The sequence below is a fragment of the Flavobacterium ajazii genome, assembly GCF_010614725.1.
GTDB classification, from domain to species: Bacteria; Bacteroidota; Bacteroidia; order Flavobacteriales; family Flavobacteriaceae; genus Flavobacterium; species Flavobacterium ajazii.
On the sequence record NZ_JAAEHL010000006.1, the window covers coordinates 230,687 to 346,029 of the forward strand.

Genomic DNA, 115,343 nt, shown 5'->3' on the forward strand with positions numbered 1-115,343 from the left:
TTTTTTGGCGGATTAGAATATAATTTTAGAATTTCATCTTGAAATTGATCTCTAAAATTTTCAGATTCTAAATCTCTTAGATTTAAAAGTGCTTTTGATCGAACAAATGAAGATTCACTTTTTAAAGACATTGAATATAATTTCTTAATATCTTCTTCTTCAAAATCAGTTGATTTCCAGTTTGAATATTTTAAAATAAACTGAGAAAACAACAGCGAAGCCTTATTATTGTTGATATTTTTCTTTAATGAATTTTGTAAAAGAGAAAAACTAGAAATATTTTTGATGTTTTCCCCTATTGCACTTTCAATTGCAATACGTTCCGGTTTAGTCTCAACTTTAAAATATTTGTTGATATCTTTCAAAGAATTATTGATACTGTTTTCTTCTTTTTTACCCTTTTCTTCCCAGGCATCTTTCAATCCAACAGTTTTGTTAAATACTAATTTTGAAGCAGTTGAGTCTTTATCAACAGTAAAATATCCTAAACGTTGAAACTGGAATTTATCTTCATTTTGAGCTGTTGCTAAACTTGGTTCAACATATCCGGTTACAATTTCTAATGAATTTGGATTCACAAAATCTAAGAAATTTTTCTCTTTATAACTGTCCGGAGCTTCATCTGTAAACAAACGATCATACAAACGAACTTCTGCTTCCAAAGCATGTTTGATAGAAACCCAATGCAATGTTCCAGATACTTTTCTTTGGCTCGCTTCTGTTCCACTTCCGCTTAAAGAATCAGTATCATACGTTACATGAATTTCTGTAATATTTCCGTTTTCATCTTTTATAACAGATTCACCTTTAATGATATAAGCATTTTTAAGACGAACTTCTTTTCCTAAAGTCAAACGGAAAAATTTAGCTGGAGCTTCTTCTAAAAAGTCTTCTCTTTCAATGTATAATTCACGTGAAAAAGGTACTTTTCTGAAACCTGCACTTTCATCTTCCTGATTATTTTCAGCTTCTAACCACTCCTCTTTTCCTTCCGGATAATTTGTAATTACCAGTTTTACAGGATCTAAAACAGCCATTACACGAGGTGCAATTTTGTTTAAATCTTCACGAATACAGAATTCTAAAACGGATACATTTATTAAATTATCACGTTTTGCAATACCAATTGTATTAGCAAAATTACGTAAAGATGCAGCAGTGTAACCACGTCTTCTTAACCCGGAAATCGTTGACATTCTTGGATCGTCCCATCCTTTAACATGCTTTTCCTTAACTAGTTGCTGTAACTTTCTTTTACTAACAACAGTATGTGATAAGTTACGTCTGGCAAATTCTCTTTGTTTAGGACGTATTTTGTTTTCGTCTATAATCTGATCTAAAAACCAATCGTATAATTCACGGTGAGGCAAAAATTCAAGTGTACAAAATGAATGTGAAATAGCTTCTAAATAATCACTTTGCCCGTGTGCCCAATCGTACATTGGATAAATTTTCCAGGTATCTCCTGTTCTATGATGATGTTTGTGTAAAATCCTGTAAATGATAGGATCACGCATCAACATATTAGTAGATTTCATGTCAATTTTAGCACGAAGAATATGTGTACCGGCCTCAAATTCACCATTTTTCATTCTATCGAATAAATCAAGGTTTTCTTCAACTGAACGATTTCTGTACGGGCTGTCAGTTCCTATAGTTGTTGGAGTTCCTTTTTGAATTGCCATTTCTTCAGAAGATTGACTGTCTACATACGCTTTATCTTTTTTAATTAATAAAACGGCCCAATCGTATAATTGTTGGAAATAATCTGATGCATAACATTCTTCAGCCCAAGTATAACCCAGCCATTCTACATCTTTTTTAATAGCATCAACAAATTCCTGTTCTTCTTTTTCCGGATTTGTATCGTCAAAACGTAAATTTACAGGTGACTGATAATCAATCCCTAAACCAAAATTTAAAGCAATAGAACTTGCATGTCCAATGTGTAAATAACCATTTGGTTCAGGTGGAAAACGAAAGCGTAATTTAGAATTTGAAAGACCTGATTTAAGATCTTCTTCTATGATTTGTTCAATAAAATTGAGTGATTTATCTTCTGATGCCATTATTTATAGTAATTTTAGCAAAGATAAAAAAAAGGTTTCAGGTTTCAGGTTTAAAGTTATTTAAGTGGCGTAAAACCTGAAACTTTAAACCTGAAACAATATAAAAATGGGAATTATAAAATTAAAAAACATTCGTACTTTTTCATATCACGGATGTATGATTGAAGAAGGAAAAATAGGATCTGATTACACTGTTGATTTAAAAATTAAAACCAATTTACAGCAATCTGCACAAACAGATCATTTAGCTGACACTGTTGATTACGTTCATTTAAACAAAATTGTGACGGAAGAAATGGCAATTCGTTCGCATTTATTGGAGCATGTAGCCAAAAGAATCAATAATCGTATACTTGATGAGATAGAAACTGTAGAAAAAACAACTGTTTCAGTTTCTAAAATTAATCCTCCTATTGGTGGTGACGTTGAGTCAGTTACTATAAAAATGACTGAAATCAGAAAATAATTATTTTAGCTAAAACTGTATTTTTTAAAAATAGTTTATTCGAAACTTTTGAATTTTAAAGATTTTAGTTACTTTTGCCAACCGTTCAAGCAATGGCGTCGTGGCCGAGCGGCTAGGCTGGGCTCTGCAAAAGCTCCTACTCCGGTTCGAATCCGGACGATGCCTCTAAAACCTCTAAAGCAATTTAGAGGTTTTTTTATGTTTAAATTTTTAGTAAAAATTAATTAAAATATACCTTCGAATCCGGACAATGCTTCAAAACCTCTAAAGCAATTTAGAGGTTTTTTTTATGTTTAATTTTTAGAAAAAATTAATTAAAAATATTGGTTCGAATCCGGACGATGCTTCAAAACCTTCAAAACAATTTAGAGTTTTTTTATGTTTAATTTTTAGAAAAAATTAATTAAAATATACGTTCAAATCAGGACAATGCCTCAAAACCTTCAAAACAATTTAGAGTTTTTTTATATTTAATTTTTAGAAAAAATTAATTAAAAATTTACGTTCGAAATCATACGATGCCTCAAGAAACTTCAGAACAATTTGAAGTTTTTTTATGTTTAAATATTTATGCAATCTTGTCATTTCTCGTTACTCGAAATGACAGCTTTATGTAAAAAGATTAAGAAGATTGCTTCGTTACTCGCAATTACTTATAAACACAAAAAAACCTCTGAAATTCAGAGGTTTAATTTTATATTTTGAGTTATTAACAAACTACTTTTCTATTCTTTCAAAAGCATTTTTCACCATTTCTTTTTCTTTTGGAAACCAGCCCTGAATCATCAAAGCGATTCCAAAAACCATTAAAACTATACTAATCCCTTTTTTAATTTTTAGGATATTATTTGGTGTCATTTTAGATTTTAATTGTTTAGCCAATACTATTTTAAGACAATCAACCAATAAATAAGTAACAATTACAGAAGTAAAAAAAGTCATCATTCTGGATGTCTGCATCTGTAATTTTGGCCCTACAGAAATAATAACGGCAAGCCAGAAACCAAGAACTCCAATGTTAATAGCATTAAGGAAAAAGCCTTTTACAAACAAGCTGGCATAATTTCTTTTGATGATATCCCGGTCAATTTCTTCATCATTTATTTTTTCTTCTTTCTTTAGTTTTATAAAAGAAATGATTCCGTAAGCAAACATGATTATTCCTCCAAAAATAAAAAGAGCAGGATCATCTTTTAAACTCGAAATCAGTCTGTAACTCCCTAAATAAGCAATAGCTATGAAAAAAACATCACCTAATACTACACCAAAATCAAAAACTATCGCAGCTCTAAATCCCTTTGTAATACTGGTCTCTAATAGTACAAAAAATACCGGACCAATCATAAAGCTTAAAAAAAGACCCCATGGCAGTCCAGCCAGAATATCATTTATCATCAATATATTTTATTTTACTTCTTCTATTTTACCTCCAAAAACTGTTTTTTGGTTTATTTGCTTTGGTTTACCATAAATATAAATCGAGCCTCCTGCGCTAACTTTTGCATCGACAAGGGTCGAAGCATTGACATCGGCTTTTCCGCCCGCAGAAACGCTTACAGTAGTCTGAGAGGTATTTAATTTACTTGCCAGCAAATAACCACCAGCTCCTAAACTTGCAACCTGATTTGAAGCCTTTCCAGTTAAAGTAATTTCTCCTCCTGAAACTGAACTAACTTTAAGTTTATCAACATCCAAATCTACATTAATTTTTCCACCTTCCTGTGCACTTACTTTAAATGAGGTAGCTTTTATTGCATCTTTGCTTGTAACTTCAGCACCTTCATTCACATCAATCAATTCTAAATGTTTATAATATAAAGTAACTTCCAGATCATTTCCAGATAATAATTTAGGGAAAGGCATTCTTAATTTTAAAATACCGTTTTTATTAACAGCTTCAAGTTCTGATTCTCTTGCTCCTTTTATAATAACTTTATTCTCTGACGACGGAATTAATTTTACACTTAATTTATCGTAAACTTTTACGGTATCAAAATCGCCTAATTCTTTGGTAACCTGTCCAAAAGACATTTGTACAAATAAAATGACAGCACCTATAATTAACTTTTTCATTTCTTTTATTTTTAAATTTAACAACTTATTCAGCTCTTCGTAAAAAATGGAAATCCAGTTGTTTTTTGACTAAATCGGCATTTTTAACTTTAACGTAAATTTCGTCCCCTAATTGCAATATACTATCTGATGTCGCACCAACTAAAGCATACTGCTTTTCATCAAAAGTATAATAATCATCCTTAATTTCTCTGATTCTCACCATTCCTTCACATTTATTAGAAACAATTTCAACATAAATTCCCCATTCGGTAACCCCTGAAATAACACCAAGGAATTCCTCATCCTGATGATCCTGCATATATTTAACCTGCATGTATTTGATACTGTCACGCTCAGCATTGGTTGCTAAACTTTCCATATTAGAGCAATGCAGACATTTTGTTTCATACGTTTCTTCGTCTACAGAAGCACCTCCGTCCAGATAATACTGCAATAATCTATGTACCATAACGTCCGGATAACGACGAATTGGCGATGTAAAATGGCTGTAATAATCAAAAGCCAAACCGTAATGTCCAATATTATCTGTAGAATATTTTGCTTTACTCATACTTCTAATAGCAAGAGTATCAATTAAGTTTTGCTCTTTCTTGCCGTTAACTTCTTCCATCAAAGCATTCAATGATTTCGAAATATCACCTTTATTACGGAAATCTATTTTATAACCAAATTTAGCAATTACAGTTGCCATTGCAATTAGTTTATCTTCATTTGGTTCGTCGTGAATACGGTAGACAAAAGTTTTCTTTTGTTTTCCAATGTATTCAGCTACCTTTCTATTGGCCAAAAGCATGAATTCTTCAATCAAATGATTGGCATCTTTTGCAATTTTAAAGTACACTCCTTCTGGTTCTCCTTCTGCATCTAAGTTGAATTTAACTTCTACTTTATCAAAAGAAATAGCGCCTTGTTGCATCCTTTTCTTTCTTAAAATCTTAGCTAATTCATCTAATTTCAAAGTAGCTTCGGTAATTTCATCTGAAACTGTATAAGATTCTCCGATAATAGAAACATCAACCGGAATAGTATTATCTTTTGTTTCAATGATATATTGTGCTTCTTCATAAGCAAATCGCTGATCGGAATAAATTACGGTTCTGCCAAACCATTGGTTGATAACCTGAGCTGTCGGCGAAACTTCAAATACTGCAGAGAAAGTATATTTCTCTTCATGCGGACGTAGTGAACATGCAAAATTTGATAACACTTCTGGAAGCATCGGCACTACTCTATCCACCAAATAAACCGAAGTAGCTCTTTGATACGCTTCATCATCTAGGATTGTTCCTTCTTCCAAATAGTAAGAAACATCGGCAATGTGAATTCCGATTTCATAATTTCCGTTTTCTAACTTTTTGAAAGACAAGGCATCATCAAAATCTTTCGCATCTTTAGGATCTATCGTAAACGTAAGCGTATCACGCATATCACGACGTTTTGCAATCTCAGATTCCTGAATTGAAGTATCTAGTTTTTGAGCATATACCTCTACTTCTACCGGAAAATCTGATGGCAAGCCGTATTCAGCTAAAATGGCATGAATCTCCGTATTGTGTTCTCCAGGTTTTCCAAGAACTCTAATCACAGATCCAAACGGACTATCGGCTCTTTTTGGCCAGTCTTCAATCTTAACCAAAACAACATCACCGTTTTCAGCTTCTCCCAACTTATCTTTTGGAATAAAAATATCGGTATACATTTTAGGATTGGCAGTAGAAACAAAAGCAAAATTTGGCTGCATATCAATTACACCTACAAATTCTGTTTTATCTCTTTCTAAGACTTCAATTACTTCACCTTCAGGTCTTTTTCCTTTTCTTCTATTATAAACGTAAACCTTTACTTTGTCTTTGTCTAAGGCGCGATTCAGGTTATTTGTTGGAATAAAAACATCTTCTTCAAATTCATCACAAATAAAATATGCCGTTTTTCTGCTCGTCATATCAATTGTTCCTTCGTAATAATCCTGACTGACTGCTTTGATTAAGTACTTTCCAGGTTCTGTTTCTATAATTTTTTTTGAAGCTGCCAGAATCTTTAGATCTTTTATAATCTGGTTTCTGCTTTTTGTATCGTCAAGTTCAAGTTTAGCTGCTATTTGTTTGTAATTAAATGTTTTATTAGCACTTTGCGATAAAATCTTAAGTATTTTTCCAGAGAAATCCTTCTCTTTTTTTATCGGCTTTCTAATTTTCTTACTCATATATCTTTTCTTATAAGGTTTAAAATTACAAATAAGATATCAGATAACAGATTTTAGGAATTAGAATTATTAAAATTATAACTTTAAAAGGTCATTTGTAATTCGTATATTTAACTCTAAACGTATGACAAATTTTAAATAATTCTCTTTCCTATTCTCTACTAAAAAAAATTTTATGGAAAGCTTTAAAACAATCGCCATATTCAATTTTGAATACGAAACTGTTGTTCTGAAACATCTGCTCGAACAGGAAGGAATCCCTTATTTTTTTGAAAACGAAATGACCCTCTCAGTCGTTCCGTTATACACAACGGCTCTCGGCGGAATCAAATTGAAAGTTCATCCCAATGACTTTGAACAGGTTCAGGAAATCCTGGACAATTTCAACAATCCTCTTAAAATAGTTTAAAACAAAAAAGCTACCAGTTCATGATAGCTTTTTTAAACAAATTATATTTTTTTAGTTTACCAGTATTTTTCTACTGGCTTTTCCTTTGTCTGTTATTATTTCTAAAAAGTAGATTCCTTTTGATAAAGAATTTACATTTATACTATTTTTATTTTCTGTCTTCAATAATTGTCCTAAAGTATTATAAATGTTTACTTTTTTTAGAATTAAACCTTCATTCAAAGTAATTGTTACTAAATCTGAAACTGGATTAGGATGGACTGAAAAGTGGGACAATACAAAACTATCAGAACTTAAAACAGCCGATAAATCATAAACCCGAACTTGTCCTGAATTACGTCCATTTCCAGCATTAAGAGGAGCACCAATCGCTACCACACTGTCATTTGAAGATAAACTAACACTCGATCCGCTTTTATCATTAGCAGCTGCTCCATCAATATCAAGTCCTAGTTGAGTCCAAACGCCAGAGACATTTTTATATATTCTCACATGACCTGAATATGCTCCATTTTGAGCATTATATGGAGCACCAATCGCTACCACACTGCCATCTGAAGATAAACTAACACTGGATCCACTAAAATCAGAAATTGCTTCTCCGTTGATGTCAGCTCCTTGCTGAGTCCAAACATTAGACACATTTTTATATACCCGCACCTGACCTGAAGAGGAAGAAGATCCAATTAACTCATTAAAAGGCATACCAATCGCTACCACATTACCATCTGAAGATAAACTTATATAGGAACCAATTCGATCATAAGCCGCTTTTCCATCAATATCTGCTCCTATTTTAGTCCAAACTCCAGATACATTTTTATATACCCGAACATGACCTGATTGGGTTCCATTTCCATTATTATAAGGAGCACCAATAGCTACCACATTGCCATCTGAGGATAAACTAACACTCTTTCCACTTTCATCAAAAGCGGCTTCTCCATCGATATCTGCTCCTATTTTAGTCCAAACACCAGATACATTTTTATATACCCGTACATGACCTTTATAGAATGTATATCCCTCACTTCCATCATTACCAGGAGCACCAATCGCTACTACACTTCCATCTGAGGATAAACTAACACTCCATCCACTATAATCTTCAAGAGCTTCACCGTCAATATCAGCTCCTATTTGAATCCAGACACCAGATACATTTTTATATACCCGTACATGACCCGAATCTTTTCCATTACCATCGTTATAACGGGCACCAATAGCTATCACACTGCCATCTGAAGATAAACTAATACTGGAACCGCTATAATCCTGAGCAGCTTCTCCGTTGATGCTTTGTCCTTGTTTGGTCCACACACCAGATGCATTTTTAAATACACGCACCTGACCTGAATCGGTTCCATTTCCAGCCTCAGCAGAAGAGCCAATCGCTACGACATTACCATCTGAGGATAAACTAATACTAGAACCACTAAAATTATCAGGAGATTCTCCATTGATATCACTTCCAATTTGAGTTTGTCCAATACTTAGTAAAGGAAATAAAAGAATAAGTAATTTTTTTTTCATCAATCTGTTTTATAAATTTCAGGTAAATATAAAAACATTTTAACACGTAAATAGTTATTTTCTCATATACCTTTCAAAAGAAAAAGGACAATACAAACGCTTTATTAATATCTCTTAAAAATATTTTTTCCTTTTCAACTTTTTTAGTTTTCAACATATATTAAATACAACAAAAAATATTTTTAAAAATTTAAAAAAATTTGATGGTTATTATAGTGTGTTAATATGTCGAATAATTTTTTTTTTGAAGTCATTGAAATCTCGTTTTACTTATTTATTCTGAGTTATTAACATAGTTATTTTTTGTTAAATGATTAATTTATAAGACTTTTTGTATTTTAATTAACAACGGTTGACAACCAAATTTTAATTGATTTTGTAGATAAGTTGATATGTTCATTTCTGTTGAAAATGGTATTTTTTATATTGATAACTTTTCCAAAAATTCATGAAACTTTTCTTGCATATTTAATTCCAGTTTTGGATTAAGTATTTTTCTGAAATAACCAAAAAAAACTTCTAATTTTCTTTTCGAACTTATTAACATTTTCTGTTAACTTAAAGTTAATTGAATATCAACGAATTACGAACTCCTATTAACACCTTAAAAATTTAACAAATATTTTAAATACTTTTTATTGATTATGAGATAGTTATGAAGTTATTAAAATTGTTGATAACCTATAACTTTTTGAAATTAAGATGGTTGTAAAAACAAAATTTTTATACACCAATTTAGCAATTTCTACAAATTACAATTTCGGATTTTAATAATGTTTAAAACCCTCTATTTAAAAAGAAATTAGTGAAAAATGGTGTAATCCGTGGCAAACATATATTAATTGAGTAAATTTGCAGCACACAACTTAATAGTATTTAAAAATGAAAATTTCGATAGGAAACGACCACGCAGGACCAGAATATAAAAAAGCAATTGTTGGAATGCTTGAGGCAAAAGGATATGAGGTAACTAACTACGGTACTGATACCGAAGCTTCTGTAGATTATCCAGATTTTGGGCACCCGGTTGCCAATGATGTATCTGAAGGAAAAGCTGATTTTGGAATCGTAATCTGCGGGAGCGGTAACGGAATCGCAATGACTGTTAATAAACACCCGAAAGTGAGAGCCGGATTATGCTGGTCTAAAGAAATTGCGGTTTTAGTTCGTTTGCATAATGATGCTAATATTATTAGTATTCCTGCACGTTTTACTTCAATTGCACAAGCGGTTGAAATGGTTGAAACTTTTTTATCTACTGAATTTGAAGGAGGAAGGCACCAAAACAGAGTGAATAAAATTGCCTGTTCGTAAAAAGTAAAAAAATTCGGTGCTTCGCACCTATTAATAAACACACCGGGCCGATTTTTTAATTTGTCCGGTTTTTTATGTTTTTTAATAAGATTGCTGACTGAATTTACATTAATTTAGTCAACGTACTGACTGAATTTACATTAATTTAGTCAACATACTGACTGAATTTACATTAATTTAGTCAACATACTGACTGAATTTACATTTTTTTATTTACATTTGATATTAATTTTAATAAATATTGAAATGGAAAGTTATCTAAAAAGAGCAATTTTTGATAATTTCAACAAAAAGATTCTACCCAGTAAAGTTTTGATTTTGTTGGGTGCAAGACGCGTTGGAAAAACAGCATTTATAAAAAATTACCTATCTACAATTCCCAAAGAAGATTATTTACAATTAAATGGAGAAGATATTCAAGATGCTGATTTGTTAAAAGAACGATCAGTAAGTAATTATAAACGTCTTTTAGCGAACATTAAATTATTAGTAATTGATGAAGCTCAAAATATTTCGGAAATTGGATTAATTTTAAAATTGATTGTAGACTCAATTGATGGTATAAAAGTTATTGCAACAGGTTCATCAGTTTTTGATTTGTCCAACAAATTAGGAGAACCTTTAGTGGGAAGAAAAAATACAATATATTTATTTCCAATGGCTCAAATGGAATTTGAAAAATATGAAAATTTCAAGGAAACTACTCAAAAATTAGAGGAACGATTACTTTTTGGAAGTTATCCTGAACTAGAGCAATATGAGGATTGGAATGATAAAATCAATTATTTAAAAGAGATAGTTAACTCATATTTATTGAAAGATATTTTGGTTTATGAAGGTATTAAACAATCTAATAAAATTTTAGATTTATTGAAATTGATTGCTTTTCAAGTGGGAAAAGAAGTCTCGCTACAAGAATTAGCGAAACAATTAGGTATTTCTAAAAATACAGTCGAAAGTTATTTAGATTTGCTTTCCAAGGTTTTTGTAATCTATAAAGTGACTGGTTTTAGCAGAAACCTAAGAAAAGAGGTTACAAAATCCAATAGATGGTATTTTTATGATAATGGAATTCGGAATGCAATAATAGCCAATTTCAGCCGATTGGATAATAGAACTGACGTTGGTGAATTATGGGAAAATTATATTGCATCAGAACGTGTTAAATTTCAAAATTATACACAAAAAACAATTTCTAATTACTTTTGGCGTACTTATGATCAGCAAGAATTGGATTGGCTTGAGGAAGAAAATGGTGTGTTACGAGGATTTGAATTTAAATGGAATGAAAATAGAAAAGCAAAGATTCCAGCTGCTTTTGCAAAAGCCTATCCAGAAGCAAATTTTGATGTTGTTAACAAAAGTAATTATTTAGATTTTATTAGTTAGTCTGAAATAAATCAGTCCAATTTGCACTAAAATAATCGCCGCAAATTTCACAATAAAAGAAGTTTTACCCGTTTTATGTGTAAAGATTAACATTGCTGTTAATAAACCGATAGATCCGCCAATCAAAGCGAGGAAAAACAAGGTGTTTTCCGGAATTCTGCGTTTGTTTTTTATGGCTTGATGTTTATCATATCCGGCAAGAATGAAAACGACTAAATTAATAAATAAATAAGTATAGAATAAAATCATGATTGAAGTTTGATTGAAATTTAAAGATAGTATTTTAGCAGAAGTATTATAACGTAATAATAAGAATGAAAGATTTAACTAATTCGCATATAGATCGTAAAAATGTATTAAACAATAATACAGCTATTAAAGAAATTTATAATCAGCTTGGATTTAATGGAATTTTTTTTGAAAATAAATTTCGTTATACATTAAATCAAATAGCTAAATTTTATGAAGTAGATGTTCGTACTATAAAAAGATTACTTGAAGATAATGGAGAGGAACTTAAAAATTCAGGGTATGAATTATTTACGGGATTAAGATTAAAGCAATTTAAAGAAGTTGTTTCTCAACTGAGGGACATTAATGTCCCTCAGTTAATTCACGAAGATGATAATGAATCTATTGGATTACGTACTTCAAGTTTAAGTATTTTTACATTTAAAGCACTATTAAATATTGGAATGTTATTACAAACATCAGAAAAAGCAAAAGAGGTTAGAACATTTGTTTTAAATGTAGTTATAGATGTTTTAAATAAAAAATTAGGAGGCTCTACTAAATTTATTAATCAGAGAGAAGAAGAATTTGTTCCAGCCGCTATGAGAGAAATAAATTATAGAAAAGAATTTACAAATGCTATTGATTTTTATATTGTTTCTAATAAATTCAAGTATGGACAATTAACAGATAAGATATATAAAAGTATTTTTAAAGAGGACTCTAAAGAATATAGAAAAGTACTTGATTTAAAAAAGAAAGAAAGTGTAAGATCAACCATGTATTCAGAAGTTTTAGATTTAATTTCAAGTTACGAAAATGGGTTTGCTGAATTCTTAAAAGATAAATTTGAACAAAAAGGAAATCAATTTACATTATCTGAAGCACATGAAGTTTATACTAGTTTTGAAAAATTAACTAACAAAATATATGAGCCTTTAAGAGAAAAAGCAAGAAGTTTAATGGCAAGTAGGGATATGGCTTTTAGGGATGCTTTACATGAAAAGTTGAAAGATTACATAGATACAGTTAGTACTGAAGACTTTGATAAATTTTTAGGAGAGAGGAGTCAAGCTTTAGAAGAAAGATTAAAGGAAAATATAGATGTGTTTAAGAGATTAAAAGACCGTTAATTATGAATTATCTTTATTTTGATACTAATCATGCCATTAAAGAACAAAATTTTATAATTGAAAACAGTGGAGGAAGAAAAGGAATAATTAATATAGGATTGGTTGACAGTGTTTTAGAGCACATTCAAAATGATTTGTATTATCCAGAGTTTGAAAATAAAGTGTGTCATTTATTTTATTCTATAAATAAAAACCATGCTTTTGCAGATGGGAATAAACGCACTTCAATTGTATTATCCGCATACTTTCTTGAAGTAAATGGTTTTGATTTTAAAGTAAATTATTTTATTAATGAAATGGAAAATATTGCAGTTCATGTAGCAGATAATAGAATTGATAAAGATTTGCTTCAGGAAATAATAACATCAATTTTATATGAGAATAATTATGAAGAAGAGCTTCAATTAAAAATTATTAATACAATGTTTTCTATTGAAGAGAATAATCAAGAAGAATCAGAATTTTAAATATAGTAAAAAGTTTCAAATTGCATATAAATGACCAACATTCAATTCATTGCCAAGTCTGTTCAGGCACCGGCAGTCAGCATTCAAAACACAGTAAAATTATTAGAAGAAGATTGTACGATTCCGTTTATTTCTCGTTATCGAAAAGATGCAACCGGAAACCTTGATGAAACTGTTATTGAGTTGATTGCTAAATTGCAGAAAGAATACGATACGTTAATCAAACGTAAAGAAGCGGTTTTAAAATCGATCGAAGAGCAAAAAGCACTTACACCGGAATTGAAGAAAAAAATTGAAGAAAGTTTTGATTTACAAGAAATTGAAGATTTTTATCTTCCATACAAAAAGAAGAAAAAAACAAAAGCCGATGTGGCGCGCGAATTTGGTTTAGAGCCATTGGCAAAATTGATCATGTCTGAAAGCGATGTTGATTTTGATTTTATTTCGACACAATATTTGAATGAAAATGTGATTAATGAAGAAGCGGCAATTCAGGGGGCAAGAGATATTGTTGCCGAATGGATCAATGAAAATATTTATGTTCGTAAACAGCTTAGAAGATTATTTCAGCGAAAAGCGACTATTGCTACAAAAGTCGTTAAAAAGAAAGCAGAAGAAGAAGGAGCAAAAAAATTCGATCAGTATTTTGACTGGGAAGAACCGTTGACAAAAGCGCCTGCACACCGTTTATTAGCGATGCTTCGTGCAGAAAATGAAGGTTTTATAAAAATGAAAATTGATGTTGATATCGATGATGCTTACGATGTGATTGATGAAATCATCATTAAAAAGCAAAATAATTCAACGGCACATTTACAGCTTGCGATCGAAGACAGTTACAAACGTTTACTAAATCCAGCAATTGGAAATGAAACGCTGCAGGAAGCAAAAGCAAAAGCTGATGCGAATTCTATTCAGGTTTTTGCTAACAATTTGAGTCAATTATTATTAGCGCCGCCGTTGGGACAAAAACGAATTCTAGCCATAGATCCAGGTTTTAGAAGCGGTTGTAAAGTAGTTTGTTTAGATGAAAAAGGTGACTTGTTGTATAACGAAACTATTTATCCGCACGCGCCTCAAAATGAGGAAACGATGGCTATTAAAAAGATTCGTTCGATGGCAAATGCGTATCAAATTGATGCGATTTCTATAGGGAACGGAACTGCTTCGAGAGAAACAGAATTTTTCATCAAAAAAATTGCGTTCGATAAACCAGTTCAGGTTTTTGTGGTTTCTGAGGCAGGAGCTTCGGTTTATTCAGCTTCAAAAACGGCGAGAGAAGAATTTCCGGATTATGATGTAACGGTTCGTGGTTCGGTTTCTATTGGACGAAGACTTTCAGATCCGTTGGCTGAATTGGTAAAAATCGATCCGAAAGCCATTGGAGTAGGGCAGTATCAGCACGATGTTGATCAAGCTAAATTAAAGGAAGAATTGGACAGTACTGTAATTCGCTGCGTGAACTCTGTTGGAATTAACATTAACACAGCAAGTAAACATTTATTGAGTTATGTAAGTGGAATAGGAGAGAAGCTGGCGGAAAATATCGTACAATACCGTTCTGAAAACGGCCCTTTTGAAGATAGAAAACAGCTGAAAAAAGTACCTCGTCTGGGTGATAAAGCGTATCAGCAGGGAGCAGCATTTATCAGAATTACAAATGCTAAAAATCCGCTGGATAATTCGGCTGTGCACCCAGAAGCCTATTCTGTTGTTGAAAAGATGGCGAAAGACCTGAATATTTCTTTAAATGATTTAATTGCCAACAAAGAGAAAACAGCGCTTATTAAGGCCGAAAAGTATGTAACACCTGAAATTGGTTTACTTACGTTAAAAGATATCATTAAAGAGCTTGAAAAGCCGGGATTAGATCCAAGAAAGTCGGCTAAGGTTTTTGAATTTGACGCCAACGTAAAATCGATCAAAGATTTGAAAACCGGAATGATTCTTCCGGGAATTGTGAATAACATTACCAATTTTGGCTGTTTTGTTGATATCGGAATCAAAGAAAGTGGATTGGTTCATATTTCGCAATTGAAAGCCGGTTTTGTGAGCGATGTAAACGAAGTGGTAAAACTACACCAGCATGTTGATGTAAAAGTAACTGAGGTTGATGAAGATAGAAAGAGGATTCAATTGACGATGGTACTTTAAAATAAATTCCAAAATCCAAAACAGGATTCAGTAGATTAAAAAAACAAGCCGGTTCATTTTAAGTATTAATGAGCCGGCTTGTTTTTTAAATTCTGGTTTCAATAAAAGAATCTAGAAATACAATACTATAATATGGTTGTTTCAGTCTTTGATTTTAACGATCTATTTTTTGAAATTTCCCTTTATAGTAAGCTTTTACCAGTTTACCATCAACTGTCAAATTTACCTCGATAGTAAAATTATTGTCCTCGCTTTTGGTTATTTTCATCCAATTATCAGTACCTGTGAGTTTATAACCATTATTGTCTTTCCATTCATAAAATAAGTCTCCTAATCTGATTCTTCCATAAGGAAACCATCCGTAAGAATATGTTTTTGATAAATCTATTTTTTGCCCATCGAGTTGTTCTACAGGTATTTCTAAATATAAATGATCATAATTATAGACATCTCCTGTTGGAACATTTTGTGCAAGTATAAGTATATAACCAGAACTGGAATTGTTACTGTAAGCTGCGTAGGAAATATTGGTAATTTTTGTATCACCCAGAGAATAATAGTTAGCAGGAGTTTTCTCAGTATTATCATCGTCTTTACTACATGATAAAACTGTAAAAGTTAAAGCGATTACGTACAAAAATACGATTGTAATTTTTTTCATTTTTAAAATTTTTAAATTAACTAAGGCAAAGGTGTAGATTAAAGCCTCAGTTTAATTTAAGCATTTTACGAAACCGTCTTTTGATGATATGAATAGTTGGTTTGGATTTATTTAAGAAAAATGTTGTGAGCTTAAAAACTCCATTTTACAACCCCATTTTCTCTAACAAAATTGAAACCTTGTCGATAGAAATTCCAATTTCGTGAGAACCAAGCCTGAGTGATCCTCCGTCAGATTTTATATATTCTGAAATATGATTGATATTAACGATATATGATTTATGACATCTGTAAAAGTCAGAATTACCAATGAGAACATTCTCAAAATGTTTTAAACTTTTGCTGGCAATAATAGTTTTTCCGTCTTTGAGAATTACTTTGGTATAAGAACCATCAGCCTGAAAAAAAAGAATCAAATCCAATTCTACAAAACTAATTGAACTAACATTGTTCAATCCTATTTTTTTGGAAGGTGAAGCTAAATTTTCTTTCAAAATATTATATTGTTTCTTCTCTTTTTGTTTTTCGAATAACGAAACAGCGTCAATTAAATCTTGGGTTTCAATAGGCTTTAAAAGATAATCTACCGCAGAAAGTTTAAAAGCCTGAATTGCATATCGGTTATAAGCTGTTACGAAAATAATAGAGAAATCTACCTCACTTTCGTCAAAAAAATCAAGTAATTCCAAACCACTATGGCCTGGCATTTCGATGTCTAAAAATACAATATCGGGTTTGTTTTTTCGGATAGATTTTACTCCGCAAGGTAAATCTTTGCACAAATCAACTACTTCTACATTTTTACAATATTCGGCGAGCATTCCATTAAGGAGCGTTCTTGCCATTTCTTCATCATCAATAATAACTGCTTTATACATCTCACTTTATTTTTTATTCAATTGGAATAGTCAAAATTATAGTTGTTCCTGTCGCTATTTCGTTTTGATCATATTTGTCAATAATTTTTAAAGCTATTTCTGCCAGATTGGTTACATTTTTATTTAAAATCTCTAATCTTTTTTCGTTTGCATCAGACGAAAAAGACTGGTGTTTTTCTTTTTTAATACGGTTAAGTTCTTCTGAACGTTTTCTACCAATTCCGTTATCATTAATAGTTATAAGTAACAAATTATTCTTTTTTTCAAAAGTAATCAGCAAATGTTTTTCTCCTTCTCTATGTAACAATCCGTGTTTTATAGCATTTTCAACGTACGGCTGTATAAGCATCGAAGGAAATTCTATACTTTCTTTATCAAAAATAGTATCCGCTTTAATTTGATAATTAAAATTGTCTGTAAAACGCATTTTTTCTAGTTCCAGATACAATTTCAATGCTTCAATTTCTTCGTTTAATGAAACCATTTCTTTTTCAGACATCTCTAAAATTATTCTTGTAAGTTTTGAGAATTTAGCCAAATATGTATTTGCTTTTTGTTTGTCATTTGTAAAAATGTAAGCCTGAATGGTATTGAGAGCATTATAAAAAAAGTGCGGATTCATTTGTGATCGTATTGAAGCCATCATTGATTTGCTTAAATTTTTCTCTAAAACAACTTTTTCATTTAATAAATCAATGCGGTTTTGCATGAGTTTGTATTGCCATTTAAAATATACATAAAGCAAAACACTAGTAAAAGAAAAAAGTATCAGATAAAACCACCATTTTTGCCAGAAAGGAGCTGTTATCCTGAAATTTATTTTTTCATTACTAATTTTATTTTCTACTTTGAATTCTACCTTGTAATCACCTGAAGACAAAGACGGAAACTGAATGGTTCTGGTTTCTTTGTTTATTAAAATCCAATCTCTTTGATTGATCCGGTAATAAACAGGAGTTATTTTTTCTGCAAATTCTAAAACAGAAAAATGTATTGAAACATTATTTTCGTTGTATTTCAATTGCAGTGATTCACGCCAGTTTACAGTTTTGTTATTGATCGAAAAACTGTTGATATGAAACACCACGTTTTCTTTTTTTCGTTTTGCTTTAAGCGATAATTCCAAAATACCTTCATCAATAAGGACAATCAAAAAATCGTCTTGTTTAAGAATATCATGAATTCTGTTTCCTTTTATCAGAAAATCGAATTTGTAAACAGATTCTGTTTTTAAATCATAAATGCTGATGAATTCTGAACAGACAATCAATAATTCGTTTTTTTCTCTTTTAATTCTGATAATATCCGAATCTGGAATGCCTATTTTTTTGTTGATATTTTCAAACGAATTTTCATTAATTATTCTGAATAAATTTCCTTTAGCATCCAACGAAAAAATAACATTTTCAAAGCAAAAAACTTTGTTGGAATAAAATGGTTTACCGTTTTTTTTGATTTCTTTGATTTGGTTTGGAGACACAGAAAACATCCCGATATTGGTAACGATTACAATTTTATTTTCATTTGAATTATAATCAATTGCTTTTGCCCTAACCCCTTTTTTAATAGATGAGATATTGGGGTAATCGGTATTTGTATTTTCATTAAAAACCTTATCCCAGACAGATTCTTTTTTTAGATTCGCTTTAGGGTTTAGTAATAATCCGAAAAAACCGCTTGCAGAAAAAGCATAGTATTTTTCGTCAATCCTGACGATTTCTTTCAGAGCAATATTATAATTTTTTAACTTCGAAAAATCGTGATCTGAAACGGTTGAAAATCCATTATCCGAAAAAAAAGTATTTTTACTTATACTGTCATAATGAATGTAATATGTTGGCAGGTTTTCTGTTATAGAGCGAAGTGTTTTTTTGCTGTTAAAATTATTATCCAACTGTATCAAATCTCCTTTATTTGTTCCTAAAAGAAAACCATTTTTATTGAAAACCATCTTTGTAGGATAAAAAGAATCAATAAGATATAACTTATCCTGCATTTCGGGGACAATGTAAATTCCGTTATTCACAGATGAAAAAAGATAATTTCCCTGATGATCTTTAATAAGCCCGGAACTGCTATTGGAATGAAAAAAACCGTTTCCGAAAAGTTTTCTGCCAAATTCATTGTAAGCAAAAACACCTTTTGAGGTATGTAGCCAAATAATGTTATCAATCACTTCGCTCCCTTGAAAATATTCTATTTCCGGAATCGAAAAATCATTAATAAAATTCAAATCCAAATCAAAAAAATACAATTTCTTTTCTTCATTAAGTTTCGAAACTACATAAAGTTTATTTTTATAGGGATAAATGTATTTTACTTTTAATCCTTTTTTTTCGAAAAACTTAGAGGATGTAATCTTAAAAGATTTGTCGATTTTGAATATTATGTTATCTAAAATCACATAGAAATTGTCGTTCAGCACAGCAGCATGCTCCGCTTCATCCAACGATATTGGAATGGTTTTTATGAGGTTTAAACTCCGTAGGTCAAAAACGTCAATTCCTTTTTTCTGAACCACAAACAAATTTTTATCTGTAATTCCGTAAGAAACAAAACCTAAAGGAGTGTTTTGTTTGATTTTTTTTAGAGTTTCATTCTCAACAAAATAAATAAATCCATCAAAGTTTTCGTACCAAATCCTTCCGTATTTATCTTCCTTGATATAGCTTCCGGAAATTGAAGTCTGATTTGAAGATTTGTATGTTTTATACTCAAAACCATCATACTTCATAAGACCATCTGAAGTAGCCAGCCAGACAAAACCTTTTTTATCCTGATGAATATTAAATATCGAATTTGTGGGTAATCCGTTAAGATTGTTTAAATGTATTGTGTAGGGTTGCTGTGCTTTTACAGCGTTTATCCATAAAAGCAATGCTAATAGTAACGAATATTTGAGTTTTTTTAGCCACATGTGTCAAATAGCAAAAATACATCTATTTAAGAATTTGTTACAATATGCTTTTGTAAAAACAGAGGTAATCAACACCAAACCTTGTTTTGAGTTTGTAGCGTATCCAAAATCAAATTGTTCTTTCAAAAAAGAAGCATAAAAACTCAAAACCAGATTTGATACTAATTAATAGTGTTTTTATAAAGTAGCCTGAATAAAAAAAAGAAAGTTATTGAGTTTTGTGCCTCTAATTTAAAATATAGAAAACAATGAAAAAAAAACTACTGTTTTTTGTTTTGTCTTTTGCACAATTATCGATAGCTCAAACATCTTGTATTGTTGATATTCCCGATGCAAATTTTAAAAATGCTTTGCTGAATCACAGTCCGGCTATTGATACAAATAGTGATAGAGAAATTCAATGTAGTGAGGCTACGGCATTTAGAGGACTTTTAAATGTTAGTGGTAAAAACATTTCAAACCTTACAGGTATTGAGGCTTTTACCAATATAGCGAGATTGTATTGTTACAATAATCAATTAACCAGTTTAAATGTCAGTGCAAATACAGCAATGCAATATTTATATTGTGATAATAATCAATTAACCAGTTTAGATCTTAGTGCAAATACGTCATTGCGATATCTGGAGTGTATTTCTAATCGATTAACGTCTTTGAACCTCAGTAAAAATTGGGGATTAAAATTATTAGCCTGTACCAATAATCAATTAACCAGTTTAAATCTGGCGAACGGAAATAATACTAATTTCAGTTATTTATATGCTGGTGACAACCCAAACCTTACTTGTATTCAGGTAGATAATGTAACCTACAGTACTGCCAATTGGACCAGTACTATCGGTTGGACAAACCTGGACTTCATAATACCTGCCGGAGCATATTGGAGTGAAAATTGTTCCTCATTAGGTATTTCTGATTTTGATACTAAAACAGTTCAGGTTTATCCAAACCCAACAAACGGAATGGTAACGATTTCTGAACATGCTGATGTTAGTGTATTTGACATTCAGGGAAAAATAATATCAGAAAGTAAAAACACAACTTCTTTTGATTTGTCGGCTCAAACCACAGGAATGTATTTTGCAAAAATTACAACTGAAAAAGGAACCCAAACTATCAAAATTGTAAAAAAATAACCTCCATAAATGTTTTAGTCTTGAATTTGAGCCAGAAAAATTAATGAGTTTGTCTTGTATCTATTCTTTAATTTATAAAAAAGACAATAATTTCCATAATCGATTTATTTTGTTTGATTTTACCTCTACTCGTTTTGGGTAGAGGTTTTTATTTGGTACTAAAAATAAATCTTAAAAACTCAAAACGGTATTTTGTACGAATAAAATCCTCTTTTATAAAGTCCTCAAAAATAAATCGTCTCATCGTTGGAACTTTACTTTATAAAAACGTAATAATGATGAAAAAAACACTACTACTTTTATTGTGTGCCACAACACAATTGTACTTTGCGCAAGACATTCGTAACACGACTCGAACCTATAATTTTAGCGGACATATTGGAGGTGGTATGAAAAACACCTACAACATGCCAACTGCAAGCAACTCGACGACAACATTAACAGAGGATCGAAACGGCAATGCAAACTCTGCTATGATAGTATCGGGTTCTGCAGCTAAAATTACATTACCCGGAGCACTGGGTGATATAGGCCGTTTTGATGAAACTACCATAGGTTTTTGGTTTAAAAAAAGTGCCTCTGGCACCTCTGGAATGACAGGTAACTGGACCATAAAACCCTTTATGGTAATACCTACCCAAAGCCCTGAGGGTTATGGAGAAGGAACATTTATTGGCTTTAACAATGCTGGAAACACCTTTAGATTTGGACACGTAAATTACTCCATAGGAGCTACATTCTATAATGATTATGCTATTCCTACAGGCGTTAATGTTACCGAATGGAACTATTACATTTTAACAAAAACGCACTATACTAACGGTGTTTATAGTGACTACTGTACATTAACACTTTATGTCAACAACATTTTAGTAGGTACTAGAAGCAATATTTCTTTCGATAGTTTCCATAGCTCAAAAAACATCTATCTTGGCGGAAATACTACAGGTCTGTATAGCGGCTATTGCCAAGGTTCTTTTGATAACTTCCGTATTTACAAATCGTTGTTAAGCAGCTCTAAAAGAACAGAATTATACAATTGGGAATTAAATGATACGAGCCATGGCAACTTTAAAGCAAAATATGATTTTAATGGAGCTATCGGCACTGATACTTATGGAAACTTCCCTGCCGTTGCCTACAACTCACCAGAATTAGGACCAGATCGTTTTGGCACACCCAATTCAGCTCTAAAAGTTTCGGCTTCTAAAACTGGCGGAGTAGTTTCGCACAATGGTATTAAAATACCGTATCTAAACGAATATTTTAATAGAGACCAAGGCACCATTTCATTTTGGTATAAAAAAACAGGCAACGGCGTTGTTGATAATATAAATCAAAACCCATTCATAATGCTTCCTAACGAAAGCTACAATGCCGGAAACAAAGGAATTTCTATAGCAGCAGGATATGTTGTTACCCACAATATATTTAGTTATGGATTAGTTGGGGAAACAGGTGAAGATCCTGTAACCACTATTTTAAATGGAGATCTAATAACTGATAATGAATGGCAACATTCTGTTATAACGTTTGAAAGCTATGGCGATGTAAAAATTTACCACAATGGTCAACTAAGTTGGACCAATTGGGGTAGGTATTTTCCATATAAAAATAATGGAGGAGGAATGGATGTATTGATTGGTTTTAACGATGTATTCTCCTATGGTCAAGATACCGGTTTTGAAGGATTAATTGACGAAGTAATTTTTGATACCGATGTTTACACACCGCAACAAATACAGAGTATTTATGAAAACTATTCGTTATCCAAAGATAGTTTTAACGTTGCAGAAACCTTTACAGCTTATCCAAATCCAACTACCGGAATAGTAAATATTTCAGAAACTGCAAATGTTATCGTCTTTGATATTCTGGGAAAAATAATATTTGAAGGTAAAAATGTAACTTCTTTTGATTTATCATCTCAAACACCCGGAGTCTATATAGCAAAAATCATAACTGAAAAAGGTACAAAAACAATCAAGATTATTAGACAATAATTTTTCTTCCAAAAACAAATTTTATTTATTGATAAGCCTCTATCCGTTTCGGGTAGAGGCTTACTTGTAAAGTCAAAACATATAATCGTAATAAATGGTTTAAGTTGTTAATACTTTATACATTTTTGAATCAAATAAAACTGTGAATTCAATAATCCTGTTTAATTTTAAAGTGTTAGTGTTTTTAATTTTTTTTAATGCTCTAAATCAAAATGTAGAACGGGTTACTTATATTTTAAACAGGCTCTTATTATATTTGTAAGAAATCATTAAATCCCAAATCATGAAAAAAATTATTTTAATTGCAATTGCAGTTTTATTTTCGACTATTAGTCATGCAAAATTTATTAAGGCCGTTTTGTATATGGAAGACGGTACTAAAAAAACAGGCTTAGCCGAATTGGTTGAAAGTGGTGACTCCAAAGTAGTTTTCAAAACAGACGAAAAAGCTAAAAAAGAAAAGATTGCAAGTGCCGAAATCAAAAAAATAGAATTCACAGATGATGACAAAAATGAGTTTTTGGCCGAAAAATTATATTTAACTTCTGCAAATGCCTTTACAGGAAAGTTTTCGAAATCAAAAGAGAAAAAATGGTTTTATATTATTTATGACAGAGATATAAAAGTAGGCTGTGTAGATTTTGCAGGAACTATGCAATACAATCCTTCAAAAGGTAAAACTTCGGGCCAATTTGGAGATACAACCTATTATTTTGGAAAGAAAAAAGGCGATGAACTGTATTTTGGTTTTTTAAAATCCAGCGCAGGAATAGCCGTTCATACACAAACAGGTTCAAACATCAAAAAAATGTCCAAAGAGGCTTTTGCAGGATGCCCTAAACTGATTGCTGCGATTGAAAAAGAAGATTTTAAAACCAAAACAGCATTAGAGCAGCTAATTGGTCTTTTTGAAAGAAACAAGTGCAAGTAAGAATATTTACAATAAAAAAACTCCCAAATTACAATTTGTAGTTTGGGAGTTTTAGTTTATTTTAAAATCACTTTTTTGGTGACAGTTTTAGTGCCGTTTGAAATTTTTATCAGATACAATCCTGAGGATTGATTAGTTAAATTAATTTCGGTATTTTCAGAAGATGCCTTTTGTTCTGAAATAAGATTTCCCTGAGGAGAGAATACAGTGATAAATGAATTTTCAGGAGCCAGAACAGTAAATTTATCTGCACTCGGATTTGGGTAAAGAGAAACGGTAGATTTTTCGATATCAAAATCATCATTAGATAAAGTTGCGCTTGGTGGCAAATAAAAATTACCTGTTAATAAAAACGAATACAACGTTTTTAATGTGTGATTAAAGTAATTACCGGGTTCGTCCAGATTTTTTAAATCAGTATAAGAAGCATCTAAATGAGCCTGATTTTCTCCAGCCATCGCTGCACAGGCAAACGCACCGACAAAAGGAGCGTTGTGCCATTGTTCAGTAACTGTTCCGTTTTGGTTATAACCGCTTTTGATATTGGTGGATCCTCCCAAATTTATACGTACAAAGTCGGATGATTTTTTACAGTAGGTTTTGGCATCGGGAGTTCCATACCATAAATAGTCAACTGCTATTCGCCATGGTGTTCTGGCTGCATCGTAACTGTAGGTCTTACCGGCATTTACATATCCATTTGCCTCTGCTGAATAATTTCCTGAAGCTTCACACCAGTCAGATACTAAACCACCAACAGCATTATTTACAGTTAAATTATTGTTGATGATTACATAGGATTTTGAAGCAACAGCATTCCAAAAAACAGTATCATTAGTAAAAGCACCAAAAGCTCTGTAATAAGCAGGAGAGAAATAAGACGGATTTGTTATCTGGCTTCCTCCAAAAGCATCTCCCGGTTTTAGTACAAAAGTATTGGCTTCAATTTCATGGGTTTTAATTGCAGTGATTAAAGTTTTAGCATCATTTTTATAATTGATTGTTCCGATGCTTCCCCATTGATAATCAGCAACAATTAAGGCAAATGCAGCATCAATTTCGGCATCCGTTGCGCCGTTTTGACCAGCAACTCCGGAGCAGCCGTTAATTTTCCAGTTCATAACACCATTACTGTTAACATTATCTTTATAATACAGCCAAAGTCCGTCAAAAAGTGCTTTGTCAGCCGAATAAGCACTTAAAAGCATTCCGTAAGCAATACCTTCGGAAACGGTTTGCGAGGAATTGAATTTTACTCTGTATCTGCCGTTGGTGCAGGTTTCAGTAAAATTAGATTTCCAGGTGTCATAATTAGTTTTAGCATCCTGGCTGTTTTTTGAGGTTGCCATTAAGCCATTACTAAAAACAATATTGGCAGGGAAGGGTTTTGTTTGTGAATAATTTTCAATGCATAGAAAAATACTCATCAATAGAAATAGGTTTTTCATATTTATATAAATTTAGGGACTACAAAAGTAAGATTTTTTACACAAATAAAAAACCCAAAACCGGAATTCCGATTTTGGGTTTTAAAAAAGATGTGAAATATTTTATTTTTTTATGATTAGTTTTTGAGTTTTTATGTTGCTGTCACTGATGCTTTTAATAAAATAAGTTCCGTCAGATACGTTTTCTAAATTTAAAGTGTTGACTATATTTTCATGTAAATCAAATGATTTTACAGTTTTTCCTAATGCATCTATTATAATATAATTTCCTTCATAAGGAGTTATAATATTCACGATTCCTTTGCTTGGATTAGGGTAAATTTTAAATTCATTTGGTTTGAATTCATCTGTGGTAAGATTAGATACAGTAACACAACTTGAAGTTATAGTACATTGTCCCACAGTTATATCTACTTTATAATCGCCATTAGTCAAAGCAGTATATGACTGGTTTGTTTCACCTGAAAGCAAAGTATTCGGACATTGATACCATTGGTAAGTTGCCCCTGTCTGAGTGGCATTTAGTACACCTGAATTTACTGTAACAGCAGAATTAATTGCCGATGAGTAATTTATAGTTAAATCTAAGATTTTGGTATCGCATCCAACCGTTTTGGTATAGACTCCGGAAGTTGTGTAAGTAGTACCATTTTCTGACCATAGATAACTATCACAAGCTGTAATTGTTTGAGTCGATGAGGTTGAAGGTGTTCCGGTAACAGTTTTTACTAAGACCCTGTTGCTTGTACAATAAGCAGTTTCAGAAGCTACATAATAATTTGTATTGTTAGCGGTAGGGGTGGCGGTTACAGAATTTCCAGTAGCAAAACTTTGTCCACCCACGGCATCAGTGTACCAGGTAGCTGTTGTACCAGCAGCAGCAGTTGCATTTAAAGTTACAGGTGTAGATCCTAAACAAGTAATATTTTGGGTAGAATATGCAAATGTAGGATCAGCAGGTTTTATAGAAGTGGTTGTAATATTCGAATTTACGGTTGAAAAATTAGATCCGCTTACAGTTGCCTGGTTTGTAACAGCACATGTATTTGCTGGTAAAGTATTAGCTGCATTGACAGTAGCACTAAACGTTATAACAGTGCTTTTTCCTGCTGGTAAAGTGAATGGCCCTACAGAAATTGTTTCTCCAGATAGCATTTTTGAAGTGTTTTTTTCAGTAGAAACAATACTTTCGCTGCTCTTTGGTGTTTCAGTGATTGGAGCGGATTTTTCCTCTGTTTCTGGAGCAGCAAATTTGGCTGCAGATGGATTGTCAGGTACCAAAGCAGTTCCAGCTATGATTGTCCCTCCGCCTTGTTCGTCAATAGCAGTTCTTGGTCCGGTATTGTTAGCATTCCAAAAGTTGGTCAGAGCCGTTGTTCTGTCACCGCTTCCGCTTGCCAAAGTTGTTGTTCCCTGTAAAATTACCTGACTTCCAGAACCTTGAGAAAGAACATCAAAAGTTCCGGCAGCTAAACCAGTTACAGGACTGTTGGTTGTATTGCCACCGATATTAGCTGCGCTTATCAAATTACTTGAAGCACTAGTTCCAATAGCAATTACTCCAACATGTGTATAGGCATTGGTTACAAGACTAATGTTGTTGTTTTTTATGGTAGCATCCATACGGGCATTACCTATAGAAGTATTATCGTTCGATTCAGAAACAATACCATAGTTGCTGATATTGGTAATAGTATTACTTAATATTTCTGTGATATGTTTCGCATTTCCATAAGCTGCAACAGAAATACCATTAGACGTAGATGTAGTACCGCCTCCCTCAATAGTATTATTGTTGATTCGGCCTTTCATTGTTCCCGTACCCTGATTGCCAATGTTGCAGGTAAAGATGCCATTAAAACTTGATTTTAAGGTATTGTTGATTACATTATAGTTTACAGTAGATGAACCTATTGACTGTAATTCAAAACCATTACTGCCAGGGCTGGAAACAGCTGCATTTATAATATTCCCATCAGCCAAAAGATTTCCTCCAACCTGAATAGTATTGTTGGAGCTGCCACCAAAATCCAATTGCAACCCGTATGTTTTGGCGTTAGAAAAATCATTTCCCTTTAAAGTTACAGTATTATTGGATGTTCCATAACCCTGAAAAATAAAATTACTGCCTCCGTTTGTTTTGTTGAATGAATTTTTAAACTGACATCCTGTAACGGTTAAGTTTAGCGTTGGATTTGTTGACAGGATTCCATTGTATCCATAAAAACCTCTTCCCCATGAGTCATTTACGGTCGTGTTAGTTATAGAACTCGTTCCTCCAAGGTTCAGAGCAAAAATACCGCCCACATCTGAACTGCCGGTATTGCTTCCGCATCCTGTTAAAGTACTGTTTGCAAGTGAAAAACCAGTTACATTGTTTATATTGATACCAGTTGAATTGTTAGTTCCCGTAATTGAAATATTATCTAATGTAACCCCTGTAACTGTTTTTAAATGGATTGCGGCATTACAGCCGGAGTTATCAACAGCTGGAGTGCTACAGGCTCCACCGGTATTTGCGTTTAAAAAATTAATGTTTTTAAGCGTAACATTTGTACATGAAATAAATTCAGCTCCTCTGCTGGCTATATTCTGGATAGTTCCACCTGATCCGGCAGTTGTACCTGTACCAGTAACCTGAAAATTTCCGGTGGAATTAGCTACAGATATTCCTTTCGTAGCACCATTAACTGAAATACTTTTAAAAATACAATCCAGCGCACCTCCAGCACCAATGTTTACCGCAGTTGCAGTTCCGCCGGTAATAGTTACATCTCTTACTTTTAAAGTACCAACACTTGTTCCGGCCATAGTGGCTGTTGTTCCGGAAAGTGTAATTCCTTCAACATCATTATTCAATTTAAGGTTTAAAATTCCAAAATTTGGATTTGTTCCGCCTGTTGATGGTAAAGTATTACTGTAAGCAGGTACTGAAATTCCTAATATTGATGCTAAACTTGCCGTTGCTCCCTGACCAATTAATTTTTGGTTATTTGACAGCGTTAGAGTAGTACCACTGCTTCCGGTACCGGTATAAACGAAAATTGACGCTGTTGCTGAAACAGGTACTTCCTGTACCGTTTTGAAAGGACTTGCTAAAGTCCCATTACCACTTGTTGCTACAGAGCTATCTACAAAAAAGATAGGTGCAGATACAGTAATGTTTACGGTCGCAGTACTTGTTTTTCCGTTACTGCTTGTCAAAGTATAAGTAAAACTGTCGGTACCTGAATAACCTGAGGTAGAATTGTAAGTGAATGAACCGTTAGGATTTAAAACCACATTTCCATTAGCAGGATTAGCTAGAACTGCTACCGTTAAAGCAGTTGCATCCGGACTAACATCATTAGCTAAAACACCCTGAGCAGCATTTACAGTAATTCCAACATTTCCGATACTATTATAGGCATCGTTTACAGCAATTGGAGTTACTTTTAATGAACCTGGAACCAAAGTTAAGTTGGCATCTAAAATATCCTGAAAAGTGGTTCCTAAAGCATCGTCTGCTCCACTATTGGTTATGGTAACTGTAAAATCAAGCTGAGAACCCGGTACGGCATTTCCGCCACCATTTACACTAACTGCATTTGTAACACTAATAGTGGCAGCTACAGCTGAATTTACTTGTGCTCTTTCTTGCTTTATTATTGAAGTATTTTTAACATCAACAACTTTTTTTACAGAGCTGTTTTCAAATTGCGTTAACTGTTTAACTAATGCAGCAACAAAATTTTCTTTCATAAGGTTACCGTAAGATATTCCTAATGAAAGGAATACAAGTAAAACCATTATAATAATTAAGAGTTTGTTTTTTTTCATTTTTTTCATTTTAATGAGTTAGCATTATTAAGAAAAGACAGCTTCGTATCTCATTCCAGCATTATCAAAACCTAACGGAGTCATAAATAATTCTAAATCTCCTTTTTCGGGATGTACAATTGTAAAAATTCCCTGCTCATAATATTCATTTTTTTGATTTGTACGAAAAACGATCGAAAAAGGACTTCTTTCCAATGGTGAATAATTGTTCAGTTTTGTCAGCTCAATTAATTCAGCGTCAAGCTGCACTTCATCTGAAATACGAATTGTAAATACAGTATTAAGTAATGTATTAAAATCGTTAAAAGTAAGTAAAGCTATATCCATGTATTCTGTCTTGTTTCTTAATCAAATTTGTTCAGGACTCCATTCCATCAAGTGATAAACACCATTTGTTTCGCTAATTTTTTTGAATCCCAGTCTTTTGTATAAATTCATGGCAGGATTAAAACTTTCAACATGAATACTCACATTCCTATTTTTAATTCTTGCTTTTTTTAGTATTTCTTCTAAAATTGAACTTCCAATATTTTTTTTTCGCCAATCAGGTAATAAGGTAATGTCTATAATCCGAACGCCTTTTTTTTCAAAAAAGAAATCAATATAGAGTCTTCCAATTGTATTATTCTCCTTTTCAATTATATAAAATTTAGCTCCTGTATAATTTTTTTGATAATAGTCATGCTGTGCAAAAAATTGCTGTTCAATAAAAAACCTTTTTTGCTCTTCGTTCCAGTTGGTTCCTCTTTCCAGTTCTTCTGTACGGGTACTTCCGTATATTTCACACAAAACAGGCAAATCATTTGGCTGAATATCCCGAAGAGTAATAGTATCTATCTTTAAATCCAATTCAAAAAACAATTAGCTTCTGGCAGGAAAAACCCCCTGAAGTGCAATACAAAAACTCATGGTCAAATAAGGCATCATATTATTATGTGGCAGGCTGCCTCCTGCTGTAGCAATTGAATTTGTTCCCATTGCTGTTGTCGGACTACCTGATGTATAAACCCTGACAGGATTACCACGTCCTAAACTATTGTTTGAGGGAGTAGTAGACTGAGAGTTCAAACTTGCCACAGATAAAGTGTGACTATGATTAGGTATTTCTGATTCAAGTAGCGTTACCGTTTCACTGCCTCCTGTTTCTCCTAAAAAATGCAATGATAATCCGGGTCCTTGTTCGGGATGCATAGGTGTTCTGTTTTGCATATCAGGTAATGCAAAATTCGATGCTCCATTACCGCCATATGTTGTGCCTAATAGCGAAAATAGAGCTGTATTTTGACTAATAGGTAAAATCTGCCCATTGCAAAATGCCCAGCCGCTAGGAGCAAAGTTAAATGAGAAAATGCGTATTTCTGATACAAATGGATCTGCCATGTTGATTATATTTATTGAATTAAATATCTAAAGGAGTTAAAAAAATTAGTTTGGTGATGGAAATATTCCAAACAATGAAATAATAAAATTAACACATAAATAGGGTTGAAAATTATCATGTGGCTGACTGCCGCCTACTGGGCTTATTTCCTGTGGATGTAAAGCTGTAGAAGGAGTGGCTGTTGAATATATTTTATTACCCGTAGCAGTTGTACTCAAATAGGCATCAGCAGGACTCGCACTATTAGCTAAATCTGTTGTTGCCAGTAAAGAATGCGAATGTGCCGGAATTTGTTGGGTTGTCAGGGTTACTGATTCAACTCCGCCTTTCTCAGCCAATATATACGTATTACCAGAACTGCCAGTACCATTATGAATAGGAATACGGCCACGTAAATCCGGTAAGGCAAAAGTTTCTTGTCCGTCACCACCATAAGTAGTTCCAATTAATTGAAATAATGCCTCATATTCTGATATAGGAAGTAACTGCCCTTCACAAAACATCCATCCGGCAGGAGCAAAATTCCCTGCAAACATTCTGATTTCACCATAGTAAGGTTGTGCCATAATTGTTTTTTTTTATCGTTATAAATTAATTAGGAGAAGGGAAAATGCCTTGTAAAGCAATACAAAAATTCAATGCCAAAAAAGGCTGCATATTCAAATGTGGCTGACTACCTCCAATATTTGAAACAGAAGCAGGATTCATAGCCGTCAGATTTTGCCCGGATGAATTATATACCTGATTTGGAGCTGTATTTCCTAATGAAACTGTGTTTGAAGGGATATTAGTGTCTACAGCCTGATTGATGTTAATAAGTGCATGTTTGTGTGTTGGCAACTCATTTATTGTGAGTGTATGTGCTTCTTCACCACCTGTTTGACCAAGTGTAAAATTATTTCCAAAATGTATCGGAGTTCTTCCACGTAAATTAGGTAGTGCAAAAGTGGTTTGTCCGTTGCCTCCATAGGTAGTTCCTAACAAAGAAAACAAACCCTGATTTTGGTTTATAGGTAAAAATTGCCCATTGCACATTGCCCATCCTTTTGGAGCAAAACTAAAAGACATAATTCGGGTTTCAGCTAAAAATGGTTCTGCCATGTTGAGATATTTTAGATGTTATTTTTTGAATATTATTAAACCAAAACAGAATTTACAGTAAGACTATGTTGGGATATTATTTCTTTTTCATATACAATACTTGATCCTTCCTTTACAACAATTTTCGTTGAAGTCTGATCATAGCAAAGCTGTGTCTTTAAAAATACACTTCCTCTTTTAGTTTCAAAACCATATGGATTTAACTGATTTGAAGGGCTAGGAAATAAGTAGTTTGTTAAATCAACAGTACTATTTTTTGATTTTAATTCTTTCATAGCCACTTTTATGGCCTCCAAATCAAATCCGGATAATGATTTTAAGGAAATCCATTCTCCTTTTGAATTTTTACCAAGACACAATAAAAGATCGTCTAACTTGCCTGTTCCGTTAACATATAGATGCATTGGAAACATTTTTAGCTGATTGTCAAGAGAACTGAAACAAAAATTTCCGGAAGGCTGATACCCTGTTTTTTCCAGATTCAGGCTAGCTTTTTTATAACATTCTAAAAGCGCAGAATCTGCTAAAAAAGCGTCTGAAGAATTAGATTTTGAAAAATTTGATAAAATATTTTCATCTTCATTATCTGAATTAGAAAAGGAATCGAAGGTATTCTGAGCGAGGAGAGAACTTCCGCAAAAAAGTGTTGCAGTGCCTACAAATCCAACATTTTTGATAAAATTTCTACGTGTTAAATCAATCATAATAAAATGTTTTATAAGTAAAAAATTATCGTAAAATTAAACAAATCCTTAATAAGTATCCTTAATTTTTGATTAATTTTATTCTAAATATATAATAATCAGTATTTTTTATCGTTGAGGAAGTCTTTTTTAAGAAATTACACACAGTAAAATACATTGTAATAGTTTCATCAAAATTGACCAAAAAAAATCCCGGATTACGATAAAGTAATCCGGGATTATAAATTTTGAAAAGCTATATTTTTATTTTGCTTCTTCTTCTTCTTTTTTAGCAGCAGGCTGGTCGTCCTTGGCAGCATTTTTAAATTCCTTAATTCCGCTTCCTAAACCTTTCATTAATTCTGGAATTTTTTTACCTCCAAAAAGTAAAATCACAATACCTACTATTACAAGGATTTCTGTAAGACCTAATCTTCCCATGGTTTTATATTTAATGCCGAAGCAAATTGATTTTAAAATTTACAGCAAAGGTATACAGAATATACGAACAACAACAGATTTTGGCTTAAAATATTTGTTTTTGACAGCGTTAAATATTTTATAAAATCAATAAATAAGTGTATTGCCTTATTTTTACTGCGTTTTCACAATACGATTAATTACTATATTTGCTCGTAATAAAGAAGTAGAATGGCCCATAAAAAGACAAGGAATTTCAGAAAAAAACTATTCATCAAAAACCGTCTGGTTATTTTGAACGAAGATACTTTTGAAGAGATTTTTTCATTCAGACTTACCTTAATGAATGTTTTTGTTGTATTTACATTAGGCGGCATTTTTTTAATTTCTGTTACAACTTATATTATTGCTTTTACACCGCTCAGAGAATTTATTCCAGGATATTCATCTTCAGAATTGAAAAGAAATGCAACCGAACTGGCAATAAAATCAGATTCGCTGGAAACCGCCTTAAAGAAAAATGAAACTTACATTCAGGGTATACAAAAGGTTTTAAAAGGCGAACTGGAATATGCCAAATTCAACAAAGACTCAATTTTAGCAGAAGTTGATGAACCTGCTCCCGAAGTTAATATGAAAGTATCTGAAGAAGAGCTGAAATTAAGAGATGAGGTAAAAACAATAGAAAAAGAGAGGATCGAAAAGACCCAGGATAAAAATAAAAAAGGCAAAAAATAATATTTAGAATAATGTCTATTAAATCATTTGCAGCAAAAATATTTGCACGAAAAATATACAATCAAACAATTCGCTGGGCTAATAAGCCTGTTGAAACCCAATTAGAGGTTTTTAAAAGTCTGATTCAAAATGCCAAAGAAACCGAATTCGGAAGAGACCATCAATTTCATACCATAAAGACATTTGAAGATTTTCAGAAAAATGTTCCAATACGTGATTATGAGGATTTAAAAACATACATTGATAAAGTTAAAGTTGGTGAAGAAAATATCCTCTGGAAAAGAAAACCTATTTATTTTGCTAAAACTTCAGGGACCACCTCGGGGGCAAAATATATTCCATTAACCAAAGAATCGATGCCTTTTCATATAGAAGCGGCGCGTAATGCGATTTTGCATTATATCCACGAAACCGGAAATGCAGCTTTTGTTGATGGGAAAATGATCTTTTTGCAGGGAAGCCCTATTTTGACTGAAAAACACGGAATCAATTTTGGAAGGCTTTCAGGAATCGTAGCACACTTTGTTCCGAAATATTTGCAGAAAAACAGAATGCCATCCTGGGAAACAAATTGTATCGAAGACTGGGAAACCAAAGTAAATGCTATTGTTTCCGAAACGATTAAAGAAGACATGTCGGTAATTTCAGGAATACCATCCTGGGTTCAGATGTATTTTGAAAAATTACAGGAAAAAAGCGGTGGAAAAAAGATTAGTGAGATATTCAAAAACTTCAATCTGTTTATTTATGGCGGAGTAAACTACGAACCTTATCGTGCCAAATTTGAACAGATGATTGGTAAGAAAGTAGACAGTATTGAGTTATTTCCGGCTTCTGAAGGATTTTTTGCTTATCAGGATTCACAAAAAGAAAAAGGAATGCTTTTACTATTGAATTCAGGGATTTTCTACGAGTTTATAAAAGTAGATGAATTTTTTACAGAAAATCCAAAAAGTTATACTATTGGGGAAGTGGAGACAGGCGTGAATTATGCTTTAATTGTTTCTACAAATGCAGGACTTTGGCGTTACAACATTGGTGATACCGTTCAGTTTACGTCTTTAGCACCGTATCGTGTAATAGTTTCAGGGCGTATCAAACATTATATTTCAGCTTTTGGTGAACATGTTATTGCGAATGAAGTTGAAAATGCAATGAAAGAAGCAACCGCAGGAACTAATATTGTAATAAACGAATTTACCGTTGTGCCGCAGATCACGCCAGCTAACGGACTTCCGTATCACGAATGGTTAATAGAATTTGAGAAAGAACCAGAAAACATCGAAACTTTTGCGGAAGCGATTGATGATTCAATGCGAAAACAAAACATTTATTACGACGATTTAATTACCGGAAATGTTCTGCGAAAAGTCGTTATCAGCAAAGTTTCAAAAAACGGATTTCAGGAATATATGAAATCACAGGGAAAACTAGGAGGACAAAATAAAATTCCGAGATTATCCAATGATAGGAAAATTGCGGATAATTTGAAGTAAAATTAACTTTTACTCATGAAATACAAATATCATTTAAGACCGGGATATAAATCTCAAGATTTGTTAATTGAAATATTTAACGGAGTAGAAGACGACTCTTTTCTTACCGATTTATTAGATTCAATAGCTGTAATAAAACCAAAAGTTGATAAAATTAATGACCTTTGGATAAATGATGAAATTTTAATGGAAGTCAGTTCTGAAATTGGTTTATTTTCTATTTCAAAGGATATTTGGGATTTTGCTTTTATAATGTCAGATGACAATCAGGAATGCGTCAAAAAAATAGAATTACTCTTATCAACAAATAAAAACTTTCAAAAAATAGAGGTTGATTTCGAAGATTATAAATGAAGTCTTTGAAATTGTGAATCTTAATTTGAAGTAAACATTATAATTACATTTCTAGTTTTCCAACTAAAATAATATTAATATTTCCTACTTTCGTTTATCGAAAAGATAAATTGATCTTCAGAATTACGAAGATTTTTTAAATAAAATAGCATGAAAGAAACCAAACATATATCGAGATCAAGAGCGCAGGAATCATCTGCCGCGATCGAAAGAATGTACATTACGATGCGCCATTTATTTAACCGTGGTTTTTATAAGCCAATGGGAGTTTCTGGTGATGGCTTGCGTGAATCATTGTTAGCGTTACGTCCGGAAATTTATGGAAATATTGCAGAAGAAAAAGTAGAACTAAACGGACTTTTGTACGTTATTGAGCGTCTCCCAATCGGAATCGAGCAATGTCGTTTTATCAATTTAACTTCTGATGAAGGTTACTCCAAATCACATTTTCAGCCAATCGTTCCTCCAAAAAGAAGAAGAAACTGCTACAGAATAGACGAAGAACAAATGAATGTGGAAATCACTCGTGGACGTTCAGACATTTACGATATCCTGACACATTTGACTTTTATTTTCATAGAATCACATAAAATCAAAAACAGGGTTTTGTTGGATGACGGAGGAGAAGTTTCGCGTGACTGGCTTAAATTGGAACAAGCCGTAACCCAGACTAAAAAACTTCCTTTAGTCGAAAAAGAAAAAGCAATTTCGCATGTGGCCAATATTTTAGCCAGAACATTCGAAGAAGTTTTAGATATTTATGACGCTTTCGGATCTGAAAATGCTCCGGATCGTTTTCTGCATGTTATTTACTGGCTCGGAAAACTGGCTATAGAAGAAGTGATTGATAATAATAAAAGAACGATAACTTTCAGTCCTGTTTTAAGAGAACGTTTAGGGCATCACATTCACGGTGAGATCTGGGCAACGAATATCAAGGAAGTTTTAAAGGCAAATAATCTTTTAAAAAGACCAATTCATGTAATTAGTGCGAATATGCATAGTGTTATGAATTCCATTTTTGCAACACCTTTGCTGAAAACGAAGTTTAAAGACAAATCAGATTTCTTTATTTATGAAGAATTGAGTAAAGCTGCTGCCAAGGAAACCAGAAGTTTAGTTGAAGAATTAGCTCTGAAAAACGGAATGATTTCATTACCTGATACATCGGGAACTAATATTGATGTTCAGATTTTTGATACGGCCAAAATTGACTGGTCAAAAACGGCATTTTCGTATGCAAATGTAGGAGAAGAAAAACCAGTTATAATTGTAATGGATTATGCTTTTGGTGAGCAGGCCTATGAAACAATTGACGAACTTTTAAAACCATTTAAAAAGGAAACTTTATTAAATGTAAAATCAGTTTCTATAATGGGTAAAGCCGGAATTCTGGAAGGTGGAAAAGGAGATATTATGATTCCGTCGGCACATATAAATGAAGGAACTGCCGATAATTATTTCTTCGAAAACGAACTGACAGGCGCTATGTTTGAAGGAAATGATATTGCAATTTTTGAAGGAGCTATGGTTACCGTTTTGGGTACGTCTTTACAGAACAGAGAACTTTTAAAATTCTTTCATGAATCGACCTGGGGTGTAATTGGTCTTGAAATGGAAGGTTCTTATTATCAAAAAGCGATACAGTCTGCCTCAAAAATTAGAAAAAGTGTTCCGCATGATATAAAGGTCAGATATGCATATTACGCATCTGATAATCCGTTGGAAACTGGGAGTACATTGGCTTCAGGCGGTTTAGGGACAACAGGAGTGAAGCCGACTTATTTGATTACAATTAAGATTTTGGAGCAAATTTTAAACAATTAAATTTAGACAATAGCTGAAAAAAGATAAATGTTAATTTTTTTATTAACTGAAAAAATTAAATTTGCTCTCGGAAACAAATTAATATGAAAAGAATACTTATTACAGGTGCAGCAGGATTTTTAGGATCACATTTATGCGATAGATTTATCAAAGAAGGCTATTATGTTATTGGGATGGATAATCTGATTACAGGAGATCTTAAAAATATTGAACATTTATTTAAATTAGAGCACTTTGAGTTTTACCATCATGACATTACCAAATTTGTTCATATTCCGGGTGAATTAGATTATATTTTACACTTTGCTTCACCAGCAAGCCCAATAGATTATTTAAAAATTCCGATTCAGACTTTAAAAGTAGGGTCATTGGGAACCCATAACTTATTAGGTTTGGCCCGTGTAAAAAAGGCAAGAATTTTAATTGCTTCAACTTCAGAAGTATATGGAGATCCTTTGGTTCATCCACAAACAGAAGAATATTACGGAAACGTAAATACCATTGGACCACGCGGGGTTTATGATGAAGCCAAACGTTTTCAGGAATCCATAACAATGGCGTACCATACTTTTCATGGTGTTGAAACCAGAATAGTACGTATTTTCAATACTTACGGCCCCAGAATGCGCCTTAATGATGGACGTGTAATTCCGGCTTTTATTGGTCAGGCACTTCGTGGAGAAGATCTGACAATTTTTGGAGACGGAATGCAGACCCGTTCGTTTTGTTATGTAGATGATCAGGTAGAAGGCATTTTCAGATTATTGCATTCAGATTATGTATATCCGGTAAACATTGGAAATCCCGATGAAATTACCATCAAGGATTTTGCTGAAGAAATTATAAAACTTACAGGAACCAGTCAAAAAGTAGTTTATCATCCTTTGCCAATAAACGATCCGCTACAGCGTCAGCCAGATACTACAAAAGCAAAAGAATTATTGGGATGGGAAGCTAAAGTGAGTCGTGCAGAGGGAATGAAAATTACCTATGATTATTTTAAATCGCTATCAAAAGAAGAACTTTCAAAAGAGGAGCATAAAGATTTTTCAAATTATATAAAATAAATGCGGACAAAAACAGGAAAATATTCAGGCTACATCCGTCCGTTCTCCTATTTGATTGATTTGATTATTATCAATTTTTTTGCGGTTTATATTGCACATTTCCCTGTAGATCAAATTTTATTTTTAGTTGTGCTGAATATTGGCTGGATTGGTATTGCCTCCGATTTAGGCTTTTACGAAGTATATCGTTATACAAAAGTTATCGCAATTTTAAATTGTGCTTTAAAACAGGCATGTTTATTTGGTTTTGTAGTTTTTGCCCTGGCTTTTTTTTACGCGAAGCAAACCAGTTTTAGAACATTGTTGTTTTATTTATGGTTTATATTTATTCTTATCTTATTTATCAAGTTTTCAATCTACTATTTTCTGCAGACTTATAGGGTTGTATTTGGCGGAAATCACAGAAGAGTTGTGCTGTTAGGGAACAAAGAAAGTATTTCTCCTTTGAGACATTTTTTTACTGAGAATCCGGATTATGGATATGAATTGATTCGTGTCTTTGAATTTGAAGAAGTAAGAACAGAACATATTGAACAAATGTTTGAATTTGTCCTGAATAAAAACATGGACGAAATGTATTGTTCTATTATTGGTTTGTCTCAGGATCAAATGAACGAAATTATTGATTTTGCCGATAGTAATTTGAAGACATTGAAATTTATTCCAGAAGGCAATCAAATGTTTTTTAGAAATTTCATTTTAGAATACTATGATTACATTCCTGTAATCGCCCTTAGAAGTATTAGATTAGATGAACATTTATATAAAATAATGAAACGAACTTTCGATGTCGTTTTTTCAATAATTATGATTGTAGCAGTTCTTTCCTGGGTTCTTCCAATCTTAGGAATTTTGATAAAACTGGAGTCAAAAGGACCAATTCTACTCAGACAAAAACGTAATGGACTTAATAATAAGGAATTTGATTGTTATAAGTTTCGATCAATGGAAATGAGTAAGGATGATTATTCGAATCAGGTTTCTAAAAATGACCCGAGAGTTACTAAAATTGGAAAAATTATCAGAAAAACAAGTATTGATGAATTGCCTCAGTTTTTTAATGTTTTGATTGGAGAGATGTCGGTAGTAGGGCCGAGACCCCATATTGTAAGTTATAATCAGGAATATATATTAAAAGTTGACAAATTTATGGTACGCCATTTTATAAAACCGGGTATTACTGGTTTGGCGCAAGTAAAAGGTTTTCGTGGAGAAATCGAAACCGATTATGATATTATAAATCGGGTAAAATATGATATTTTTTATATCGAAAACTGGTCAATTTTATTAGACCTGAAAATTATTGTAATTACCATCTACCATGTTATTAAAGGCGATGAAAAAGCATATTGATGAGCGAGTTAGTATCTATTTTGACCCCCACCTATAATGCTGAAAAGTTTATTCAAGCAACTATAGAATCTGTTCTAAATCAGACTTATCAAAACTGGGAAATGATTTTGGTCGATGATGGTTCTACAGATCAGACAGTTCCAATTATCGAAGATTTCGCTCAGCAAGACAATAGAATAAAACTCTTTAAATTATCTGAAAATAAAGGAAATGGTTTTGCCAGAAATGCTGCTTTAGAAAATGCTGTAGGAAAATATATTGCTTACTTAGACGCTGATGATTTGTGGTTTCCTGAGAAAATAGAAAAGCAAATTCATTTTCTAAAAAGAAATGATTTGTATTTTACTTTTAGTTTTTATGATTCTATTGATGAAGAAGGAAATAATCTAAATAGAAGGGTTGAATCACCCAATCCCTTGACCTACAAAGAATTGTTTTTCTGTAATTATGTGGGCAATCTTACAGCTGTTTATGATGCAGATTATTTTGGAAAAATTATTCTGGAAACTTCACAAAAACGCCAGGATTGGAGAATATGGCTTACCATTTTAAAACAAATTAAAACAGCAGAACCAGTTCCTGAACCTTTGGCATTTTACAGAATTAGAAAAGATTCTATTTCGGCATCCAAATTTAAATTGGTAAAACACAATTTTGGAGTTTACAGGGAATTTCACGGTTATAATTTTGTGTTTTCTGTTTTATTGATGATGAGGTTTTTGTTTACGCAGTTAGTTATAAAAAAGAAATATATAAAGAATATCGTTTAGAATTGGAGGTCACAATTTGTGATCTCCAATTTTTGATTTAAACTCATCTTGAGGTCACAATTTGTGACTTCAAGTTTTTAAGGTCACAATTTGTGACCTTAAAGAATTACTTTTTATATCCTATTTTTACTCTTTCGGCTTCATTTTCTTTTTTTTCTGTTAGTTCATCCAAGTAAGAAAATACCAATTCAATATTTTTATCATGATTCTCTAACTTTTTCTGAATCTGAAGAATATCGACTTTAATTTCGGTTGTATCCAAAAGCATTTGCCTCACTTTCGTAAAAATCCTCATAATTTGAATATTGGTTTGAATGGCTTTATCGCTTTTTAAGACGCTTGATAGCATTAAAACGCCATGTTCTGTAAAAGCAAAGGGCAAATATTTTTGATGTTCTCCTCGTCCTTTCTTTAAGATCACAATTTGTGATCTTAAAGAATTATGCTCAATTTCAGTAAGTTGAAACATAAAATCTATTGGGAATCGAGTTAAATTTCTTTTTACAGCTTGATTTAGAACTCTGCTTTCTATCTCATAAAGCGAAGCCAAATCACGATCAAGCATCACTTTTTGACCACGAATAAAATATATTTTATTAGAAATTGTTTCTTCTGAAAGAAAAGAATGATCATCCATAAGTTTTAATTAAAAAAACAAATGTAAGATTTTATTTATATTAAATATAAGATTTAAATTGTTTTAATTTTCCTCTATTAGTTCTTTCTAAAATAGTTTTTCGGCTAAAAGTGAAGTTTAAATTCGGTTCTAAATACAAAGCAATGGCTTCTTCAATTTTTTGAATTTGTTCTGAAACTAATTCTTTTTCAGCAACATATTCAATTTCAAAAGTATCTATTTTGGTTTGTTTAATGATAAACTCTTTTACATTTCCATCGTCTTCAATTATGCTTTTAGTTACATAATAAAATGTCAAACCAGGTGATTTTTTTCCGCTTGGTAAAAGCGCAACATCATTGGTTCTTCCAACAAGTTTTTTTAGAATTGGTTTTTGCGGTGTACTTTTTTCATCGAGAATTCCCATGTCGCCAATTTCATACCGAATGAAAGGATTTGCCTTGTTGAATAACGAAGTAATCACGATTTTGCCTTCTGTTCCATGTGGAACAGGATTATTGTTTTCATCTAAAATTTCGACAAAAAGTGTTTCGGCATTTACCTGCCATTCTCCTTTCGGATTTTCAAAAGCAATTAAATCCAATTCAGAAGCACCATATTCATTGATAATCGGAACTCCGAATTGTTTTTCTAAAAGGATTTTATCCGATTCAAAAAGCATTTCAGAAGTAACAAAACAGGCTTTAAGGGTTGGACAGACTTCTTTGAGAATGATATTTTTCTTTTCTAAATATTTAGCAAACAAAACGATAGAACTTGTATAACCGTTGAGGTAATCAAATTTTTTAGTTTTGAATTTTTTCAGGAATTTCTCCAATACGACATCTGACAAATCAAAAACAGGAAAGCGAAAACGGCGGCTCAAAAAATCCTTTAAACGCTCTTTTCGATAACCAATGAAGTCCATTGGAATCCCATAAAAACGAGCTTGGTACGATTTGTTAAAATCAATCCCAAACCAGCCAAAACGCATAATATTGGAAGCCCAAGTCAAAGCATGTGAATATTTGTCTTTAGCAAAAACAAAGGGAGTGCCGCTTGATCCTGAGGTTTTGTTTAGGTAAACTTTTTTAATAGAATAGCCTTTCGAAAGCCTTTCGGAAAGCGGTTTTTGAAGATTTTGTTTGTTCAGAATCGGAAGATCTTCCCACTTATCAACAATTTTATCACCAATTAATTCGTTATAAAAAGCATTGTTTTTTAGATGAAAATCGACAATTTCTTTCTTCTTATTTTGAAGAAAAAAAGCATATTCTTCTTCAGATAAATTTATAATTTGATTCAATTCGGTTTTAGCTTCCTTAATAGGAAAACCATTTAAACGAAGTGTAATATCGAAGAGAGAAATCATCTGAGGCTAAATTTTCGTCAAAAATAATATTATCCCATAACTAACGAAGAAGAATGCATAACTTTTTAAGATTAAATTATTTTTTACGTTCAAAAGCAATTATTTTTGCACCACAACTAAATACAACAACACCATGACAATTTTACTATTGGGTTCGGGCGGAAGAGAGCATGCATTTGCATGGAAAATGACTCAGAGTCCTCTTTGCGAAAAACTATTTGTAGTACCTGGAAATGCAGGAACGGCTGCAATTGCTGAAAACGTAGCAATATCTCCAACAGATTTTGAAGCAGTAAAAGCACTTGTGCTTAAAGAAAATATAAGTTTAGTAGTCGTAGGACCGGAAGATCCTTTGGTGAAAGGTATTTACGATTATTTTAAAAACGACGAAAGTTTAAAACATATTCCTGTAATCGGGCCGTCAAAACTAGGAGCGCAATTAGAAGGAAGTAAAGAATTTGCAAAAGAATTCTTGATGAAACATAATATCCCAACGGCAGCTTACGATAGCTTTACTGCTGAAACGGTTGAAGAAGGATGTAAATTTCTAGAAACATTGCAGCCTCCTTATGTTTTAAAAGCAGACGGATTGGCAGCTGGAAAAGGAGTTTTGATTATTCAGGATCTTGAAGAAGCTAAAACAGAATTACGAAACATGCTGGTTCACGCTAAATTCGGAACAGCAAGTTCAAAAGTAGTTATCGAAGAGTTTTTGGACGGAATCGAATTGAGCTGTTTTGTTCTTACTGACGGAAAAAATTATAAAATCCTGCCAACAGCAAAAGATTACAAACGTATTGGCGAAGGCGATACAGGTTTAAATACAGGTGGAATGGGAGCAGTTTCTCCAGTTCCTTATGTAGATGCTGTTTTGATGGAAAAAATTGAAACTCGTATTGTAAAACCTACAATCGAAGGTTTCCAAAAAGACGGAATCGAATATAAAGGTTTTGTATTCATTGGTTTGATCAACGTTAAAAATGAACCAATTGTAATTGAGTACAATGTAAGAATGGGAGATCCGGAAACAGAAGTGGTGGTTCCGAGATTAAAATCAGATTTGGTTGAATTGTTTTTATCTGTTGCAGATCAGAAATTAGGAGACTTTAATTTAGAAGTTGATCCAAGAAGTGCTACTACAGTTATGGTGGTTTCTGGCGGATACCCTGAAGATTTCGAAAAAGGGAAAGTAATTTCTGGTTTAGAAAATATTACAGATTCAATTGTTTTTCACGCAGGTACAAAATTAGATAACGAAAATGTTGTTACTAATGGAGGTCGTGTAATTGCAGTGACTTCTTATGGAGACAATTTTCAGGAGGCCATAAAAAAATCTTACCAAAACATAGATAAACTAAGTTTTGATAAGATGTATTTTAGAAAAGATATCGGCTTCGATTTAATTTAAAAATATTCACCAGCCCTTTTTAATTAAAGGGTTTGGTTTTTTATTTTAAAAATGAATGAGCTGTAGTATCCTGGTTTTCTGTTCCTGCATCATCAAAAATGCGTAATTGTTTAATCCAATATACGATTGCTGCAGAACAGATGATCATGAAAATCCAGTTGATAGTGTTTGCACCAAACCATGTAATCAATTCCAAACGACGTAAAAAGTCAAGTGGAGCAAACAAAATGTTAACGAATAAGTATTGAATTCCTTCGAAAAATGCTGTCATAATTTTAAAAATTATATGTTATTTATTGTTGTGTAATGTCTTGCAGATAAAATTCGGTTAACCAAATCTTTTTTCAACTTGTTAGGTCTTACCTTTTAAACAAGTAGTATCTTTACAAACGCAAAAGTATAAAATATCCTTATGATAACAAGTGTTTTTAAAAAATCTACGCCATTAAATTATTCATTGGCTGTAATTTTAATACTGGTTTTCTTTTTTCTGTTTCAAATTCAGGAACCGTCATGGGTAGGTTCTTATTTTTTGATGTTTCAAAAAATAAGTTTGTTATGCTTTATTCTGGCATCTTTTTTTATGATAAATTTTATTGTAAAAAAAAACGGGCTCAGTAAAGACAACGGTTATTCAATACTTTTTTATTTATTATTTATTTTATTTTTCCCTGCCATTTTGAATGATTCAAATCTGTTATATGCAAATTTCTTTATTTTGCTGTCACTTCGCAGGTTGATTTCTTTACAATCATTAAAAGCATCAAAAGAGAAAATATTTGATGCCTCTTTTTGGATTTTACTGGCTTCTTTGTTTCAGTTTTGGTGTATTCTTTTTTTAATATTGGTTTTTATCTCTATAATTTTTCATGTTTCCAGAGATTACAGAAATTGGATTTTGCCCTTTATTGCACTTCTGGCAGTTGGGATATTGTTTTTAACAACATCATTAATTTTCGATTTTGACGCAGTAAAATTTATTCAGGATAGAGCAGTAATAGATTTAAGTATTGATTATTTTAAAAATAATTACGAAAACGGGGCATTTTCAATCTATGTTTCAGTAGTTTTATTTTTTGTGGTTTCCATGTTGATGACCTTATCCAATCGTCCACAAATAGTTCATATTTCATACAAGAAGGTCGTCGCCTGGTTTTTTATAGCAGTCCTGGTTTTTATTCTTTCGCCAGATAAAAGCAATGATTTATTGCTGTTCACTATTGCTCCTTTAACTATTATGGCAACCAGTCACGTTGAATATGTACAGCAAAAACTAAATAATGAAATTGTGTTTTATGTGCTTATTTGCTGTAGTTTATTTACGTTTTTTTCTCAGTTATAATTTACTTCCGTAGGCAAGATCGCCTGCGTCACCAAGTCCGGGAACAATGTAATTCTTTTCGTTTAATTTTTCGTCTAAGGCAGCTATCCATAAATGGCAGTTTTCAGGAAGATTTTTTTCAAGATAGGAAACCCCTTCAGGCGCAGCAATAACAACAACGATATGTATTTCTTTTGGAGTAGCATTTTGAACCAATTTTTCATAAACCGCTACTATCGATTGACCAGTGGCAAGCATTGGGTCAAGTAATAAAACGGTTTTATTGTTTAGGTTTGAAATTGCCTGATATTCAATTAAAATCTCGAATTCATCATTATTATTCGGATGATGCCTGCAAGCTGAAACAAAGCTGTTTTCGGCATGGTCAAAATAGTTTAAAAAACCGTTATGAAGTGGTAAACCGGCCCTTAAAATTGGACATAAAACTAAATCAGTTTCGATTTCAGTTGTTTTTTTTATACCAAGAGGAGTCTGAATTTCGACATTTTTGTAGGGTAAAACTTTGCTCAGTTCATAAGCCATAATCTCACCGATTCGTTCTATATTTTTTCGAAAACGCATACTATCGTTCTGAATATTTACGTTTCTTATTTGTCCTAAAAAATGATTTAGCACGCTATTATTTTCAGATATATAATGGATTTTCATAATAAATTTTTAGAAATATCAAATGCTTATGACTGGAAATGAAAAATTAAAGGTTTTTTGCCTACTATAAAAGTATAAAAAGTATCTTTGTAACTCTAAAAAATAAATACATGTTTTCAAAATTAGCATATTCAGTTTTCGAACAAAGTATCAAAGATTATCATCAGTTTGATAGTGTTGACCAACCTATAAAAAATCCTTACCCAAAGGATAAATTCGAACATTTATTGTATTTGAAAAACTGGATTGATACCGTTCAATGGCATTACGAGGATATTATTCGTGATCCACAAATTGATCCTGTGGCTGCTTTAACGTTAAAAAGAAAAATTGATGCTTCAAATCAGGAGAGAACTGATATGGTAGAATACATCGACAGCTACTTTTTGCAGAAATACAGCCATATAAAAGCAAAAGACGGAGCAAAAATCAATTCTGAAAGTCCGGCTTGGGCATTTGACAGATTGTCTATTTTGGCATTGAAAATTTATCATATGCAGGAAGAAGCTACACGTGCAGAAGCTACTCAGGAACACAGAGATAAATGTCAGGAAAAACTAAATGTACTTTTAGAACAAAGAACAGATTTATCTACAGCAATTGAAGAATTATTGACAGATATCGAGAATGGTGATAAATTCATGAAAGTGTACAAACAAATGAAAATGTACAACGACGATGAACTGAACCCGGTTTTATATCAAAATAAAAAATAAAATTTTTAGGTTATTATTTTGTCTATGATAACAATTGAAATATTAAAAAAACTCAAAGAGTCAGAAGACAAAGTTGAATTCAAAAAGGGAGAAGGAGGTAACATATCCTACGATGGTGGTTCTAAACCTAAACCTAGTGATAGAAGAAGATGTATTTTAGGATATGTTACCGCTTTATGTAATGAAGGTGGAGGATATTTGGTTATTGGAATGACTGATAATTACCCCCATAAAGTAGTTGGTACTCAGCAGAGTTTGGGTTCAATAGGTGAACTTGAATCTAAAATATATACTGATACTGGAATTCGTCCAAAAATATATGAGCTTTATGAAGATTCTAAAAGAGTATTAGTAATCGAAGTTCCGTGTAGACCCGCAGGAAAAATTTTTAAATTTGAAGATGTAGCTTTAATGAGAGTTGGTGAAGAACTCAAGCCAATGTCAGATGAGATTTATTTAAAAATTATTCAAGAGCAAGAACCTGATTTTTCACAGCAAATATGCGAAGGGTTAACAATTTCTGATTTGGATGAAAAAGCCATATTATTGCTGAAAGAAAAATATTCTATTAAACAAAACAATCCACAATTTAAGTTATTACCTAACGAACAGATTCTTTCTGATCTTGATCTTTTAAAAAAAGGTAAATTAACTAATGCGGCATTGATTCTTTTAGCGAAAAAAGAAACATTACAAGATAGGTTACCACAAACCAAAGTAATGTTAGAATACAGAAATTCGGAAAGTCAGATTCCATTTGATAACAGAATAGAATTTACAGAACCATTTTTTATATTAATAGATGAATTATGGAAGACCATTAATTTAAGAAACGGAAGTTTTCCTATTCAGGATGGAGCCTATATTTTTAGCATTCCTTATTTTAATGAAGAAGTAATTCGAGAATCTATTAATAATGCAATATCACATCGTGACTATAGGAGAACTTCAGAGATTATAATTAAACAGTTTCCTCACAGATTAGATGTTATAAATGCGGGAGGATTTCCTGCTGGTGTGACATTAGAAAATCTAATAAAAATACCAAGCACCCCAAGAAATAGATTATTAGCGGATATTTTGCAAAAAACGGGTATAGTAGAACGTTCGGGACAAGGAGTTGATAAGATATATTATAATACTCTTTCTGAAGGTAAAGCAGAACCCGATTATTCAAAATCTGATAATTTTCAAGTCAATCTTAAATTATCTGCGATAATAGAAGACAGAGCATTTGCTTTATTTATTGATTCAATTCAGAAAGAACTTCCTGAAAATGAAAAACTTTCTGTTCTTGAAATAGTTACATTGAATAAAATTAAAAATGGTATTCAAAAAAGTGAAGTTGATCCAGAACAAGTAAATCAGCTTTTGCAAAAAAAACTCATTGAAAAAAGAGGCAAGACAAATGCAATTTTTTATATTTTATCGAAGGATTATTATGAGTTTACAGATGAAAAAGCAAAATATTATAATCTTCAGGAAATTGATGATAATCAAATTTTAAATAGAATTATTCAATTTTTATCTAAAGAAGGTAAAGCAAAAATGAAAGATTTTGTAGGTTTATTTGAAGATAAGTTATCTAGAAAGCAGGTTCGGTTTCGAGTAGATAAATTAGTTTCAAACAGAACATTAGAACAACAAGGAGAAGGCTCTACATCAACTTATAAATTGAGTGAATATTATATCAAAGAAATAGAAGTAATATCTGAGGCATTTAATATTGGAATGAAAGAGATGATTAAAAAACAAAGCAAGGAAAATGAAATGGCCAAAAAAGGACCAAGAAAAAAGAGCTAAATTATTAAAAACTACGCTTTTTTGTTAATAAACCTCCTCTAATAGGCTGATATTAAGGTTTTTTTTAAAAATGAAATGGCCAAAGAATGGCCAAAAAAACACCACTTTTTAGAAAATTCCACCACTTTTTTAATTTTAAATTGAGAAAAATTGTCCACCAAAATTAAACACATAGCCGTCATGAGACTATCCGCAATGGGAGATGTCGCCATGACGGTTCCTGTTTTACGAGCATTTGTAAAGCAATATCCGACAGTAAAATTAACTGTCGTTTCCCGTCCTTTTTTTAAACCTTTCTTTAACGGAATTCCGAACTTGGAGTTTTTTGCTTTTGATGAAAAAGAAAGACACAAAGGATTTCCGGGGCTTTTGCGTTTATTTAAAGATTTGAAACAGCTAAGAATTGATGCTTTTGCGGACCTTCATAATGTTTTACGGTCTAAGATTGTGAGTTTACTTTTCGCTTTAAGCGGAAAAAAAAGAGCAACTGTTGATAAAGGAAGAGAAGGAAAAAAAGAATTAACTCGTACTGAAAACAAAATTTTCAAACAATTGCCAACCATGTTTGAAAGGCATGCAAAAGTGTTTGAAGAATTGGGTTTTCCTTTAGATTTATCAAATCCGGAGTTCCCTGAAAAAGCAGTTTTAAGTGCAGAAATTACAGATTTAATTGGTGAGAATTATCAAAAATTAATTGGAATTGCGCCTTTTGCACAATATGATTCTAAAGTTTATCCTTTGGATTTAATGGAGGAAGTAATTGCAAAATTAGCAGAAAATAAAGATCAGACCATTTTACTTTTTGGAGGAGGGAAGAAAGAAATCGAAATTTTAGATTCACTTTCAGAACCTTTCAAAAATGTAATAAACGTTGCCGGAAAAATTAAATTTCAGCAGGAATTAAAATTAATAAGCAATCTTGATGTAATGCTTTCTATGGATTCCGGAAATGCACATATTGCCGCAATGTTAGGTATAAAAGTGGTTACGCTTTGGGGCGCAACGCATCATTATGCCGGATTTTTACCATTCAACCAAACTTTAGAAAATGCCTTAACTTCAGATAGAAATCAATATCCAAAATTGCCTACATCTGTTTACGGGAATAAAATTGTAGAAGGTTATGAAGATGCGATGAGGACGATTTTGCCATCAACAGTGATACAAAAAATCCAATCCTTGTTATAAGATTGGATTTTTGTATAATTTCAAAAAATGGGTTTATGGCCCAGGAGTTTTTCTCAAACTTTTAAATTCATCAACGGTACTGTTTCCAACATTAAAACCAAAAGAATATTTGCGGGTTGTAATTATAGCTTTTCCGTTTAGATAGGCAGGTTTATAAACATCCGGGATGCTTTTTATTATTTGTTCGAGCTCGTTGCAAATTTCTGCATTAGGTGCAAATGCTTTTACATTTATGATTTTACCTTTATCATCTATTTGAAACGAAAAACGGACATTAATGACGCCTTTAAGTTTTGTTTTATTTCGGATAGTTCTTTTAAAATTATTAACTACAAGATTTTTAATGCTTTGATTCATACAATCGTATAACTCTTTTGAATTTGATGATTCACAGTCCTTATCAAAAAAAGGGGGTGTATGGATAGATGGTTTATCGCTTGACACAATTATATTTTTGTTAAGTCTGTTAATTATCAAAGGATAACTGTATGAATCTATTGTATTTACAGGTTTTATATTTAATTTTTCAAATGGAAATTTTTTGAAAATCCCAACAAGTTTATCATTAAGTTCTGACGTATAAGCATTGGTTTTAAAATTTATTGGCTTACCTTTTTTGTCAATATTAAAATAGATGTTAATAGGACCTTTCAAGAGAAGAATTTTATCAAGTTCTTCGGCGCTAATATATTTTTTAAAATGAAATGCTAATTCAGTATTCGGGTTTAGAAATTCGTCACTTACATTTAAAAGATTTTCTTGATATTCATTCACTTCCTCTTTATATTTTTCATTGTCAGATTCTATTTCAAGAGAAATGGTTTTTTCATAAACAAAGCTGGTTGGATTACCATTACGGGTAGCTGGAATTTTGGCTTTTGGAAAGAGTGCCACAACATGATTTAATTCTTTGGTCAAACTATCTGTTGGCGCTTTACAATTTACCTGTTCAATTTCCCCTTGTTCGTTTACTGAGAATTTTACACGTAAATTTAATGATCCTAATATTTTTGCTTTTTTAATTTCGGCAGGTGAAATATTATTTGCTACATGTTCAGAAATTTTGTTCAGAAGGCAGTTGGATAGTTTCGTTTTATTTACAGCAGATTCACATCCTTCAAAAACAGGAAGTTTATCAAAGACAACATTTGTGCTGCAATTAATGATCATTTTATCTCCTTCTGTGGAAAGAATCTGTAGCGCATAAGTGTTCAGTTGATTTTTTTCGGGAATATTTAAATCTTCAATATTATAATTTATAAAGGCTTCACGAATATTTTTGTTTAATTCTGAGTATGGCGAATTGACAATAATATTGGTTACTTTATTTTGCTGGTCAATTTTAAAAGTCAGATAAACGAATTTTTTGTTTTTTATTGTATCGTTAATTTTATAGTGATCAAGTAAGCTTGAATTTATTCGTTTTGCAAAATATTTAGAAAGGTTATTGTTTTTATCTGGTTTTGCATAAGAAATAAATTCATCATATTTATCGGCAAATGTTTGATAATCGTTTTGAGAAAAACCGATGATAGAGTTGATAAATAAAATAAAAAACAAAAAGTATTTCATATATAATTTAGTTAGAGAAAGTTCAAATGTATGAAATCACTTTGTAATTTTGTTTCGGATAAATTTAAAATTTGTTATTAAACGGTGAAAAAAAATTCCAAATTCCAACATAAAAATTGGGATTTGGAATTTATATTTTTTTAGAAATTTCAACGATTATACATCATCAAAATCTACATAAATAGTTTCAGAAGTTGGATGTGCCTGACAGCTAAGCACCAAACCATCGGCAATTTCTTTATCGGTTAAGATTGAGTTTTTCGTCATTTCGGCACTACCTTGAGTTATACGGCAAAGACAGCTGCTGCAGATTCCGCCCTGGCAGGAATACGGAGCGTCAATTCCTTGTTTTAAAGCAGCATCCAAAATAGTCTGTTTTTGAGACATTTCAAAAGTAACTTCGTCATCATCAACTAAAACAGTGATTTTTGTGTGTCCTTCAAGCGAAGTTTTGATTTCATTTTCCTGAGAAGAAGAAGTGAAAAGTTCAAACTTAATAGCGGAGTCTTTTACGTTTTTCTCTTTTAAAATTCCGGAAACCGTATTGATCATTTCTTCAGGACCACACAAGTAAAACTTATCAAATTCCAGTTCTTTGTGTTTGTTATTCAGTACAAAATTTACCGCCGATTTGTCGATTCTTCCAAACAAAGCGTTTTCAGCTTTAGCCTGACTAAATACATAATGCACAAAAAAACGTCCTACGTATTGCAATTGTAAATCGTGTAATTCCTGATGGAAAATCGTTTGTTCCGGAGTTTTATTTCCGTAAACCAATACAAATGAACTTTTTGGTTCACTTTTTAAAACCGATTTTATAATCGAAAGTACAGGAGTAATTCCGCTTCCGGCTGCAAATGCTGCATAATTTTTTTGTCTTTCGGCATCCGGTTCAAAAGTAAATTTCCCTTCAGGATGACCTACTTCAAGAACATCGCCTGCTTTTAATTTGGTATTGGCAAATTGTGAGAACAAACCATTTTTAACTGCTTTTACAGCAATACGTAATTCACCGCTTTCAGGCCCTGAACAAATAGAATAAGCACGACGAATTTCCTGATTGTCAAGAGTTAATTTTAAGTTTATATATTGTCCTGCAATAAATTTATAGTCTGATTTTAGTTCTTCGGGAACATTAAAAAGGATGGAAACAGCATCGGTAGTTTCTCGTTTTACCTCTTTAATTATGAGTTTTAAGAATGAAGGCATGATATGATATTTTATGCAAAAGTAGCAAACAGCAACTAATTGAGTAGTACTAAATTATTTTTTTTAACTTTTTTTGTAACGTTTCTCTACATTTGATCTCTTACTACAAAACTGAAAACCAAATAACCATGATTAAAAAGTTTATTTATCTCGAATGGAAAGCCTTTACCAGATCGGCATCTTTTGGTGCTAATTTAGCAATGAAAATCCTGATAGGTTTTTTGATGGTCTATTTCTCCATCATTTTTATCGGAATGGGAATAGGAGCATTTTACATCCTAAAGAAAATGAATCTCGAACCTTTGATAACTGTCAATAAATTTTTGATTTATTATTTTTTATTCGATTTAGTAGTTCGTTTGTTAATGCAGGCTATTCCGGTATTAAATATCAAGCCGTTATTGGTTCTGCCTTTCAAAAAACCAACAATTGTTCATTTCTCATTAGGCAAAACAGCAATATCATTTTTTAATTGGGCACATGCGCTCTTTTTTGTTCCTTTTTCGGTAGTACTTATTATTGAAGGCTATGATGTTTTGGGAATTCTTTTTTGGTTTATAGCTGCTTTTTCCGTAGTATATATCAACAATTTTTTGAATATTATTTTGAGTAATATTGATAAATTATTTGTTGTCTTTATCGCAATCACATTGGGTTTGGGGGCCGCACAATATTATAAATTCTTTGATATTACGTCTTTTACCGGACCAGTTTTTCAGTTATTTTATGATGCTAAAGGACTATTTTTAATTCCGGTTCTGCTATTAATTGGTTTGTATATTTTTACATTCAAATATTTTAAAAACAATTTATTTTTAGACGCTGGTCTTTCTAAAAAAGAAGATATTGCCACAACAGAAAACCTTGTCTGGTTAAATCAATTCGGGACTTTAGGAACATTTCTAAAAAATGATATAAAATTGATTAAAAGAAACAAAAGATCCAAAACGACAATCTTTATGAGTATTCTCTTTTTGTTTTACGGATTGATCTTTTTTGGTAATTCGCATCAGCCTGAGGTCATGTATATTTTTGCAGGAATATTTGTTTCTGGTGGATTTTTATTTGTCTTCGGTCAGTTTGTACCAAGCTGGGACAGTTCGTATTATCAACTCATGATGACACAAAATATTCCATATCGGGGATACATCACTTCAAAATGGTGGCTGGTTGTTATTGCCACTTTTGTTTCGACCATTTTAGCATCATTTTATCTTTTTTACGGATGGGAAGTTTATCTGACAATTGTCGTTGGAGCAATTTATAATATCGGAGTCAACTCACATTTAGTACTTCTTGGAGGAGCATTTACCAAAACTCCAATTGATTTAAGTAATGCCGGAGGAGCTTTTGGTGACAAAAAAGCATTTAATATTAATGCCATGTTACTGACTTTACCAAAATTATTATTGCCTTTGGGATTGTATGGCCTTGGGCTTTATTTAGGGAATAAAGCTCTTGGATTGTCTTTTGTTGCAGGAGCGGGAATTTTAGGTTTTATTTTTAGAAACAAAGTTTTTTCGCTTATAGAAAAAAGATATAAAATTGAAAAGTACAGTACGATTAGCGCTTATAAACAAAAGAACTAATTAGAAAATGTGCCAATTTGATAATGAGATAATTTTATTTGATTAAAAAAACAGATTAACAATTAAACCAAAAGTGATGATAAAAGTAAACCAACTTTCAAAAAAATATAACGGAAATACAGTTTTAAACATAAACAATCTTGAAATTCCAAAAGGACAAAGTTTTGGCTTAGTGGGAAATAACGGAGCAGGAAAAACTACTTTTTTTAGTTTATTGCTGGACTTGATTCAGCCTTCAACAGGAAACATTATCAGTAACAATATTCAGGTCAATACAAACGAAAACTGGAAATCTTTTACAGGTTCATTTTTGGATGAAAGTTTTCTGATAGGTTATTTAACTCCAGAAGAATATTTCTATTTTATCGGAGATTTACGTCATCAGAATAAAGCAGATGTTGATGCTCTATTAGAGCAGCATGAAGAATTTTTTAACGGAGAAATTTTAAAAAATAAAAAATACCTGCGTGATTTATCAAAAGGTAATCAGAAGAAAGTTGGAATTATCGCAACACTTATTGGTAATCCGGAAGTAATTATTCTGGACGAGCCTTTTGCCAATTTAGATCCAACTACAGTAAGCAGGTTAAAAAAAATAATTAAAGAATTAGCCGAAAATCCAAACATTACAGTTTTGGTTTCGAGTCATGATTTACAGCATACAGTTGAGGTTTGTGATCGAATCGTTGCTTTGAATAGAGGAGAAATTGTAAAAGATATTCAGACCTCAAAAGAAACCTTACAGGAGTTGGAATCGTTTTTTGCGGTTTAAATTTCTATATTTCAAAAAGAAGCGTATTTTTACCAGTCATTATACTAAAAATCCTTTTTAGAAGTTAAATGATTTAAACTCTTTTCTATTGAAAAAGAATACTCTGAAATATAGTTTTCCTTTTGTCTTTTTGTTTTTTTTGATAGCCTGTTCTACCAAAAGAGATACTTTTTTAGCCAGAAAATCCCACGCCCTGAGTACAAAATATAACATTTTGTATAATGGCGGAATAGCGCTGGACAAGGGATTAAAAACCCTTCAAAATAATGATCAGGACAATTTCTGGGAAATGCTTCCAATCGAAAAAATGCAAATCGATGAAGATATTTCTGAGAAGGAAAAAACCAAAAATCCGGATTTTGAACTGGCTGAAACAAAAGCGACAAAAGCGATTCAGAAGCATTCAATGAATATTGGCGGAAGAGAAAAAAACACACAGATTGATGAAGCTTACCTGATGCTCGGAAAAGCAAGATATTATGATCAGCGCTTTATTCCCGCACTTGAAGCATTCAATTACATTTTATACAAATACCCAAACAGCAGTAATATTTATACAGCTAAAATTTGGCGTGAAAAAACCAATATGCGTTTAGGAAATGACGCAATTGCAATAAAGAACATCAAACTTTTATTAAAAAACACCGATTTAGGTAAACAAACATTTTCTGATGCAAATGCTTTGCTGGCTGAGGCATTTTTAAATCTGGAAGAAAAAGATAGTGCTGTTACAAGATTAAAAGTTGCTGAAAAATTTTCGAAAATAAATGAACAAAAAGCACGATACCGTTTTATTCTTGGGCAAATGTATCAGGAAGTTGGAAAAAGGGACAGTGCCGTTTATTTTTACAATGCGGTAATCGATATGAACCGTAAGGCTGACAGAAAATATATGATGCAGGCGTACGCTAAAAAAGCACAGATGTTTGATTATGAAAACGACAATGATACCATTTTTTTAAAGACTTACAACAAGCTGGTTAAAGATCGTGAAAACAGACCTTATTATGATATTCTTTTTTATGAAATGGGAGTTTATTATGATAAAAGAAAACAAAAAGAAAATGCTTTAGAGTTCTATAATAAATCATTGGACAGAAATTCAAAAGATTCTTATTTGGTCGCTTCGACTTATAGAAATATAGGTAACATGTATTTTAAAAATACAGATTATGCTATGGCGGCCAAATATTACGATAGTACATTGGCAAAATTAAATCCTAAAACTAGAGAGTTTATTTTCATCGAAAAAAATAGAAAAAATTTAGATGACGTTATCAAATACGAAGCAATAGCAAAACGAAATGACAGTATTATTAAGGTAAAAGGTTTACCTGATCCTGAAAGAAAGCTGTATTTCGAAAATTATATTGCGGAGTTAAAAAAGAAAGACGAAGCAAAGAAAATTTTAGAAGAAAAAGAGAAAGAACGATTAGCTAATATCGAACAAAATACAAATTCGAATAGCGGGCCTGTAGCTGTTAATCCTCAGTCAGCAGGAAATAACCCTCCTGTAGCTCCTCCGGGTGCCTTCAATCCTCCCTCAGGAAATGACGCTGCAAGTACGTTCTATTTTTATAATCCGTCAACGGTTGCGTACGGAAAATTGCAGTTCAAAAAAATGTGGGGCAACAGGGCTCTGGCAAATAACTGGAGAATGTCTGCTGCAAAAGCAAATGCAAATTTAGCAGAAACAGATGCAATGAATGCACAGCAGGATTCGTTGAATGCTTTGAAAGATGCAGTTGTTATAGAAAAATACACAACGGAATTTTACGAAAAACAGCTTCCAACTACTCAGGTTGCCATGGACAGTATCGGGAAGGAACGTAATTTTGCGTACTATCAGTTGGGATTAATTTACAAGGAAAAATTTAAGGAATATGATTTAGCAAGTGGAAAATTTGAACAATTGCTTTTAAATAATCCGGAAGAAAAATGGATTTTACCATCGATGTATAATTTGTATAAAATTTATCAAATTACAAATCCGGCCAGGGCAGAAAGGATAAAATTTGATATTACGACTAAATATCCGGATTCTAGATATGCCCAGATTTTAAATAATACAAATCCTGAAAACGGTTCGAATTTATCACCCGATAAGGAATATGAAAAATGGTATAAATTATTTAAGGAAGAACAATATTATACTGTTTTAGACAATATTGATAATTTGATTAATCAATACTCAGGAGATGAAATTGTTTCTAAGTTTGAGTTACTGAAGGCAAATACTTTGGCCAAAGCAAATGGTTTGGAAGCTTACAAAAAAGGATTGGAAAATGTTGCTGATAATTACCCAAACAGTGAAGAAGGTAAAAGTGCACGCGAAATTTTAGAAAAACAGGTTCCGGGTCTTGAAAAACTTGATTTTACCACAGTTGACACAAAGAACTGGAAAATTTTATATGTTGTTTCTAATAATGACACTAAAACAGCTAAAAAAATTGAAGAAGCAATTAAGGTTTTTTTATTGATTGAAAATTTTGAAAGATTGACTACTTCTGTTGATAAATATAATAGGACACAAAGTTTTTTTGTTATCCACGGTATAAAATCTGAAGCTTATGCCACAGATGTTGCAAAACTTTTAAGAGATGATCAAAAGTATAAAATTGCCCATCCTTTTATTATTATATCAAATGACAATTACAAAATAGTTCAGATGAAGAAAAATCTTCAGAATTATTTAGCGCCAAAAAACCCATAATCCATGTTTGAAAAAGCAAAGAAAAGCAGCACTGAACTTTTAGGAAAAACCAACCGAATTGTGGAAGGTACATCTATTGTAGGAGATATTGTTTCAAAAGCCGATTTCAGACTGGATGGTGAACTGATTGGGAATTTTACTTCACAAGGAAAATTAGTTATTGGACCGTCTGGAATTATTAAAGGAGAAATTATTTGCCATAATGCAGATATTGAAGGAGAATTTCAGGGAAAATTAAAAGTTCTGGAAGTACTTAATATAAAAGCTACGGCTCACATCCATGGCGAGGTGGCTGTTGGGAAATTATCTATAGAGCCGGGAGCTGAGTTTACCGCTACTTGTACTATGCTTACAAATACTAAAGAAGTAACTTTGAAAGATGGAAAAAGAGCCAAACAAGAACCAACGGAATAAGTGGATAGCACTTATAAATATTCCCATTCAGATGGGAGTTATTATTTTTTTGTTTAGCTATCTGGGTACCTGGCTGGACGAAAATCATCCAAGTCAAAAAATCTACTATAATAAGGTATTAGTGATGGTTGGGGTTGGTCTTGCTTTATACAATGTAATCCGGCAGGTAAATGAGATTAACAAAACAAAGTAAATCGCTTTTTAAACAGCTTTAAATAAATGTTGCATCTTTGCAGAAAATTATTTCAAATGCTTTTAAAAAAATACAAGCCTGTTTTATATTTATTTTTCATTACTTTTTTTACCTATATAATACATAAGGTAGTTTTTTCTTTTTTAAAACTTGACGACAGTAATTTTCATTATACAATAGAAATCCTCTACTTAATTTTTTTGGCATTCTCAACGATATTATTAATTGTTATAGTAAAGTTTCAAAAAGATAAATTTGATAGTATAGGAATGTTTTTTATGTTGGGAACTTTTATTCAAATGTTTTTGTCCTATTTAATATTGAAGCCGATTTTATCAGATAAAATTCATAACGTATCTGTTGAAAAAATCAACTTTTTTATAACATTTATTTTGTTTTTGTTATTTGAGACGCTTTTAACTGCCCGATTATTAAATAAAAAGCTATAAAATAGGGATTCTGTATAACAAGGTTCAAAAATAATTTTTCAGATCCTTTTTAATATTAATAAAAAATGTACCTTTGCACCAAATTTTAGAAACGTAAAAAAATAAGATTTTCCACGATATGGTGATTTCAAACAAACCACTCAGATTTATTCTTGTAGCTTTAGTAGCTTGTCTTCCGGTAATGGCCTTTGCTAATTCAGAAAAAGACGCTGCACATACTCAAACTGAAGTAGCTCATGAAGGAGCTTCAGAAGGGCATCATGCAGCTGAGCCAACAGATGTAAAATCTAAGATTAAAGCATTTATTGGTCACCACGTTTTAGATTCTCATGATTTTACTTTAACCCAGGATGATGAAACAGGTAAATATTATGGTTTTCCATTACCTGTAATTATTTGGGATAATGGTCTTCAAATTTTTTCTTCTTCAAAATTTAATCATGGACACGCAATAGCTGAATCAAACGGGAACTATTATGTGATTAATCATCACGATGGTAAAATTTACAAAACAGATGCTGAAGGAACAATTACTGAAGATGAGAAAACTGGTCATCCAACAAATGTGCGTCCTTTAGATTTTTCAATTACAAAGACAGTAATTTCTATTTTTACAGCAGCACTATTAATGTTTTGGTTATTTTCAAGTTTAGCTAAATCATATGCCAAAAACGGAGGTATTGCTTCTGGTATTGGAAGAATCTTCGAACCGCTGGTAGTTTACATTCGTGACGAAGTTGCTATTCCAAACATTGGAGAGAAACACTATAAAAAATACATGAGCTATTTATTGACAATATTCTTCTTTATCTTGTTTTTAAATATTTTTGGATTAACTCCACTAGGAATTAATGCTACAGGTAATTTAACAATTACTTTTTCTTTAGCGATCCTTACTTTCTTAATTACAAATCTTACAGCAAATAAAAATTACTGGGGTCACATTTTTTGGATGCCAGGTGTACCAAAACCAATGAGAATTATTTTGGCACCAATTGAATTGTTAGGAGTTTTTATCAAACCATTTTCATTAATGATTCGTTTGTATGCTAACATCTTTGCTGGTCATATAGTTTTAATGAGTATTATTGGATTAATGTTTATCTTTAAAAGCTGGATTGGAAGCAGTTTATCTTTTGGATTATCATTTGTACTTTCTATACTTGAAATTTTAGTTGCCTTTTTACAAGCCTATATTTTTACAATGCTTTCTGCACTTTATTTTGGTTCGGCTGTAGAAGAGCACCACCACGAAGAAGAAGGTCATCATTAAAATCGGATTTTAGGATTTGGATGATTAGTAATCTAAATTCAAAAATCTATAATCAATTGAATGTTTAATTTTTAATTATATATATTATGGAAATTCCAAATATTATTGGAGCAGGATTAATCGTAATCGGAGCAGCATTAGGAATTGGTAGAATCGGTGGTTCAGCAATGGACGCTATCGCTCGTCAGCCAGAAGCTTCTGGAAAAATCCAAACAGCTATGCTTATCGCTGCTGCACTTATTGAAGGTATTGGTTTCGCTGCGTTATTCGCATCTTAATTAAAACAAAAATGTGAACAATAGTTGCAACGGTTGGTTGTAACTATTGTTTTAAAAATTAATACATTAAAATTGCTTTTAATTAATTGCAATTATAAAAAGACAAAATTTAAAAATTTATAATCATATATAATGGATAAGTTAATAAATCAGTTTGAGTTCGGTTTGTTTTTCTGGCAAGTAATTATTTTTGTTGGATTAATTCTTTTGTTGAAAAAATTTGCATGGAAACCAATTCTTGATGCAGTAAACGAAAGAGAGCAAGGAATTAAAGATGCGTTGCTTTCTGCAGAAAATGCAAGAAAAGAAATGGAAAACCTTCAGGCAGATAATCAAAGAATTTTGAATGAAGCCCGTGCAGAACGTGATGCGATGTTGAAAGAAGCTCGCGAAATGAAAGAGAAAATGATAGCTGATTCTAAAAACGAAGCTCAGGCACAAGGTCAAAAAATGATCGTACAGGCTAAAGCAGCTATCGAAAGTGAAAAGAATGCTGCAATGGCAGAATTGAAATCTCAGGTTTCAACTTTATCATTAAGTATTGCTGAAAAATTATTGAAAGAAGAACTATCTAACAAAGAATCTCAAACTAAATTAGTTGAGAAAATGTTAGGTGACGTAAAGTTAAACTAAGATTATGGCAAGTACAAGAGCAGCAATTCGTTATGCAAAAGCAATTCTGGACTTAGCAAACTCTAAAGGTGTTGCCGAAGCTGTTAATAACGATATGAAATCAATTGCATTAGCAATTGAAACAAATACAGAATTGAGCAATTTTATCCAAAACCCAACAACAACAGTTGAAGTTAAGGAGAGTGCTCTTTTAGAAGTTTTTGCAAATGTAAATGGTGTAACTAAAGGTTTATTTCATTTATTATTCGAAAACAAAAGATTTGAAATTTTAGAAGCAATCGCAGTAGAATACAGTAAAGTATTTGATGAAGGCAATGGAATAGAAGTAGCAAAAGTTACGACAGCAATCCCAATGGATGCTGCTTTAGAAGCTAAAGTTTTAGCAAAAGTTGCTTCATTATCAGATAAAAAAATAACAATAGAAAATATTGTAGATCCATCAATTATAGGAGGATTTATTTTAAGAATAGGTGATCAGCAATACAATGCTTCTGTTGCAAACAGATTACAAGTTTTAAAGAGAGAGTTAAGTAATTAGTTTTTATAACACAAAAAGTGTCTAAATTATAAATTAAGATGGCGGAAATCAAACCTGCTGAAATTTCAGCAATATTAAGAAAGCAAGTAGAAGGTTTTGAATCTGGTGCTACGCTAGAGGAAGTAGGAACGGTACTTCAGGTTGGGGATGGTATTGCTCGTGTTTACGGGTTATCTAATGTACAATATGGTGAGTTGGTTGAATTTGAAAACGGACTTGAAGCTATTGTATTGAACCTTGAAGAAGACAATGTAGGTGTGGTACTTTTAGGACCATCAACAGGTATCAAAGAAGGATCAACAGCAAAAAGAACTCAACGTATTGCTTCTCTTAAAGTAGGTGAGCAAATGGTAGGACGTGTAGTAAATACTCTTGGTTTTCCAATTGATGGAAAAGGACCAATTGGTGGAGACTTATACGAAATGCCATTGGAAAGAAAAGCACCTGGTGTTATCTTCCGTCAGCCAGTAACTGAGCCATTACAAACAGGAGTAAAAGCAGTTGATGCTATGATTCCAGTTGGACGTGGTCAGCGTGAGCTTGTTATTGGTGACCGTCAAACAGGTAAATCAACTGTTTGTATCGATACAATCTTAAATCAAAAAGAATTTTATGATGCAGGAAAACCTGTATTCTGTATATATGTTGCAATTGGACAAAAAGCTTCAACTGTAGCAGGAATCGCTAAAATGTTAGAAGAAAAAGGTGCAATGGCTTATACGGTTATCGTTGCTGCTAATGCTTCTGACCCAGCTCCAATGCAAGTTTATGCTCCATTCGCTGGTGCTGCAATTGGAGAATACTTTAGAGATTCTGGTCGTCCGGCTCTTATCGTTTATGATGATTTATCTAAACAAGCTGTTGCTTACCGTGAAGTTTCTCTTTTATTAAGAAGACCACCGGGACGTGAGGCTTACCCTGGAGACGTTTTCTACTTACACTCTCGTTTATTAGAGCGTGCTTGTAAAGTAATTGCTGATGATGGTATCGCTAAAAATATGAACGATTTACCAGATTCTATCAAGTCTATCGTAAAAGGTGGTGGTTCATTAACTGCATTACCAATTATCGAAACTCAGGCTGGTGACGTTTCTGCATATATCCCAACAAACGTAATTTCTATTACAGATGGCCAGATTTTCCTTGATGGAGATTTGTTCAATTCTGGTGTTCGTCCTGCAATTAACGTAGGTATTTCTGTATCTCGTGTTGGAGGTAATGCTCAGATTAAATCTATGAAAAAAGTTTCTGGAACTTTAAAATTAGATCAGGCTCAATTCCGTGAATTAGAGGCTTTTGCTAAATTTGGTTCTGACTTGGATTCTGTTACTTTAAACGTAATTGAAAAAGGAAAAAGAAACGTTGAAATCTTGAAACAAGGTTTAAATGATCCTTATCCTGTTGAAAACCAAGTGGCTATTATTTATGCAGGATCTAAAAATTTATTGAAAAACGTTCCTGTAAATAAAGTAAAAGAATTTGAAGCTGATTTCATCGCTTACTTAAACAGTAAACATAAAGATACGCTTAATGCGTTGAAAGCTGGTAAATTGGATGATAACATTACTGATGTTATTGAAAAAGCAGCAAAAGAAATTTCAGCAAAATATAACTAATAAGACAATTAGATAATTGGAAGAGAAATTTTTCAATTATCTAATTATCAAATTTTCTAATTAGAAAAAATGGCAAATTTAAAGGAAATCCGTAATAGAATTACTTCCGTTTCATCGACGATGCAGATTACATCGGCGATGAAAATGGTTTCTGCTGCAAAGCTTAAGAAAGCACAAGATGCAATCACTGCAATGCGCCCTTATGCCGAGAAATTAACGGAGTTGCTGCAAAATCTTTCTGCGACACTTGATGGTGAAGTTGGGGGAGATTATACAACACAACGTGAAGTAAAAAAAGTATTGCTTGTAGCAATAACTTCTAACAGAGGTTTATGTGGTGCATTCAATTCAAATGTAATTAAAGAAATCAAAAACCGTACTGAATTTTATGCTGGAAAGCAGGTTGATGTTTTTCCTATCGGTAAAAAAGGAAACGATGTTTTAGCTAAAACTCATAAAGTTCACGGACACCATAATGCAATTTTTGATCATTTAACTTTTGAAAATGTTGCCGGAATTGCAGATAATTTGACTGAAAAATTCTTATCTGGAGAATACGACAGAATTGAATTGGTTTACAATCAGTTTAAAAATGCTGCAACTCAAATTGTTCAGGTTGAGCAGTTTTTGCCTTTGGCTCCTATTAAATCTGATAAATCAGTTTCTGCAGGAGATTATATTTTTGAACCTTCAAAAGAAGAAATCGTGTTGACTTTGATTCCAAAATCATTAAAAACACAGTTATATAAAGGTATTCGTGATTCATTTGCTTCAGAACACGGAGCGCGTATGACAGCAATGCACAAAGCAACTGACAACGCAACAGAATTAAGAAACCAATTGAAATTAACTTACAACAAAGCTCGTCAGGCTGCAATTACTAACGAAATCCTTGAGATTGTTGGTGGAGCTGAAGCTTTGAACGGATAAGTTTAATTCGATAATAAAAAACAAAAAGAGCCTGCAGTTAATTGCAGGCTCTTTTTACTTTTAAGAATTCCCCATAAAAACATTAAACTTTAATCGTACACAATTATAAATTTAATATTAATCCTTAAAATTACTTTTAAAATGGTGATTCCGGAGAATCCTTTTCCCCAAGAATCAATACCATTTTAAAGATTTTAGCGGATTAACCCGCTTTGCTTTGTTTTAATGGGAACAAACTAGCTTTATTAATCCCAGTGCTTTGTTTTTGTAAGGGTTACTTATTAGCTATATCAATCCCGATGCTTTGTTTTAGGGTACAAATAGCTAAATTATCCCGGCTTAGTTTTTTTACGGGTTACATATCAGCTGTATCAATCCCGGTGCTTTGTCTTTTATGGGAACAAACTAGCTTTATTAATCCCAGTGCTTTGTTTTTTTACGGGTTACAAATTAGCTTTTATCAATCCCGGTGCTTTGTCTTTTATGGGAACAAACTAGCTTTATCAATCCCATTGCTTTGTTTTTTTACGGGTCACAGATTAGCTTTTATCAATCCCGGTGCTTTGTTATTTTATGGGAACAAATTAGCTTTATTAATCCCGATGCTTTGTTTTTTTACGGGTTACAAATTAGCTTTTATTAATCCCGATGCTCTGTTTTTTTTTAGGGTTACATATCAGCTGTATCACTCCCTTATTTATTACAATTTTTTAACTAAAAAACATTTAGCTTTTTAGTATTACAAATATTTAATTATATTATTTAAGCTACAATACCCACATTTAGTGATTTTTAACTTTTTTATTTTGTAGGATATGTAACAAATTTAATGTAAGAAGGGATTTTCAGGGTTACATAATTTTTATTAATTTGTTATATAATTACAATGCTTTTGTCTTTAATTATAATTAATAATATGTAAAAAACATATCCGATAAACACTTCATTTTAATGACCTTAAGTATAAAAGCACTTAAGACATTTAAAGAAATTGTATCGCAGATAGATATCATCAGATTTCTTTATCCAAAACTATCGGTTGAAAAATATGAAGCTTTTTTTTGCCGAAATGATACCACATAATTATACCCAGATTGCCGTTTTTGTGAATGATTTTTGTGTTGGAATTACGAGTCGCTGGTCGGCAACAAAACTCTAGACAGGCAGATATCTGGAAATAGATAATTTTGTTGTGCATCCTGAATACAGATCAAAAGGAATTGGAAAAATGTTGATAACTTACATAGAAAAGAAAGCAATTGATTTAGGATGCAGCAATATCGTTTTAGATACTTTTACCGGAAATTTTGCTGTACATAGATTTTATTATAATAATGGTTATGATCCAAAAGGATTTCATTTTGTTGTAGTTTTAGATGAAAAAAAATAACCTAATAAAAATTGTAAGGACTTTCATTTTATTGATGAAACAAATGCGATAATAAACCAAAGAATTGGTTATTTTTGTTTTTGCAAACTTTATTTTTTTTTATTTTGGGATTATATAAAAATCTATTCAAACAGACAGCAATTTACGGGTTGGCGACCGTATTACCAAGGATGCTAAGCTTTTTATTAGTCAGGCTGTATACCGGTATTTTACCAACTGCAGAATATGGTGAAGTTTCAATTGTTTTGTCCTGGATGGTTTTCTTTAATGTGGTGCTTTCTTATGGAATGGAAACCGCTTTTTTTAGATTTTACAGTGCTGAAGATGATAAAAAAAATGTAATTGCAACTGCAACGATATCAGTATTTTGGACTTCAATAGGGTTTTTATTCGCAGCTTTAATTTTTAGAAATACACTTGCCAACTGGGCCGAAGTTGAGACACAATATGTAACTTATTCGGTTTGGATACTGGTTCTGGATGCTTTGGTTTTAATACCATTTTCTAAACTTAGAGCCAATCAGCGGCCTATGGTTTATGCAGCTATTAAAATTGGAAATGTTGTTATAAATCTTTTACTGAATATATTTTTCTTACTCTATTTACCAAAATTGGCAACAGATAACCCCAATTCTGTATGGGACAATTTATATGTTGAAAATTTCCAGATTGCCTATATTTTTATAGCAAATCTTTTGGCGAGTTTAGCTACATTTATTGTGCTTTCGCCAAATTATCTTTCACTCGGAAGAAGATTTGATCCTGTACTCTGGAAAAAAATGATGAAATACGGCCTGCCCATTCTTGTTGCAGGAATTGCATTTGCTGTTAATGAACATTTTGATAAAATTTTACTGGGCTATTTATTACCTGAAAATTTGGCTAAATCAGAAGTTGGAGCTTATTCCGCCTGTTATAAGTTAGGATTGTTTATGGTTTTGTTTGCAACTGCATTCAGACTCGGGATAGAACCCTTCTTTTTCAGTCATGCAAAAAATGAAAATGCACCACAAACGTATGCTGTCATCACTAAATATTTTGTGATTTTAGGATCACTGATTTTATTGGGAGTTATTGTTTTTGCAGATATTTTAAAATTGCTTTTACTGGATAATAAATCATATTGGGAAGCCATGAAAGTTGTTCCGTTAATTATTTTGGCTAATTTTTTCCTGGGGATTTATAATAATTTATCTGTCTGGTATAAATTGACTGATAAGACAAAAATAGGGGCTTACATTTCTATCGTTGGCGCTGTGGTAACACTGCTTTTAAATTATTTGCTAATTCCAAAATACAGTTATTACGGATCAGCAATTGCAACGATTTCAGCTTACGGAAGCATGATGCTTATTTCGTATGTTTTAGGAAATAAATATTATCCGATACCTTATGATATGAATAAAATTGGAGCTTATCTGGGGATTTCAATTGTGTTTTCAGCTATTTCTTTTTATTGGTTTAGAGAAAATTATTTTGTTGGAATTCCGTTATTTTTAGGATTCATTTATTTTGTTTATCATAACGAAAAAGATACAATCAAAGGAATTATGAATAGAAAGTAATTCTTTAAAAATTTAAAATATAAAATGAAAATACAAATTATCAATAAATCACAGCACGACTTACCAAATTACGAAACAATTGCTTCGGCAGGGATGGATTTACGTGCTAATTTAACGGAATCTATAACGCTAAAACCATTAGGAAGAACCATCGTAAAAACAGGTCTTTTTATTGAATTGCCAATTGGTTACGAAGCACAGGTTAGACCAAGAAGCGGTCTGGCAGCTAAAAAAGGTGTTACTGTTTTGAATTCTCCGGGAACTGTAGACGCAGATTACAGAGGAGAAATAGGTGTAATTTTGGTAAATTTATCCAATGAAGATTTTGTGATTGAAAACGGAGAACGAATTGCACAATTGATTATTGCCAAACACGAAAGAGCTGAATGGATTGAAGTTGAAGAATTATCAGAAACTTCAAGAGGTGAAGGAGGTTTCGGAAGCACAGGAGTAAAATAGAAATTTAATAATTTAAAGATTGAAAAATTAAAAGACTTGCTATTTTTTTAATTTTTCAATTTTTTAATCTTTCAATAAAAAAATGAAAATAATCGTTCCAATGGCAGGTCGCGGATCGAGACTACGACCTCATACTTTAACTGTTCCAAAACCATTAATTCCTGTTGCGGGAAAATCAATCGTTCATCGTTTGGTTGAAGATATTGCCAAAATATTAAAAGAACCAATTGAAGAAGTTGCCTTTATATTAGGAGACGAAGCTTTTTTTGGTGATGATGTTGTAACAAGCTTACAGGATTTAGCCAAGGGTTTAGGCGCAAAAGCATCTATTTATCGCCAGGATTTACCTTTAGGAACAGGTCATGCTATTATGTGTGCCAAGGATTCTTTATCAGGACCAGCTGTAATTGCTTATGCAGATACTTTAATTAGAGCAGATTTCGAACTGGATCCGGCTGCAGATTCCGTAATCTGGGTAAAACAAGTAGATCAGCCTGAAGCATTTGGTGTAGTAAAATTGAATTCTAATAATGAAATCATTGAATTGGTAGAAAAACCAAAAGAATTTGTTAGTGATTTAGCGGTTATTGGAATTTACTATTTCAAAGAAGTTGGCGATTTGAAAAAAGAACTTCAGGGCGTTTTGGATAATAACATTCAAAATGGCGGAGAATATCAGATTAACGACGGTATTAAAGCGATGATGGCTAACGGAAAAGTTTTCAAAACCGGAAGCGTAGATGAGTGGATGGATTGCGGAAATAAAGATGTAACCGTTGAAACGAACACCAGAATGCTTGGTTTTCTGCATAATGACGGAGAACATCTGGTTGATTATAACGTAACTTTAGAAAATTCAACTATTATTCCGCCATGTTATATTGGAGAAAATGTAGTATTGAAAAACGCAACCATTGGACCAAATGTTTCATTAGGAAAAGGATGCCATGTTACGGACAGTTCCATAAAAAACAGTTTAGTGCAAACGCATTCACAAATAAAAAATGCCCATTTGGATAATGCAATGATTGGAAATCACGTTAGTTATGATGGAAAATTTACCAGTATCAGTATTGGTGATTACGCTGTTTTAGAATAATATATGATAATTTGAAATGAAATTATGTAAATGATGAAAAAAGGAGTTATAGTAATTTTGTTTTTCGTTTTGCTTGGTAATTCAACAATGGTTACGGCTCAGACAGAGCCGGAAGATATTGCTATGGCTACAGATGAATATCAGGACTCTTTTTATGAATCATTAAAACAGAAAGGAATTGAAAATTATGATAAAGCAATTGTATCATTAGAAAAATGCATTAAGCTTAAACCAAATGATCCTGTTGCTTATTTTGAACTGGGTAAAAATTATTTAAAATTAAAAGATTATCAAAATGCTCAAAATGCATTTGAAAAAGCCATTCAGATAGATTCAAAAAACAAATGGTACTGGCTGGGTGTTTATGATGTAAGCTTCGAAACCAAAAATTATCCTCTGGCAATTGAAACGATTCAGAAAATTATTCCGTTTGACGAAGAGTATAAAGATGATTTGATTTCATTATATATGATTACCAATCAGTTTGAAAAAGCACTTTTGGCAATCAACGAGATGAATGACAAATATGGAAAATCGGAAGATCGCGAAAGATATAAGCAGCAGATTTTATCTCAGGGGAAATATCAAAATACCGAAATTGACAATTTGATTAATCAGATCAAACAAAACCCAAAAGAAGAATCTAATTATGTTAACCTGATTTTGTTATATTCAAAAACAGCAGAAACAGAAAAAGCTTTGGATATTGCAAAACAGCTGGCAAAGGAAATTCCAAATTCAGAATGGGCGCAGCTAAGTTTGTTCAAAGGATATTTAGATCAAAACCAGGCGGACAAAGCGATAAAAGCAATGAATTTTATTTTATCCAGTCCAAAAATTGATTCAAAAATTAAGCACAGAACGCTGAATGAGTTTTTGATTTATGTGAATAAAAATCCGCAATACTCAGCTGATTTAGAAAAAGCTATTGGTTATTTTGACAATGATCCGAACGTAAATGTTGCTAAAGAAATAGGAAAATTTTATCACAATAAAAACCAATTTGAGAATGCGATTAAATATTATGAGAAAGATTTAAGCGCCAATTCAGATACAGATCTCGAAACTAACTTACTTTTGCTTGAAGCATACACACAGGCGAAGCAATTTGAGCCGATGACCAAAAGGGCAATGACTATGATTGAAGTTTATCCAAGTCAGCCACAATTTTATTATTATGCAGGATTAGGAAATAATCAATTGAAGCAATTTAAGAACGCAAAAACCGTTTTAGAAATGGGACTTGATTATGTAGTGGACGATAAAAAGCTTGAAGCAAATTTTAATATTCAGTTAGGAGAGGCGTACAATGGATTGGGAGATGCAAAGAAAAAAGAGGAATACTTTTTGAAAGCAAATGAGTTATTAAAACAAAAAAAGTAAAATTGAGATGAAAAAATATATTGTAATTGTATTGGCAGCAGTTTTTATGATTTCCTGCAAATCAAAAGCAGTTGCCGTACAAAATAATAATACCGAAACACCAACAAAAATTGATAATAAAACGGTAGAAAAGCATTACGAGAACAAATTAGATTTTTCTACTTTATATATTAAGGCAAGTGCAAGATATGTTGACGAAAAGCAAAGTCAGAATGTTACTGCTGAAATTAAAATTAAGAACAATGAACAAATTTTAGTGAGTGTCCGTTTTTTGGGAATTACTATGGCAAAGGCACTAATTACACCAACTGCCGTAAGCTATTACGAAAAAATAAACGGAACTTATTATGAAGGCGATTTTACCAGCTTAAGTAAATGGCTTGGTACTGAACTGGATTATACGAAAGTTCAGAATTTATTAGTTGGAGAAGCTTTAGACGATTTAAGAAAAGGAAAATATACACAGACTATTGTAGAAAACCTTATTCGTCTGGAAGATGAAAAAGAAATGAACCTGAAAAAGAGTTTCTTTTTGGAGCCTGAAAAATATTTGTTACAAAAAGAGCAGATTTCACAGACTGCAGAAAACATGATGTTAGAAATTAAATATTCTGACAACAAGGTTTTTAATCAGGGAACACTTCCAACAGCTATTGAAATTAATGCTATCCAGCCAAAAGGAAAGACGGATATTAATTTGAATTACAATACAGTTTCGTTTAACGAAGAACTTTCTTTTCCGTATAGCGTTCCAAGTGGCTATAAAAAAATTATAATTAAGTAAATTTGCAAAAACATATCAGAAAAATGCCAAAATTTCTCCTAAGCCTAATTTTTATCTGTGTCACAACTTTTGCGTGGGCACAAGATTCACAACAAGAAAAACTGGAACAGCGAAAAGCTCAGATTCAACAGGAGATCAGGGATAATGAAAAAATGCTGCAGTCTGTAAAGAAAAAAGAAAAATCTGCGGTAAACGTTTTTTTGATTCAGCAAAATAAAATTAGACTGAAAGAAAAATTAATTAATACAACTTCTAAGCAGGAAAGAATTTTAGGTAATGATATGTATATTAACCAGTTAAAAGTTAATAAACTAAAAAGAGAATTGGCTGTACTGAAAGAAGATTATTCAAAGATGATCCTGAAATCATATAAAAGCCGCTCTGAACAAAGCCGTGCAATGTTTATTTTATCTTCCGAAAGTTTTTTACAGGCATATAAAAGAGCGCAATATTTAAAACAATACACCAATTACAGAAAAAACCAAGGATTGGAAATACAGTCAAAAACGGCAGAATTAGTTGACTATAATACAAGACTGGATGGACAAAGGAAAGTAAAGAAAAAGATAATTGCTGAAAATGAAAAAGAAAAACAAAGTCTTGAAGTTGAAAAGAAAGAACAGCAAAAACTGGTTAATTCGTTAAAAAAGGATAAAAATAAAATTATTGCTGATACTAAAGCAAAACAGAAAGAATCTAAAGCAATTGATGCAAAAATTAAGCAATTAATTAGAGCTGCTATTGCTGAAGCAAATAGAAAAGCTGAAGAAGAAAGACGAAAACGAATAGCGGAAGGGAAAACTACTGAAAGCACTGATCCGGCACCAGCCAAAACTTTTTCATCAGATAAAATTGCCTTGACACCAGAAGGTAAGCTTTTAGCAGCAGATTTTAAAGCAAATAGAGGTAAATTACCCTGGCCGGTAGAAAAAGGATTTATTTCGTTAGGATATGGAGATCAGCCACACCCATTGTATCCTTCTTTAACGGTTCATAATTCTGGGGTAGAGATAACAACAGAATCTGGTGCAACTGCAAGGGCAGTTTTTGAGGGAGTGGTATCAAAAGTTATCGCTTTGTCTCCGGTAAACAGAGCCGTTTTTATTCAACATGGAGATTATTTTACGGTTTATCAAAACCTAAGTTCTGTTTCGGTTGAACAAGGTGATAAGGTAAATATTAAACAAAGTATTGGAAAAGTAAGAACCAGTGGTGATACAGGGAAAACAATTATCAAATTTCTAATTCTTCAAAATACATCAAACAACAATCCGGAAGGATGGTTACAAAACAGATAAAATTAAAGGAGCTCATGAAGCTCCTTTTTTTTTATGAATTTGTTTTAAGATTTTATATTACAATTTGTAAATTGAAATTGTCATTGCTGCTGCTGTAATTGATCCATATAACTTAATTGCTCTTCTACTTTTTGGGATACTTCCTGTAATTTGACATCGTTTATTTCTTCAAATTGTCTGCCGTCTTCATATCCAATAGAAACACAAACAGAAAGTGTTTGTCTCGCAAGTCCTTTAAAAGTTCCTTTTATTGGAGTACAGTCACTAAAATTTCTTCCAACCGAAAGACGTACATGATTGTCCATTGTCCAAATGTTATTGGTAGGATCTAAACCTAACCAGCCCTGGGTTGGCGTGTAAATTTCGACCCATGCATGAGTTGCTCCTTCGCCACGAAGACCACTTTCATTTGGACAGATATAACCGCTAACATAGCGTGACGGAATACCAACGGTGCGTAAAAGATGCAATAAAATATGTGCAAAATCCTGACAGACGCCTTTTTTAAGAGTTAAAATTTCGTCAACCGTAGTTTCAATATTTGTAATTCCTTTTGTATAGGTAAAATTTTCAAAAACATAGGCATTACATTGTTGGGCAATTTCAATTATCGACTTGTTTTCAGGATTTATTTTTTTCAGGATATTTTCAATCTCTGCTTGTTTTTCGATTTTATCAATATAACTCAGACGTAATAATAAAATACTTTTTTCTTTTTCTGTCTGAATATCTTTCACGTAAGTAGAGTCTATTTCAGGAATTTTAAGCGAATGATTTACCCGAACCAACATTCTGGATTCGATAGTCATTTCAGTATGACTGTCTAAAACATTAAAATTGCCGACCCGGTTTCCGTAATAATCCTGAGAAACGTCAACATTTGGAGCATGCGTAATTAAAAGCTGATATTGCAGTACTTCCTGGTTTTCAAAATGATGAGGGAATAAACGTATTTCGTTAATACTTTCTTTTATAGGATAATTGTATTGGTATTTTGTGAGATGAACTATTTTAAAAAGCGCCATATTGGTTAGGTGTAAGAAAAGAATAATTTTGAAAAATCGGTCGAAAACTGAATTAACTGGTTTTTGGTGTTTCTTAAAACATCCTCTAATTCCTGATTGGTTAAATGCTGATAATCTGTAAAAGCAATATAACTTTTCAAGCGCCCAAACTGATTCATTAATGTTCGGGCTTCACTTAAATCAGTGTTTTTAAACAAACAATCAAGATAGGTATTAATGAAATCCAGCGTATAGATTACAGAATGCGCAAAATCCATATTGAAAATTACCTGATGAACCACTTTTCGATTATGCGAAATGTTACTGTAACTTTTCAGATATAATTCGTAACCTGAAAGAGATAACAATAAACGTCGCCAATAGATTAAATCTTCTTCGCCTTCGAGATTGTAATTAATAGGTGCAAAATACGCCTGAGTCATAGATATGGTCTGTAAACATCTTTCGATATGTTTGCCAATGCTTGAAAAACACCAGCCTAAACCTCGTGGCATTGTAACCTGAAGGATTCCATTATAAAGCAGTAAATCTTTGTTGAGTTTGGTAATTACATTTAAGGCATCTGAGGTCTCTAGCTTTTTGGGCAAATCCGGCGAATTCACAAAATGATACATCGAGTTAATGTGCTCCCATAATTCTTTAGTAATTTTATCCTGAGATCCTCTGGCATTTTCGCGTGCTTTTACCACTAAGTTTTTTACAGAGTTTTCATTTTGATTGTCACAAATAATGTATTTTAAAACATAAGGGGTATCATATTGTATCGAATGGATTTTGGCATTTGAGAGACTTGTATAATATTCTAAAAGTGGTTTATAACCCTGAGAATCATTAATTTCTTTATCAAATGATAAAATATAAGAAGTGTTAAGGGTAAGTAACATTCCGTCGGTTCTTTCCATATATCGGTTAAGCCAAAACATTCCATCTGCAACTCTACTAAGCATATCTTTTATTTTTGAATGGTTATAATTTATTTTATAATCCAGGTGTCTTTACTGCCGCCACCCTGAGAAGAATTTACTACCAGTGAACCTTCAGTAAGTGCCACCCGTGTTAAACCTCCCGGAACAATTTGAACTCCTTTTGGCCCGCATAAAGCATATGGCCTTAAATCGACATGACGTAATTTAAGCTGTCCGTCAATTAAACACGGAACCGTACTTAATTGGATAATGGGCTGCGCAATAAAATTTCGGGGATTATTGGTAATGGCAATTTTAGCATCATCAATTTCTTCCTGAGTTGCTTTGTTTCCCATAATCATTCCGTAACCGCCACTCTGGTTGGTTTCTTTGATTACCATATTTTCCATGTTTTTAAAAACTAATTCCCGTTCATCTAAATTTTCCATTCGATAGGTCGGAACATTTTTTAAAATAGGTTCTTCGTTCATATAATATTTAATCATGTCCGGTACATAAGCATAAACGGCTTTGTCATCGGCAACACCATTTCCAACGGCATTTACGAGCGCAACGTTTCCTTGTCTGTAAGCACTGATTAAGCCTGGAACACCAAGAGCACTGTCTGGTTTAAAAACCAATGGATCAAGATATTCATCATCTAAACGTCTGTAAATGACATCAACTTGCTGTAATCCCGAAGTTGTTTTCATATAAACCCTGCTGTTGTTTACGACCAGATCGCGTCCTTCGACTAAAGGAATTCCCATTTGACGAGCTAAATAGGTATGTTCGTAATAAGCCGAATTATAAACGCCAGGTGTAAGTAAAACCACATTTGGGTTTGGTACATTTCTGGGCGATAATGAAACCAAAATGCTGTGAAAAATCATAGGATAATTGCTCACCATGCTAACATGATTCGATGAAAGCATATCCGGAAAAATCCTTTTGGTAATTTCACGATTTTCCAGCATATAACTCACTCCGCTCGGGCAGCGTAAATTATCTTCCAGTACATAAAACTCACCTTTTGCTCCCCTGATTAAATCAATTCCGGCAATGTGCACATGGATATTATGAGGTACTTTTATACCCTGAACTTCCTGAATGTAATGAGGACATGAAGCAATTAATCCAGCTGGGATGATTCCGTCTTTTACAATGTTTTGCTCATTATAAATATCCTCTAAAAATAAATTTAATGCCAGTAAACGTTGCTTGATTCCCGATTCTACTTCTAACCAGTCTTCTTGTGTTATGATTCTCGGAATAATGTCAAAAGGGAAAATTCGTTCTATTCCATTTTCATCATCACTATAAACCGTAAAAGTGATTCCCTGATTCATAAATAAATCAGAAGCCTGTTTTTGTTTGTTGGTCAATGTTTTGTGATTCAAACTTTGTAAAGTTTCAAAAACCTGTCGATAAGAATCCCGGACACCTTTATTTGAAAACATTTCATCCCAACCATTATGATTTAAACTAGCTGCTAATTTTGCCATAATCAAATTATTAAATAAATATCATTTTAATCTTTTTTGTGTAAATTATTTATTTTTTTAATCCAAAATACAACTTTTTAGGCTATTTGTATTTGTTTTTAATGTGAATTTTATAATTTGTATCAAATTCTTTTTTTGAGGTTTTAATTTTGAAAATATGTTTTTTTAAGGCTGCGTTTTTTTGAGATTTGATATTACTGAAGATGTACTTTAGAAGTGTTTAATTTTTTTAAGCCCAAGAAACTTTTATTTTTTAGGATTTAAATAATCGATGTTTTTGGGGAATCAATAGTAATAAGATAAAAATCATTTGATTGTTGAATGTGAAATAGCAATGATTGAATTTAAAAAGTAGTATTTTTGCAATATGGAAACAAACAGACAGAAAAAAATAGGCGGTGTCATCCAAAAAGATTTGGTTGATATTTTGCAGGGTGAAGTGAGAAAAAACGGAATTAGTAATTTAGTAATTTCGGTATCCAAAGTAAGTGTTACAACAGATTTATCTGTGGCAACGGTATATTTAAGTATTTTTCCACAAGAAAAAGCAAAAGAAACTTTAGAAGCAATAAAAACGAATACAACCTTAATTAAACACGATTTATCTCAGCGTGTACGTTTGCAGTTGCGTCGTGTGCCAAATCTGGTATTTTTTATCGATGACTCATTAGATTATATCGAAAAAATCGACAACGCTTTAGCAGGCAAAGAGAACCCAATCGAAAACCGTGATCTTTTAGAAAAAAGAAGAAAATCGTAAATTGAATTTCCCTCTTTACATAGCCAAACGTTATCTTTTTAGTTTAAGTAAAAATAACGCAATCAATATCATCAATTTAATTGCCAGTCTCGGAATTATTGTTGGTACCATGGCTTTGTTTGTGGTTTTATCAGTTTTTAGCGGACTGAAAGTTTTCAGTCTTTCCTTTACGAATGAAATTGACCCTGATTTAAAACTGACCAGCACATACGGTAAATCATTTTTGATTACACCGGAAGGTGAAAACCAAATTAAGAGAATAGAAGGAGTTGCTTCATATACCAAAATCATTGAAGAACGGGTTTTGTTTTTGTTTAAAGACAAACAACAGGTTACCTATTTAAAAGGCGTAGACAGTCTTTATCCTGTGGTAAATGATATCAAAAAAAAGCTATTTAATGGTCAATGGCTGAAGCCGGACAGTTATCAGGTTGTAATTGGTTATGGAATTTCACAGGATTTTTCGATGGGAATTCTGGACTTTGAAAATCCGTTGCAGGTATTTGCGCCAAAACCTGGAAAAGGTGCAATCGAAAATCCCGAAGAAGCTTTCAATAAAACAGATGTACTGCCTGTCGGAATTTATTCTATTAGTGAAGAGCTCGATTCTAAATATATTTTTGCTGATTTAGGGCTGGTTCAGGAATTATTAATGTACAAACCGAATCAGATTTCCGGAATCGAATTGAAACTGAAACCTAATGCTGATGAGAAAGCAATACGTTCTCAACTCCAGACCATTTTCAAAAATAAAATTACGCTAAAAAACAGGGCCCAGCTGAATGAGTCCTTATACAAAATGCTCAATACCGAAAATATTGTTGTTTATCTAATTTTTACCCTTGTCATAATCGTTGCACTTTTTAATTTAGTAGGGGCATTAATCATGATGATTCTGGAAAAGAAAGGAAACTTAAAAACCCTTTTTAATTTAGGTACTGAAATTAACCATCTGCGAAAAATATTTTTATTGCAGGGAACATTATTAAGTGTTTTTGGAGGTATAATCGGTCTTGTCCTGGGTATGATTTTAGTATTGCTACAGCAGCAATATGAACTGATTATGATAACCCCAACTTTGGCTTATCCTGTTGTTTTCTCATTCGAAAATGTACTTATTGTAATGACAACCATTGTTATTCTTGGGTTTGTAGCTTCATTAATTGCAAGCAGTCGTGTGAGCAAAAAGCTGTTGGATTAGTATTTCTGCCTAAAAAATATTACTTATATTTACCGCCTAAAAATTCTACAGCATATGATTGTTTCTGCTTAATCCTAATTTTATTTTTAGAATAATTTAGGATACTTACGCTTTTACTTTTCAGTTCAGATTAACACATCTGGACTAATTTTATCATTTATCCTAAAATATCATGACAGAAACAACTATAAAGAAAAATCTATTTTCTAAAATTTTTACCACATTAAAACAAGCGCTTAAAGGCGACGAATCATTTGATTACACTTCCGGAAGCATCAAAAAAGCAGTAATTCTACTGGCCATTCCAATGGTTTTGGAAATGATGATGGAGTCCGTTTTTGCCTTAGTTGATTTGTATTTCGTTGGACATTTGGAACACAGCAGTTTTGCGATTCAGACTGTTGGTCTAACCGAATCGGTGCTGACAGTTATTTATTCCCTTGCTATCGGAATGAGCATGGCAGCAACTGCGGTTGTCGCAAGACGAATCGGAGAAAAAGATCCGGTCGCTGCAGCAAAAGCTGGAATGCAGGCTATTATTATTGCTTTTGCAGTGAACAGTGTATTGAGTATTTTTGGAATTATTTATGCGAAAGACATTCTTATACTTATGGGATCGTCTGTGGAATCGGCCGAACACGGTTTCAGATTTACGCAAATCATGATTGGCTCCAGTTTATGCATTATGCTTTTGTTTTTAATAAACGGAATATTTCGCGGTGCCGGAAATGCAGCAATAGCGATGAAAAGTCTTTGGCTGGCGAATATCTGCAATATTATTTTATGTCCGATTTTAATTAACGGTTTCGGACCAATTCCGGCTTTTGGATTGGTTGGAGCCGCATTAGCCACAACATGTGGAAGAAGCATTGGAGTTTTATATCAATTATATCATCTGTTTTCAGGAAAAGGAATTTTAAAAATCAAAATCTCCTATTTCGCTCCGGATTTCACACAAATAAAAGCTTTAATAAAAGTTGCAGCTCCCGGAATTTTACAATTTGTAATTGCATCCTGCAGCTGGATTTTCTTAGCCCAATTGGTTGCAACGACTGGTGGCGATCATGGTTCAGCAGGGTATCAGACCGCACTTAGAATTATGATGTTTTTTATCCTTCCTGCCTGGGGATTGAGCAATGCTGCCGCAACTTTGGTTGGGCAGAATTTAGGAGCAAAACAAATCGAACGTGCCGAAAAATCAGTTTTTACAACTGCCCGATACAATGTAATTTTCATGGCATCGATTATGATTATTACTCTAGTTTTTGGAAACTATATTATTTCTTTTTTCACGAATGATGAAATGGTCAAAACAATTGCTGCTGAAGCATTGCGTACGATGAGCATCGGATTTATTTTCTACGGAATTGGGATGGTTTTGATTAATACATTCAACGGTGCAGGAGACACCTGGACACCAACCGGAATCAATTTCTTCGGGTTTTGGCTGTTCCAGATTCCACTTGCTTATGTATTAGCGAAACATTTCAATATGGGACCAAGCGGGGTTTTTATAGCCATTCCGGTTGCTGAAACTGCAATAACTATGACTGGAATCTTCTTTTACAAAAGAGGAAAGTGGAAACGAGTACAAGTATAATTAAACAAAAAGACCTTCAGTTACGAAGGTCTTTTTTATGCTTTTAAACAAACTCGTATCCGGCATAAACCTGTTCGATTTCTTTCATAATAGCGAATAAATCTTCAGGAGCATCAGTCGTAACTAGTTTTTGTTTGAATTCTTTAAATGAATGAATGCCTTTGAAATAATTGGTATAATGGCGACGCATTTCTACAATTCCCAAACGCTCGCCTTTCCAGTCCATTGACCATTGTAAATGATTTCTGGCAGCTTCAACACGATCAATAACCGTTGGAGCAGGTAAGTGTTCTCCGGTTTTAAAGAAATGTTTGATTTCATTAAAAATCCAAGGATAACCAATCGCCGCACGGCCAATCATGATTCCGTCGATGCCGTATTCATTTTTATATTTTAATGCTTTTTCAGGACTGTCGATATCACCGTTTCCAAAAATAGGCATTGTTATTCTTGGGTTGTTTTTTACACGCGCAATATGCGACCAGTCCGAATGGCCTTTGTACATTTGGGCACGAGTTCTGGCGTGAATTGTCAAAGCCTGAACACCAATATCCTGAAGCCTTTCTGCCACTTCATCAATATTAATGGAGTTGTCATCCCAGCCTAAACGTGTTTTTACTGTAACAGGCAAATCAGTTCCTTTAATAACCGCTTTGGTTAAACGAACCATCAAATCTACGTCTTTCAAAACTCCGGCTCCGGCACCTCTGCAGACTACTTTTTTTACCGGACATCCAAAATTGATATCCACTAAATCCGGTTTTACGGTAGAAACAATTTTAGACGACATTTCCATCGCTTCTTCATCACCGCCGAAAATCTGAATTCCAACAGGACGTTCGTAATCAAAAATATCCAGTTTCATGCGGCTTTTTATAGCATCACGAATCAATCCTTCTGATGAAATAAATTCAGAATACATCATGTCTGCTCCGTGCGTTTTGCATAATCTGCGAAACGGCGGATCGCTAACGTCTTCCATCGGTGCGAGTAATAAAGGAAATTCGGGTAATTCTATGTTGCCAATCTTGACCATCTTCAATATTTTTTGCAAAATTACAACATTTAGTTCAAATCACAGCAAAACATTCAATAAGCTGAAATTAAACCATATAAGTGATATAAGTTCATTTAATTGGAACGTAAATTTCAACACATACAAGTATAGACAATTGAAACTCAAAAAAGGCGTTTCACTAATTTAAAATTCAAATAGTTACGCTGAAATTAAACTATATAAGTGATTTAAGTTCCAATTAAATGAACTTAAATGTTTTCAATACATACAGTACCAGTTATTTAGAAATTCCAAAAAGGCATTTCATTAATTTAAATGTACTTAATTTTGCGATCTGCTATTTACACAAAGTTTTAAATGAACTTATATGACTTATATGGTGAAAAAAAAATCAATATGCTATTATCGATAATCAAAAAACCGAATGGGTTTTCGGCTCATCGGATTAAAAACCAAAGGATTTAAAATTTCTTTTGAAGCAAATTCTATTTTTGGCGTTACTCTCAATTTGGCTCTGAAGTGATCTTTTATTTCCTGTAAAAATTCCGGAGTTTGGTTTTTTACCGCAATTTTAATCAGGATTTCATCGGTACCTAAATCATTCGTAGAAATTTCGATCAGATGATTTTCAATATTATCAAAACTGCTCAAAACATCGTTCATCGCAGGTGGATAAAGTGTTGTTCCTTTGTATTTGATCATTTGTTTTTTACGTCCAACAACGGGTCCGACACGCAAGGTGTTTCTGCCACATTCGCAAGGTTCGTTATGCAGCTGTACAATGTCTCCCGTTTTAAATCGAAGCAAAGGCATGGCTTCAATTCCCAAAGTGGTAAAAGTCAGTTCGCCGGTTTCACCGTTTTTAACCGGCATATTATTTTCGTCCAGAACTTCAACAATGATTAATTCAGGATGATGATGCCCGCCCTGGCCGTGTTCACATTCTGTAAAAGCAGTGCTCATTTCTGTTGAAGCATAAGTCGAAAACAACTTGATGTTCCATTTATCCGTAATTTTTTTCGATAAAATATTCATCGAAAAATCCTGCTCACGTAAAGATTCTCCGATGCAGATGGCACCTTTTATGCTCGAATTATTATAATCGATTCCGTGGATTTCGGCATATTCAATTAATTTTAAAAGGAAAGATGGAACGGTAATTAAATAAGACGGATTGTATTTTAAAATCGAATCCCACTGCATTTCCGGAATTCCGGCTCCAACGCGGATAACGCCGACTTTCAATTTTCGAAGACCCAGAAAATAAGCCAGACCAGCCATAAATTTTCTGTCAATGGTGGTCATTAACTGCACTACATCTCCTTCTGCAATTCCGGCGCAGGCAAATGAAATTGCTTCATTATAAGCCAATCGGTCCAAGTCAGAATCGGTTAAACCAAAAGTTACCGGATCGCCCAAAGTTCCTGAAGTTGAAGCATAGTCGATAATTTTATGCTGCGGAACACACAAAAAATCATCGTTATATTGCTGTAAATCTTCTTTTGTAGTGACGGGCAAAAATTGTAAATCTTCGAGTGTTTTCACTTTTGAAATATCAATATTTTGTCCGGCGAAAAGTCTTTTGTAAAATGGAGAATTCTCGCTGATATAAGCTAAAAGTTCAGCTAATTTTTGTTCCTGAAAAATTTTAATTTCCTCTAAAGATTTTTTTTCTATTGCCGGAATCATTGTAATTTTCTTTTGAGTTTTTTTAAATATTTTTCAATTTCTGCTTTTTCAGGAGCAGTAGTAATTTCTTTTGTCAGTGCTTTTTCAAAATTTGCCTTGGCCTGCTGAAATTCTTTCTTTTGGTAAAAGTACAATCCTGTTTTATAATACACAACCCAATAATCCGGGTTTAACGATTGATAATTTTGAATGAATTCGGCAGAAATAGTTTCTTCCTTTTTCAGATACAAATCCATTTGATGATCTTCAGTTTTAAACTTTTTATAGTTTTGAAAAGCTTCCGTTTTTATAAAAGTATCTTTGGCAATATTTAGATTTTCCTGTTCGAATGAAATTTCCGCATTCGATTTTTTGCCATTAAAAACAGCATCCAGATTATAACAGACAAATTCGCCCAATTGATACGGATTTGCCGAAACCCAAACCAGTTTTTCTTTCGGTTTAAAAATAATTCCGTGATGTGCCATTAACTGATTCAAAGCCTTTTCATTACCGTAACCTAAAGTAAGATCGTTTAAACCGTTTTTATCCCTGAGAATTTCAGAAGCAATCTGTGGATTTATCTTTTTATTTTCTGATAAAAGTTCCTGCATTCTTTCAAATCGGTATTCAGAATGACTGTTTACAATTTGTTCCTGATTTCGTTTATCATTCTTAAACGCTTCTCCCTGAAAATGATTCGAACAAATTAATTGACTCGTATTTGACATATCGTAAACATCCATTTTTTTTGGAGAAACTTCAATTAAAATGGCTTTATTGTCCTGAGCACTTCCGACCATTATGGATTCTGAAACAAATACTTTTCTTTTTTGGGCAATCGTGATCGCTTCATCAATATTTTGAGCGTGCTGTAAAATTTCACGGGTCAGGATCGAAATCGGTGTTTTGGCAACCAGCGGTATTTTAGATTTCGAAGCATTAATAGTTACAGTCAAACCCTGCTGGTTCATGCCGGAAACGGTTCCAATCATTCCGGGCCAGGAAACCATCATAAAATTATGACCCTGTTTCGGTTTTACAAAAGCAATGATTTTATTTTCTGCGAAAGCGTCATTTACATAAAAATCAAAATTTCGTCCGAGAATCAAATTCCCGTCTTCCGATTTTTCATTCCATGCAGCAAATGACGAGCAGCCAACCAATGCCAAATCTTGTAAAGCATGTCCGATGTCGTGCGCCGCATGCAGGTACAAACCGCGTTGATATTGTGGTGCGATGTTATCAAATTCATGCGAAGTATATTGCGAAACTCCGTAAATCTCTGTCTGATACTCTTCAGGAACATTAAGATATAATTTCCGGTTGAACCAGCTCAAAAAATGGCGCAGCATTTTCTGCTGAAATTTTGACGGAACAAGATCTGTTATTTTAGAGAAAAAAATGCGTTGCTGTTTTTGCAAAAGCGAATCAGTTAGTGCTCCCGTTGTAAGTCCAATTTCCAACGGATCGCCTTCAACATACAATTCCCAAAGGCCTTGTTTGTTTTTTGAAAACGAATTATTTCCTGAAATAAAAGAGCTGTCAGAAAGTTTTGTGACAACTGGTTTTGTTGTATTATAACCTGAAATATCAGGCAGATGTTTTTTTGATTTTGCGGTACCGCAGGAAACCAGAGTTCCTAAAAAACCAATGAGTAAAAGATATGAAATACGGTTTTTCATCACAATTAAGCCTGATTGATTTTAGTAATTAAATATTCTTTACCAATAATTTCAGAACAGGTTACAACTGCTCCGATTGTTACGCCTAAAACCCCATGTATGCTGACGCTTTGGCCTGTGAGATACAAATTTTCTAATTTGGTTTTTGAAGGAATCAACGTTTTCATCGGATTGTTGGAATCCTTAACATAGCCGTACATATTGCCTTTATCACCGCCAATATAATCACGGTAGGAAAGCGGACTTGAAGTATGAACAGACTGAATGCAGTTTTTGATTCCGGGAAATTTTATTTCAATTTCATCTAAAAATTTAGCTGCTTTTCTGGCTTTGAATTCTTCATAACTTTCACCACGGTCATTTTTTTCGACAGTCGTATTAAAGGTATTTGTCCAGGGGAGAACATCATCAAATTTCATGTACGTGATAAACGTCATTCCGTCTGCCCAGATTTCGTCTTTTTTAGAAGCGTTCATAGAAGCCATATACATTTTTGGCCACGAATTTTCATCATATTCGTGTGCTGTCCAGACTTCGTCGCTATTTTTAAAATGATAATAATTATGGTTGATGTATTTGAAAGTCTCCGGCTTAAAAACCAGATACAGACTAAAGGCCGAGAGTACGCCTTCAAGATTTTGAATCCGGTTGAAAAAAGGCTTTCTGAAGTTTTCTTCGCCCGCCATTTTCAAAGTCGTTTTCGGTTCAATATTCGAAATAAAAAGTTTTCCTGAAACCTGTGTCCCGTCTTTCATTTTAACCGAATTCACTTTGTGATTTTCGACTTCAAAATGGGTAACTTCTTTGTATTTGTAAAATTCGCCGCCGTATTTTTTAAGCTGTTTTAAAAGCTGTTTGGTGATTTGGCTTCCACCGTTGATGCAGCGCCATGAACTTTCAATATACGAATTTACAATCAGGGCATGAACATAAAATGGAGACTTATCTGGAAGACCAGCGTACAAAAAATTGGAACCTGCCAGAACGGCTTTTAGTTTTTCATTTTCTGTAAAAGAATCAATCGTTTCTTTCGCGTTGCGCCTTAAAATTTCATCGTCATATTTTCCTTCCCATTCTAAATTATAGAGCGGAAAAGAATTGCATACTTCTTGTAAACTTTTACAATAGTTCTCAATATTTTCTTTTTCTTCGGGAAAAGATTTAACTAATTGACGAACAAAATTATCATAGCCCTGCGCGTGCGGATATTCGGTACTATCATCTTCAAAAGAAATAATATCGAAAGCATTTTCGTCTAACTGTTTCAGATTTAGTTTATCGATAATGCCCAGATACTTAAAATACTGATACAGATTCTGGCCTTCGCCCAAACCTCCGATATAATGAATTCCGGTATCAAAAATCGTTTTATCACGAACAAAAGTCTGAAGATTTCCGCCGTACTGATTGTTTTTTTCGAGTACACAAACGCTGTAGCCTTCTTTAGCCAGAATAATGGCTGAGACCAATCCGCCCAAACCACTGCCTACAATTACTACATCGTATTGCTCTTTCATTTTAATTTTTCTTTAAAATGATGATATTATTTTCTTCTAAAACACAATCAAAACCAAAATCAGTTATTGTGTTTTTTAAACGGGAAGAACCGACTAAAATTATTGAAGAAACCGTAGTGATTTTTGAAAAATCGTTAAAGTTTTCATCCGAAATTAATACAACATCATATTGACTTTCAACCGCAGATTCTAATTGATCCGGATACGATATTTTTCTTTTTTTCGCGATATAATTGGTTTTGGCCACGGCTCTTTTTTCTTCATCAGAAATGTACGAATGAATTTTTCGCTGGGGTTCCTGCAAAGTGAGTAATACGTCTAATTGCCCGTAATCATTGGCTAAATGTACTATTTTGGCTTTTGCCGAAATGTGACGGTTTAAGTGATAATAAATCTCAAGGTGCGTTTTCAGATTTTGTTTTACACTTTTTACGACTTCAATTTCTTTGTAATCATAACTGTGAATCAGCATTTTTTTGAAATAATCTGGGCCTTCGATTACCTGTCGGATTTTGCTGAATTCCGTTTTGAAGAAGCTGCTGATTTGTTTGGTTCTTTCAGCATAATTTTTTCCGAAAGAATTATTTTCAGGAGTTATTCTTTCTAAAACAGAAACCGTAATACTGCCGTCATAAATTATAAAATCGCCTTTTGGCAAAACTTCTGAAACACCATGAATTAAAATCGGAAGAATATCTAAATTCAGCTCTTCGGCAAGATAAAAAGCACCTTTGTGAAAACGTTTAATCTGATTGCTTTCAGAACGGGTTCCTTCAGGAAAAATGATTATCGAATACCCTTCTTTTGCTTTTTGGCGTAAATGCTCAACACCGTTTTCAAGCCCTTTTGTAACAGGATAAAAACCTGCTTTTTTAGCAATGGGTCCAAAAAATGGAGAGTTATACACCCAGTCATTTACTAAATAAATGACTTTTGGACTTAGCATTCCAATTGTCAGACTATCTAAAAATGATGTATGATTGGCAATAATTATGGCTGGTTTTTCAAAAGTTTCATTAAAAGCATTGATTACTTTTTTCTGCACAAACGGATTGGAATATAAGACTGATTTCACAAACTTCGAAATCACAAATCGAAAACCTTTCATTTTTGTTTTTTCACTTACAGGTAAAACCGGCATGATAATCAAAGAATAAAGCGACATTAAAATTCCGCCAAGTCCGTAATAAAAAAATGATATGATGCCATTTAAAAAACTACGTAGTGCAAAAGGGGGATTTCCGTTTTTTGACCGGTTCGAAATAAACATTTTAAAAAGAATCGGGTAGAAGATGAACGTGATAATCAATGCGGCAAAAACCCCAATCAATGAAACCGATGAGATAGAAGTCAGTGCCGGATGTTTCGCAAATATCATGGCACCAATTCCTAAAATAGTGGTAATTACCGCCAAAATGATTGACGTTCTGTAAATTGCAATTTCGTTCTTTCCGGTGGTGTATTCTTTTTGAAGTGCGCTCGTCATGAAAATACTAAAATCGACACCGTGACCAAAAATCAAAGTGCAGACGATCATGCTAAAAATATTCATCTGGATACCAAAAATTCCCATAATGCCTGCTGTAACAATTCCGGTTAAGGCAATTGGAATACAGCTTAGGATTACCAATTCGATCCTTCTGAAAAAGAAAAACAGAATTAAAATGACGGCGACAAATGAATAATTGACAAGCGAATTAAAATCGGTTTTCAAAGTGCTGAAAAAGGTTTCGTTCATCTGCTGACGGTCAATTGCAATCAGATTTTCTTTGGCGGAAGCCGATTTTACAAATGTATCACGCTGTTCCGGAGTTACTTTTACCAAAGTCGAAATGGTGTAAAAACCATTTTTTTCGGTTACAAATTCTTTCAGCTGTAATGCCTGAATTTTTAAATATTCATTGGCAGAAATGGGTTTGAAATTAACATTTAAATGATCAAAAAAGATACCGTATGTATTTGGCTTGAACCCAAATTTTGCACCTTCGGAAATTAATTGTGATTGTAAAAGCTGTTTTTTACGGGCATCCCAAAACGAATTCCATTTTTGAATTTTTTGAAGCTGTTCCTTCTGCGAAAGCATGATTCCACCAACAGAACTGAAATTCAATATTTTATTTTGCTGTTTTGCTGCAGATAAATCGGTAAAAAGTTGGCTGTTGTGGTATAAAACTTCTTCCATGCTTTTTCCGTACGAAGCCACATAAATCGTTTTTGAAGTCAGACTTGTACTTTCTTCCAGTTGCTTTTCGGCTGCTTTGATTTCTTTCGGAACAAAATTTAGCTGTGATAAATCGTTATTGAAACCAACATCGTTATAGGTAAAACAGCAGACAATCGTAATTAAAACACAAAATCCAATTAAGAATTTATTATTGTGAAATGAAAAGTGAGCCAGTTTATCAATCACATTTTTTTTGTGTTCAAAATTGTTTTCTTTTGGTTTGTATAAATGCGGAACAATCAAAAGCGAGAAAAATGCGGAGGCCATCACAATAACGGCGGCGAAAATTCCAAGGTCATTCAGAGCATCAGATTTTACGAAAAGCAGACATAAAAAAGCAACTGCTGTAGTCGAACTGCTCATGATAACAGGCATCGTGATGTCTTTATACAATGTTTTTATATCGCTGTTGTGTTTGTAATGTGTAAGAATGTGCAGCGAATAATCAATTGTAATTCCTAATAAAATAGATCCGATTCCGAGTGAAATGGCCGAAATCTGTTCTTTTACGAAATATAAAAAGGCTACAGCAAACAATCCGCCAAATACTGTGGGAATAAAAATGATCAGCGGAATTAATATTTTTCGATAGAATAAAATCAGAATCAGCATTAGCGTAATCATGGCGATGGTTGTCGTAAGGACAATATCGCTTTTAATCTGATTCGCATTGGCAACTGCAATCAACGCCGAACCAAAATAACTGATTGAAGTTTTGCCTTTATATTTTTGATTTAAATTTTCCTGAATCGATTTTAGTTTTTCAGCAAAAAGAGTGTTTTTTTCGGTTTCGCTGGACGGAAGATTCGAGGTAATAAAAAGCAATAACTTCTTTTTGTCTTTGGTCATTACAAAACCATTGTCAAGCGTAAAATCATCACCAATATTTAATTGCGGTAATTTTTTTAAAGCGATAAACGAAATCCCAAGCGGATCCTGAAGTATAAAATCTTTAGTAACAAATCCCGAAGGTGAAATAATCGATTTGTAATTTCCCTGAACGGTTGCCGAAATACTGTCTTTCTGAAGTTTATTCTGAATGGTTTGGTAATCTTTATTCTCTAAAAAAAGAGGCAGATTATTGTAAACAAAATCAATCGTTTCCTGAATATTCTCTTCGTCAATTTTTCCCTGAATCCCGGTAATGTACGGTTTGCAGGATTGAGAAGCACTATCAGAAAAAGCGGTTGCCATTTCTTTTAAATCCTCTTCAGAACCGTTTTTTTCGAGTTTGAAGATCACAGTTGTTTTATCGGCAAAATTTAATTGTTTTAAGACTTTTGCCGTAACATCTGCTTTATCGTTTGTTGGAATAAGTTTGGTAATGTCTTCTTCAAATTTGATTTGAGAAGCAAAAAATCCGAAAATAAAAAGCATCAGCACGGCCAAAAAAACCGAGAGCGATTTTCTTCGGTTTACAAATGAATGAATGGCGTAGAAATATTGATGCATGACGATTAAATTTTTTCAGCCACAAATTCACGAATTTATTTTTAATCCGTGGCTAATTGACATAGAATTTTATTCTGTACGTTTTCTGGCGAAAGCAGTTAAAAGCAAATAACTAATTAAACCAATGGTTAGTGCAGAAACGGATGCTAAAATAAGACTTCCTACGATATATTGTGTAGCATTTTTTTGAATATCGTCGAGTGTGATTGAACTATCCAAAATTAAGGGTGTTTCGCCGGAAACGAAAATACTTCCTACCTGAAGTGAAGCATAAATAATAAAAGGAATAAAAGGGGGGAAACTCACGTTTGAAGTCAGATAAGCAATGACTTTGTTGAGCCTGAATAAAGCTGCAAAAGTAAAAAGCAAAATAGTCTGAAAACCCCAGAAAGGAGAAAGCCCGATAAAAATTCCTAATGCAATTGCGGCAGCTTTTTTAAAATTAGAATCCTTGCTTTCTAAAATATCCTCGAGAAAGAATTTTTTAAAACCTTTTTTTTTTGCTCTTCTGAAAAAATCCCTCGGTTTAATATAGAGTAAAGCATTCGTCACTAAAACGGTATTCAGAATACTGATTCGGGTAAAATCACGAAACGGACGAAAATGCGAAACACGTTCTGCAGGATCATACAAAACCTGTATCGGAATGTTTTTTACTATAATTCCTTTCCACGCAGCACGTACAATAACTTCAATTTCAAACTCAAATTTATTGGTAAAAAATTGTTTTGGAAGCAATTGCAAAGGATACAATCTGAAACCGGATTGTGTATCATCAAGTTTGATTCCGGTTTCAAACTTAAACCAGAAGTTCGAGAATTTGTTACCAAAACTGCTTTTCTTCGGCACATTTTCCTGTGTCATATTTCGACTTCCAATCAACAACGAATTTGGTTCTTTTTGAATTTCGTCAATAAAATTAGGAATATCTGAGGCAAAATGCTGTCCGTCAGAATCGATTGTAATGGCATATTCGAATTTCATTTCGATTGCTTTTCGAAAACCGTTTCTAAGCGCTCGTCCTTTTCCTAAATTTTTAGGATGATGAATTTGTGTAAGCTGCGAATATTGTTTTAAAATGTCGAAAGTTTCATCAGTCGAACCATCATTAACGACAATAATATTTGGAGTGAAATCTAAAACAGAATCCAGTACTTTTTTTAGCGTTTTCCGGTTATTGTATGTTGGGACAATAACACAGAAAGAAGTAGAATGAAGCAGATCGTGCTGCGATAAAATAGGTTTCATCTGGAGTTTTGCTTTCGCTTACTTCACAAATTGTCTCTCCTTTTCAGAGAAACTTTTAGACTGTAAAATAAAATCTTTTAGGTATTCTTTTAAAGCACTGTTTTGTGCTGCATAATGTTCGGTCAGAAACTTTTTGTCTTCTTTAATATTTTTCTTGTAGCCCGTAATACCCGGAACATCTTCCTGAATGCTCAGCCTGATCATTCTCATTTCGATATTACCCGGATCACTTTTTATTGTGGCTTCAAGTAATTTTGCACCTTCTTTAAAACGTTCAATTTTTTCGCCTAGTTTTTTTTCAAACTTCGAATCTAATAAAATTGATGCAGCTTTGTAGGCCACTAAAATTTTATCATCATTCGCAGAAACACCCGCCAGTTTCTCTGAAAATTCTTTGGCCTTATTTTCAGATTTTGACACATCCGCATACATTTTTCGAATAGCAGCCAAATCCGGATTGCCTGCAAAATTGATCCACAAAAGCAAAGTTACTAACAGTTTCATATATCCGTCTTTTTATACACATTGCTCAGTTTCAAAGCAACAGTGTCGTTAAAATAAGTTGTGTTTTTTACTTTAACCAAATTATCTTCAGTTACTGTAATATCAAGTTCCAGACGCAATTCCGGAGTGTTTTCAGGGTTTATGAGCGCCATAAATTTTACATTTGAAAGTGTCTGGATCATTAAAGTCTGCTGTGTGATTTTCTCCGTCAGTTCTTTAATAATCTGAATCATGCAAACACCCGGCATAATTGGATTTCCCGGAAAATGACCTTTGAAAACTTCATGTTTTTCATTGATCAAAATCGTAATATTAAGTTTAGAATCTGATATTTTTTCTTCCGAAAGTATTTTGTAAAAGTCTTTTAAAACCATATTCATTTTTACATTTTAAAAGTATAACTCACTCCGAATTGAAAAACGTTATTTAAAATAACTTCATCATAATTACCATTTTCATTATAGTCGTCTATACCTTCAAATCCATATATATCTATAAAACCTTGTTTTAATCTTGCTTCAAAAGTAAGGCCATTAGGTAAAGTATAACCAACACCAGCAACGATTCCCATATCAAAATCAACTAAATCACTTGAGTAGTTAAAATTGTCATTTGTTTTTAAATCAAAAAATGGTCCCCCCAGAAGATGAAAACCACCTCCTCCAAAATGAAATTTTGCGACAACATCCAATGAAACATAATCTAAATCATAAGTAGTATCAAATGTTTGATAATTTCCGTTATTATCATAATCAAAATAAACGGCGTCGGTTCCTTGTTTGGAATAACTTAGTTCAGGTTGTAATGTGAAATATTTATTGAATTTTATACTTGCCAATCCACCAATATAAAAATTAGAATTGTAACTATTACCTTCGATATTAGACAGTGTTGAAAGATTCAGACCGCCTCGAAGTCCCGGACTTACTTTTACTTGTGCTTGTGATGTGATAAGGCCTATAAATAAAACGAATGCAATTAAGGTTACTTTTTTCATTTGTTATTCTGGATTTTAAGATTAATTGACTTTTACTCTGATTTAAAATAATTTAACTCAATTTTTAATTTTATGTTTTGATGTAAAATGACGACTTTTTTAGCAAAAATATCGTTTTCTAAAGTAAAAGTAATTGTTATTTTATCTTTTGTTTTAGAAGAACGTACTACTTTTTCTAATTTTTGATCTTTTTTGGAGAAGAAAAGATAGTTGTCCCGTTTCCCGTCTGCCGATTTATAAATGTTGTTTTGCTCGTTTTCAAATTGTTCCTGAATCAAATATTTTTTTTTAAGGAGCAGACGAAAATCTTCTTCCAAAGTTTTGATCAGGATTTTTCGGTCGAGTTCAGAAACTATTGAATTGACTTTAAAATCGTTTTCTGAAATTTCAAAATCCATTAATTTATTTCCAAATTCGGTTGTAAAAACCACACGATGTGTACTGTCATTTATTTTTTTTGCGATGAAAATCCCGGACATTTCGTGACCGTAAACTATAATGTTGGTTTTATACACATAATCTGTTTTTGAATCAGAAAAGTAAGGAACTTCTATTGAGGTTTTGTCTAATTTTTTGGGCGTATAATTTTTGGTGACTGAACCACATGAAACCAAAAAAAATGCCAGAAAGCAATTAATTAGTAAAAACTGAATCGTCGATTTTTGCATTGATCACTTTATTTTTAAGTACAATTCGGGTATAATCTTCAGATGATTCTAATAATTTTACCTGAACTACGGTTGCTTCTTCTTTGTCGAAAGTCAGTTCGATTTGTTTGATGTATTTTTTCAGCGTCGCATCTTTGGGAATGAATTTCGCTAAGTTTTGACCTTTTAATTTAAAATATGAAATAGTAAATTCCTTATCATCAAACATATTTCCGCTTACGCTTCCGACAATTAATTTATTGATTCGTGCAAAGATTTTGCTGTTGCCAATATCAACGGCGCTTTTCTTTCCTTCGTCATTAATCAGGATTTTTCCGTTTTTGAAAACGATGCTGTAATTGTATGGTTTTTTGTATTGCCAGGACAATAACGCAGGTTCTTTAAAAAACATTTTTCCGGATGTTTCAATGTCTTTCGACAAAAAATCCAAGTGTTTGTATTGGATGAAATCAGTACTTAAGGTTTTGATTTTTTTTGATACAATATTTACGTCTTCTTTAAACTGAGTAATTTCTGCAGCTGTCATTTTTTGTTCCTGGGCGAACATCGAAAAAATGTTAATGTTCAGGAAAAAAAGAAAAATATATAATTTAGTTTTCATAAGCTTTAAGGTTCAAAAGTTCTTCAATTGAAACGACCTGATAATTATTTTGCTGTAAAAATTGCAAAAACTGTTCCAACACTAAAACTGAATGTGGCGCAGTATCATGCAAAAGTACAATTCCGCCCGGAGAAACCCGTTTTTTAATTCGGTTTAAAATCAGTTCCTGATTTTTTGTTCCGCCGTCAAGCGAACGAATATTCCAACCTATAGTTTTGTGTCCAGTAATTTTTAATGCTCTTCCAATCGATGGTGTTGTAACTCCATAAGGCGGACGAAAAAAGTTGATTTTTTTTGAAGTGAATTTTTCCAGAAGCGCATCTGTTTTCTGAAGTTCTTCGGTTATTTTTTTAGCATCATAAAAATCAAAAAACTTAGAATGCGAGTACGAATGATTTCCAACTAAATGACCTTCTTCAATCACTTTCTGAAGAATTTCAGGATGCGTTTCAATGTTTTTTCCAATACAGAAAAAAGTCGCTTTGGCATTATATTTTTTCAGAAGATTTAAAACCTCTAAAGTGTAAATGCCTGGACCATCATCAAAAGTAAGCACAATTTTTTTCTCAGTTTCTAAAGGATTACTGCAAAATGCTTTTACATGATAATTAGAAGAAATTCTAGAAGAGCCAAAAGCATTTATTCCGATCCAAAGTAGAATTATAACAACAAACCATAGAAAATGGATTGCGATGTAAAGATTCAGAAGAAACAATAAAAGCAATAAAAAGATAAAAAACAGCGATATGTTTTTGTGCGTTATCATTTTGACAGCAGCGTAAAACTATGGTTTTTTCCGTTTAATTGATTGTATAATAAAATCGTTTTGTAATCTGGTTTTTCGACAGCATTTACTTTTAGGATTTCAGGAATTTCCTGAGTTTTCAAAATTTTGGCAGCCATCCAAAAAGCAAAAGCCGAAGCCGTATCGTATTCGCCGCTCAAATGTTTGTAGTACAGCTGAGGTGTTTTCGCGAAAGCATTTTCAGCAATATTTTTATAATAATTTTCGAAAGCTGCATTCCCGTCATAGCCTAAAACAAAAGCATCGATATCTGAAATTTCTAAATTATTAGATTTTAGAAAAGACTTTGCTGCCGCTTCAATTTCGTTTTCTTCCAATGTATTAATGATTGAAACGTCTAAAATTTCAGCATAAGTGTTTTCTTTTCTTTCGTTTTCTAAAACAAAAAAACTGGCGCCTTCTCCATAAACAGCACCACTCGTTGTAGAATTTAAAACATCGTAAGGAGCATTATTATCTGCTTTAATACGACCGTTTAATTTGAAAAGCGAAGTGGTATATTCTCCATTTTCATCAACGCCACCCACTAAAATTGAATTGGCTTCGTCTTCTTCAATCTGCATTTTTGCATCTATTAAAGCCGATTCAAAAGAAACAGCTCCGTTTACATACGTAAAATTATAGCCTTTGCATTGCTGTAAAAGTGCAATTTGCGAACCAACGGTATTATGTGTAGATTGGATAAAAGAAGTCGGAGTTAAAAACTCTTCGTTATTATCTAAAATGCTCTTTAGGAATTTTTCAGAATCTTCAATACATCCTAAACCGGTTCCTGTGATAATTGCATCGACGTTTTCCACATTAGCATCTTTCATAGCTAATGCCGAAGCCACGATTCCGTTTTTTACACCTTTTGCCATGCGTCGGCTGGCAGCTGGCGAAATATATTCTTTATATGCTGGCGGAACAATTGCCAGTACATTTTCGTCATGATTTACAACAGCTTCTTCCAAAAAAACAGTATCAAATGTTTTTTGAGTCGAAATACAGCCTACTCCATTTATATATGTTTTTTTCATTTTAGCTTTTTGAAAATATAAGAGTGGAACAGTTTCCTCCAAAACCAAAAGAGTTGGATAAAACGTGTTCGATATTTTTGTTTTTTAAAGTAGTCTGCGGTTTCAAATCAAATTCCTCCATCGGAATTTCAAAATTCAAATTTGGATAAACCACATTATTCTGAATTGCCAAAACACTATAAACGGCTTCAATCGCAGCCGCAGCCGCTAAAGTATGTCCCGTAAAAGGTTTTGTAGAACTGAAATCCGGAACTTTTTCGTCTTCGTAAATTCTTTTTAAAGCTCTTCCTTCAGATAAATCGTTGTTTGGCGTTGCAGTTCCGTGAACGTTGATGTAATCAATTTCAGAAGGTTTTAAACCTGAAATTTCAAATGCTTTTTTCATTGCCAGATAAGCGCCGTCTCCATTTTCTGAAGAAGCCGTTTGGTGATAAGCATCGTTTGCATTTCCGTAACCTGAAACTCTTGCCAGCACTTTTTTGTTTTGCTTTTTTATAATTTCATCCGATTCTAAAACCAAAAATGCGGCGGCTTCTCCAAGATTTAATCCTTTTCGGGTATTGTCAAAAGGCTTGTTATAATCGTCTGATAAAATCATCAGAGTCTTAAATCCGTTGATGGTGAATTTTGCCAAAGCATCGGCTCCGCCAACAATTACGCGATCTAGTTTTCCTGTTTTTATTAATCTCGCGCCTAACATAATCGAATTGGCTGCAGACGAACAAGCTGTAGAAATAGTCGTAACCATTCCTTTTAAACCTAACTCTTCGGCAATTTTTTCAGCAACATCGCCTCCATCATGACAGGTGATATACTTTACCAATTCCGGTTTTTCGAAATAATCGTAATAATGTCTTTCGGTCATGTCCATTCCGCCTACACTGGTAGCCGAAATAAGTCCGGTTCTGAATTCGTTGATTGATGTAATTCCGGCATTTTCAACAGCTTGTTTTGCTGCCAGAGTGCCAATCATAGCGGTTCTTGAAAAATTATTATTTTCAGAAAGCTGTAATTCGGCAACCAGTTCTTCATTGGTTTTTTTGATTTCGCCAACTTTGATCACATCGGCATGAACCGTTGGGATATTTTGAATACGGGAAATACCGATTTTGTTTTCGGTCAAGGAAACATAATTTTCCTCAACTGAATTACCAATCGCAGAAATAATTCCCATTCCGGTTATTGCGACACCTTTCATTTTTTAGACTTCTTAGATTTTTAGACTTACTTAGATTTCTTAGATTTTTAGACTTGCTTAGTTTTTAAGATTTCTAAATTAAGACAGTTTTTTGTCTAAGAAGTCTAAAAATCTAAGCCAGTCTAAGCAGTCTTATTTAGTTCTGTTAGCGCTAATATAAGCTGCCATCGTTTCGATTGACTGGAAAATAGATTTTCCTTCTTTCGGGTCCACTAATTTAATACCGTAATCTTTATCTAAAATCACGATCAATTCAAGTGCATCAATCGAGTCTAAACCTAAACCGTCTCCAAACAAAGGATCGTTATCAGCAATATCTTCTACTGCAATATCTTCAAGGTTTAAAGTCGTTATGATTTTATTTTTTAATTCTTCTTTTAATGCTTCCATGATTATTTATTGTATAATGTATTGATAGTTTCGTTTGTATATTTTGCATTTTCTTCTGTACTAATTGTACATAAAAAAGCTTTATAATTGTCGTTAAAATATTCTACCCAACCGCACAAAACCACATCGGCTTTATTCGTATTCAGAAGAATATTCGAATAATTGGACATAAACTCGGTGTTAAAGGCATCAAATATAAAGAAAGAATTTTCACTTTTAAGCTGATGGCGAATACTTATTTCGCCCAAACAAATATTTGGCAGCGTATAAACGAAAACCGCCGGACTCGGAAAATAGTTTTCTTTGTCTGAAATAGATTCCTGATATTTAACATCGGTATCTAAACTCGACGATTTATTCGCCAGAACTAAAGCGATATTATTTTCTTCTTCCTTAGAAGTTATCGGACTCAAAAGCAATTCTGAACCTAAAAAAGCCAGTTTGCTCAAAGCGTCCATTTTGAAAAACTTTGGGTACTGCATTTCAAAATTACGATACGTTTGTTTAGAGAAATCGGCAAAATCGGTTGGTTCCGTTTTGAAAACAGAAGTTCCGTTGAGAACAATTTCGTTGTTTTCGATTTTGATGTAGGATTGTATGTTGGTTTTGTTTTGAGTCATTTTATCTATTCTGAAGAGAAAAATTATAAAGTAATTATTCTTTCACTTTTCATTATTTCCAGTGCTTTTTCAGTTTCATTTGATCCATCACTTAAAGAGCCAGGAAGCATAATTAAACGTTTTTTCAGTTTCCCATTTTCGTCTTCAAACATTATTTCAAATCTTGAACGTGTTAAACCAGTTTTTCCATTTATGAATTTTGCTTCTTTAATTTTATTTCTGTCAATAATTGGTGTCGCAGAATTATTGAGACTTTTTGAAATGGAGTAAATTAAGAAAACTGCAAGTAGACTAAAAAATAGTGCAGAAACAGTTTCTTTATTTTGAAAACTTGTAAAAGCATTGTACGCTAAGAAAATTGCAATTCCAGAATAAATAATTAAGATTTTTGTTATTCCATTTCCAACAATTATCTTCGAAACATTTCCAATTATTCCATCTCTGGTCAAAATTATTTTGTCTGATAGAACGTGACAGAATCCAGTTTTAGTCTTAAATATTTTTTCGTTTTCCATATTTTATAATGTAGTAATTGAACTTGTAAATTTTCCTTACAAGTTGGTCTTTTGAATTGTTCGGAATTTCCGAACAGTTCAAATTATTTTATCTTTTCAAAAACAACCGCAGTATTACATCCTCCAAATCCAGAAGCCGTTTTTAAAAAATACGTAATAGCAGTTTCTTCATTTTTCTCAATAACATTTACAGCCTCGCTTACGCCAATTTCATCAAAACCTTTTGATTCAAAAAGTATATTTTGATTGGCAGATTCTATAGCAATTACCGTTTCCAATAATCCCGAAGCGCCTAAGGTATGACCGTAAAATCCTTTTAAACTATTTACAGGAACGTTTTGTAAATCTAAACGATTTAAGGCAATAGCTTCCATTTCGTCGTTATAAGGCGTTGCCGTTCCGTGTGCTGAAATATAATCTAATTTGTTTGCTTCAATTTGAGCTTCTTTTAAAGCATTTTGAATACTTCTAAACAAACCTTCGCCCGTTCTTGAAGGTCCGGAAATATGATTTGCATCGTTTATAGAACTGTCGCCAATTATTTTTATTTTAGCATTTTTGGCTTCCTCCGAAACTAAAACGGCTGCTGTTGCTTCGCCTAAACTTACTCCGGTTCTGTTTTTAGAATACGGTTTGCAAGGCAGTTCGCTCATCGCCTGAAAAGCATTAAAACCAGACAAAACAAATTCTGAAACTTCGTCACCGGCTACAACAAAAATATTGTCGTAAAGTTCAGATTGAATCATTCTTTTGGCAACAGAAACTGCCAAAATTCCGGAAACGCAGGCATTTGAAACTACAATTGACTGTGTTTGAAAGCCGAAGAAATTGGCAACATTTTTAGCCAAAACATCTAAATGTGCGTTGTTGAAACTTTCTTCAGAATCATTTGCCAAAGCCGTTACATTTCCTTTTGTGGTAGAAAGTATAAAAGCGGTTTTTGAATTTAACGCTACTCTAGAATTTTTGATAATGGGTTCTAAAGCCAGAATCATCATTTTTTCTAAACGGGAATATTTTGTTTCAGTGCTGATTTTTGCAAAAGCACTGTTTATTTTTTCATCGCTGATAATCGAAGCATAAAATGCATTGGGCATTAAAGAAACATCGTTATGAAGCTGAATTCCGGAATCACCCCGAAGAATGGCGCTGATATTAGATTCAACATCAAAACCTAAAGGAGTGATGCAATTCGTTTCTGTAATGTATATTTCTCTTATCATTTTATGAATCTCAATTTCTCCTGCAAGGTTTTTAAAACCTTGTAGGTATGTTTTTTATTTAAAAGCTTCATCTTCAAAAGTGGTTTCACGCAGATTTTGCAGATTTAGGCAGATTTACACAGATGTTTTATTTTTAAAATTTGTGAAAATTCGTGTAATCTGTGTTTTATTTTAATAACCCAACTTTTCGTTTCCATTCCTCATAAAAAGGAGGATTTGTTAGCATTAAATTTCCGTCTTTATCTAAAAAAACCTGAACAGTTTCTCCTGTGCAGGCAATTTCGCCTTTATCATCAATAATTTTAAAACGGTAAATCATTTTTGCGGCTGGTGTTTCTACAACTGTTGTTTCAATCGTAACCACATCTCCATAACGCAAAGACAATTTATGTTCGCAGGTCGATTTTACTATTGGCGTTGTATAACCAGTGGCGGCAATATCCAGATATGTAAGTCCGTGTTGACGTCCAAAAGCTTCGCGTCCATCTTCGAAATACGTAATATAATTGCCATGCCAAACAATTCCAAGCGGATCAGTTTCGTTAAAACGAATTCTGATTTCGTGAGAAACGGTCAGGTTTATGGCTTCGTTATACTGTTCTTTTCTTTTTGTCATAAAATAAGGCAATGGAAGTGGTAATAATGAAAAACAAAAATAATAAACTTATTCTTGGAATGATTTCGACGAAAGAAACGTTACGTAATAAAACATCATAGAATGCCTCTAATCCCCAGTTCATAGGAGAAGATTTTGCGATATACTGCATGATTTTTGGCATGGCAAAAACCGGAACCCAGACGCCTCCAATTGCTGCTAAAATAATCACACTTGTAGCACCAAAAGGAGCAGATTGTTCCTGAGTACTGGCGACAGTTCCTAATAAAATTCCGAAGCCTACCGCAGAAAAACCTGAAAATAATGCCACAACGCTTGTCAATAAAAAATGACCTTCAATATTTAAAGAAGGCAATCCGATTGAGGGGAATAAAAACACCGCAACGGCAACCATCATATAAAACTGAATCATACAAATAATCGAGTAGGTGATGGTTTTGCCAATAATGACCACCAGATTTGAAACCGGATTGGTTCTTAACCGAACAAAAGTTCCCTGTGTTTTTTCTTTTACAATATTGATGGATAACGGAATCACAATAAAAAAGATCGCAAAAAGTGTCCACGCCGGAACGTTATGCTGAACCGAATTTGGAAGTACTTCTTTGTTGTTAATTTTCGGAATTATTTCTTTGAAAGTAATGAAGCTTTTTTGCTCAAAATTGATTGTTTCTTCTCCTAATTGTTTTTGAAAAGTCGAATAAATCGATTTGGTTTCAATCTGCGAAATCATTTTGTCAATCGAGCTCATCACCGCATTTTTGAAACTCATCTGAACCGCCGGATCAAAATACAGTTTTACTTCTTTTTCTTTAATGACACGCTGAGGTTCTGAGGTTGAAGTACTGTCAGTTAGACCTAAATTGCTGACGATTTTTTCTACATTCTGCTCGACTTTAGCCTGTAAATCAGAACTTAGATTTTCCGGAATTACAATCGCCAGCTGGAATTTTCCTTTGTACACATTTTCTTTGGCAATTTCTTCGGTAATCGGTTTATTGTCAATTTGTGTTACAACGGTAAAATAGTTGCTTTTTTCTAAATTTTCAAAAACGGTCTTCGAAACAGATCCTTTGTCTTTATCGACCAAAAGAATCTGGATTTTAGAATTGGTTACTGCTTTAAAAGTGCTGTCCTGAATTAAGGTTACGGCAATTACCAAAACTAAAGGCATGACAAATAAAATAATCAGTCCGCCTAAATCTCTTTTTAGCAAAAGAAATTCCTTTACTACCGACACCCAGATTTTATATATCATCTCTCAATGCTTTACCGGTTAATGAAATAAAAACATCTTCTAGATTTCGGGCCTCTTTTGTAGCTTCAATCAATGCTGACGGAGTATTTTGCGCATAAATCTGTCCCTGATCTAAAATTGCGATTTGCGTACAGAAATCTTCGGCTTCAGCCAAATGATGCGAGGTATAAATAATCGTCGTTCCGTTTTGATTCAGTACTTTTAAATAATCAATAATAGCAGTTTTAGAATGTACATCGACACCAACTGTTGGTTCATCCAAAAACAAAACTTTCGGATTGTGCAGGATTCCGGCAATCAGATTCACACGGCGTTTCATTCCGCCAGAAAAAGTCTGAACCTGTTTGTCGGCAAATTTTAATAAACCTAAAAGATCCAAAGCTTCAATTACTTTGTCTTTTAAATCAGCACCTTTCAAACCGTACATACTTCCAAAATATTGCAGATTTTCCCTGGCAGTCAAAGTAGGGTACAAAGCATATTCCTGAGGCACAACGCCTATGATTTTTTTAATTTTTGAAGCATGATGCTGATAGTCTAAACCGTCAATTGTAAAATGCCCCGAAGTAGGTTTTATTAATCCGCAGAGCATGGAAATCAAAGTTGTTTTTCCGGCACCGTTTGGTCCCAATAAACCAAAAATTTGACATTCGTTTATATTTAGCGAAACGTTGTTCAAAGAAAACATTTCTGCTTCTTTGTACTTTTTCGAAAGGGATTCTATTTTTATAATGGGCTGCAAAATATATTAGCTGATGGCTTTTTTTAGTTTTTTGAAAAAGATTTCTTCACGATTGGCGATGTCTAAAAGTTCATCGGCAATGGCGTTGTAGGCATCTTCTTTGGCACTTCGGTTTTTGTAAATTCGGGAAGCTTCAACAGCAAAATCACGCCATGAATCGCCAATTTGAGTCATTTCTTTTGAAAGGTATTTTAGTTCTTCATTATTCAGAATCACCGATGCTTCCTGCAAAAATGCGGCATAAATAAAACGGAAACCACCGCCTCCGGTGCCAATTTCTTCCTGCATACGAACCATTTGTGCCAGATAGTGATTGGCTTTTCTTACTCCATGTTTCTTAGGCCATTTTCGAATTCGACGAGAAACCATTTTGATTCCGCGAACGCCTACAATTGGCATTGGTGCCAGCATATCGCGACAGGTATTTTTTATTCCTTTGATAATGGCACTTTTTAAATCAACATCTTTTGGAATTTGAATTGGATAATACATTTGGCCTCTTGGTGCAAAAGCACCTTTTGCAAAACGTACTTTGTCCATTTCCTCATGCGTTAAAGTCGTAACCGTTTCCATTACCGGATCGCTGATCAGATAATCAGTTTCGGTTTTTCCGTAAACGACTAAATTGTGAGCGTTGAAATGAAAGCGGTATTCATCAGGAAAATAACTCAAATGATACACTCCCACTTGTAATCCGGTTGGAATATTGTTTTTTAGATTTTCTTCTAAAGCTTTATTTGCATTAGCAACAGAAGAAAATTTTTGTCTTTTTATTTTTAGGTTTAACCGATTCGCTACTTTATTGAAAATTTGTCCAGGCAAAGTTCTGTAGCTGATGGCCGGTGCATGATTGACTTTTAAAAAAGGCAGATACACGAAGAATAGTCCCGAACCAATTCCGAAAACCATTGGTTCGCTGATGTTGAGTCCGCTGTTTTTTAAGAGATTTGAAGCTACTCCGTTTTCACAATGAGCAGATTGGTGATGTGTAAAAGTAACTTGCATTATTTTGAAATACTGTTTTTGAGTTCGGCAATTGAAATATCAAAAGCGTCGGCATATTTTTGTAAAGTTTTGTCGCTTAATTTGGCAAAAACGGATGGTTTAAAATGTCTTTTTACACGCCATTTCCACATGTCAACATAGTCGGCAAGAATCGAAAGATCCATTTTGTTGAGTTCCATAAAATAGCAAATCGGACTTACTTCACCATTTTGAACTTTTATTCTGGCTTCTTCGGCGCGTTCTTTTATGTCGTCAATCGCGTTTGAAAGCGCTATGGCTTTTGGTTCCCAGCCTGTACTCAAAGCGGTTGTATAATTGCCGTTTTCGTCAGTAGCGTAAACCAATTCTTTGAGATTCTTTTTGCTTAAATTTCCATCGTGCTGCGGTACATTTTCTTTTTCCATGACGGTCTTAATTTTCAATTTAGCATTATGTTGTTTCCGAAATTGTCTTTTGAATAAACAAATTAATTTCGCATTCTAAGAGTATTTTTTCTTCGAGCAAGCTTTGACAGCTCATAGTGCATAAAGTATAATCATCACCGACAAATTTCGAAACTAAAGTTGCTTTTGTAATTATTGTTTCTCCGATTCCTGGCAGTGCATTAATTTTTAGATTTTTAATGGCGCTTATGAAACCAATTACATTTACGTTTTCATTTTCGGTTCCGTTTTCATCAAAAAAATATTTTTTTCCAACAATTGAAGAACAGGTCTGTGCTGTATTTTCAATTAAACCTGCTTCGGTAAAAATGCCATGATGAACAAAAATATTGTCTTCCCTGATTAAAAATTCGGTTTCAACAAAATTGGCGTCAATATCCAAAATCAAATCGACCATCAGCATTGGCGCACGATGAGGTAAGTAATTCTGAATGTCAACTCCTGTTTCCATAATTTTTATTTGGCTAAAACGGTTTTCATTTGTCCGCTTGCAATTTCTTCATCATTTAAAAAAGTTACAATATCTACTAAAGTTACTCCGGCAAATTCCTGTAAAATAGTAACATTCGACTGAATCGTGTCGTTGATTTGAGGTAGTTTTTTGATTTGAATATCTTTTATAGAACCAATATATCCGGTTGGTGCAGTTTCATTTTTCAAAAAAAACTGATAACCGGTGTGCAGGGCAACAGACTGCGCCATATGTTCAATTAAGCCTGCCTCTAAAAAAATGTTTTCTTCCAAAAAAATATTGCTGTCCTGAATTTTCAATCCCGAAACTAATGCCGTTTCTGAATACGAAAACATACGATCCACCATCACAAAAGGAAACTTTTGTGGGATTAGATTTTCGACTGCTTCTTTTTCTAAAAGTACTGAAGCTTCCATTAGCAAACGGTTAAATACGCATACGCAAATGAAAACCTTCCGCTTTCCGGAACCGACAATAAAATTTTATCACCTTTTTTTAATTTTCCGGAATTCATTAATTCTTCAACTGCAATATAAATTGAAGCAGAGCCTACGTTTCCAACTCTCAGAAGGTTCAGGAACCATTTTTCTTCCGTCAGCACAATACCTTTTTCGTCCAGTCCTTTTTTTAGTCCTTCAACAAAGAAGTAAGAGGAAACGTGCGGTAAAAAGTAATCAACATTTTCGGCCGTAATATTGTGTTTTGCCATAGCATCGCTCATGCTTTCGACACCTTTTGGTAAAATAAATTCGTCCAGTAATTTTACATCTTGTTTTACAGCAAATACAGATTCGTTTAACCACTCCTCCTGAGTAAAATCGCTCCACGGTTTTATATCACCGTTCTCTAATTTGTCACCACCGGCATACATACAGGCTTCTAATTCGAATGCATACGAGTAAGCTTCCATCCATTCGATTTTTAATGAAATTTCACCGTTTGGTTTATTTTCCAATAAAAAAGCACCCGCTCCGTCTGATAACATCCAGCGTAAAAAATCTTTTTTGAAAGCAATAATAGGCTGTTCTTCCAGATTTTTTAAGTTGATGATTTCGTTGTTGTACTTTTGGGCAGAAAGCCAGGTCGAAACTTTTTCAGATCCTGTACAAATGGCGTTTTTAGAATTTCCGGCTTTTATAGAAAGAAAACCATATTTCAGGGCATTCATTCCGGAACAGCAAATTCCCATTGAAGAATTTAACTCAACCGATTTGTTTTTTAATAACCCGTGAACCATTGCAGCATGTGAAGGCGCAATTATATCCGGTGAAGAAGTCCCACAGGACAATACTTCTAAATCCTGATTTGTAAAGTTTTCATCAAACAGCTGTACAATAGCATTTTTTGCCAGTTCAGCATTGGTGTGTGTACTTTTGCCGTTTTTGTCAACGGCATAATATCGGCTTGTAATTTTATTATTGCGCAAAATAATACGTCTTGCCTTTGAGGCAGTATCATTTATCAATCCTAAATACGTCTCCATTTCATCATTCGAAACGGCTTCATTTGGCAAATACTTTGCAGCTTTTGTAATATATACGTCAAACATAATATAATTTTCCTCTTCTAAACTCCCTGATAATGTTGAGTTTCTTTTTTTATGATTTTTAGTTTAAAAGGATAGGTAATAAGGTGCAAGATATACACTATTGGCGAGATTAACCATATAGCTAAGAATAAATAAACATAAAATATTTTGAGCAGCTGTTTTCTCTTTTTTGGATTCTTATAAATGAAGTTCGACCATTTGTTAAAAATCTTATTGGCTGTTTTGTCAACGGTCACCAGATAAGGGCTAATCCGTACAGCATCAGCGGTTACTAATTTGGGTTGTAAATCATTTAATTTGTTCTTACTGAACTGTGAAAGAATAATATCTCCAAATTTCGTTGATTCCTCAATGTCTTTTTCAGAAACTCCAGGCAGAGGAAAAAAGCCTAAATATTTCTTTTTTACGCCTGAAAACATCCATTCGACTATAGTCAAAACGCTAATTAAGTTTCCGACACGATCTACCAAAGCGATATTTCCAACCAAATGAGCGTTCGCTTCTTTTAGCAGGACCTTAATTTTTTCCTGAGCCATAAACCACATATTTCGCGAACCGTTAATGGTAATTACGGGTGTATTGTTTAGGATTTTTTTTCCTTCGGCACTTCTTAAAAAAGAATTGATCGGAATGGATGGCGATAAATACCACACCTGATAATGAAACAAAATTAAATCAAATTTTGTATTGAGAATTTCATCCAAAACCGGTTTTAATGCTGTTGGAATCTGTAGAAAAGATTCCGGGAAAGCATCAAAAAAGGAAGCTTTGTTCCATGGAAAAGGAAAAGGTTTTTCTAATTGGATTTCGTGAAAAGTTACCTTTATTTCTTCAGAATTTAAAAAAGGTTTTGCAATATTTTGCGCGATAGATTTTAATTGTCCGGACTGAGAATAAAAAATAACGAGAACATTTTTCATTTTGGTTTACTTAGGTTGCGAACAAAAATAAGTAAATTTTATTAAACGGATTTTATGCTTTTAAATCATTCCAAAAATCGAAATAATTGAACCATTGCAATGGATATTTTTGCACAATAGTTTCCACACTTTTTATATATTCTTTTAATAATCCTTTTTCGTCACGATGTTTGACGGTGGCTTCTCTCGCGTACAAATGATAATGAAGGTTTGGCTCTTTCATTACATAAACAAAAACCACGGGAACTTTTAATCGGGAAGCTATTAGAAACGGACCTGCAGGAAAATTAGCTTCTTTTCCTAAAAGATTTTCAGAAAGGGATTTGGTACCTTCAAAATAACGATCACCGGTAAAACAAACCAGTTCGTTATTTGCCAAAGCGGCATTAATCTCAAAAATATGAGATAAATCTTCTTTGATGATGATGAATTTTACAGCAGATTTCTGTGTAACGCTTTCGAGGTAATTCTTAATTGCCGAATGTTCTAAATCAGTAGTAACTAAATTGATTTGGAAATCAAGATCGATGTCTCCGAAAAAATGTTCTGCGATTTCAAAATTTCCAACGTGCGCACTTATTAGAACACCGCCTTTTTTTTCGGCCAAAAGTTTTTTCAGGATTTCGATTCCGTCAAATTCATACGTAAATTTATTTCGCAGACCGGCCGAAATAGAAACTTTGTCAATAATGGTTTGTCCAAAAGTATAGTAACTTTTGAAAACCATTTTTTTTGACTGGAAATACGAATAGCGGAGTCTTTCCCTGAAATAATAAAAAATAGCCTGATTGCTTTTCTTTAAAAACAAAAAGTAATAAGTAGCGACAAAATAGAGTAAAAAATAAGCAGATTTTACACCCGCTTTCCGAATCAAAAAAACGAATATTCTATAGCCTAAAACTGTTCCTTTTGATTTGCCATCCCATTGACTCATTAAACGGCTTTAGTTTTTAATTTGGATTCGATAAGGTCATAAAAGTTTTGAAAAGTAGCGATTCCGACAAAATCCACTTCAACCAGTTTTACACCAAAGTTCGATTCGATTGAAACGACTAAATCAACATAATCTAAACTATCCAGCCCAAGTGTATCCTTTAAATTAGCATCTGGTTCAATTTCGTCATTGTCAACTTCAAATTCATCAACTAAAAAACCATTAATTCGTGCTATAATCTCTTCTTTATTCATTTTTCATTAAACTTTTTAACCACCAACGCAGAGTTGGTTCCTCCGAACCCGAAAGAATTGGACAAAAATATATCAAATTTTTTGTTTAACGTACTTTTAACTAAATTTAATTTTAAGGCATCTTCATCCGGATTTTCCAAATTAATGTTCGGGGCAATGAAATCGTGCTGCATCATTAGAATTGAGTAGATTACTTCGCTGGCTCCGGCCATCCAGCATTCGTGTCCCGTCATTGATTTTGTTGAACTTACAGGAGGATTTTTCTCACCAAAAACTTCGTAGATAGCTTTTGCTTCATTTGCATCACCAACTGGAGTTGATGTGGCATGTGCATTTATATACTCAATATCCGATGCTTTCAGGTTTGCTTCTTCAAGTGCTCTTTTCATTGCAGTAGCGGGTCCTTCGACATTTGGAGTTGAAATATGACCTCCGTTTGATGAGAATCCGTAACCGGAAACTTCGGCAATAATGGTAGCACCTCTTGCAATGGCAGATTCGTAACTTTCTAAAATTAAAGTTGCACCGCCGCCACTTGGAATTAATCCGTCACGACCTGAGTCGAAAGGTCTTGAGGCTTTTTCCGGATCGCTTTCTCTGTTAGAAAAAACACCTAAACCGTCAAAACTGCTCATGGCATATTTATTAATTTCCTGTGCACCTCCGGTAATAATGATGTCCTGAAAACCGCTTTTGATTAAAAAATAAGCTAATCCAATAGAATGTGAACCGCTCGCACAGGCTGCACTTACAGTTAAATTAATGCCACGAAGTTTAAAAATCGTTGAAAGGTTCATGGTAACCGTAGAATTCATCGATTTGAAAATTGCCCCGGAACCAATTAGTGCCGTATCTTTTTTCTCGCGTACAATATCTGTAGCATCGATAATGGCTTTGGAAACGCTGTCGTTTCCGTACATGATTCCAACTTCTCGATTTTCAAAAAAAGCATCGTCAATATTGGCATTTTTTAATGCTTCGATAGTAGCCATATAAGCATATTCGGTTTCTTCACCAATGCTCATGCGCTGTCTTCGGTTCAGTAAATTTTTCAGGTCCGTTTTTGGAACCATGCCAGTCAATGCCGACTGGAAACCAAATTCTTTTCGTTCCGGATCAAACTGAATACCAGATTTTCCTTTGTATAATGATTCTTTTACCTCTTCTAATGAAGTACCAATGCAGGAATAAATTCCCATTCCAGTAATTACAACTCTCCTGTTCATCTTCTTTTTAAAGTAATTTTTATCCTTAAAGTGTAATTTTTTTTAATCTCGCAAAGACGCAGAGTCGCAAAGTTTCTTCTTTTTTAAGTTTTAATTTAATAAAAGCTTTGCGACTCTGCGCCTTTGCAAGATTATTTTAAGTTTAAAAAACTTAAAATAATCTTGCAAACATAGTATTCTTTAAGAATATATTCCGCCGTTAATATTGATAATTTCTCCTGTAATATAGCTTGATTTTTTTGAAATCAAAAAGCTTACCAAATCAGCTACTTCTTCTGCTTCGCCAAAACGATTTACGGGAATTAGTTTTAATAGTTCTTTTTCATCTAACTGACTTGTCATATCTGTTTTAATAAAACCAGGTGCAACAGCATTAACAGTAATATTGCGTTTTGCCACTTCCTGAGCCAAAGCTTTCGTGGCAGCAATGATGGCACCTTTTGCAGCAGAATAATTGGTTTGTCCGGCAGTTCCTTTTACTCCTGAAACGGAGACCATATTTACGATTCGGCCATATTTATTGCGTAACATTTTCTGAATGAAAAATTGTGTTACGTTAAAAAATCCGTTTAAACTTGTGTTTACCACGCCATTCCAGTCTTCGGGAGTCATCCACATAAAAAGACCGTCTTTTGTAATTCCGGCATTATTTACAATCGCTTCAACAAGAGCTTCAGGATTTGCTTCCTGCCACTTTGTTAAAACAGACTGTACTTTGTCAAATTTGGAAACATCAAATCTCAGAATTTCTCCGGTTGCTCCTAATTTTTGTATTTCTTGTAATGTTTCTTCGGCAGCCGTTTTATTCGAATGATAATTAATCAGAATATGATAACTGGATTCGACGGCTAATTTTTTACAAATAGCACTACCAATTCCTCTTGATCCGCCTGTTACTAATACACATTTCATTTATGTAAAATTTTATTTTTATCAGAAAGATAATATTATTTCTTCTTTTTTGCTGCTGGTTTTGTTTCTGTCTTTGGTTTTTCAGCAGCGAATTCAGTAGTACTGTTTCTTTCAGCAGATTTAGAAAATAATTCAGCATTTTCAAACCATTGATTGCTTAAAACGGTTCCGTCCGGTTTGAGAAAACCCCATTTTCCTTCGTTTTTTACTCTTGCTACGCCATCAATAAATCCTTTGTCCTGCTGAACAAACATGGCCATCATTCCGTTTGAAGTAATACCGTATTGCGTTGGGATGACTAATTTTCCACTTTCATTGATAAATCCCCAATTATTTTCCTTTACAGGAGCCAGTCCATTTTTACTGAAAACCTCTGCATCACTGTAAGTTGGCGGAATTACAAAATCTGCTTTTGGATTAATGTATCCCCATTTTGACCCTACTAAAACCGGTGCCAGATTTTTTGAGAAAGCTTTTGCCTTATCATATATAGGCAGAATTACCCAATTTCCTTTTAAGTCTATAAAACCGATTTTTCCATTCTTTTTGGCAAACGTCAAATCCTGTATTTCAAAATCCCAGATTTTTTCAGCACCTTCTACCGGAATAAATTTTCCACCGCTTACGATTCCGAACGTTTTGTCTTTTCTGGCCCAGGTTGTGTTCTTGAAATAATTTCCAATTTCAGCATAAGCAGGTTCTACTAATTCTTTTCCTTCGGTATTTATAATTCCCCAGTTTTTGTTTAGTTCAACTCTGGCAAAACCGTTTTCAAAAGGTTTGATCTGATCGTATTTTGGTTCTAAAATAACAGTCATTTTAGAGTTGATTAATCCAACTTTATTTCCTTGCTTTATAAAAGCTACGCCATTATTAAAATCATATAATTTTTCAGAAGCAGGTGCTTTCTGGATTTCTCCTTTTGTATTAATATAAACCCAGTCCTTGTCTTTTTGCACAATTGCGATTCCGCTGTTAAAATCTTTCGCATTTTTGAAATCTGCCGGAATTACCCAGGTTCCTTTTGCATCAATAAAACCCCATTTTCCATCTTTTTCGACAGCAGCCAAACCTTCAGAAAAACTTTTAGCAGATTTGTACTGAGGTTCAATTTTAAAAGAACCGTCTTTAGCGAGATATCCAATTTTTGAATTCTTTTTAACTAGTGCCAATTCCTGACTATTAACAAATTGAATACCTGCCAGTAATAAAAAAAGAAATGTTTTTTTCATGATTTTTAAAATTCAATGTTTAATAATATAAAAGTTAAAACTCGTTGGGGCATAAAACTTTAAATACACAGTATCTATGTATAGAATATTAACTGTTGATCAAATAATCTTTTACTTTTTGAACAAAAGGATACATTACCTGATCTTCCTTAAATGTTGGAATTATTTTTCGAACATCATCATACCATTTTTTAGAAACAGATGAAATTTTATCTTTTTGCTCTAAATAATCAATGGCCTGAACAATTGTAATTAATTCGATTGCCAATACTTCAAAAGCATTTTCGATCACTTTTGAGGTAATTACAGCCGAGTTTGTTCCCATACTTACAATATCCTGATTGTCGTTGTTGTTCGGGATACTGTGAACATACATTGGGTTTGATAACATCTGGTTTTCTGCAGTGGTTGAGGTTGCAACGAACTGAACACCCTGCATTCCGAAATTAAATCCTAAAGTTCCTAAGTTTACAAATGGAGGTAGTAACTCGTTAATTTTTGAATTAAGTAAATAATTCAATTGACGTTCTGCCAGCATCGTTAATTTGGTAATCACGATTTTCAGTTTATCCATTTCAAGCGAAATATAATCTCCGTGGAAATTTCCGCCGTGGTAAACGTGCTGGTTTTTTACGTCGATAATCGGATTGTCGTTTGCCGAGTTAAATTCATCTTCTAAAATAGAAGCTACATTATTAATAGTTTCTAAAACCGGTCCAAGAATTTGAGGAACACATCTTAGTGAATAATACTCCTGAACTTTTTCCTTGAAAATTTCTTCGGTGTTTTCACCAGAATACAAATGGTCTTCTCTTTTACGGATTAAAGTACTATCGGAAAGATTTTGACGCATTTTTAAAGCAATTTCCTGTTGTCCCTTATGACGTTTGGTTTGGTTTAATTCCTGAGAAAAATGATCATCATAAGCCTGAACCAGTTCGTTTATCGCACATGAGGCTTTTAATGACCAGTCTAATAATTTATTGGCATGATGAACATTGACAACACCAATTCCGGTCATAACTGAAGTTCCGTTGATCAAAGCCAGACCTTCTCTGATTTCTACCTGAATTGGTTTTAAACCTTCGATTGCAAAAACTTCCGGAGTTGGTCTTCTTTCTCCTTTATAAAAAACTTCGCCTTCGCCAATTAAAACTAAAGCTAAATGTGATAACTGAACTAAATCCCCACTCGCACCAACGCCTCCATGTTCGAAGATTAAAGGGGTGATATCTCTGTTTATTAATTCAGCCATTAAATGGATAACTGAAGGATGAACGCCAGAATTTCCTAATGATAATGAGTTTAAACGTGCTAAAATTGCTGCTTTTGCACAAACCGGACTTAAAGGTTTTCCTGTACCTGATGAATGGCTTCGGATTAAATTATATTGCAGCTGAATCTGGTCAGATTCTTTAATTCGATACTGAGCCATAGGACCAAAGCCTGTATTTACACCGTATATTACTTTGTTTCCTGAAAATTCTTTTAAGAAGCTGAAGCTTTCACTGATACGATCCAGTACCGAATCGCTAATGATAACTTTCTGGTTTCCAAATATAATAGCCTCAAATTCGGCTAAACTTAAATATTCATTAATTGTATTCATTAAACTCGTTTTGATTGCGCTAATTTAATTTTATTTATCAAAATAAATGTAGTTATTTTGATGAGGGCAAATGTAAGTTAATAAATCAGAACATTTCTTATTATGACAAAGGAGTTTGTAGACGTTTTAATCATTGGTGCGGGACCATCAGGATGTGTTTCGGCATCCTATCTTCATATGAACGGTGTTAAGATAAAAGTGGTTGAAAAAACAAAGTTTCCAAGACTGGTTGTTGGTGAAAGCCTTATACCAAGGGTTATGGACCATTTTGCGGAAGCTAAACTTTTTGAAAGTTTAGACGCCATGAATTTTGAAAAAAAGCTTGGAGCCCGTTTTATCAGGGGTGAAGAAATTTGTGTTTTTGATTTTAGTCAGAAATTTGGAGAAGGCTGGGACTGGACCTGGCAGGTGCCAAGAGCTGATTTTGATCATACAATGGCACAGGAAGTGATTCGAAAAGGGATTGATCTGGAATTTGAAACGGAGGTTCTGGAAGTATCTTTTGAAGGGAAAAATTCGAAAACAATCGTAAAAGACAAAGATGGAAATCTAAAAGAAATCCATGCAAAATTTATTATTGATTCCAGCGGATACGGACGCGTTTTGCCAAGACTTTTAGACTTGGATACACCTTCGAAACTGGATCCGCATTCTTCTATTTTTACACATGTAAAAGATATAAACAGAGAAGAAGGGGAAGAGGGAACACAGATTTCATTTGATATTCTGGAAACCGAAGTCTGGCTTTGGGTAATTCCGTTTTCGAATGGAAATACAAGTTTAGGAGTTGTGGGACCAACGGATTTTATCAATTCGCTTTCAGAAAATAAAGATAACGCCGAGGCTTTGCGAAATGCCATTCAGAAATCCGATTATTATATTAAAAGATTCAAAGGGACTGAATTTTTATTCGAGCCGGTAAAACTGGAAAATTATTCAAGAGCCGTAAAAAAAATGTACGGAGATGGTTTTGCCTTAACAGGGAACAGCTCTGAATTTTTGGATCCGGTATTTTCATCGGGAGTTGCTTTTGCAACAGAATCCGGAATGTTGGCAGCGAAATTATACTTAAAAGAATCACAGGGAATTTCTGTTGACTGGGAAGTTGAATTTACACAATATATGAAACGCGGTATTGCTGTTTTTACGACTTATGTACAGGAATGGTACACCGGAAATTTGCAGACACTGTTTTTCCATCAGCCTGAAAATCCTGAAGTAAAAGAAAAAATATGTTCAGTATTGGCAGGATATGTCTGGAATGAAGAAAATCCGTTTGTGAAGAAACATGATCATGTGATTAAAAATATGGCCTATTTATTAAATATGCAAAAAGAACAAAGCCCTGAATAATCAGGGCTTTTTTTGATTTTATTTATAAGCTTTTTTAGCTATAAGTTTTGATAATGATTTTGCAGTTTTAGCGTAACCTTCTCCAATTCGGGATTCATTGCTGAAATTGTTCCCCCATTGATCTCCAGGAGCTTCTTCACTTGTAATTTCCAACAAAACATTTGATTTATTTGCTGTTTCAACAAATTTTAAATTTGTCGTAACTTTTGCTGGCTGTTTCATGATTCCGGCATCCCATCCAGGAAAAACCCATACTGTTTTTACTATTAAGGTATAAGGAGTGCTTAATCCTTCCTGAAAATTCAAATCTTTTTTTTCTTTAGTTAATACGATATTAGCAATTTCTAAAAACTTAGGAGTCCATATTTGCTCCTTTGCTGCAATCCATTTTTTCTCCCAGAGGTTTCCGTTTCCTTTTGCCTTTTTGTCTAAATCGGCTTTGTGTTCTTCAACATACTGAGCTTCGGGTTTGTTTTCTTTCATCATAGTAAAACTACTATAATCAAATTCTACGTTAACTTCTTTTTGGTTTTTTAAAAAATCAAAATTTCCATTTACGACTTTCATGTCCTGAGCAAATGTAAATCCTGAAACGAATAACAATGCGAATACTATTTTTTTCATAATTAAGGATTAGTTTAGATTTCAAATGTAAATATTTTTTTAAGAAACAACCAGTTTTTTGGAGATTTGTGTCAATTTTTTTTAACAGGATTTATTGTCAATTTCTACTTATAAAGTTGAGTTTTACATTCCTTGTTTTTAGGGAATTTAGAAGGGAAAGTATAAAAATTAACTTTCCTTCTTCTAAATACATAAATCACTATTGCGTAATTTTGCAGGATGTATGCTTTAGTCGATTGTAATAATTTTTATGCTTCGTGCGAACGTGTTTTTCAGCCGGAATTCAACGGAAAACCTGTTGCGATATTATCCAATAATGATGGCTGTGTGATTTCAAGAAGCAATGAGGCTAAAGCAGTTGGAGTTCCTATGGGCGCTCCGGCATTCAAGATCAGGGAATTGGTAAAAGAAAAAAATATCAAATTGTTTTCGTCCAATTATCCTTTGTATGGGGATTTGAGTAATCGTGTAATGAAAATTTTAGAGCAGTTTACCCCAAATGTAGAGATTTATAGTATAGATGAAGCTTTTCTGAATTTTGATGGCCTGAATATTTTGGATTATCAGGATTACGGCCTGCAAATAAAATCCCGGGTGCAAAAATGGCTGGGACTTCCGGTTTGTATTGGTTTTGCCGAAACTAAGGCATTGTCAAAACTGGCTAATAAAATTGCCAAAGAATTTCACGACAGGACCCAAGGTGTTTACGTAATTGATACTGATGAAAAACGAATCAAAGCTTTAAAATGGACGAAGATTGAAGACGTTTGGGGCATTGGTTACCGTACAAAAAAGAAAGCAAAACTGCGAAATATTCATACGGCTCTTGATTTTATTAATCCTATCCATGAAGCGTGGATTAAGAAAGAAATGGGTGTAATTGGTCTTCGTCTGAAATGTGAACTGGAAGGCAAATCAGTTCTGGATTTAGAACCTTTACCAGAACAAAAAAAGAGTATAGCAACGACCAGAAGTTTTCCTAAACAGATTTCTGATTTTGATTTACTGCGTGAGCGTATCGTTACTTTTGCCTCTGTCTGTGCCGAAAAACTGCGTAAACAAAATTCCTGCTGTCATACGATTATCGTCATGCTGGTGGTTGATAAACATTCGATAAAATCATCCCAATATTATTTTAATAGAGCTGTAACGCTGCCATATGCGAGCAATTCGACTTTGACCATTTCGAATGTGGCTATCGAAATGCTGAAGAAATTGCACAAAGAAAATGAAGGCATCCGGTTTAAAAAAGCGGGTGTTATAGTGACAGAATTGATCGATGAGGATAAAAAGCAATTTCAGTTGTTTGAAGAAGAAAATCCAAAACATCTGGCTTTAATGAAAGTGATGGATCAGCTGAACACTAAAATAGGAAATCGGAAAGTAAAACTGGCGACGCAGGATCTTGAGCGGACATGGAATATGAAACAAGATCATTTATCCCCTAAATATACTACTGATTTTAATAAACTATTGGAAGTAAAATGTCTCTAAAAAAAGAACAAAAACTGACCTTTTTTCAGCCTGATTTCGAAAGTGAAATCAGGATTCCTTATATAAAAGAAGGTGTTTCGGCCGGTTTTCCGTCGCCGGCAGCAGATTTTATGGAAACCAGTATTGACCTGAACAAAGAATTAAGTGAAAATCCGCTGGCTACTTTTTACATCAGGGTCAAAGGCAATTCGATGATTGATGCGGGTATTAACGACAAAGATGTTTTAGTAGTTGACCGAAGTCTTGAACCGCAAAACAATAAAATTGCGATTTGTTTTATTGATGGCGAGTTCACCGTAAAACGCATTCAGGTCGAAAAAGACTGTTTGTACCTCATGCCCGAAAATCCGGATTACAGCCCCATAAAAGTTACTGAAGAAAACCAACTGATTATTTGGGGGATGGTTACTTATGTGATTAAAAAAGTCTGAAACCAAACGAATTCAGCTTCAGACTTTTTATAATTTGAAAAATGTATTTTACCAGAACTTAGTCTGTTTATTAGCTATTTTTTAATGGTAGATAAAATGAGAAAATATTTATTCAATCAGCATATATGGGCTTGTATATTCATCCTCGGGTTTGTAGTTTATTCCTTTATAAACAATAGTTTCTGTTTTTAGAGTTTTGTCGATTTTGTATAAAATACCGTCCTGACGTAAATAATAATAAAAAT

The 115,343-nt window shown here is 33.1% G+C and carries 108 protein-coding genes and 1 tRNA gene (2 of these 109 running past the window's edge); 47 read left to right on the top strand and 62 right to left on the bottom strand.

Translation table 11 applies throughout. The features are described from left to right. Nucleotides 1-2,069: the 5' portion of a glutamine--tRNA ligase/YqeY domain fusion protein gene (locus GWR14_RS12870; RefSeq protein WP_163409429.1), read on the bottom strand. It extends 49 nt beyond the left edge of the window; 2,069 of the gene's 2,118 nt are visible here — the first part of the coding sequence; its start codon is at nt 2,067-2,069; its stop codon lies beyond the left edge, outside the window. A gap of 106 nt (nt 2,070-2,175) precedes the next feature. Here GWR14_RS12870 and folB point away from each other — a divergent pair, with 106 nt between their 5' ends. Together folB and GWR14_RS12880 are read left to right on the top strand one after the other, a co-directional pair. After that, on the top strand, nt 2,176-2,535 hold the full coding sequence (folB, locus tag GWR14_RS12875) for a dihydroneopterin aldolase (RefSeq protein WP_163409430.1): 360 nt from the start codon (nt 2,176-2,178) through the stop codon (nt 2,533-2,535). Between the two features lie 94 nt (nt 2,536-2,629). Further along, nucleotides 2,630-2,700, top strand: a tRNA-Cys gene (locus tag GWR14_RS12880). A 552-nt stretch (nt 2,701-3,252) separates the two neighbouring features. Here the strand turns inward: GWR14_RS12880 and GWR14_RS12885 are convergent. From GWR14_RS12885 to rnr, 3 genes are read right to left on the bottom strand one after another with little or no spacing between them, the layout of a single operon-like run. Continuing rightward, the gene (locus tag GWR14_RS12885; protein ID WP_163409431.1) at nt 3,253-3,930 is read right to left on the bottom strand and encodes a LysE family translocator; all 678 of its coding nucleotides are present in this window, start codon (nt 3,928-3,930) and stop codon (nt 3,253-3,255) included. 9 nt (nt 3,931-3,939) lie between these two features. After that, nucleotides 3,940-4,608, bottom strand: coding sequence for a head GIN domain-containing protein (locus GWR14_RS12890; protein ID WP_163409432.1), 669 nt, complete (start codon nt 4,606-4,608; stop codon nt 3,940-3,942). A gap of 25 nt (nt 4,609-4,633) precedes the next feature. Beyond that, entirely contained in the window at nt 4,634-6,814 is a 2,181-nt protein-coding gene (gene rnr / locus GWR14_RS12895; protein WP_163409433.1) for a ribonuclease R, read from the bottom strand. Between the two features lie 175 nt (nt 6,815-6,989). Between rnr and GWR14_RS12900 the strand changes: the two genes are divergently transcribed. Further along, on the top strand, nt 6,990-7,223 hold the full coding sequence (locus tag GWR14_RS12900; RefSeq protein ID WP_163409434.1) for a putative signal transducing protein: 234 nt from the start codon (nt 6,990-6,992) through the stop codon (nt 7,221-7,223). Nucleotides 7,224-7,274: 51 nt separating this feature from the next. Here GWR14_RS12900 and GWR14_RS12905 read toward each other — a convergent pair whose 3' ends face one another. Next, the gene (locus GWR14_RS12905; protein ID WP_163409435.1) at nt 7,275-8,756 is read right to left on the bottom strand and encodes a T9SS type A sorting domain-containing protein; all 1,482 of its coding nucleotides are present in this window, start codon (nt 8,754-8,756) and stop codon (nt 7,275-7,277) included. Nucleotides 8,757-9,638: 882 nt separating this feature from the next. Between GWR14_RS12905 and GWR14_RS12910 the strand changes: the two genes are divergently transcribed. Together GWR14_RS12910 and GWR14_RS12915 are read left to right on the top strand one after the other, a co-directional pair. Then, nucleotides 9,639-10,070 (top strand): RpiB/LacA/LacB family sugar-phosphate isomerase, encoded by a 432-nt coding sequence (locus GWR14_RS12910; protein ID WP_163409436.1) that lies wholly within the window; start codon nt 9,639-9,641, stop codon nt 10,068-10,070. Nucleotides 10,071-10,316: 246 nt separating this feature from the next. Then, the gene (locus tag GWR14_RS12915) at nt 10,317-11,459 is read left to right on the top strand and encodes an ATP-binding protein (protein WP_163409437.1); all 1,143 of its coding nucleotides are present in this window, start codon (nt 10,317-10,319) and stop codon (nt 11,457-11,459) included. On the opposite strand, the gene GWR14_RS12920 is transcribed toward GWR14_RS12915, so the two are convergent. Further along, a complete protein-coding gene (locus tag GWR14_RS12920; protein WP_163409438.1) occupies nt 11,442-11,708 on the bottom strand; it encodes a DUF1294 domain-containing protein in 267 nt (88 codons plus the stop codon). The two genes, GWR14_RS12915 and GWR14_RS12920, sit on opposite strands and share 18 nt — an antisense overlap. A 65-nt stretch (nt 11,709-11,773) precedes the next feature. On the opposite strand from GWR14_RS12920, the gene GWR14_RS12925 reads away from it, so the two are divergent. Genes GWR14_RS12925 through GWR14_RS12935 form a run of 3 tightly spaced genes read left to right on the top strand, consistent with a single transcriptional unit; the run spans nt 11,774 to nt 15,444 of the window. Continuing rightward, a complete protein-coding gene (locus GWR14_RS12925; RefSeq protein WP_163409439.1) occupies nt 11,774-12,823 on the top strand; it encodes a DNA-binding protein in 1,050 nt (349 codons plus the stop codon). Between the two features lie 2 nt (nt 12,824-12,825). Continuing rightward, the gene (locus tag GWR14_RS12930) at nt 12,826-13,290 is read left to right on the top strand and encodes a type II toxin-antitoxin system death-on-curing family toxin (RefSeq protein WP_163409440.1); all 465 of its coding nucleotides are present in this window, start codon (nt 12,826-12,828) and stop codon (nt 13,288-13,290) included. Between the two features lie 30 nt (nt 13,291-13,320). Next, nucleotides 13,321-15,444: a Tex family protein gene (locus GWR14_RS12935; RefSeq protein ID WP_163409441.1), complete on the top strand. Its 2,124-nt coding sequence runs from the start codon at nt 13,321-13,323 to the stop codon at nt 15,442-15,444. A 154-nt stretch (nt 15,445-15,598) separates the two neighbouring features. Here GWR14_RS12935 and GWR14_RS12940 read toward each other — a convergent pair whose 3' ends face one another. The 3 genes from GWR14_RS12940 to GWR14_RS12950 all read right to left on the bottom strand — a co-directional run bounded on the left by GWR14_RS12940 (nt 15,599) and on the right by GWR14_RS12950 (nt 19,899). Then, nucleotides 15,599-16,105 (bottom strand): hypothetical protein, encoded by a 507-nt coding sequence (locus tag GWR14_RS12940; protein WP_163409442.1) that lies wholly within the window; start codon nt 16,103-16,105, stop codon nt 15,599-15,601. A 145-nt stretch (nt 16,106-16,250) separates the two neighbouring features. Next, a complete protein-coding gene (locus GWR14_RS12945) occupies nt 16,251-16,982 on the bottom strand; it encodes a LytR/AlgR family response regulator transcription factor (protein ID WP_163409443.1) in 732 nt (243 codons plus the stop codon). A 13-nt stretch (nt 16,983-16,995) separates the two neighbouring features. Further along, nucleotides 16,996-19,899 carry a sensor histidine kinase gene (locus tag GWR14_RS12950; protein ID WP_163409444.1) on the bottom strand — a complete coding sequence of 968 codons (2,904 nt, stop codon included), beginning with the start codon at nt 19,897-19,899 and terminating at the stop codon, nt 16,996-16,998. A gap of 248 nt (nt 19,900-20,147) precedes the next feature. Here GWR14_RS12950 and GWR14_RS12955 point away from each other — a divergent pair, with 248 nt between their 5' ends. The 3 genes from GWR14_RS12955 to GWR14_RS12965 all read left to right on the top strand — a co-directional run bounded on the left by GWR14_RS12955 (nt 20,148) and on the right by GWR14_RS12965 (nt 23,969). After that, nucleotides 20,148-21,035 (top strand): leucine-rich repeat domain-containing protein, encoded by an 888-nt coding sequence (locus tag GWR14_RS12955; RefSeq protein ID WP_163409445.1) that lies wholly within the window; start codon nt 20,148-20,150, stop codon nt 21,033-21,035. Nucleotides 21,036-21,313: 278 nt separating this feature from the next. Then, on the top strand, nt 21,314-23,038 hold the full coding sequence (locus tag GWR14_RS12960) for a LamG-like jellyroll fold domain-containing protein (RefSeq protein ID WP_163409446.1): 1,725 nt from the start codon (nt 21,314-21,316) through the stop codon (nt 23,036-23,038). A gap of 283 nt (nt 23,039-23,321) precedes the next feature. Beyond that, on the top strand, nt 23,322-23,969 hold the full coding sequence (locus tag GWR14_RS12965) for a hypothetical protein (protein ID WP_163409447.1): 648 nt from the start codon (nt 23,322-23,324) through the stop codon (nt 23,967-23,969). Between the two features lie 56 nt (nt 23,970-24,025). Here the strand turns inward: GWR14_RS12965 and GWR14_RS12970 are convergent, their stop codons facing one another. The 9 genes from GWR14_RS12970 to GWR14_RS13010 form a co-directional block, all read right to left on the bottom strand. Continuing rightward, nucleotides 24,026-25,417 carry a glycosyl hydrolase family 8 gene (locus GWR14_RS12970; RefSeq protein WP_163409448.1) on the bottom strand — a complete coding sequence of 464 codons (1,392 nt, stop codon included), beginning with the start codon at nt 25,415-25,417 and terminating at the stop codon, nt 24,026-24,028. A gap of 102 nt (nt 25,418-25,519) precedes the next feature. Next, nucleotides 25,520-29,236 carry an Ig-like domain-containing protein gene (locus tag GWR14_RS12975; RefSeq protein ID WP_163409449.1) on the bottom strand — a complete coding sequence of 1,239 codons (3,717 nt, stop codon included), beginning with the start codon at nt 29,234-29,236 and terminating at the stop codon, nt 25,520-25,522. Nucleotides 29,237-29,263: 27 nt separating this feature from the next. Further along, a complete protein-coding gene (locus GWR14_RS12980) occupies nt 29,264-29,563 on the bottom strand; it encodes a DUF6916 family protein (protein ID WP_163409450.1) in 300 nt (99 codons plus the stop codon). Nucleotides 29,564-29,584: 21 nt separating this feature from the next. Beyond that, a complete protein-coding gene (locus tag GWR14_RS12985) occupies nt 29,585-30,085 on the bottom strand; it encodes a GNAT family N-acetyltransferase (RefSeq protein ID WP_163409451.1) in 501 nt (166 codons plus the stop codon). A 12-nt stretch (nt 30,086-30,097) separates the two neighbouring features. After that, nucleotides 30,098-30,616: a phage tail protein gene (locus GWR14_RS12990; protein ID WP_163409452.1), complete on the bottom strand. Its 519-nt coding sequence runs from the start codon at nt 30,614-30,616 to the stop codon at nt 30,098-30,100. Nucleotides 30,617-30,661: 45 nt separating this feature from the next. Continuing rightward, complete coding sequence (locus tag GWR14_RS12995) at nt 30,662-31,183, bottom strand: phage tail protein (RefSeq protein ID WP_163409453.1); 522 nt, start codon at nt 31,181-31,183, stop codon at nt 30,662-30,664. Between the two features lie 25 nt (nt 31,184-31,208). Beyond that, entirely contained in the window at nt 31,209-31,718 is a 510-nt protein-coding gene (locus GWR14_RS13000) for a phage tail protein (protein ID WP_163409454.1), read from the bottom strand. A gap of 35 nt (nt 31,719-31,753) precedes the next feature. Next, entirely contained in the window at nt 31,754-32,422 is a 669-nt protein-coding gene (locus GWR14_RS13005) for a hypothetical protein (protein ID WP_163409455.1), read from the bottom strand. Between the two features lie 243 nt (nt 32,423-32,665). Further along, nucleotides 32,666-32,842 (bottom strand): Sec-independent protein translocase subunit TatA/TatB, encoded by a 177-nt coding sequence (locus GWR14_RS13010; RefSeq protein WP_163409457.1) that lies wholly within the window; start codon nt 32,840-32,842, stop codon nt 32,666-32,668. A 210-nt stretch (nt 32,843-33,052) separates the two neighbouring features. Between GWR14_RS13010 and GWR14_RS13015 the strand changes: the two genes are divergently transcribed. The 7 genes from GWR14_RS13015 (at nt 33,053) to GWR14_RS13045 (ending at nt 40,426) form a co-directional block, all read left to right on the top strand. Then, entirely contained in the window at nt 33,053-33,559 is a 507-nt protein-coding gene (locus GWR14_RS13015) for a peptidase (RefSeq protein ID WP_163409459.1), read from the top strand. Nucleotides 33,560-33,570: 11 nt separating this feature from the next. Further along, nucleotides 33,571-35,055 (top strand): GH3 auxin-responsive promoter family protein, encoded by a 1,485-nt coding sequence (locus tag GWR14_RS13020; protein ID WP_163409460.1) that lies wholly within the window; start codon nt 33,571-33,573, stop codon nt 35,053-35,055. Nucleotides 35,056-35,070: 15 nt separating this feature from the next. Then, nucleotides 35,071-35,409, top strand: coding sequence for a hypothetical protein (locus tag GWR14_RS13025; RefSeq protein ID WP_163409462.1), 339 nt, complete (start codon nt 35,071-35,073; stop codon nt 35,407-35,409). Nucleotides 35,410-35,559: 150 nt separating this feature from the next. Further along, the gene (locus GWR14_RS13030) at nt 35,560-37,236 is read left to right on the top strand and encodes a DUF6909 family protein (RefSeq protein ID WP_163409464.1); all 1,677 of its coding nucleotides are present in this window, start codon (nt 35,560-35,562) and stop codon (nt 37,234-37,236) included. 83 nt (nt 37,237-37,319) lie between these two features. After that, entirely contained in the window at nt 37,320-38,303 is a 984-nt protein-coding gene (locus GWR14_RS13035) for a UDP-glucuronic acid decarboxylase family protein (protein WP_163409466.1), read from the top strand. After that, entirely contained in the window at nt 38,304-39,656 is a 1,353-nt protein-coding gene (locus GWR14_RS13040) for an exopolysaccharide biosynthesis polyprenyl glycosylphosphotransferase (protein WP_163409472.1), read from the top strand. Next, on the top strand, nt 39,656-40,426 hold the full coding sequence (locus GWR14_RS13045) for a glycosyltransferase family 2 protein (RefSeq protein WP_163409473.1): 771 nt from the start codon (nt 39,656-39,658) through the stop codon (nt 40,424-40,426). The genes GWR14_RS13040 and GWR14_RS13045 overlap by 1 nt, the downstream gene beginning before the upstream one ends. 106 nt (nt 40,427-40,532) lie before the next feature. Here the strand turns inward: GWR14_RS13045 and GWR14_RS13050 are convergent, their stop codons facing one another. Both GWR14_RS13050 and GWR14_RS13055 read right to left on the bottom strand, forming a co-directional pair. After that, the gene (locus GWR14_RS13050) at nt 40,533-41,063 is read right to left on the bottom strand and encodes an ORF6N domain-containing protein (RefSeq protein ID WP_163409475.1); all 531 of its coding nucleotides are present in this window, start codon (nt 41,061-41,063) and stop codon (nt 40,533-40,535) included. 40 nt (nt 41,064-41,103) lie between these two features. Continuing rightward, nucleotides 41,104-42,414: a phenylacetate--CoA ligase family protein gene (locus tag GWR14_RS13055; protein ID WP_163409477.1), complete on the bottom strand. Its 1,311-nt coding sequence runs from the start codon at nt 42,412-42,414 to the stop codon at nt 41,104-41,106. A gap of 133 nt (nt 42,415-42,547) precedes the next feature. Here GWR14_RS13055 and purD point away from each other — a divergent pair, with 133 nt between their 5' ends. Beyond that, the gene (gene purD, locus GWR14_RS13060) at nt 42,548-43,822 is read left to right on the top strand and encodes a phosphoribosylamine--glycine ligase (protein WP_163409479.1); all 1,275 of its coding nucleotides are present in this window, start codon (nt 42,548-42,550) and stop codon (nt 43,820-43,822) included. Nucleotides 43,823-43,862: 40 nt separating this feature from the next. Here the strand turns inward: purD and GWR14_RS13065 are convergent, their stop codons facing one another. Beyond that, nucleotides 43,863-44,093, bottom strand: coding sequence for a DUF6341 family protein (locus GWR14_RS13065; protein WP_025571310.1), 231 nt, complete (start codon nt 44,091-44,093; stop codon nt 43,863-43,865). Nucleotides 44,094-44,234: 141 nt separating this feature from the next. On the opposite strand from GWR14_RS13065, the gene GWR14_RS13070 reads away from it, so the two are divergent. Further along, complete coding sequence (locus GWR14_RS13070) at nt 44,235-45,164, top strand: DUF6427 family protein (protein WP_163409481.1); 930 nt, start codon at nt 44,235-44,237, stop codon at nt 45,162-45,164. Here the strand turns inward: GWR14_RS13070 and upp are convergent. After that, nucleotides 45,159-45,812: a uracil phosphoribosyltransferase gene (gene upp / locus GWR14_RS13075; protein WP_163409483.1), complete on the bottom strand. Its 654-nt coding sequence runs from the start codon at nt 45,810-45,812 to the stop codon at nt 45,159-45,161. The two genes, GWR14_RS13070 and upp, sit on opposite strands and share 6 nt — an antisense overlap. Nucleotides 45,813-45,922: 110 nt before the next feature. Here upp and GWR14_RS13080 point away from each other — a divergent pair, with 110 nt between their 5' ends. From GWR14_RS13080 to GWR14_RS13090, 3 genes are all read left to right on the top strand, one after another. Next, nucleotides 45,923-46,528, top strand: coding sequence for a DUF4254 domain-containing protein (locus tag GWR14_RS13080; protein WP_163409484.1), 606 nt, complete (start codon nt 45,923-45,925; stop codon nt 46,526-46,528). Nucleotides 46,529-46,552: 24 nt separating this feature from the next. Then, complete coding sequence (locus GWR14_RS13085) at nt 46,553-48,331, top strand: ATP-binding protein (RefSeq protein ID WP_223150972.1); 1,779 nt, start codon at nt 46,553-46,555, stop codon at nt 48,329-48,331. A gap of 180 nt (nt 48,332-48,511) precedes the next feature. Continuing rightward, a complete protein-coding gene (locus GWR14_RS13090) occupies nt 48,512-49,519 on the top strand; it encodes a glycosyltransferase family 9 protein (RefSeq protein ID WP_163409488.1) in 1,008 nt (335 codons plus the stop codon). 33 nt (nt 49,520-49,552) lie between these two features. On the opposite strand, the gene GWR14_RS13095 is transcribed toward GWR14_RS13090, so the two are convergent. Together GWR14_RS13095 and GWR14_RS13100 are read right to left on the bottom strand one after the other, a co-directional pair. After that, nucleotides 49,553-51,091 (bottom strand): hypothetical protein, encoded by a 1,539-nt coding sequence (locus tag GWR14_RS13095; protein ID WP_163409489.1) that lies wholly within the window; start codon nt 51,089-51,091, stop codon nt 49,553-49,555. Nucleotides 51,092-51,247: 156 nt separating this feature from the next. Continuing rightward, on the bottom strand, nt 51,248-52,300 hold the full coding sequence (locus GWR14_RS13100) for a ferredoxin--NADP reductase (RefSeq protein ID WP_163409491.1): 1,053 nt from the start codon (nt 52,298-52,300) through the stop codon (nt 51,248-51,250). A 128-nt stretch (nt 52,301-52,428) separates the two neighbouring features. Here GWR14_RS13100 and GWR14_RS13105 point away from each other — a divergent pair, with 128 nt between their 5' ends. The 18 genes from GWR14_RS13105 to GWR14_RS13190 all read left to right on the top strand — a co-directional run bounded on the left by GWR14_RS13105 (nt 52,429) and on the right by GWR14_RS13190 (nt 71,676). Further along, nucleotides 52,429-53,889, top strand: a complete 1,461-nt coding sequence (locus GWR14_RS13105) for a DUF5687 family protein (RefSeq protein WP_163409492.1) — start codon at nt 52,429-52,431, stop codon at nt 53,887-53,889. 76 nt (nt 53,890-53,965) lie between these two features. Next, nucleotides 53,966-54,661 carry an ABC transporter ATP-binding protein gene (locus GWR14_RS13110; RefSeq protein WP_163409494.1) on the top strand — a complete coding sequence of 232 codons (696 nt, stop codon included), beginning with the start codon at nt 53,966-53,968 and terminating at the stop codon, nt 54,659-54,661. 88 nt (nt 54,662-54,749) lie between these two features. Further along, nucleotides 54,750-57,374: a type IX secretion system periplasmic lipoprotein PorW/SprE gene (gene porW / locus GWR14_RS13115; protein WP_163409496.1), complete on the top strand. Its 2,625-nt coding sequence runs from the start codon at nt 54,750-54,752 to the stop codon at nt 57,372-57,374. 3 nt (nt 57,375-57,377) lie between these two features. After that, nucleotides 57,378-57,788 (top strand): bactofilin family protein, encoded by a 411-nt coding sequence (locus tag GWR14_RS13120; RefSeq protein ID WP_163409498.1) that lies wholly within the window; start codon nt 57,378-57,380, stop codon nt 57,786-57,788. After that, nucleotides 57,754-57,981, top strand: coding sequence for an AtpZ/AtpI family protein (locus GWR14_RS13125; protein WP_163409500.1), 228 nt, complete (start codon nt 57,754-57,756; stop codon nt 57,979-57,981). Before GWR14_RS13120 ends, GWR14_RS13125 begins: the two co-directional genes overlap by 35 nt. Nucleotides 57,982-58,548: 567 nt before the next feature. Continuing rightward, nucleotides 58,549-59,703: a F0F1 ATP synthase subunit A gene (gene atpB, locus GWR14_RS13130; RefSeq protein ID WP_163409502.1), complete on the top strand. Its 1,155-nt coding sequence runs from the start codon at nt 58,549-58,551 to the stop codon at nt 59,701-59,703. Nucleotides 59,704-59,789: 86 nt separating this feature from the next. Further along, nucleotides 59,790-59,981: an ATP synthase F0 subunit C gene (gene atpE / locus GWR14_RS13135; RefSeq protein WP_163409503.1), complete on the top strand. Its 192-nt coding sequence runs from the start codon at nt 59,790-59,792 to the stop codon at nt 59,979-59,981. A 132-nt stretch (nt 59,982-60,113) separates the two neighbouring features. Then, nucleotides 60,114-60,614 carry a F0F1 ATP synthase subunit B gene (locus GWR14_RS13140; protein WP_163409505.1) on the top strand — a complete coding sequence of 167 codons (501 nt, stop codon included), beginning with the start codon at nt 60,114-60,116 and terminating at the stop codon, nt 60,612-60,614. Between the two features lie 4 nt (nt 60,615-60,618). Beyond that, nucleotides 60,619-61,152, top strand: coding sequence for an ATP synthase F1 subunit delta (gene atpH, locus GWR14_RS13145; protein ID WP_163409507.1), 534 nt, complete (start codon nt 60,619-60,621; stop codon nt 61,150-61,152). A 38-nt stretch (nt 61,153-61,190) separates the two neighbouring features. Continuing rightward, nucleotides 61,191-62,768, top strand: coding sequence for a F0F1 ATP synthase subunit alpha (atpA, locus tag GWR14_RS13150; RefSeq protein WP_163409508.1), 1,578 nt, complete (start codon nt 61,191-61,193; stop codon nt 62,766-62,768). Nucleotides 62,769-62,837: 69 nt separating this feature from the next. Further along, nucleotides 62,838-63,698, top strand: coding sequence for an ATP synthase F1 subunit gamma (atpG, locus tag GWR14_RS13155; protein WP_163409510.1), 861 nt, complete (start codon nt 62,838-62,840; stop codon nt 63,696-63,698). A 1,192-nt stretch (nt 63,699-64,890) separates the two neighbouring features. Then, complete coding sequence (locus tag GWR14_RS24065) at nt 64,891-65,088, top strand: GNAT family N-acetyltransferase (RefSeq protein WP_317165159.1); 198 nt, start codon at nt 64,891-64,893, stop codon at nt 65,086-65,088. A 104-nt stretch (nt 65,089-65,192) separates the two neighbouring features. Further along, the gene (locus GWR14_RS13165) at nt 65,193-66,653 is read left to right on the top strand and encodes a lipopolysaccharide biosynthesis protein (RefSeq protein ID WP_163409512.1); all 1,461 of its coding nucleotides are present in this window, start codon (nt 65,193-65,195) and stop codon (nt 66,651-66,653) included. 24 nt (nt 66,654-66,677) lie between these two features. After that, a complete protein-coding gene (gene dut, locus GWR14_RS13170) occupies nt 66,678-67,112 on the top strand; it encodes a dUTP diphosphatase (protein WP_163409514.1) in 435 nt (144 codons plus the stop codon). An 82-nt stretch (nt 67,113-67,194) separates the two neighbouring features. Continuing rightward, nucleotides 67,195-68,211, top strand: coding sequence for a sugar phosphate nucleotidyltransferase (locus GWR14_RS13175; protein ID WP_163409516.1), 1,017 nt, complete (start codon nt 67,195-67,197; stop codon nt 68,209-68,211). Between the two features lie 33 nt (nt 68,212-68,244). Next, nucleotides 68,245-69,594, top strand: a complete 1,350-nt coding sequence (locus GWR14_RS13180) for a tetratricopeptide repeat protein (RefSeq protein WP_163409517.1) — start codon at nt 68,245-68,247, stop codon at nt 69,592-69,594. A gap of 7 nt (nt 69,595-69,601) precedes the next feature. Then, nucleotides 69,602-70,378, top strand: coding sequence for a DUF4292 domain-containing protein (locus GWR14_RS13185; protein WP_163409519.1), 777 nt, complete (start codon nt 69,602-69,604; stop codon nt 70,376-70,378). A gap of 23 nt (nt 70,379-70,401) precedes the next feature. Next, the gene (locus GWR14_RS13190; RefSeq protein ID WP_163409521.1) at nt 70,402-71,676 is read left to right on the top strand and encodes a murein hydrolase activator EnvC family protein; all 1,275 of its coding nucleotides are present in this window, start codon (nt 70,402-70,404) and stop codon (nt 71,674-71,676) included. 80 nt (nt 71,677-71,756) lie between these two features. On the opposite strand, the gene GWR14_RS13195 is transcribed toward GWR14_RS13190, so the two are convergent. From GWR14_RS13195 to GWR14_RS13205, 3 genes are read right to left on the bottom strand one after another with little or no spacing between them, the layout of a single operon-like run. Further along, nucleotides 71,757-72,701: a transglutaminase family protein gene (locus GWR14_RS13195; protein ID WP_163409523.1), complete on the bottom strand. Its 945-nt coding sequence runs from the start codon at nt 72,699-72,701 to the stop codon at nt 71,757-71,759. A gap of 5 nt (nt 72,702-72,706) precedes the next feature. Beyond that, complete coding sequence (locus GWR14_RS13200; RefSeq protein ID WP_163409525.1) at nt 72,707-73,648, bottom strand: alpha-E domain-containing protein; 942 nt, start codon at nt 73,646-73,648, stop codon at nt 72,707-72,709. Nucleotides 73,649-73,674: 26 nt separating this feature from the next. Further along, complete coding sequence (locus GWR14_RS13205; protein WP_163409527.1) at nt 73,675-75,111, bottom strand: circularly permuted type 2 ATP-grasp protein; 1,437 nt, start codon at nt 75,109-75,111, stop codon at nt 73,675-73,677. A 367-nt stretch (nt 75,112-75,478) separates the two neighbouring features. Here GWR14_RS13205 and rbfA point away from each other — a divergent pair, with 367 nt between their 5' ends. From rbfA to GWR14_RS13220, 3 genes are all read left to right on the top strand, one after another. Then, the gene (gene rbfA / locus GWR14_RS13210) at nt 75,479-75,871 is read left to right on the top strand and encodes a 30S ribosome-binding factor RbfA (protein WP_163409529.1); all 393 of its coding nucleotides are present in this window, start codon (nt 75,479-75,481) and stop codon (nt 75,869-75,871) included. A gap of 1 nt (nt 75,872) precedes the next feature. Then, nucleotides 75,873-77,072: an ABC transporter permease gene (locus GWR14_RS13215; protein ID WP_163409531.1), complete on the top strand. Its 1,200-nt coding sequence runs from the start codon at nt 75,873-75,875 to the stop codon at nt 77,070-77,072. 172 nt (nt 77,073-77,244) lie between these two features. Further along, on the top strand, nt 77,245-78,672 hold the full coding sequence (locus GWR14_RS13220) for an MATE family efflux transporter (RefSeq protein ID WP_163409533.1): 1,428 nt from the start codon (nt 77,245-77,247) through the stop codon (nt 78,670-78,672). Between the two features lie 43 nt (nt 78,673-78,715). Here GWR14_RS13220 and dusB read toward each other — a convergent pair whose 3' ends face one another. From dusB to GWR14_RS13385, 33 genes are all read right to left on the bottom strand, one after another. Continuing rightward, a complete protein-coding gene (gene dusB / locus GWR14_RS13225) occupies nt 78,716-79,708 on the bottom strand; it encodes a tRNA dihydrouridine synthase DusB (RefSeq protein ID WP_125719089.1) in 993 nt (330 codons plus the stop codon). Between the two features lie 384 nt (nt 79,709-80,092). Next, nucleotides 80,093-81,379, bottom strand: a complete 1,287-nt coding sequence (locus GWR14_RS13230; protein ID WP_163409535.1) for a phenylacetate--CoA ligase family protein — start codon at nt 81,377-81,379, stop codon at nt 80,093-80,095. Then, on the bottom strand, nt 81,376-83,043 hold the full coding sequence (locus tag GWR14_RS13235) for a C45 family autoproteolytic acyltransferase/hydolase (RefSeq protein ID WP_163409536.1): 1,668 nt from the start codon (nt 83,041-83,043) through the stop codon (nt 81,376-81,378). Before GWR14_RS13235 ends, GWR14_RS13230 begins: the two co-directional genes overlap by 4 nt. Nucleotides 83,044-83,048: 5 nt before the next feature. Then, nucleotides 83,049-84,560 carry a phytoene desaturase family protein gene (locus GWR14_RS13240; protein WP_163409538.1) on the bottom strand — a complete coding sequence of 504 codons (1,512 nt, stop codon included), beginning with the start codon at nt 84,558-84,560 and terminating at the stop codon, nt 83,049-83,051. A gap of 1 nt (nt 84,561) precedes the next feature. Beyond that, nucleotides 84,562-88,236, bottom strand: a complete 3,675-nt coding sequence (locus GWR14_RS13245; protein ID WP_163409540.1) for a 1-acyl-sn-glycerol-3-phosphate acyltransferase — start codon at nt 88,234-88,236, stop codon at nt 84,562-84,564. 69 nt (nt 88,237-88,305) lie between these two features. Next, a complete protein-coding gene (locus GWR14_RS13250; RefSeq protein WP_163409543.1) occupies nt 88,306-89,484 on the bottom strand; it encodes a DUF2062 domain-containing protein in 1,179 nt (392 codons plus the stop codon). An 18-nt stretch (nt 89,485-89,502) separates the two neighbouring features. Then, complete coding sequence (locus GWR14_RS13255; protein WP_163409545.1) at nt 89,503-89,988, bottom strand: hypothetical protein; 486 nt, start codon at nt 89,986-89,988, stop codon at nt 89,503-89,505. Further along, nucleotides 89,985-90,362 carry a hotdog family protein gene (locus tag GWR14_RS13260; RefSeq protein WP_163409602.1) on the bottom strand — a complete coding sequence of 126 codons (378 nt, stop codon included), beginning with the start codon at nt 90,360-90,362 and terminating at the stop codon, nt 89,985-89,987. The genes GWR14_RS13255 and GWR14_RS13260 overlap by 4 nt, the downstream gene beginning before the upstream one ends. A gap of 8 nt (nt 90,363-90,370) precedes the next feature. Continuing rightward, nucleotides 90,371-90,985: a porin family protein gene (locus GWR14_RS13265; RefSeq protein ID WP_163409546.1), complete on the bottom strand. Its 615-nt coding sequence runs from the start codon at nt 90,983-90,985 to the stop codon at nt 90,371-90,373. 32 nt (nt 90,986-91,017) lie between these two features. Continuing rightward, nucleotides 91,018-91,653, bottom strand: a complete 636-nt coding sequence (locus GWR14_RS13270) for a hypothetical protein (RefSeq protein WP_163409548.1) — start codon at nt 91,651-91,653, stop codon at nt 91,018-91,020. Further along, the gene (locus GWR14_RS13275; protein ID WP_163409550.1) at nt 91,619-92,254 is read right to left on the bottom strand and encodes a LolA family protein; all 636 of its coding nucleotides are present in this window, start codon (nt 92,252-92,254) and stop codon (nt 91,619-91,621) included. The genes GWR14_RS13270 and GWR14_RS13275 overlap by 35 nt, the downstream gene beginning before the upstream one ends. Further along, nucleotides 92,244-93,020 (bottom strand): polysaccharide deacetylase family protein, encoded by a 777-nt coding sequence (locus GWR14_RS13280; protein WP_163409552.1) that lies wholly within the window; start codon nt 93,018-93,020, stop codon nt 92,244-92,246. Before GWR14_RS13280 ends, GWR14_RS13275 begins: the two co-directional genes overlap by 11 nt. Continuing rightward, nucleotides 93,017-94,078, bottom strand: a complete 1,062-nt coding sequence (locus tag GWR14_RS13285) for a beta-ketoacyl synthase N-terminal-like domain-containing protein (protein ID WP_163409553.1) — start codon at nt 94,076-94,078, stop codon at nt 93,017-93,019. Before GWR14_RS13285 ends, GWR14_RS13280 begins: the two co-directional genes overlap by 4 nt. Before the next feature lies 1 nt (nt 94,079). After that, complete coding sequence (locus GWR14_RS13290; RefSeq protein WP_163409555.1) at nt 94,080-95,276, bottom strand: beta-ketoacyl-[acyl-carrier-protein] synthase family protein; 1,197 nt, start codon at nt 95,274-95,276, stop codon at nt 94,080-94,082. Nucleotides 95,277-95,408: 132 nt separating this feature from the next. After that, nucleotides 95,409-95,666 carry a phosphopantetheine-binding protein gene (locus GWR14_RS13295; RefSeq protein WP_111378796.1) on the bottom strand — a complete coding sequence of 86 codons (258 nt, stop codon included), beginning with the start codon at nt 95,664-95,666 and terminating at the stop codon, nt 95,409-95,411. A gap of 2 nt (nt 95,667-95,668) precedes the next feature. Continuing rightward, the gene (locus GWR14_RS13300) at nt 95,669-96,286 is read right to left on the bottom strand and encodes a beta-ketoacyl-[acyl-carrier-protein] synthase family protein (RefSeq protein ID WP_163409557.1); all 618 of its coding nucleotides are present in this window, start codon (nt 96,284-96,286) and stop codon (nt 95,669-95,671) included. A gap of 23 nt (nt 96,287-96,309) precedes the next feature. Beyond that, nucleotides 96,310-96,801 (bottom strand): phosphoribosylaminoimidazolesuccinocarboxamide synthase, encoded by a 492-nt coding sequence (locus GWR14_RS13305; protein ID WP_163409559.1) that lies wholly within the window; start codon nt 96,799-96,801, stop codon nt 96,310-96,312. A gap of 83 nt (nt 96,802-96,884) precedes the next feature. Continuing rightward, nucleotides 96,885-98,024, bottom strand: a complete 1,140-nt coding sequence (locus GWR14_RS13310; RefSeq protein WP_163409561.1) for a beta-ketoacyl synthase N-terminal-like domain-containing protein — start codon at nt 98,022-98,024, stop codon at nt 96,885-96,887. 166 nt (nt 98,025-98,190) lie between these two features. After that, nucleotides 98,191-98,640 (bottom strand): acyl-CoA thioesterase, encoded by a 450-nt coding sequence (locus GWR14_RS13315; RefSeq protein WP_163409563.1) that lies wholly within the window; start codon nt 98,638-98,640, stop codon nt 98,191-98,193. Beyond that, nucleotides 98,615-99,898: an ABC transporter permease gene (locus GWR14_RS13320; RefSeq protein WP_163409565.1), complete on the bottom strand. Its 1,284-nt coding sequence runs from the start codon at nt 99,896-99,898 to the stop codon at nt 98,615-98,617. The genes GWR14_RS13315 and GWR14_RS13320 overlap by 26 nt, the downstream gene beginning before the upstream one ends. Continuing rightward, nucleotides 99,888-100,586, bottom strand: coding sequence for an ABC transporter ATP-binding protein (locus GWR14_RS13325; protein ID WP_163409567.1), 699 nt, complete (start codon nt 100,584-100,586; stop codon nt 99,888-99,890). The genes GWR14_RS13320 and GWR14_RS13325 overlap by 11 nt, the downstream gene beginning before the upstream one ends. A gap of 60 nt (nt 100,587-100,646) precedes the next feature. Continuing rightward, nucleotides 100,647-101,645 (bottom strand): BtrH N-terminal domain-containing protein, encoded by a 999-nt coding sequence (locus GWR14_RS13330; protein ID WP_163409569.1) that lies wholly within the window; start codon nt 101,643-101,645, stop codon nt 100,647-100,649. Next, the gene (locus GWR14_RS13335; protein WP_163409571.1) at nt 101,645-102,049 is read right to left on the bottom strand and encodes a hypothetical protein; all 405 of its coding nucleotides are present in this window, start codon (nt 102,047-102,049) and stop codon (nt 101,645-101,647) included. Before GWR14_RS13335 ends, GWR14_RS13330 begins: the two co-directional genes overlap by 1 nt. 25 nt (nt 102,050-102,074) lie before the next feature. Further along, the gene (locus GWR14_RS13340) at nt 102,075-102,539 is read right to left on the bottom strand and encodes an ABC transporter permease (protein WP_163409572.1); all 465 of its coding nucleotides are present in this window, start codon (nt 102,537-102,539) and stop codon (nt 102,075-102,077) included. 5 nt (nt 102,540-102,544) lie between these two features. Further along, entirely contained in the window at nt 102,545-102,976 is a 432-nt protein-coding gene (locus GWR14_RS13345; protein ID WP_163409573.1) for a hypothetical protein, read from the bottom strand. Then, nucleotides 102,976-104,109, bottom strand: a complete 1,134-nt coding sequence (locus GWR14_RS13350) for a beta-ketoacyl-ACP synthase III (RefSeq protein WP_163409574.1) — start codon at nt 104,107-104,109, stop codon at nt 102,976-102,978. The genes GWR14_RS13345 and GWR14_RS13350 overlap by 1 nt, the downstream gene beginning before the upstream one ends. A 17-nt stretch (nt 104,110-104,126) precedes the next feature. Continuing rightward, the gene (locus tag GWR14_RS13355; protein WP_163409575.1) at nt 104,127-105,029 is read right to left on the bottom strand and encodes an NADPH-dependent FMN reductase family protein; all 903 of its coding nucleotides are present in this window, start codon (nt 105,027-105,029) and stop codon (nt 104,127-104,129) included. 52 nt (nt 105,030-105,081) lie between these two features. Continuing rightward, nucleotides 105,082-105,963 (bottom strand): LpxL/LpxP family acyltransferase, encoded by an 882-nt coding sequence (locus GWR14_RS13360; RefSeq protein ID WP_163409576.1) that lies wholly within the window; start codon nt 105,961-105,963, stop codon nt 105,082-105,084. Further along, on the bottom strand, nt 105,963-106,217 hold the full coding sequence (locus GWR14_RS13365) for an acyl carrier protein (protein WP_163409577.1): 255 nt from the start codon (nt 106,215-106,217) through the stop codon (nt 105,963-105,965). The genes GWR14_RS13360 and GWR14_RS13365 overlap by 1 nt, the downstream gene beginning before the upstream one ends. Beyond that, entirely contained in the window at nt 106,214-107,443 is a 1,230-nt protein-coding gene (locus tag GWR14_RS13370; RefSeq protein ID WP_163409578.1) for a beta-ketoacyl-[acyl-carrier-protein] synthase family protein, read from the bottom strand. The genes GWR14_RS13365 and GWR14_RS13370 overlap by 4 nt, the downstream gene beginning before the upstream one ends. Nucleotides 107,444-107,623: 180 nt before the next feature. After that, entirely contained in the window at nt 107,624-108,355 is a 732-nt protein-coding gene (gene fabG / locus GWR14_RS13375; RefSeq protein WP_163409579.1) for a 3-oxoacyl-ACP reductase FabG, read from the bottom strand. 35 nt (nt 108,356-108,390) lie between these two features. After that, a complete protein-coding gene (locus GWR14_RS13380) occupies nt 108,391-109,587 on the bottom strand; it encodes a WG repeat-containing protein (protein ID WP_163409580.1) in 1,197 nt (398 codons plus the stop codon). Between the two features lie 88 nt (nt 109,588-109,675). Next, entirely contained in the window at nt 109,676-111,196 is a 1,521-nt protein-coding gene (locus GWR14_RS13385) for an HAL/PAL/TAL family ammonia-lyase (RefSeq protein ID WP_163409581.1), read from the bottom strand. 102 nt (nt 111,197-111,298) lie between these two features. On the opposite strand from GWR14_RS13385, the gene GWR14_RS13390 reads away from it, so the two are divergent. Beyond that, entirely contained in the window at nt 111,299-112,549 is a 1,251-nt protein-coding gene (locus GWR14_RS13390; protein ID WP_163409582.1) for an NAD(P)/FAD-dependent oxidoreductase, read from the top strand. An 18-nt stretch (nt 112,550-112,567) separates the two neighbouring features. Here the strand turns inward: GWR14_RS13390 and GWR14_RS13395 are convergent, their stop codons facing one another. Further along, the gene (locus GWR14_RS13395; protein ID WP_163409583.1) at nt 112,568-113,173 is read right to left on the bottom strand and encodes a hypothetical protein; all 606 of its coding nucleotides are present in this window, start codon (nt 113,171-113,173) and stop codon (nt 112,568-112,570) included. Nucleotides 113,174-113,392: 219 nt separating this feature from the next. On the opposite strand from GWR14_RS13395, the gene GWR14_RS13400 reads away from it, so the two are divergent. Continuing rightward, entirely contained in the window at nt 113,393-114,667 is a 1,275-nt protein-coding gene (locus GWR14_RS13400; RefSeq protein WP_163409584.1) for a Y-family DNA polymerase, read from the top strand. Then, on the top strand, nt 114,658-115,098 hold the full coding sequence (locus GWR14_RS13405) for a LexA family protein (protein WP_163409585.1): 441 nt from the start codon (nt 114,658-114,660) through the stop codon (nt 115,096-115,098). The genes GWR14_RS13400 and GWR14_RS13405 overlap by 10 nt, the downstream gene beginning before the upstream one ends. A gap of 108 nt (nt 115,099-115,206) precedes the next feature. On the opposite strand, the gene GWR14_RS13410 is transcribed toward GWR14_RS13405, so the two are convergent. Further along, nucleotides 115,207-115,343: the 3' end of an outer membrane protein assembly factor BamB family protein gene (locus GWR14_RS13410; protein ID WP_163409586.1), read on the bottom strand. The gene runs 1,105 nt beyond the window's last position; only the last 137 of its 1,242 coding nucleotides appear in the window; its start codon lies off the right edge, out of view; it ends in the stop codon at nt 115,207-115,209.

Coding starts and splice junctions, on each gene's coding strand:
- folB (WP_163409430.1), top strand. CDS start 2,176: ATGGGAATTATAAAATTAAAAAACATTCGTACTTTTTCATATCACGGA.
- GWR14_RS12885 (WP_163409431.1), bottom strand. CDS start 3,930: ATGATAAATGATATTCTGGCTGGACTGCCATGGGGTCTTTTTTTAAGC.
- GWR14_RS12890 (WP_163409432.1), bottom strand. CDS start 4,608: ATGAAAAAGTTAATTATAGGTGCTGTCATTTTATTTGTACAAATGTCT.
- rnr (WP_163409433.1), bottom strand. CDS start 6,814: ATGAGTAAGAAAATTAGAAAGCCGATAAAAAAAGAGAAGGATTTCTCT.
- GWR14_RS12900 (WP_163409434.1), top strand. CDS start 6,990: ATGGAAAGCTTTAAAACAATCGCCATATTCAATTTTGAATACGAAACT.
- GWR14_RS12905 (WP_163409435.1), bottom strand. CDS start 8,756: ATGAAAAAAAAATTACTTATTCTTTTATTTCCTTTACTAAGTATTGGA.
- GWR14_RS12910 (WP_163409436.1), top strand. CDS start 9,639: ATGAAAATTTCGATAGGAAACGACCACGCAGGACCAGAATATAAAAAA.
- GWR14_RS12915 (WP_163409437.1), top strand. CDS start 10,317: ATGGAAAGTTATCTAAAAAGAGCAATTTTTGATAATTTCAACAAAAAG.
- GWR14_RS12920 (WP_163409438.1), bottom strand. CDS start 11,708: ATGATTTTATTCTATACTTATTTATTTATTAATTTAGTCGTTTTCATT.
- GWR14_RS12925 (WP_163409439.1), top strand. CDS start 11,774: ATGAAAGATTTAACTAATTCGCATATAGATCGTAAAAATGTATTAAAC.
- GWR14_RS12930 (WP_163409440.1), top strand. CDS start 12,826: ATGAATTATCTTTATTTTGATACTAATCATGCCATTAAAGAACAAAAT.
- GWR14_RS12935 (WP_163409441.1), top strand. CDS start 13,321: ATGACCAACATTCAATTCATTGCCAAGTCTGTTCAGGCACCGGCAGTC.
- GWR14_RS12940 (WP_163409442.1), bottom strand. CDS start 16,105: ATGAAAAAAATTACAATCGTATTTTTGTACGTAATCGCTTTAACTTTT.
- GWR14_RS12945 (WP_163409443.1), bottom strand. CDS start 16,982: ATGTATAAAGCAGTTATTATTGATGATGAAGAAATGGCAAGAACGCTC.
- GWR14_RS12950 (WP_163409444.1), bottom strand. CDS start 19,899: ATGTGGCTAAAAAAACTCAAATATTCGTTACTATTAGCATTGCTTTTA.
- GWR14_RS12955 (WP_163409445.1), top strand. CDS start 20,148: ATGAAAAAAAAACTACTGTTTTTTGTTTTGTCTTTTGCACAATTATCG.
- GWR14_RS12960 (WP_163409446.1), top strand. CDS start 21,314: ATGAAAAAAACACTACTACTTTTATTGTGTGCCACAACACAATTGTAC.
- GWR14_RS12965 (WP_163409447.1), top strand. CDS start 23,322: ATGAAAAAAATTATTTTAATTGCAATTGCAGTTTTATTTTCGACTATT.
- GWR14_RS12970 (WP_163409448.1), bottom strand. CDS start 25,417: ATGAAAAACCTATTTCTATTGATGAGTATTTTTCTATGCATTGAAAAT.
- GWR14_RS12975 (WP_163409449.1), bottom strand. CDS start 29,236: ATGAAAAAAAACAAACTCTTAATTATTATAATGGTTTTACTTGTATTC.
- GWR14_RS12980 (WP_163409450.1), bottom strand. CDS start 29,563: ATGGATATAGCTTTACTTACTTTTAACGATTTTAATACATTACTTAAT.
- GWR14_RS12990 (WP_163409452.1), bottom strand. CDS start 30,616: ATGGCAGATCCATTTGTATCAGAAATACGCATTTTCTCATTTAACTTT.
- GWR14_RS12995 (WP_163409453.1), bottom strand. CDS start 31,183: ATGGCACAACCTTACTATGGTGAAATCAGAATGTTTGCAGGGAATTTT.
- GWR14_RS13000 (WP_163409454.1), bottom strand. CDS start 31,718: ATGGCAGAACCATTTTTAGCTGAAACCCGAATTATGTCTTTTAGTTTT.
- GWR14_RS13005 (WP_163409455.1), bottom strand. CDS start 32,422: ATGATTGATTTAACACGTAGAAATTTTATCAAAAATGTTGGATTTGTA.
- GWR14_RS13010 (WP_163409457.1), bottom strand. CDS start 32,842: ATGGGAAGATTAGGTCTTACAGAAATCCTTGTAATAGTAGGTATTGTG.
- GWR14_RS13015 (WP_163409459.1), top strand. CDS start 33,053: ATGGCCCATAAAAAGACAAGGAATTTCAGAAAAAAACTATTCATCAAA.
- GWR14_RS13020 (WP_163409460.1), top strand. CDS start 33,571: ATGTCTATTAAATCATTTGCAGCAAAAATATTTGCACGAAAAATATAC.
- GWR14_RS13025 (WP_163409462.1), top strand. CDS start 35,071: ATGAAATACAAATATCATTTAAGACCGGGATATAAATCTCAAGATTTG.
- GWR14_RS13030 (WP_163409464.1), top strand. CDS start 35,560: ATGAAAGAAACCAAACATATATCGAGATCAAGAGCGCAGGAATCATCT.
- GWR14_RS13035 (WP_163409466.1), top strand. CDS start 37,320: ATGAAAAGAATACTTATTACAGGTGCAGCAGGATTTTTAGGATCACAT.
- GWR14_RS13040 (WP_163409472.1), top strand. CDS start 38,304: ATGCGGACAAAAACAGGAAAATATTCAGGCTACATCCGTCCGTTCTCC.
- GWR14_RS13045 (WP_163409473.1), top strand. CDS start 39,656: ATGAGCGAGTTAGTATCTATTTTGACCCCCACCTATAATGCTGAAAAG.
- GWR14_RS13050 (WP_163409475.1), bottom strand. CDS start 41,063: ATGGATGATCATTCTTTTCTTTCAGAAGAAACAATTTCTAATAAAATA.
- GWR14_RS13055 (WP_163409477.1), bottom strand. CDS start 42,414: ATGATTTCTCTCTTCGATATTACACTTCGTTTAAATGGTTTTCCTATT.
- purD (WP_163409479.1), top strand. CDS start 42,548: ATGACAATTTTACTATTGGGTTCGGGCGGAAGAGAGCATGCATTTGCA.
- GWR14_RS13065 (WP_025571310.1), bottom strand. CDS start 44,093: ATGACAGCATTTTTCGAAGGAATTCAATACTTATTCGTTAACATTTTG.
- GWR14_RS13070 (WP_163409481.1), top strand. CDS start 44,235: ATGATAACAAGTGTTTTTAAAAAATCTACGCCATTAAATTATTCATTG.
- upp (WP_163409483.1), bottom strand. CDS start 45,812: ATGAAAATCCATTATATATCTGAAAATAATAGCGTGCTAAATCATTTT.
- GWR14_RS13080 (WP_163409484.1), top strand. CDS start 45,923: ATGTTTTCAAAATTAGCATATTCAGTTTTCGAACAAAGTATCAAAGAT.
- GWR14_RS13085 (WP_223150972.1), top strand. CDS start 46,553: ATGATAACAATTGAAATATTAAAAAAACTCAAAGAGTCAGAAGACAAA.
- GWR14_RS13090 (WP_163409488.1), top strand. CDS start 48,512: ATGAGACTATCCGCAATGGGAGATGTCGCCATGACGGTTCCTGTTTTA.
- GWR14_RS13095 (WP_163409489.1), bottom strand. CDS start 51,091: ATGAAATACTTTTTGTTTTTTATTTTATTTATCAACTCTATCATCGGT.
- GWR14_RS13100 (WP_163409491.1), bottom strand. CDS start 52,300: ATGCCTTCATTCTTAAAACTCATAATTAAAGAGGTAAAACGAGAAACT.
- GWR14_RS13105 (WP_163409492.1), top strand. CDS start 52,429: ATGATTAAAAAGTTTATTTATCTCGAATGGAAAGCCTTTACCAGATCG.
- GWR14_RS13110 (WP_163409494.1), top strand. CDS start 53,966: ATGATAAAAGTAAACCAACTTTCAAAAAAATATAACGGAAATACAGTT.
- GWR14_RS13120 (WP_163409498.1), top strand. CDS start 57,378: ATGTTTGAAAAAGCAAAGAAAAGCAGCACTGAACTTTTAGGAAAAACC.
- GWR14_RS13125 (WP_163409500.1), top strand. CDS start 57,754: ATGGAAAAAGAGCCAAACAAGAACCAACGGAATAAGTGGATAGCACTT.
- atpB (WP_163409502.1), top strand. CDS start 58,549: ATGGTGATTTCAAACAAACCACTCAGATTTATTCTTGTAGCTTTAGTA.
- atpE (WP_163409503.1), top strand. CDS start 59,790: ATGGAAATTCCAAATATTATTGGAGCAGGATTAATCGTAATCGGAGCA.
- GWR14_RS13140 (WP_163409505.1), top strand. CDS start 60,114: ATGGATAAGTTAATAAATCAGTTTGAGTTCGGTTTGTTTTTCTGGCAA.
- atpH (WP_163409507.1), top strand. CDS start 60,619: ATGGCAAGTACAAGAGCAGCAATTCGTTATGCAAAAGCAATTCTGGAC.
- atpA (WP_163409508.1), top strand. CDS start 61,191: ATGGCGGAAATCAAACCTGCTGAAATTTCAGCAATATTAAGAAAGCAA.
- atpG (WP_163409510.1), top strand. CDS start 62,838: ATGGCAAATTTAAAGGAAATCCGTAATAGAATTACTTCCGTTTCATCG.
- dut (WP_163409514.1), top strand. CDS start 66,678: ATGAAAATACAAATTATCAATAAATCACAGCACGACTTACCAAATTAC.
- GWR14_RS13175 (WP_163409516.1), top strand. CDS start 67,195: ATGAAAATAATCGTTCCAATGGCAGGTCGCGGATCGAGACTACGACCT.
- GWR14_RS13180 (WP_163409517.1), top strand. CDS start 68,245: ATGAAAAAAGGAGTTATAGTAATTTTGTTTTTCGTTTTGCTTGGTAAT.
- GWR14_RS13185 (WP_163409519.1), top strand. CDS start 69,602: ATGAAAAAATATATTGTAATTGTATTGGCAGCAGTTTTTATGATTTCC.
- GWR14_RS13190 (WP_163409521.1), top strand. CDS start 70,402: ATGCCAAAATTTCTCCTAAGCCTAATTTTTATCTGTGTCACAACTTTT.
- GWR14_RS13195 (WP_163409523.1), bottom strand. CDS start 72,701: ATGGCGCTTTTTAAAATAGTTCATCTCACAAAATACCAATACAATTAT.
- GWR14_RS13200 (WP_163409525.1), bottom strand. CDS start 73,648: ATGCTTAGTAGAGTTGCAGATGGAATGTTTTGGCTTAACCGATATATG.
- GWR14_RS13205 (WP_163409527.1), bottom strand. CDS start 75,111: ATGGCAAAATTAGCAGCTAGTTTAAATCATAATGGTTGGGATGAAATG.
- rbfA (WP_163409529.1), top strand. CDS start 75,479: ATGGAAACAAACAGACAGAAAAAAATAGGCGGTGTCATCCAAAAAGAT.
- GWR14_RS13220 (WP_163409533.1), top strand. CDS start 77,245: ATGACAGAAACAACTATAAAGAAAAATCTATTTTCTAAAATTTTTACC.
- dusB (WP_125719089.1), bottom strand. CDS start 79,708: ATGGTCAAGATTGGCAACATAGAATTACCCGAATTTCCTTTATTACTC.
- GWR14_RS13230 (WP_163409535.1), bottom strand. CDS start 81,379: ATGATTCCGGCAATAGAAAAAAAATCTTTAGAGGAAATTAAAATTTTT.
- GWR14_RS13235 (WP_163409536.1), bottom strand. CDS start 83,043: ATGAAAAACCGTATTTCATATCTTTTACTCATTGGTTTTTTAGGAACT.
- GWR14_RS13240 (WP_163409538.1), bottom strand. CDS start 84,560: ATGAAAGAGCAATACGATGTAGTAATTGTAGGCAGTGGTTTGGGCGGA.
- GWR14_RS13245 (WP_163409540.1), bottom strand. CDS start 88,236: ATGCATCAATATTTCTACGCCATTCATTCATTTGTAAACCGAAGAAAA.
- GWR14_RS13250 (WP_163409543.1), bottom strand. CDS start 89,484: ATGAAACCTATTTTATCGCAGCACGATCTGCTTCATTCTACTTCTTTC.
- GWR14_RS13255 (WP_163409545.1), bottom strand. CDS start 89,988: ATGAAACTGTTAGTAACTTTGCTTTTGTGGATCAATTTTGCAGGCAAT.
- GWR14_RS13260 (WP_163409602.1), bottom strand. CDS start 90,362: ATGGTTTTAAAAGACTTTTACAAAATACTTTCGGAAGAAAAAATATCA.
- GWR14_RS13265 (WP_163409546.1), bottom strand. CDS start 90,985: ATGAAAAAAGTAACCTTAATTGCATTCGTTTTATTTATAGGCCTTATC.
- GWR14_RS13270 (WP_163409548.1), bottom strand. CDS start 91,653: ATGCAAAAATCGACGATTCAGTTTTTACTAATTAATTGCTTTCTGGCA.
- GWR14_RS13275 (WP_163409550.1), bottom strand. CDS start 92,254: ATGAAAACTAAATTATATATTTTTCTTTTTTTCCTGAACATTAACATT.
- GWR14_RS13280 (WP_163409552.1), bottom strand. CDS start 93,020: ATGATAACGCACAAAAACATATCGCTGTTTTTTATCTTTTTATTGCTT.
- GWR14_RS13285 (WP_163409553.1), bottom strand. CDS start 94,078: ATGAAAAAAACATATATAAATGGAGTAGGCTGTATTTCGACTCAAAAA.
- GWR14_RS13290 (WP_163409555.1), bottom strand. CDS start 95,276: ATGAAAGGTGTCGCAATAACCGGAATGGGAATTATTTCTGCGATTGGT.
- GWR14_RS13295 (WP_111378796.1), bottom strand. CDS start 95,666: ATGGAAGCATTAAAAGAAGAATTAAAAAATAAAATCATAACGACTTTA.
- GWR14_RS13300 (WP_163409557.1), bottom strand. CDS start 96,286: ATGACTCAAAACAAAACCAACATACAATCCTACATCAAAATCGAAAAC.
- GWR14_RS13305 (WP_163409559.1), bottom strand. CDS start 96,801: ATGGAAAACGAAAAAATATTTAAGACTAAAACTGGATTCTGTCACGTT.
- GWR14_RS13310 (WP_163409561.1), bottom strand. CDS start 98,024: ATGATAAGAGAAATATACATTACAGAAACGAATTGCATCACTCCTTTA.
- GWR14_RS13315 (WP_163409563.1), bottom strand. CDS start 98,640: ATGACAAAAAGAAAAGAACAGTATAACGAAGCCATAAACCTGACCGTT.
- GWR14_RS13320 (WP_163409565.1), bottom strand. CDS start 99,898: ATGATATATAAAATCTGGGTGTCGGTAGTAAAGGAATTTCTTTTGCTA.
- GWR14_RS13325 (WP_163409567.1), bottom strand. CDS start 100,586: ATGTTTTCTTTGAACAACGTTTCGCTAAATATAAACGAATGTCAAATT.
- GWR14_RS13330 (WP_163409569.1), bottom strand. CDS start 101,645: ATGCAAGTTACTTTTACACATCACCAATCTGCTCATTGTGAAAACGGA.
- GWR14_RS13335 (WP_163409571.1), bottom strand. CDS start 102,049: ATGGAAAAAGAAAATGTACCGCAGCACGATGGAAATTTAAGCAAAAAG.
- GWR14_RS13340 (WP_163409572.1), bottom strand. CDS start 102,539: ATGGAAACAGGAGTTGACATTCAGAATTACTTACCTCATCGTGCGCCA.
- GWR14_RS13345 (WP_163409573.1), bottom strand. CDS start 102,976: ATGGAAGCTTCAGTACTTTTAGAAAAAGAAGCAGTCGAAAATCTAATC.
- GWR14_RS13350 (WP_163409574.1), bottom strand. CDS start 104,109: ATGTTTGACGTATATATTACAAAAGCTGCAAAGTATTTGCCAAATGAA.
- GWR14_RS13355 (WP_163409575.1), bottom strand. CDS start 105,029: ATGAAAAATGTTCTCGTTATTTTTTATTCTCAGTCCGGACAATTAAAA.
- GWR14_RS13360 (WP_163409576.1), bottom strand. CDS start 105,963: ATGAGTCAATGGGATGGCAAATCAAAAGGAACAGTTTTAGGCTATAGA.
- GWR14_RS13365 (WP_163409577.1), bottom strand. CDS start 106,217: ATGAATAAAGAAGAGATTATAGCACGAATTAATGGTTTTTTAGTTGAT.
- GWR14_RS13370 (WP_163409578.1), bottom strand. CDS start 107,443: ATGAACAGGAGAGTTGTAATTACTGGAATGGGAATTTATTCCTGCATT.
- fabG (WP_163409579.1), bottom strand. CDS start 108,355: ATGAAATGTGTATTAGTAACAGGCGGATCAAGAGGAATTGGTAGTGCT.
- GWR14_RS13380 (WP_163409580.1), bottom strand. CDS start 109,587: ATGAAAAAAACATTTCTTTTTTTATTACTGGCAGGTATTCAATTTGTT.
- GWR14_RS13385 (WP_163409581.1), bottom strand. CDS start 111,196: ATGAATACAATTAATGAATATTTAAGTTTAGCCGAATTTGAGGCTATT.
- GWR14_RS13390 (WP_163409582.1), top strand. CDS start 111,299: ATGACAAAGGAGTTTGTAGACGTTTTAATCATTGGTGCGGGACCATCA.
- GWR14_RS13395 (WP_163409583.1), bottom strand. CDS start 113,173: ATGAAAAAAATAGTATTCGCATTGTTATTCGTTTCAGGATTTACATTT.
- GWR14_RS13400 (WP_163409584.1), top strand. CDS start 113,393: ATGTATGCTTTAGTCGATTGTAATAATTTTTATGCTTCGTGCGAACGT.
- GWR14_RS13405 (WP_163409585.1), top strand. CDS start 114,658: ATGTCTCTAAAAAAAGAACAAAAACTGACCTTTTTTCAGCCTGATTTC.